The sequence below is a fragment of the Rhodothermales bacterium genome, assembly GCA_041391505.1.
Classification (GTDB): Bacteria; Bacteroidota; Rhodothermia; order Rhodothermales; family JAHQVL01; genus JAWKNW01.
In genome coordinates, this window is sequence record JAWKNW010000023.1 from 1 (window position 1) to 110976 (window position 110976).

85 protein-coding genes and 2 tRNA genes are annotated in these 110976 nt (G+C 64.7%); 41 read left to right on the top strand and 46 right to left on the bottom strand.

Annotated features, from left to right (window positions below; all coding sequences use genetic code 11):
* Window positions 1-556 (bottom strand): hypothetical protein (locus tag R2834_18455; GenBank protein ID MEZ4702322.1); only part of this gene is annotated, 556 nt, incomplete at its 3' end.
* A 301-nt stretch (window positions 557-857) separates the two neighbouring features.
* On the opposite strand from R2834_18455, the gene R2834_18460 reads away from it, so the two are divergent.
* The 5 genes from R2834_18460 to R2834_18480 all read left to right on the top strand — a co-directional run bounded on the left by R2834_18460 (window position 858) and on the right by R2834_18480 (window position 3231).
* Complete coding sequence (locus R2834_18460; protein ID MEZ4702323.1) at window positions 858-1277, top strand: hypothetical protein; 420 nt, start codon at window positions 858-860, stop codon at window positions 1275-1277.
* A gap of 153 nt (window positions 1278-1430) precedes the next feature.
* Window positions 1431-1503 (top strand) — tRNA-Lys (locus tag R2834_18465).
* Window positions 1504-1586: 83 nt separating this feature from the next.
* A tRNA-Leu gene (locus R2834_18470) sits at window positions 1587-1670 on the top strand.
* 335 nt (window positions 1671-2005) lie between these two features.
* Window positions 2006-2392, top strand: a complete 387-nt coding sequence (locus R2834_18475) for a hypothetical protein (protein MEZ4702324.1) — start codon at window positions 2006-2008, stop codon at window positions 2390-2392.
* Window positions 2389-3231 carry an OmpA family protein gene (locus R2834_18480; GenBank protein MEZ4702325.1) on the top strand — a complete coding sequence of 281 codons (843 nt, stop codon included), beginning with the start codon at window positions 2389-2391 and terminating at the stop codon, window positions 3229-3231. The genes R2834_18475 and R2834_18480 overlap by 4 nt, the downstream gene beginning before the upstream one ends.
* Window positions 3232-3236: 5 nt before the next feature.
* Here R2834_18480 and R2834_18485 read toward each other — a convergent pair whose 3' ends face one another.
* The gene (locus R2834_18485) at window positions 3237-5129 is read right to left on the bottom strand and encodes an MHYT domain-containing protein (protein MEZ4702326.1); all 1893 of its coding nucleotides are present in this window, start codon (window positions 5127-5129) and stop codon (window positions 3237-3239) included.
* Window positions 5130-5454: 325 nt separating this feature from the next.
* On the opposite strand from R2834_18485, the gene R2834_18490 reads away from it, so the two are divergent.
* The gene (locus tag R2834_18490; GenBank protein MEZ4702327.1) at window positions 5455-6594 is read left to right on the top strand and encodes a TIGR03364 family FAD-dependent oxidoreductase; all 1140 of its coding nucleotides are present in this window, start codon (window positions 5455-5457) and stop codon (window positions 6592-6594) included.
* A gap of 901 nt (window positions 6595-7495) precedes the next feature.
* Here the strand turns inward: R2834_18490 and R2834_18495 are convergent.
* The gene (locus tag R2834_18495; protein ID MEZ4702328.1) at window positions 7496-8059 is read right to left on the bottom strand and encodes a hypothetical protein; all 564 of its coding nucleotides are present in this window, start codon (window positions 8057-8059) and stop codon (window positions 7496-7498) included.
* A 669-nt stretch (window positions 8060-8728) separates the two neighbouring features.
* On the opposite strand from R2834_18495, the gene R2834_18500 reads away from it, so the two are divergent.
* Entirely contained in the window at window positions 8729-9457 is a 729-nt protein-coding gene (locus R2834_18500) for a response regulator transcription factor (protein MEZ4702329.1), read from the top strand.
* A gap of 187 nt (window positions 9458-9644) precedes the next feature.
* Window positions 9645-9830: a hypothetical protein gene (locus R2834_18505; GenBank protein ID MEZ4702330.1), complete on the top strand. Its 186-nt coding sequence runs from the start codon at window positions 9645-9647 to the stop codon at window positions 9828-9830.
* A gap of 108 nt (window positions 9831-9938) precedes the next feature.
* On the opposite strand, the gene R2834_18510 is transcribed toward R2834_18505, so the two are convergent.
* From R2834_18510 to R2834_18525, 4 genes are all read right to left on the bottom strand, one after another.
* Complete coding sequence (locus R2834_18510; protein MEZ4702331.1) at window positions 9939-10415, bottom strand: NUDIX domain-containing protein; 477 nt, start codon at window positions 10413-10415, stop codon at window positions 9939-9941.
* Window positions 10416-10532: 117 nt separating this feature from the next.
* Entirely contained in the window at window positions 10533-11441 is a 909-nt protein-coding gene (locus R2834_18515) for an NUDIX domain-containing protein (GenBank protein MEZ4702332.1), read from the bottom strand.
* Window positions 11442-11488: 47 nt separating this feature from the next.
* Window positions 11489-11752 (bottom strand): hypothetical protein, encoded by a 264-nt coding sequence (locus tag R2834_18520; protein MEZ4702333.1) that lies wholly within the window; start codon window positions 11750-11752, stop codon window positions 11489-11491.
* 45 nt (window positions 11753-11797) lie between these two features.
* Window positions 11798-13129, bottom strand: a complete 1332-nt coding sequence (locus R2834_18525; GenBank protein MEZ4702334.1) for a Gfo/Idh/MocA family oxidoreductase — start codon at window positions 13127-13129, stop codon at window positions 11798-11800.
* A 125-nt stretch (window positions 13130-13254) separates the two neighbouring features.
* On the opposite strand from R2834_18525, the gene R2834_18530 reads away from it, so the two are divergent.
* Window positions 13255-15366: a hypothetical protein gene (locus R2834_18530; protein ID MEZ4702335.1), complete on the top strand. Its 2112-nt coding sequence runs from the start codon at window positions 13255-13257 to the stop codon at window positions 15364-15366.
* On the top strand, window positions 15363-15671 hold the full coding sequence (locus R2834_18535) for a hypothetical protein (GenBank protein MEZ4702336.1): 309 nt from the start codon (window positions 15363-15365) through the stop codon (window positions 15669-15671). The genes R2834_18530 and R2834_18535 overlap by 4 nt, the downstream gene beginning before the upstream one ends.
* 10 nt (window positions 15672-15681) lie before the next feature.
* Here R2834_18535 and R2834_18540 read toward each other — a convergent pair whose 3' ends face one another.
* The 6 genes from R2834_18540 to R2834_18565 all read right to left on the bottom strand — a co-directional run bounded on the left by R2834_18540 (window position 15682) and on the right by R2834_18565 (window position 20770).
* Complete coding sequence (locus tag R2834_18540) at window positions 15682-16674, bottom strand: amidohydrolase family protein (protein ID MEZ4702337.1); 993 nt, start codon at window positions 16672-16674, stop codon at window positions 15682-15684.
* 97 nt (window positions 16675-16771) lie between these two features.
* Window positions 16772-17155 carry a hypothetical protein gene (locus R2834_18545; protein ID MEZ4702338.1) on the bottom strand — a complete coding sequence of 128 codons (384 nt, stop codon included), beginning with the start codon at window positions 17153-17155 and terminating at the stop codon, window positions 16772-16774.
* 16 nt (window positions 17156-17171) lie between these two features.
* Window positions 17172-17927 (bottom strand): alpha/beta fold hydrolase, encoded by a 756-nt coding sequence (locus tag R2834_18550; GenBank protein MEZ4702339.1) that lies wholly within the window; start codon window positions 17925-17927, stop codon window positions 17172-17174.
* Window positions 17928-17932: 5 nt separating this feature from the next.
* Window positions 17933-18421 carry a peptidylprolyl isomerase gene (locus R2834_18555; protein MEZ4702340.1) on the bottom strand — a complete coding sequence of 163 codons (489 nt, stop codon included), beginning with the start codon at window positions 18419-18421 and terminating at the stop codon, window positions 17933-17935.
* Between the two features lie 242 nt (window positions 18422-18663).
* Window positions 18664-19998 carry a cytochrome c peroxidase gene (locus tag R2834_18560; GenBank protein MEZ4702341.1) on the bottom strand — a complete coding sequence of 445 codons (1335 nt, stop codon included), beginning with the start codon at window positions 19996-19998 and terminating at the stop codon, window positions 18664-18666.
* Between the two features lie 79 nt (window positions 19999-20077).
* Window positions 20078-20770, bottom strand: coding sequence for a fibronectin type III domain-containing protein (locus R2834_18565; GenBank protein ID MEZ4702342.1), 693 nt, complete (start codon window positions 20768-20770; stop codon window positions 20078-20080).
* A gap of 404 nt (window positions 20771-21174) precedes the next feature.
* Here R2834_18565 and R2834_18570 point away from each other — a divergent pair, with 404 nt between their 5' ends.
* The 3 genes from R2834_18570 to R2834_18580 are packed head-to-tail and all read left to right on the top strand — an operon-like array spanning window position 21175 to window position 27945.
* Complete coding sequence (locus R2834_18570; protein MEZ4702343.1) at window positions 21175-24663, top strand: ThuA domain-containing protein; 3489 nt, start codon at window positions 21175-21177, stop codon at window positions 24661-24663.
* 58 nt (window positions 24664-24721) lie between these two features.
* Window positions 24722-27046, top strand: coding sequence for a TonB-dependent receptor (locus tag R2834_18575; GenBank protein ID MEZ4702344.1), 2325 nt, complete (start codon window positions 24722-24724; stop codon window positions 27044-27046).
* Window positions 27046-27945 (top strand): hypothetical protein, encoded by a 900-nt coding sequence (locus tag R2834_18580; GenBank protein MEZ4702345.1) that lies wholly within the window; start codon window positions 27046-27048, stop codon window positions 27943-27945. The genes R2834_18575 and R2834_18580 overlap by 1 nt, the downstream gene beginning before the upstream one ends.
* 44 nt (window positions 27946-27989) lie before the next feature.
* Here R2834_18580 and R2834_18585 read toward each other — a convergent pair whose 3' ends face one another.
* A complete protein-coding gene (locus R2834_18585; GenBank protein ID MEZ4702346.1) occupies window positions 27990-28796 on the bottom strand; it encodes a PAS domain-containing protein in 807 nt (268 codons plus the stop codon).
* A gap of 416 nt (window positions 28797-29212) precedes the next feature.
* On the opposite strand from R2834_18585, the gene R2834_18590 reads away from it, so the two are divergent.
* Together R2834_18590 and R2834_18595 are read left to right on the top strand one after the other, a co-directional pair.
* Window positions 29213-30481, top strand: coding sequence for a carbohydrate porin (locus R2834_18590; protein MEZ4702347.1), 1269 nt, complete (start codon window positions 29213-29215; stop codon window positions 30479-30481).
* A 185-nt stretch (window positions 30482-30666) separates the two neighbouring features.
* Complete coding sequence (locus R2834_18595; protein ID MEZ4702348.1) at window positions 30667-32574, top strand: methyl-accepting chemotaxis protein; 1908 nt, start codon at window positions 30667-30669, stop codon at window positions 32572-32574.
* Here the strand turns inward: R2834_18595 and R2834_18600 are convergent.
* The 14 genes from R2834_18600 to R2834_18665 form a co-directional block, all read right to left on the bottom strand.
* On the bottom strand, window positions 32571-32990 hold the full coding sequence (locus R2834_18600) for a VOC family protein (GenBank protein MEZ4702349.1): 420 nt from the start codon (window positions 32988-32990) through the stop codon (window positions 32571-32573). The two genes, R2834_18595 and R2834_18600, sit on opposite strands and share 4 nt — an antisense overlap.
* A gap of 347 nt (window positions 32991-33337) precedes the next feature.
* Entirely contained in the window at window positions 33338-34306 is a 969-nt protein-coding gene (locus R2834_18605; protein ID MEZ4702350.1) for a pyridoxal-phosphate dependent enzyme, read from the bottom strand.
* 2 nt (window positions 34307-34308) lie between these two features.
* Window positions 34309-35265, bottom strand: coding sequence for an aldo/keto reductase (locus R2834_18610; GenBank protein ID MEZ4702351.1), 957 nt, complete (start codon window positions 35263-35265; stop codon window positions 34309-34311).
* 277 nt (window positions 35266-35542) lie between these two features.
* Entirely contained in the window at window positions 35543-36007 is a 465-nt protein-coding gene (locus R2834_18615) for a DinB family protein (protein ID MEZ4702352.1), read from the bottom strand.
* The gene (locus R2834_18620; GenBank protein MEZ4702353.1) at window positions 36004-37587 is read right to left on the bottom strand and encodes a carboxylesterase family protein; all 1584 of its coding nucleotides are present in this window, start codon (window positions 37585-37587) and stop codon (window positions 36004-36006) included. The genes R2834_18615 and R2834_18620 overlap by 4 nt, the downstream gene beginning before the upstream one ends.
* 144 nt (window positions 37588-37731) lie before the next feature.
* On the bottom strand, window positions 37732-38499 hold the full coding sequence (locus R2834_18625) for an SDR family oxidoreductase (GenBank protein MEZ4702354.1): 768 nt from the start codon (window positions 38497-38499) through the stop codon (window positions 37732-37734).
* An 18-nt stretch (window positions 38500-38517) separates the two neighbouring features.
* A complete protein-coding gene (locus R2834_18630; GenBank protein MEZ4702355.1) occupies window positions 38518-39303 on the bottom strand; it encodes a M12 family metallo-peptidase in 786 nt (261 codons plus the stop codon).
* Window positions 39304-39349: 46 nt separating this feature from the next.
* On the bottom strand, window positions 39350-39952 hold the full coding sequence (locus R2834_18635; protein MEZ4702356.1) for a hypothetical protein: 603 nt from the start codon (window positions 39950-39952) through the stop codon (window positions 39350-39352).
* 23 nt (window positions 39953-39975) lie between these two features.
* Entirely contained in the window at window positions 39976-40827 is an 852-nt protein-coding gene (locus tag R2834_18640; GenBank protein ID MEZ4702357.1) for a hypothetical protein, read from the bottom strand.
* 88 nt (window positions 40828-40915) lie between these two features.
* Entirely contained in the window at window positions 40916-41434 is a 519-nt protein-coding gene (locus R2834_18645) for a GNAT family N-acetyltransferase (GenBank protein ID MEZ4702358.1), read from the bottom strand.
* Between the two features lie 77 nt (window positions 41435-41511).
* A complete protein-coding gene (locus tag R2834_18650; GenBank protein MEZ4702359.1) occupies window positions 41512-42036 on the bottom strand; it encodes a hypothetical protein in 525 nt (174 codons plus the stop codon).
* Between the two features lie 150 nt (window positions 42037-42186).
* A complete protein-coding gene (locus tag R2834_18655; protein MEZ4702360.1) occupies window positions 42187-42840 on the bottom strand; it encodes a hypothetical protein in 654 nt (217 codons plus the stop codon).
* 124 nt (window positions 42841-42964) lie between these two features.
* Entirely contained in the window at window positions 42965-44467 is a 1503-nt protein-coding gene (locus R2834_18660) for a hypothetical protein (protein ID MEZ4702361.1), read from the bottom strand.
* A 29-nt stretch (window positions 44468-44496) separates the two neighbouring features.
* Window positions 44497-46062, bottom strand: a complete 1566-nt coding sequence (locus R2834_18665) for a M20/M25/M40 family metallo-hydrolase (protein MEZ4702362.1) — start codon at window positions 46060-46062, stop codon at window positions 44497-44499.
* Window positions 46063-46131: 69 nt separating this feature from the next.
* On the opposite strand from R2834_18665, the gene R2834_18670 reads away from it, so the two are divergent.
* Window positions 46132-47118, top strand: a complete 987-nt coding sequence (locus tag R2834_18670) for an aldo/keto reductase (protein ID MEZ4702363.1) — start codon at window positions 46132-46134, stop codon at window positions 47116-47118.
* Between the two features lie 84 nt (window positions 47119-47202).
* Here the strand turns inward: R2834_18670 and R2834_18675 are convergent, their stop codons facing one another.
* From R2834_18675 to R2834_18695, 5 genes are all read right to left on the bottom strand, one after another.
* Window positions 47203-48012, bottom strand: coding sequence for a fumarylacetoacetate hydrolase family protein (locus tag R2834_18675; protein ID MEZ4702364.1), 810 nt, complete (start codon window positions 48010-48012; stop codon window positions 47203-47205).
* A 344-nt stretch (window positions 48013-48356) separates the two neighbouring features.
* On the bottom strand, window positions 48357-51386 hold the full coding sequence (locus R2834_18680) for an efflux RND transporter permease subunit (GenBank protein MEZ4702365.1): 3030 nt from the start codon (window positions 51384-51386) through the stop codon (window positions 48357-48359).
* 39 nt (window positions 51387-51425) lie between these two features.
* Window positions 51426-52520, bottom strand: a complete 1095-nt coding sequence (locus R2834_18685; GenBank protein MEZ4702366.1) for an efflux RND transporter periplasmic adaptor subunit — start codon at window positions 52518-52520, stop codon at window positions 51426-51428.
* A gap of 49 nt (window positions 52521-52569) precedes the next feature.
* A complete protein-coding gene (locus R2834_18690; GenBank protein MEZ4702367.1) occupies window positions 52570-54042 on the bottom strand; it encodes a TolC family protein in 1473 nt (490 codons plus the stop codon).
* Window positions 54043-54081: 39 nt separating this feature from the next.
* Window positions 54082-54738, bottom strand: a complete 657-nt coding sequence (locus R2834_18695; protein ID MEZ4702368.1) for a helix-turn-helix domain-containing protein — start codon at window positions 54736-54738, stop codon at window positions 54082-54084.
* A gap of 86 nt (window positions 54739-54824) precedes the next feature.
* Between R2834_18695 and R2834_18700 the strand changes: the two genes are divergently transcribed.
* The 4 genes from R2834_18700 (at window position 54825) to R2834_18715 (ending at window position 59302) form a co-directional block, all read left to right on the top strand.
* Complete coding sequence (locus tag R2834_18700) at window positions 54825-55370, top strand: DinB family protein (GenBank protein ID MEZ4702369.1); 546 nt, start codon at window positions 54825-54827, stop codon at window positions 55368-55370.
* 137 nt (window positions 55371-55507) lie between these two features.
* Complete coding sequence (locus R2834_18705) at window positions 55508-56641, top strand: efflux RND transporter periplasmic adaptor subunit (GenBank protein ID MEZ4702370.1); 1134 nt, start codon at window positions 55508-55510, stop codon at window positions 56639-56641.
* Window positions 56642-56720: 79 nt separating this feature from the next.
* Window positions 56721-57953, top strand: coding sequence for an ABC transporter permease (locus R2834_18710; GenBank protein ID MEZ4702371.1), 1233 nt, complete (start codon window positions 56721-56723; stop codon window positions 57951-57953).
* A gap of 104 nt (window positions 57954-58057) precedes the next feature.
* Complete coding sequence (locus R2834_18715) at window positions 58058-59302, top strand: ABC transporter permease (GenBank protein ID MEZ4702372.1); 1245 nt, start codon at window positions 58058-58060, stop codon at window positions 59300-59302.
* A gap of 91 nt (window positions 59303-59393) precedes the next feature.
* On the opposite strand, the gene R2834_18720 is transcribed toward R2834_18715, so the two are convergent.
* From R2834_18720 to R2834_18740, 5 genes are all read right to left on the bottom strand, one after another.
* The gene (locus R2834_18720) at window positions 59394-59606 is read right to left on the bottom strand and encodes a hypothetical protein (protein MEZ4702373.1); all 213 of its coding nucleotides are present in this window, start codon (window positions 59604-59606) and stop codon (window positions 59394-59396) included.
* 289 nt (window positions 59607-59895) lie between these two features.
* Window positions 59896-61044: a hypothetical protein gene (locus R2834_18725; GenBank protein ID MEZ4702374.1), complete on the bottom strand. Its 1149-nt coding sequence runs from the start codon at window positions 61042-61044 to the stop codon at window positions 59896-59898.
* Window positions 61045-61103: 59 nt separating this feature from the next.
* Complete coding sequence (locus tag R2834_18730) at window positions 61104-61568, bottom strand: RidA family protein (protein MEZ4702375.1); 465 nt, start codon at window positions 61566-61568, stop codon at window positions 61104-61106.
* A 108-nt stretch (window positions 61569-61676) separates the two neighbouring features.
* Window positions 61677-62978 carry an aminotransferase class V-fold PLP-dependent enzyme gene (locus R2834_18735; protein MEZ4702376.1) on the bottom strand — a complete coding sequence of 434 codons (1302 nt, stop codon included), beginning with the start codon at window positions 62976-62978 and terminating at the stop codon, window positions 61677-61679.
* Window positions 62979-63055: 77 nt separating this feature from the next.
* Window positions 63056-67201, bottom strand: a complete 4146-nt coding sequence (locus R2834_18740) for a choice-of-anchor D domain-containing protein (protein MEZ4702377.1) — start codon at window positions 67199-67201, stop codon at window positions 63056-63058.
* 177 nt (window positions 67202-67378) lie between these two features.
* Here R2834_18740 and R2834_18745 point away from each other — a divergent pair, with 177 nt between their 5' ends.
* The 7 genes from R2834_18745 (at window position 67379) to R2834_18775 (ending at window position 74920) form a co-directional block, all read left to right on the top strand.
* Window positions 67379-68608: a hypothetical protein gene (locus R2834_18745; protein ID MEZ4702378.1), complete on the top strand. Its 1230-nt coding sequence runs from the start codon at window positions 67379-67381 to the stop codon at window positions 68606-68608.
* 250 nt (window positions 68609-68858) lie between these two features.
* Window positions 68859-70232 (top strand): ammonium transporter, encoded by a 1374-nt coding sequence (locus R2834_18750; GenBank protein ID MEZ4702379.1) that lies wholly within the window; start codon window positions 68859-68861, stop codon window positions 70230-70232.
* Window positions 70233-70258: 26 nt separating this feature from the next.
* Entirely contained in the window at window positions 70259-70612 is a 354-nt protein-coding gene (locus R2834_18755; GenBank protein ID MEZ4702380.1) for a P-II family nitrogen regulator, read from the top strand.
* Window positions 70613-71207: 595 nt separating this feature from the next.
* Window positions 71208-72113, top strand: a complete 906-nt coding sequence (locus R2834_18760) for a fatty acid desaturase (GenBank protein MEZ4702381.1) — start codon at window positions 71208-71210, stop codon at window positions 72111-72113.
* A gap of 355 nt (window positions 72114-72468) precedes the next feature.
* Window positions 72469-73050: a hypothetical protein gene (locus tag R2834_18765; protein ID MEZ4702382.1), complete on the top strand. Its 582-nt coding sequence runs from the start codon at window positions 72469-72471 to the stop codon at window positions 73048-73050.
* Window positions 73051-73096: 46 nt separating this feature from the next.
* Window positions 73097-74323 carry an SPFH domain-containing protein gene (locus R2834_18770; GenBank protein ID MEZ4702383.1) on the top strand — a complete coding sequence of 409 codons (1227 nt, stop codon included), beginning with the start codon at window positions 73097-73099 and terminating at the stop codon, window positions 74321-74323.
* 96 nt (window positions 74324-74419) lie between these two features.
* A complete protein-coding gene (locus R2834_18775) occupies window positions 74420-74920 on the top strand; it encodes a hypothetical protein (protein MEZ4702384.1) in 501 nt (166 codons plus the stop codon).
* A 114-nt stretch (window positions 74921-75034) separates the two neighbouring features.
* Here R2834_18775 and R2834_18780 read toward each other — a convergent pair whose 3' ends face one another.
* Together R2834_18780 and R2834_18785 are read right to left on the bottom strand one after the other, a co-directional pair.
* Window positions 75035-75856 carry a hypothetical protein gene (locus R2834_18780; protein MEZ4702385.1) on the bottom strand — a complete coding sequence of 274 codons (822 nt, stop codon included), beginning with the start codon at window positions 75854-75856 and terminating at the stop codon, window positions 75035-75037.
* Window positions 75857-76260: 404 nt separating this feature from the next.
* A complete protein-coding gene (locus R2834_18785; protein ID MEZ4702386.1) occupies window positions 76261-76986 on the bottom strand; it encodes a hypothetical protein in 726 nt (241 codons plus the stop codon).
* 228 nt (window positions 76987-77214) lie between these two features.
* Here R2834_18785 and R2834_18790 point away from each other — a divergent pair, with 228 nt between their 5' ends.
* The 8 genes from R2834_18790 (at window position 77215) to R2834_18825 (ending at window position 91897) form a co-directional block, all read left to right on the top strand.
* Window positions 77215-79464, top strand: a complete 2250-nt coding sequence (locus R2834_18790) for a VIT domain-containing protein (protein MEZ4702387.1) — start codon at window positions 77215-77217, stop codon at window positions 79462-79464.
* Between the two features lie 137 nt (window positions 79465-79601).
* Window positions 79602-79991 carry a BlaI/MecI/CopY family transcriptional regulator gene (locus R2834_18795; GenBank protein MEZ4702388.1) on the top strand — a complete coding sequence of 130 codons (390 nt, stop codon included), beginning with the start codon at window positions 79602-79604 and terminating at the stop codon, window positions 79989-79991.
* Entirely contained in the window at window positions 79988-81841 is a 1854-nt protein-coding gene (locus R2834_18800) for a M23/M56 family metallopeptidase (protein ID MEZ4702389.1), read from the top strand. The genes R2834_18795 and R2834_18800 overlap by 4 nt, the downstream gene beginning before the upstream one ends.
* Window positions 81842-81864: 23 nt before the next feature.
* Window positions 81865-83796 carry a M56 family metallopeptidase gene (locus R2834_18805; protein ID MEZ4702390.1) on the top strand — a complete coding sequence of 644 codons (1932 nt, stop codon included), beginning with the start codon at window positions 81865-81867 and terminating at the stop codon, window positions 83794-83796.
* 253 nt (window positions 83797-84049) lie between these two features.
* Window positions 84050-84409: an endonuclease domain-containing protein gene (locus R2834_18810; GenBank protein ID MEZ4702391.1), complete on the top strand. Its 360-nt coding sequence runs from the start codon at window positions 84050-84052 to the stop codon at window positions 84407-84409.
* Window positions 84410-84454: 45 nt separating this feature from the next.
* Window positions 84455-87373 (top strand): hypothetical protein, encoded by a 2919-nt coding sequence (locus R2834_18815; protein ID MEZ4702392.1) that lies wholly within the window; start codon window positions 84455-84457, stop codon window positions 87371-87373.
* Between the two features lie 103 nt (window positions 87374-87476).
* On the top strand, window positions 87477-88607 hold the full coding sequence (locus R2834_18820) for a mechanosensitive ion channel (GenBank protein ID MEZ4702393.1): 1131 nt from the start codon (window positions 87477-87479) through the stop codon (window positions 88605-88607).
* Window positions 88607-91897 (top strand): hypothetical protein, encoded by a 3291-nt coding sequence (locus tag R2834_18825; GenBank protein ID MEZ4702394.1) that lies wholly within the window; start codon window positions 88607-88609, stop codon window positions 91895-91897. The genes R2834_18820 and R2834_18825 overlap by 1 nt, the downstream gene beginning before the upstream one ends.
* Window positions 91898-92026: 129 nt before the next feature.
* On the opposite strand, the gene R2834_18830 is transcribed toward R2834_18825, so the two are convergent.
* Window positions 92027-92866 carry an RNA polymerase sigma factor RpoD/SigA gene (locus R2834_18830; protein MEZ4702395.1) on the bottom strand — a complete coding sequence of 280 codons (840 nt, stop codon included), beginning with the start codon at window positions 92864-92866 and terminating at the stop codon, window positions 92027-92029.
* A gap of 576 nt (window positions 92867-93442) precedes the next feature.
* On the opposite strand from R2834_18830, the gene folP reads away from it, so the two are divergent.
* From folP to R2834_18850, 4 genes are all read left to right on the top strand, one after another.
* On the top strand, window positions 93443-94327 hold the full coding sequence (folP, locus tag R2834_18835; GenBank protein MEZ4702396.1) for a dihydropteroate synthase: 885 nt from the start codon (window positions 93443-93445) through the stop codon (window positions 94325-94327).
* 103 nt (window positions 94328-94430) lie between these two features.
* Window positions 94431-95192, top strand: a complete 762-nt coding sequence (cdaA, locus tag R2834_18840) for a diadenylate cyclase CdaA (GenBank protein ID MEZ4702397.1) — start codon at window positions 94431-94433, stop codon at window positions 95190-95192.
* A 96-nt stretch (window positions 95193-95288) separates the two neighbouring features.
* Window positions 95289-95987: a protein-L-isoaspartate(D-aspartate) O-methyltransferase gene (locus R2834_18845; protein MEZ4702398.1), complete on the top strand. Its 699-nt coding sequence runs from the start codon at window positions 95289-95291 to the stop codon at window positions 95985-95987.
* 29 nt (window positions 95988-96016) lie between these two features.
* The gene (locus R2834_18850; protein ID MEZ4702399.1) at window positions 96017-97825 is read left to right on the top strand and encodes a CRTAC1 family protein; all 1809 of its coding nucleotides are present in this window, start codon (window positions 96017-96019) and stop codon (window positions 97823-97825) included.
* Window positions 97826-97920: 95 nt separating this feature from the next.
* On the opposite strand, the gene R2834_18855 is transcribed toward R2834_18850, so the two are convergent.
* The 4 genes from R2834_18855 to R2834_18870 all read right to left on the bottom strand — a co-directional run bounded on the left by R2834_18855 (window position 97921) and on the right by R2834_18870 (window position 105895).
* Window positions 97921-99594 carry a T9SS type A sorting domain-containing protein gene (locus R2834_18855; GenBank protein ID MEZ4702400.1) on the bottom strand — a complete coding sequence of 558 codons (1674 nt, stop codon included), beginning with the start codon at window positions 99592-99594 and terminating at the stop codon, window positions 97921-97923.
* A gap of 234 nt (window positions 99595-99828) precedes the next feature.
* Window positions 99829-102717, bottom strand: coding sequence for a TonB-dependent receptor (locus tag R2834_18860; GenBank protein ID MEZ4702401.1), 2889 nt, complete (start codon window positions 102715-102717; stop codon window positions 99829-99831).
* A 626-nt stretch (window positions 102718-103343) separates the two neighbouring features.
* Entirely contained in the window at window positions 103344-104531 is a 1188-nt protein-coding gene (locus R2834_18865) for a phosphopentomutase (GenBank protein MEZ4702402.1), read from the bottom strand.
* A gap of 5 nt (window positions 104532-104536) precedes the next feature.
* Complete coding sequence (locus tag R2834_18870; protein ID MEZ4702403.1) at window positions 104537-105895, bottom strand: hypothetical protein; 1359 nt, start codon at window positions 105893-105895, stop codon at window positions 104537-104539.
* A gap of 543 nt (window positions 105896-106438) precedes the next feature.
* Here R2834_18870 and R2834_18875 point away from each other — a divergent pair.
* Entirely contained in the window at window positions 106439-109318 is a 2880-nt protein-coding gene (locus R2834_18875; protein ID MEZ4702404.1) for a T9SS type A sorting domain-containing protein, read from the top strand.
* Between the two features lie 4 nt (window positions 109319-109322).
* On the opposite strand, the gene R2834_18880 is transcribed toward R2834_18875, so the two are convergent.
* Complete coding sequence (locus R2834_18880) at window positions 109323-110489, bottom strand: KamA family radical SAM protein (GenBank protein MEZ4702405.1); 1167 nt, start codon at window positions 110487-110489, stop codon at window positions 109323-109325.
* Between the two features lie 150 nt (window positions 110490-110639).
* Here R2834_18880 and R2834_18885 point away from each other — a divergent pair.
* On the top strand, window positions 110640-110976 hold a 337-nt coding region (locus R2834_18885), incomplete at its 3' end, for a four helix bundle protein (protein MEZ4702406.1).

Genomic DNA, 110976 nt, shown 5'->3' on the forward strand with positions numbered 1-110976 from the left:
AGGTCAGCTCGACCGGCAGGATGCCGTCCGGGATGTTGGCATAGGTGATCGTCATCTGCAGCTTCGTGATGACGGGATCGCCCGAACCGTCGTCCGCGATTTCCATGCTGCCGGCGCCGGCCATCGGCACGTTCAGGAAGTTGCCGGTGATGACGTCTTTCATCACGCCCGTTGCATAGGGCGGCAGGTCCCAGGCGATGGTGAGCGGATTGTTGTCGTTGGAGCCCTTCTGGAATTCCAGGAAGTGCGTCACCGTGACATCCGAGCCATCGCCGAAGCGGTAGTCGCGCGGCGTATAGGTCGAGTTCGAGCGGACGAAGCGGGCTTCCATGTCGAACGACCAGGGCGGCATGGCCGGTTGTTCGGCGAGGCCGGCGGCATCGTCATGGCCGTCCGTGGCGCGCACATCGAGCCCGAAATGAATCGATACGCTCTTGACCGGCGTCGAGAAGGTCAGCGCCAGGTCCAGCTGGGGCGGATCGTTCGGACCCGGCTGCGCGGTCGCCGCCGCAGCAAAACCGAAAAGCATCAGGAAAAGAAAAAGGTATCTAGACATGATCAAGATCTCCTATCAGTGAGAAGTTGCGCCTCGGCGCAATGGATAGACGTTAGCGTGTGTACAGAGCACCCGTGCTATCCGCGTTGTGGGTGCGCCCGTTCGATGGACGATGAGATCCTCGGTGTGCGGTCGATGGCGAAACCGTGCGCATCGAAAGACGAGGGATCGTAGTATAAGATGTCAATCGCCGCAAGCCGTAGCGTTTTAGCGCACGCGCTATGGGGCTTTAGCTCAGTCGGCATGGGGGTTTTATGTCCGCCAGAAGCGGTCTATTGCGCAAACCGCTCCGTAACGCACCATGAGTCTGCAAACGATGTACAATTCCGAGCTATTCGCACGCGTCGGCCGAGCGATCGATTGGCCGGCGTGGGACGCCCTGATCCAGCTCCGCGGCATCACGATCGATCGACCTCGACACAGCCGTCATCCCGCGTTTCCGGACATCGTGTACCCCATCGACTACGGGTACATCAACGGCACCCTGGGTACCGATGGCGAGGAAATCGACATCTTTACAGGCTCCGCACACACACAACTCGTTGCGTTGATCCTCACTGCGGATTTCCGAAAAGGGGATCGTGAGGTGAAGCTGGTCTATAACTGCTCCCCCGAGGAAATCTACCTCGTGCACGGGTTCCTGAACTATGCGCCGGATCTGATGCAAGGAAGACTGGTGATGCGCCAACCGATGGCAGCCGTGTGGGACATGGTGCGCTGAGCGCGTCCGTTGCACGGCCAATGCGGTGAACCAAACCAGGAACGAGGCGTAGGAGACCCGCTGCTTCGGCGGCGACGCGTTCTTCAAGCGAATTTAGCCGGAAGCGCGTTGCGCCGGCCGGCGTGGGCGGTTATTTTTGGCGCCCTGTTTACCGATCCCGTAGCTCAGTTGGCAGAGCATCTGACTTTTAATCAGAGGGTCGCAGGTTCGAGCCCTGCCGGGATCACAAAAATGGGTACAAGGTTTAAGGGTCCATGTTCAAAGACAGGGGTCCTCACCCTGCGAGTTTTGAACCTTTTTACCCGATATGCCCGGGTGGCGGAATTGGTAGACGCGCCATCTTGAGGGGGTGGTGGCCGCAAGGTCGTGCTGGTTCGATTCCAGTCCCGGGCACATGCAGACCCGAGGGGTTTTAAAAACCCTTCGGGTTTTTTTGTCTAGGCATCTCCCCTACATCCCGCTCAGGCGGCGCCGCCGCATCCCATCGCACCCTGCCTACAGCCCGTCGTTCACCGATCGCTTATGTTAGAGAGGGAGCTTGCGCGGGGGATCGAAGCGATCCTAGGATGCAAGATGCAGGATTCCGTCCTGAAAACGGTGCTTCGGATCGGTCATCCTCCATCGGGCGATCGAAGCGCTCCGCACAAGGTCGGTGCCCGAACATTCCGTTCGAGGACGTACCGATCCCGGTTTGTGGACGTGACCTCTAAACGCAGCGTATACCGGCCATGGATGCAGTCACCACCTTTCTCCTACCCTCGAGCCTGGCGGACGCTTGGCGCGTCGGGTATCCGCTCCTGATCGGCGTCGGCGCGCTCGCGGCATGGACGTCGCTTCGGCTCGCCCTCACGACCGACCCGAAGCTGCGTTTCTTCTTCCCGTCGCTCTCCAACGGCATACTCCTCGGCATCGACCTGGCGCTCACGCTGGGCGTCGCACTCGTCGCCGCGCTCTACCTGTTCCACCCGACGACGCCGCTGGCGGCTTTCACCGCCGGCTTCACGTGGACGGCCGGCCTGGAGCTGGTCGCCCGGCCGAAACGCTCGCATGTCGAGTTCGTCCGCGACCGGGAACGCATCACCGTCGATGTAGCCGTCGAAGAGGTGGCATCATGAACGCATCGCTACTCACCCCGGGGCTTATTGCCGCCGTCCTTATCCTCGGTCTTTACCTGCTGGCCCGCACCCAGGCCGGCCGGAACCTCGCCATCCTCCTCATCATGGGAATCGGCATCGCCGCGGCGTTTTTTACGTTCGCGTACAGCGAACAGCAGAAGGCGATCGCCGGCATCGAGGCGCGCACCGACGCCGCCGGCTACGACATCGCCCACGTCGGCGGGCTGGAGTTGCGCGCCCTGCGCTATATCGAAGCCCTGGAAGACAGCCTCCGCGCCGGCCCGGATACGGCCGCCAGCCTGGCCGACTACGCCTCGCTCCGGTCGGCGTACGACATGCTGCGCGACAGCCTCGGGCAGGAAATCGCCCGCGAGGAGCTCCAGGTGAGCATGAACGGGCAGATCATCCAGGTAGCGCTCCAGACCGACGTGACGTTCGAGACCGGCCGCGCCATTTTGTCCCTGCGGGGTGAACAGACCCTGCGTCGCGCGAAAAGCGGGATCGCCGAGGCGTTGCAGCGGCTGCCCGGCCACATCGTGCGCGTGGAAGGCCACGCCGACAGCCGGCCGCTTTCGGTGGAGATGTATTTTGAGGACTACGACCGCTATGCGCTCGACTTCACCAACTGGGAGCTGTCGACGCTGCGCGCCGTCAGCGCGGCCCGGTTCCTGCAGGAGGAACTGCGGCTGCCGGCGGAGCGGCTCCAGGTCGTGGGCTGGTCGGAATACCACCCGCGGGCGACAAACCGCACGGCCGCCGGCCGCGCGATGAACCGCCGGATCGATCTGATCATCGCGCCCATCGAGGAGCCCTCCCTGCTGCCGAAACGCCCGGGCTGACCGGCTCAGGCTCGATGACTCAGCGCGTGGCCGGATTCCACGCCGGCGGGGAGGCCGACACGGATCGTGAAATAAAACGTCGCACCCTCCCCTTCCTTGCCGGTGCTTTCCAACCACATGGTGCCCCCCATCAGTTCACACAATTGTTTGCTGATGGCGAGTCCGAGACCCGTGCCGCCAAATTTACGTGTCGTCGACGCGTCCACCTGGCTGAAGGAGCTAAACAACACGCCCTGACTCTCGACCGGAATCCCGACCCCGGTATCGCGGACGGCGCAGCGCAATGCGAGAAAGCCGTCGTCCTCACCGGGTTCGGCCGTGAGTTCGATGGCTACGAAGCCTTTTTTCGTAAACTTGATGCCGTTGTTGACCAGATTGGTCAACACCTGCCGGCACCGATGCGAATCGCCGAGAATCAGCGCCGGCACCGTCTCGTCGATGCTGACGCGCAGGTCGAGGTCTTTCTTTCGGGCGGCGCCCGCGAGGATGTCGACGACGCCGGCAATGCAATCCCGGATGTCGAATTCCACCGATTCGATCAGGAGCCGGCCCGCTTCCAGTTTTGAGAAGTCCAGGATGTCGTTGATGATGCGAATGAGCATTTCGCCGCTCTCGCGGATCGTCTGGACATATTCACCTTGCTCCTCATCCAGTTCGGTCAGCTGCAGCAGGCTGAGCATGCCGATCACCCCGTTCATCGGCGTCCGGATCTCGTGGCTCATGTTGGCCAGGAAATACGATTTCGCTTCGATGGCCGCTTCCGCCTGCCGCAGGAGCTCCTGGGCCCGGATCGACTGGGTGATGAGCGCATCGGTCGCTCGTTGTTCTTCCGTCACGTCGCGCACGAGCCAGCTCAGCCCCACCGCATCGTGAAAGATCACGCTCGACGCCGAGATCTGTACGGGGATCGTCTCTCCGTCGGCTCGAATCCCGCGGCTGTCGATGCGCTTGAGCACGAAACCCGCGACGGGATTCGCCTCGTGAAATCCCTGCTCGGCGATCAGCCAGGTCGCCTCAGGCAGCAGCGTGTCGATGGATACCCCGATCACTTCGTCTCGTTCGTAGCCGAACATCTCCAGCAGAGCCGGATTCACGCGCTCGATCTTGCCCGTGTGGTCGGTTGCGAGGTGCCCGTCCACCATCGCGTCCAGCACCGCGCGCTCGCGCGCCTGCGTCCCCTGCACCAGCTCGGCCGTATGCTGGACCCACATATCCAACCGCGAGAGCACGATGGCGAGCGTGAGGATCACGCCCGTAGCCACCACGATCCACGTCATGAGGTTGCCCGGCGTGAACAGCAGGCCGGTTGCCGGCGGGCCGTCCGCCAGGCGATAAAATTGCGCCGCGGCCATCGCGGTGTAGTGCATGCCGGCGACGGCGCCGCCCATGGCCAGGCTGGCGAGTATACGAAACAGGCCGGCGTACCGCCGCTCGCGGTGGGCCAGGACGGTGTGGATCCAAAGCGAAACCCAGGCGAGCAAAAACGCGACGCCCAGGGAGGCCGCGAACAGCTCGGGACGATACCGGAACGTCATATCCATCCGGATCGCCTCCATCCCTACATAGTGCATGGTGCCGATGCCGAGGGCCAGATGCAACGCGGCCGTGGCGTGCCGATTCCCGGAGCCCCAGCCAGACAGGAAACGCAGGGCGCTGTAGCTTCCGAGCACGACCGGCACGATGGAGAGCAAGGTGATGGGCAGGTCGAACGCCATCTCATCACCCAGGAAATGGGCCAGCATGGCGGTGAAATGCATCGTCCACACCCCGACCCCCATCGCAAAGGCGCCCATCCACATCCAGTTTCGGCGGGCGCGGTCCGTTCGCGCCTTTTTGAGCCGATCGACCACCGAGAGCGCGGCGAAACTGGCCAGGGAAGCGATCAGGATCGACAGCACGACGAGGAAAACGTCGTGCTGTCCGTGGTCAGGAAGCCTGACGGCCGCCGGTACATCGCCAAATCGCCAGAAAGGAATCATCAGGAAGGCTTGCGTGTGAACTGGATAAGAGGCTAGGTTTGTCGCACGCAAAGGATTAAATCGGATCAAACGGGCCTTCCACGTACCCGGTCGATCCATCCTTCGTTATTGCTTTCACGCGCGCGCGTCGCACGCGCAGTGTCCTGCGTATCGGCCGGCCGGCCGGTCGCTTAAACGCCGGCCCGATCGAACCCCGCTCGTTCGATCGCCCTCGTGCGCATCGAACCCATCAAGACGCGACCCCATGCCGCACCTCGTGATCATCGGCGCCGGCATTGCCGGGTTAGCCCATGCTGTTGCCGGCCTCGCGCGCGGATGGCGCGTCAGCGTGATCGAACGCAGTCCGAAGCCGCGCGGAGCATCCACCCAGAATTTCGGGATGGTCTGGCCGATCGGGCAGGCCCTCGGGCCGCGCCGCGCCCGCGCGCTGCGGTCGCGCGCCATCTGGAAGGCGTTGAGCCGGCGGGCCGGCTTCGCGTTCGACGAGCGGGGTACGCTCTTGCTAGCCTACACGCCCGAGGCGTTGGCCGTGGCGCAGGAATTCGCGGCGCAGACCGCAGAGGAAGGCACGGTCGAGCTGCTCGATCCGGCGCGCGTGGCCCGGATGCATCCTGCCGTGCGCCTCGATGGGCTTCAGGCCGGCGTTTTCAGTAGCGTGGAGGCGAGGGTCTCGCCGACGGAGACCCTGGGGGCGCTCATCACGTGGCTGGCCGGCGAAGGGGTGCGTTTCCATTTCGGATCTGCCGCGACCGCCGTGCACCCCGGCGCCGTCGAAACGAGCGACGGCGTGCGCCATCCCTTCGATCGCTGCCTCATCTGCAGCGGCGACGACACGACCACCCTGTTCCCCCGCGCCCTCGCCGAGGCCGGCTGTTCGCGTATCCGGCTCCAGATGCTGCGCACGGCGCCGATGCCTTCGGACTGGCGCCTGGGGCCGGCGCTCGCATCCGAGCTGTCGATGGCGTTTTACGCCAGTTTTGCGGGGTGTCCCTCGATTTCCCGTCTCCAGGAGCGGCTGCATCGGCGCGAGGCCGACGCGCTGCGGTACGGCATCCACGTGCTGGCCGTTCAGGATGCCGCGGGCGCGCTCGTCATCGGCGATTCGCACACCGACGACACGGAAACGCCGGCCGCCTATTCGAGTGCCATCGAGCGGCTCATACTCGGACAGCTGGACCGGTTTCTCGACGCGCCGCTATCATCCATCGAAAGCCGGTGGCTCGGGCATTACCTGCGCGCGCCGGCGGGGCAAACGCACGTGCGCCTCGCGCCGGCAGAAGGCGTGGAGATCGTGACAGGACTTGGAGGCGGCGGGATGACGCTTTCGTTCGCGCTGGCGGAAGAGACGCTCGACAATGTCGGGCCGGCGATCGATCAATCCTGATACAGGCGTCGGGTGGAGCGGGACACCGGCAGGAAGGCCAGCAGCACCATAAAGGCGCAAAAGAAAACGAGAGCCACGGCGGCTAATTCGACAGGTCCCAACATGGCGATGATCCGGGAAGGCGCTGGAAGTTTGGACTGTTCGGACGTAAGCCACTGGCGCTTGTTTCGACGCGCCGCGCGCCAGCACGCGTTTTGACAGAATGAGTATTGATTTGCGACACTCTGGTGACATCCTGCCCTGGCCGCGGCGAAAAACGGGGCGGATCGGCGGCGCTCGACCGCATCCTTCCACTTAAGATCATTTTACAATCCGTTACCAGAGCCGGCGAATGGCGCGATGCCGGCGGCTTCATTCCCCGCCGGCCCACGCGCCGGGAATTTCCTCCGGGGATGCGCCCGGGATTCACGACGAACTTGGCACGATCCTCGTCAGGCCCCGTTCGATCATATCCAGATCGCATACGACACATACACCTCATCGTCCGCGCAGGTATCCGGCATGCGCGACGCCGGCATGGGAAGGATCACCGGAGCCCGCGCAGTCTTGCAAGACTTTTATGACACTTTGCGCACATTCTCGGAACGCATCCGATTATATTTAGGGCTCCCCTTCCCCACTGGCTACTCTTCCACTACAAATCTGTTGGGATTTTATGCGACAGAGCAGTACGAACTCATGGGGCACCGCAGTAAGTCTGGCTTTAGCTATTCTGGCATTCCTGTTTATCTTCCTGTCCGTAGCCATTCTCGGTCTCGGCGGATAATGACTCGAAGTTGACGTAAAAGCGTGTGCACGCCGTGCTCCGGAATCGACCTCGCAGGTGAACGACCCGACGTTCATGCGGCACGACAGGTCCTTCCGGAGCACGGCCGCCTTTTTTAGAGATGGGGGATTTCCCTCAGTCGACCAGGCGATCGAGGCGTTCGGCCTCTTCCCATCGTTTGGGCACTTTTCCCCCCAGGTCCCGGATCCGCGTCTTGATGTTCTCGATCCGGTTCTTCTGATCGGGGTCGTCGCCGATGTCCGTCCGCATCATATCCAGCGCCTCGATATACTGATCGAGCGCGCGTTCCCGATTGCCTTTGGACGTGTCGCGCTCGGCGCTTTCGAGCAGGAAGCCGCTCAGGTTATGCTCGACCCGTTTGCGCAGGAGCATCGCATTCGCCTCCCCGAGCTGGACGCGGTATTTCTCGATGGCCTCGATGATCCGGTTCAGCTGTTCCACCTTCGGAGGCTTGTCGCTGATGCCGTCGCCGGCGTCGGCGCCTACGGACCGCAGCAACCCCTCGATATACTCGCGCACGAACTTGCGCTCGGTGACATAGATGCGCGCCACCCATTCCTGCGGGGACGGTTTGAGCGATAGGAGGCCCTTTTCGAAATAGGGCACCAGCTCGCGGAGGTTACGGATCGCCTCCTGGCTGCGCGCGAGACGTACGTCGACATCGCGCGAGCGTCGCATCTGGGAAAGGTTCTCGTTGAGCGTTTTCATCGCTGCCACGATCCGGCCTTTCACCGACGTCTCGCACTTCTGGCAAAGCCCATCCCTGGAAAGCGAGATGAACCATCCTTTATTCCCACACCACTTGCATTGCCGCATAACCCAACAGGGTAGAATCCGAGGATGCAGAATGTCGATAGATACGTCCCTGCAGACGATGCCACATCCCCTTGACGTGCCGACGGGTCGTTGAAGGACTCCGGCGTCTCGCATCACAAAAGCCAGCGCCCATCGGGATGTCACGCTGAATCGCCGTGCGTATCGGCTGTTCTATTACTCGCGTTGCCAGACACTGTTGCATCGCGTTCTCATCTATTTCACGAAACGCTACATAGCGCCCATAGACCTCCTTTTCTGTTTTCCGAGGCCTTCGACCCGGATGAGCGCGACCGGAGCCCCCGCCGACCCCATGAATAAATGACGCATCGGCGGGCGGCGGCACTATTGTTGTGCCCGCTTTTTACGCCGTATCACTCTGAAACACGGCGCACGATCACGGCGCACACGACGCGTCCGCTGCATCTCCTGTCCGATCATACGCTGCCACCGACGACACCGAACGATCACGCGTTTCGCCGTCGAACACCACATCTACCGTCCAGTCCCCCGGATCAGCAACCTGTATCCGCCATGCTCACCCCCTTGCGTTCCCCGTCGAGGCGCGCTTCGGCCGACGTGCCCGATCCAGCCCGCGTGCTGGTCGTCGACCCGCATCCGATCATCGGCGACGCCGTCCGCTCGTTGCTGAGCGCCACCGACGACCTGGTCTTCGCCGGCTTCGCGGCGACGGCGAGCGATGCCCAGCGCGCGATACGACGCACGACGCCGCATGTCGTCCTCCTCGAACTCTCGCTCGACGACGGGTACGGGCTGGACCTCGCGGCGCAGCTGCTCATTCTGCATCCCAGGCTCCGCATCATCATCTACACGATGTACGCGGAACAGGTCTTTGCCGAACGCGCCATTGAAGTCGGCGCCGCCGGCTATCTCATGAAACGCGCCGACCCCGCGGAGCTGCTCGAAGGCATCCGGCGGGTGTTGCGGCAGGAAACCTACCTCAGCGCGTCCGCCACGACGCGCCTGCTCAACAAAATCACCCGGCGGCGCACCCGCGAGACGGCGCATACCCTGGAGCGCCTCACCCATCGGGAGCTGGCGGTGTTGCTGATGCTGGGCGAAGGCTCCACGCCCCTCGACATCGCGAGCCGGCTCAGCCTCGATCGAAAAACCGTCGAGACGCACCGCCGGCGGGTCAAGGAAAAACTCGGCTTCGAGAGCATCTCGTCCCTGCTGCACTATGCCACCAACTGGCGCCATGCGCAGGGCGCCCTGGAGCCGCCGGCGGAGAACGACGTCTGAAGACCCGGTCGCGATCTGGCGTATTTACGGGATAGTATTGATGCCATGGTCCGGTTAGACTGTTTCAAGACGGCCTTCGCGCCGGTTGTTCTAACCGCTCTGTTGCATCGCGCTGGAATCCAACCCAAATACGTCCTCCCCCGGAGACGAGCCGGCCGATCCGCCCAGGCCGGCCGAACCCGATCCCATGCGCACCTGGGCCCGGCAGGACCCCCGGTACGCACAGAGCGATCCCCGTTTCGAGCACAAGGACCCCGACTGGTCCTCCACCGACCCCCGCTTCGTCAACAAGGATCCCCGCTTCGAGAAGACCGACGAGCGGCTCACCCGCATCGACCCGAAGTGGAAGATCGAGAAAAAAGGAGACGACTAGACCGGGCAGGACGACTCCGCCGGCGCCTGGCGAGGCGGTGCGGGGCGCAAAAAAAACGGCCGGCGAAGGGTTGCTTGCCGGCCGGGTGTGGTGGTAAATCGGGAGTATCTAGCTCTGGAACACCAGATCGTCCGTCTTAACCCGGCGCTGCAACCGGGCATAGAGTTCCCAGAGCGCCGTTTTGGAGGCGTCGGACGCCAGCATGTTCGTCGCTTCCTCGTAGCCGATCCATCGGTAATCGGCCCCGGGGTCGGAGGGGTGCAGGGACTCGGAGCCGACTTCGACGCCGAAACAATACTGCGGCAGCACAAAACGGCCGCCGGTCGAGGTCATCGTGCCGGCAAATTGGGTAGCCGGCACGGCGTTTACGCAATCAAGCACCATAAATCGTTCTTCGCCCAGATCCAGCCCGGCTTCGTGACCGCTTTCGCGCTTGGCCGCTTCGATCGGGGTCTCCAGTTCCTGGCTCTTGCCAGAGATGCCATGCCAGTTCGCGTTCTCGGGGTGCTGGAACACGGCGAACTGGACGTTCTGATCCACGACACGGTACGGGAAGACGAGCACTTGAAAGGGTGTACGGGTCATAATGCGTTTCCTCTGATGATTAGCAGGACGTAGAGAAGAGGGGATGAAGATAGTGTTAAGGAATTAAGGCCCGAGCGAGATCAAGGGCAACAGCATGATGTGAAAAAGTGCAACCGTTCAATGCGCGACGACCCAGTCCAGCATCCGGTCGTCATCGAACAGAAACCGACCCTCGAACGGCCGGCCTTCCAGGAGATGCGGGATCCAGATCCGGTCGTCTTCCCACATCTCGTCATAGGGAATGGCATCGATATCCGCCCAGATGGGCGTCGCCTCATCGGTCTCCGTCGGCTCGCCGATCAATCCACCCGCCCGAAAGACGTGCACGTGGATGGCGTACCCGTCGACGAACTGAAACCGGAGTTCGCCGCCTTTTTCGAGGTCGGTGGGCGTTACGAGCAGTTCTTCCTGGACTTCCCTGACGGCGGCTTCGCGCGGCTGTTCGCCGGCTTCGAGCCGGCCGCCCGGCCCGTTGATCTTTCCGGCCCCGAGGCCTCTTTTCTTGCGAATGAGCAGGATGCGATCGTCCTGGATCACAAACAGGAGCGTGGCGGGATCGACGGGTCTCCACGTCGCCCAGTCGATGTCGGCCAGCGACGTGGCCGAGAGGGCAACTTCGGCGCGCAGGGTGTCGAGGCGATCGTGGATGTCGTGGGGAAGCGCCGCGTCGGGATGTTTGAGCGCCTCCGCATACAGGCTCTGGGCGTGCTGGAACCACCGCCGCGCCTCGGGCCGGCCGGCTTCCCCCTGCTTGAGCAGGACGATGTGGCCGCGCTCCTGAACGAGGTCGGCCAGCGCCAGGGCCTTCTCCGCGCTCCAGCGGTCCCCTTCCCGGCACAGGGCCAGCATGTGCACCCGGTCGAGCTCCCTCACAGCCGGCGCGTCCCGGTCGAACAGCCCTTTCAGCGCTTCGTCGATCACGTCGAGCGCCTCGTCGTAAGCATGGATCTGCCGGTTGAACAGCGCCTTCGCTAGGGCCTGGACGAGTTGCTGGATCTGCCGGAGTATCGTGTCGCGGGAAAACATGGATCTGGGGTGACGATGGATAAAAGGTCTCGCGCCGGGTCGGCGCGTCAGGGTTCGGCCTCGGGGCGGCGCCGGCGGAGCGCCTTGCCAATCCCGTAGAGGCTGATCAGGACCCAGAACGCCTCCACGATGAACGCCGACAGGTTAAACGCGAACCACAGCGAGACCAGGACGCAGGACGCACCCAGCGCATTGACGATCGAATACGCGAGATCGCCGCTGTGGATGCGGCCGGCCTGGAGCAACCCGTACGCTCCCAGAATGGACGCCACGCCGATCAATCCGACCACTTCATGCCATGAATCCGCCATTGCCTGCTCCGGAATGCCCCTCTCGTACCTGTCCGCCCCCAACCGCTACAGACGCGGCTCCCAGCCGGGTTCGTACGTGCGGCCCCAGAGCGCGTTGGCGGCGTCGTTGTGCAGGATGGCGCCGCTCGCCGGGTCGCACTGGAGCGCGCCCGTAGTAAACTGCGCGATGTTGCCGAGATGGCAGAGCATAGCGCTCTTGTAGCCCTCGGCGATAGGCTGGCGGAGGGCGGCGTTGCCCCGGATCGCCTCGCAGAAATTACCGACATGGAGATCCGTCATCTCGCCACCGCCGACCGGGTTGAGCCCGTCGTCGCCGCTGCCGGCGGCAAAGGTCTTCATCTCCGTGCTCTTCGCATCGAAAAACGTGTAGCCCGAGCTGTCGATGAGGAGCGAGCCCCCCGTGCCGTGGATGGTGACGCCAAAGCCCTTGCCGTTGACAGGCATGCCGTTGCAGCTGCGGCCCTCCCACGTAATCGTTTTGCCGCCGGCGAATTCGAAGGACATGATCTGGGTATCGAAAAATTCCCAGTCGTCCTGGAAGGCGAAGCGGCCGCCGGCGGACGTCACGCGCGTCGGGTAATCCACCCCGAGCGCCCACCGGCAGATGTCGATGTGATGCGTCCCGTTGTTGCAGGCCTCGCCGGTGCCCCAGTGGCGGAACCAGTGCCAGTTGTAATGGATGAGGTTGTCGCGAAACGGCCGGCGCGGGGCCGGGCCCTGCCAGAGGGCGTAGTCGAGCCCGTCGGGCACCGCGGCGGGTTGGCCGCGGCCGATGGAGCCACGGGTATTCGCGTACCAGGCCTTGCCCAGATACACCTCGCCGATCATCCCGTCGTGCACCATCGCCATCGCGTCCATAAAGACCGGACTCGACCGGCGCTGCGTGCCGAGCTGAACGAGGCGGTTGTGCCGGCGCTGCCCTTCCACCAGCCAGTGGGCTTCCTGCGGGTTGTGGCTCCCGGGCTTTTCCAGATAGACATGTTTTCCGGCCGACATCGCCATCAGCGCCGCCGTCGTGTGCCAGTGATCCGGGACCGCGATCGCCACGGCGTCGAGGTCGTTCGATTCGAGCATCTTCCGGATGTCGCCGAAACCCTTCGGGGCGCCGTCCTGCATGCCGGCGACCGTCGCCGAGCATTTCCCCAGCGCCGCGGCGTCGACGTCGCACAGAAAACCCACGTGGACATCCGGCTGCCGGGCGAAGGCCTGCGCCAGGGCATGGCCCCGGCTATTGACACCCATGACCCCTACCACGATCTTGTCCGCCGGCCTGCCGCCCGACGTCCATATCGCCGGAGCGCCGCCCAGAAACCCGAGCCCCACGCCCGTAGCGCCGGCCGTTTTCAGAAAGGTTCGTCGATTGGCTTTTCGATCCATGGCATTGCAGGGCTATCGTGGTTGTTCTCCGGCACCTGACGGCAGGAGATGACGCGTAGAATAGGGGCCGTGCGCCCACGTTTGCAAGCCGTCTCCCGCTCCCTCACCCCACCCGAATGGTTATCATGCGCGCGATCCTGACGCCCATCTGTTGTTTTCTCCTGTCGATCGCCGGCTGCGCCCAGCAGCCCTCGCGCTATGCCGGCCCGCTGGAGCCCGGGCAGGCCCTCGCCGCCTTCGAGCTGGTCGACGGCTTCGCCGCCGCCGTCTTCGCCGCCGAGCCCCAGCTCGCCGACCCCGTCGAGTTGCTCTTCGACGAGCAGGGACGCGCGGTGGTGATCGAGATGCCGGACTACCCCGACAAGCCGGCGTTCGGCCAGGGCAAGAGCCGCATCGTGCTCCTTTCGGATACCGACGGCGACGGCCGGATGGACCACCGCGCGGTTTTCGCCGACGGCCTCTCCGAAGCCACCAGCGCCCTCCCCTGGAAAGGCGGCCTCATCGTTACCGCCGCGCCGGACATCCTCTACCTGAAAGACGAGGATGGCGACGGCCGCGCCGACCGCCGCGATATCCTGTTCACCGGTTTCTTCGAGAACAACTCCGAGGCCCAGATCACCAACCTGTGGCTGAACCCGGACGGCTGGATCTATGCCTCGAATTTCGGCCAGGCCGGCATGATTTCCGCCCCCTCGGTCCCCGAGGCGCCGCCGGTCAATGTGCGCGGCGCGGATTTCCGGTTCCGGCTCGATCCCCTCCGGTTCGAGCAGGCCGCCGGGCCGACCCAGTTCGGGCAGGCCGTCGATGTGTGGGGCAACCGCTTCGGAACGCACAATACGCAGCACATCAACCAGTTCGTCATCCCGTGGCGGTACCTGCATCGGCACCCGCATCTGCCCGCCACGGGCACCATCCAGAACATCTCCGACCACGACCTGCGCATGTACCAGCGCACGCCGGCGCCTTACTGGCGGGCCGAACGCACGGCGCGCCGCCAGAAACAGTACGACGAGGCCGGCACGGGCCGCATCGAGTACGCCGCCGACCACTTCACCGGCTCGGCGGGCGGGACGGTGTATGACGGCGACCTCTTCCCGCCGCGTTTCCACGGCACCGTCTTCACCGGCGATGTCGCCGGCAACCTCGTGCACCGCGACTCCCTCGCCGCCGCGCCGGGCGATCCGGCCTTTGTCGCCATGCGGCCGGCCGGCGAACGCGACCGCGAATTTCTGGCCTCCACCGACCCCTGGTTCCGGCCCGCGAGCTTCACCGTCGGCCCCGACGGCGCGCTGTACGTGGTGGATATGTACCGGCAGCATATCGAGACGCCGGTCTCCATCCCGGAGGATCTCAAGGCCGACATGGACTTTTACGCCGGCGCCGATCGTGGGCGCATCTACCGGATTGCCCCGACCGGCGCTCCGCCCGCTGCCGACCCGGCCGCGCTGAACGACGCGTCGACGCCGGCACTCGTCGCGGCCCTGGCCGACCCGAACGGCTGGCGCCGCCGCACCGCGCAACGTCTGCTGCTCGAACGCGCCGACCCGGCCGCCGTGGAGCCGCTCCGCAAGACGCTCACGGCGTCCGAAGCGCCCGCGCGCCTCCTGGCGCTGTATCTGCTCGATGCCCAGGACGCCCTGCGCGCCTCCGACGTGACGCGTGCGCTCAAGGATCCGGAAGCCGGCATCCGGATGCACGCCCTCCGGCTCTCCGAGTCTTTCCCCGAACTCGACGCCGCCGTGGCGCCCCTGCTCGACGACGCCTCGGGCCGCGTAGCCCTCCAGGCGGCGCTGACGCTGGGCAACCGGTCGGGCCGCGCGGTAGCCGACCTGTTCGCGGCCTTCGTCGAAGCGCATGCCGGCAACCCGTGGATGCGGCTGGCCGTGCTCAGCGCCCCTTCCGGCGCGTCGCTCGCCACCCTGAACGCCCTCGAACGCCGGCGTTTCTTCCAGAACCAGGACGACGACCGCGCGGCGTTCCTCCAGGAGACGGCCGCCGTCCTGGCCGTCCGCAACGTCCCGGACGAACTCAACCGGTTTATCGATTTCCTGGTGGATCACCCCGAGCCGTTCTGGGTCGCCGCCGGCTTCACGGGGCTAAAGGAAGGTCACGACTCCAGCGTCCCCCTCATCCTGAGCGACCGGGCGATCGACAACATCAACGCGTTCATGCGCTCGTCGTCCGCCGTGGTCCAGGACCTGTCCGGCGACGTGCTGGCCCTGACCCCCGCCCGATGAATTCCATCCCTACCTCCCGACGCGGCTTTCTGCTGTCGCTGGCCGCCTGCGTCGCCCTGCCGGCCTGCGGCGACGCAGAGCCGCCCCCGTCGGATCCGTGCATGGATGTCCGGTCCCTCTCGGACCCCGACCGCGCGACGCGGACGACGACGAACTACGTGGCCGAGTCGCCTTTCAAGGACATGAAATGCGATACCTGCCAGTTCTGGCTCCGCCCCGCCGAGGGCGCGCCGTGCGGCGGCTGCGTGATCGTGAAGGGGCCGATCCATCCCGGCGGCCACTGCACGTCGTGGGCGCCGGCGTGACGCGGGCGTTTCAGGGCAGCGGCACCAGGCGCAGCGCGTTGCCGGCGAGGATCTTCGCGAGCACGTCGTCCGGAAGCGACAGGCTGGTCAGGAGGTCGTACATCCGGTTGTCGAAGGCGTCGCGCCCGAAGAAGAGGCGATCCTGGTAGTCGATCAGGAATTTCCGGGTGAAGTCGAGGTCGCGCGACAGCGCGGTATGCGCCGAGCCGGCGGAGAGGTCGCAGTTCAGATTCGGGTATTTATCCATATACCGGAGAATCAGCCCTTTGCCGACGACGGGTTTGCCGGCCGGGTACTGCTCCGTAGCCTCGTCCGCATCCTCCGAGATCTCCCGCCAGAAGCCCGGGGCGTGCCCGAGGAACTGGGTGTTGGGGCAGAGCCGGAGCGCCGGCTCCATGTTCTCCAGGCTCCCCCCGTACCACCACTGGCGGTCGGCGGGGACGCCGTGGCGGGGGAAGGTCACATCGAGGTGAAAAATGACGGGGAGGCCTAGTTCGCCGGCGTAGTGAAACAGGCGGAGGGCGTCCGGGTCGTCGTACCGCATCCGCAGCTTGAATTCGCCGAACACGCGCACGCCGTGGATCTCCACCGCCGCCTTCAGGCGGGCGTGGGCGTGGGGGTCGCGGGGATCCATCGTCGTCCCGGGGATGAACCGATCCGGGTAGCGTTCGGTCAGTTCGATGACGTCGTCGAATGTGATGCCGATGCCCGTGGGGTTGTTTGTGCCGTAGTAGTTCGGCGAGATCTCGCGCTCCGGCGCCTCCCAGCTGATGAGCCAGGCCATGTCGATGCCGGCGGCGTCCATGTTTTCGATGGTGCGGGCTCCGTTGAAGCCGAGCCAGCGCGGATGGCAGTGCACGTCGATGATGCGGGGGTTGACGCGGGGCGCACGCGGGCGGGAGGACCAGCCGAGGCCGGCGGTGGCGGCGACGGTCAGGGCCGCGGCGCCCTGACGGATAAAGGCGCGACGCGTACGGGCCGGCGCGGGGCGGGATATGGACATGGGGATCGAGGCTGGATGAAGGAAGGCTGGACGCACGTCCCTGCGTGCGCGCCCAAGTTCGGACATCCCATCGAAACCTGAAACAGGCCACGGGCCGTCAGGCGGCCTGTTCGATCCACGCCTTCAGCGCTTCCGGGTCGCGCAGCACGACAAAAGGTTGCGGGGCGCCGACCATGAGGTGGATGGTCTTGATCAGCAGGTAGTCCACATGCCGGCGCACGAAGACGGCGGTGCCGGGGCAATTTTTCATCACGGGCAACATCTCTTCCTTGATGTACGCCACGAGCTTAAGGAGATCCTTGTAATCCACATCCAGCATCCGGATCTCCAGCCCATCCCACACATGCCGATAGTCTGGATACTGGCTATCCAGCTGCACCATGACGACGACCGCTTCGAGCAGGTCTTCCCCATGCACATCGCCATTGAACGCGATGCTAAGGATGCGGTGCTCCGTATCCACAGCATACTTGTAGCTCATGGCTTCGACCCTGCCCTCACAAGCGCGCGCTTGCGAAAGAATGTACGGCCGAAACGAATTGATCCATCGCGTCCCATGGGACACGATGCGCCGCATCGGGGATACTGAGATGCGACGCCCCGGGCACCTCACCCGCAACACGTCTCGCAATCGACTCAAACGCCGCATCCTCCTCGCCGGTAATCCATAACGTCGCCGGCAGCGCCGCCGCGGCGAGATCGGGGAGCAGGTCGCGTTGAGTCCCTTTAGAATATACGTGAAACATCCTGACTAGCAACTCACGCAAATACGTCATATCCCGGACATTCTGCAGGGAAAAATCGGCCTTTCGGCCGCCAAATACGGGTTGACGGTTCCAATCCGCGAGAACCTGTTCGATCGGTTCGTCGCGAAAACGCCGGGCCCAGGCGGCGTCGGTCTCCCGGCGTCGGGCGCGCTGGGCCGCGTCGGCGATGCCTATATCGGCGCTGACCAGCAGGGCGCCGGCCCACAGATCCGGCGCGTCCAGCAGCGCGTGGAGCGCCAGCCGGCCGCCGAGCGAATACCCGAGCAGGTAGCGCCGGGGCGCGTCGTTCGTGCGCACGTCGGCACAGAACGCGCGCGCCCAATCCGCCATGGAATCCGCGAGAGTCGCCCAGAGATCGACGAGGTGTACGTTCAGGCCTGTCGCTTCCAGCCTGGGGACGATCGGAGCCCACACATCCGGCGTCTGCAGGTTGCCGTGGATCAGCCAGATATCGGCGCCGGCCAGCGTCCCTTCGTCGCGCGGCACGCGTTTCAGCCTTTGACGGCGACGGTCACCTTCGTCATCGTGTCGCCCTGGCGAATGCTGTCGACCACATCCTGCCCCTTGACCACCTTGCCGAACACAGTATGCCGGCCATTGAGATGCGGCTGCGGTCCGTGGGTGATGAAGAACTGACTGCCGTTGGTATTCGGGCCGGCGTTCGCCATGCTGATGACGCCGGTCTCGTGCTTGAGCGGGTTATCGCGGGTTTCGTCTTCGAAGGTATAGCCTGGCCCTCCGCGCCCGGTGCCGAAGGGGTCGCCGCCCTGGATCATGAAATTGGCGATGACCCGATGGAAAACGACCCCGTCGTAGTACCCTTCCCCGGCCAGAAAGGCAAAATTATTGACGGTCTTGGGGGCGTGTTCCGCGTACAGTTCGAGCTCGATCGTGCCACGGTCCGTTTCGATCGTCGCCGTGTAGGTGGCTTTGGGATCGATCTGCATCGCCGGCGGCGTTTTCCACTGTTTGGTGCTCATGAATGCCAGGGTTTTGGTGTTCGGTATGGAGGTATTGACCGCGCGAAGGTACGAAAAGGGGGCGCGCACTCCAAGCGGATACGGGCAGGACGCAGGGCAATCGCTGTCTCTTCAAACGTGCGTATCTCCTGGTATGGGAGTGTGGGGGTATGGGGGGTTGAGGTAAAAATGCACCCAAACTCCCATACGCTTCTCACGGCCACGTCGAGAATGCGATGGCCGTGGGGCGGGACGGCGCGTCTTCAACACCCCAGATCGGTGCGGGCGGCCGGGTCGTTCGCCGGCGTGCACTGGCCGGACGGCAGCGTCGCCGGGGCGTAGCGGGCGAGGGACGGGTCGTGGAGCGCATCCGTGAGGAACGCGGTGAGGTCCGCGATCTCGCGCTCCGTGAGGTCGAGCGGTTTAAAAAAGATCGGCAGCCGGTCGGCGGAGATGTCGACGGCGGGGATGGCGTCGTTGTAGTATTCGACGACTTCACGGAGCGACGTGAAGGAGCCGCCGTGCCCGTAGAAGGGCGCATCCTTGAGGTTATACAGCTGCGGCACCTTGAACTTACGGTCCAGGGCGGGGTCGTTCAGGAAGCCGCCGCGCCCCAGTGATTCAGGGGTGCCGAGTACGCCGGCGCCTTCCATGTCGGGCATCCCCAGGGCATAAAACGCCATCTGGTTGAGCGCCGGCCCCGTGTGGCACGTTTCGCATCCGGCCTTGTCGAAAAACAGGATGGCGCCGCGTTTTTCCTCGGCGGTCATCGCCTCCAGATCGCCCCGCAGCCAGCGCTGAAACGGCGCGCGGTCCGTCATCAGCGTGCGTTCGTAGGCGGCGATGGCCAGGCCGGCCTTTTCGACGGTCACGGCCTCACCCGGGAACGCCTGCTCCCACATCGCGCGGTACGTGGCGTTCGTCGCCAGCACCGACTGGCCGATGCTATCCATCCGGTGCTTCATCAGCGCCGAGATCGCCTGCGACTCGAGCCCATCGTAGCCGAGCTTGTTGACTTCGAGCAGCGGATCGCCCTCCCAGAAGGCATTTGTGCCCTGATTCGGGCCGCGGACGCCGAACGCTCCCGCCCATCCCATCACATCCTGAAAGGCGCTGTTGACGACGGACGGCGAGCGGATGCCCTGCGCATCGACGTCCGCGTCGGCATACGTCATCTGGCGGGTCCGCCCCTCGCCGTTCTGTCCCCAGCCCGAGCCGCCCTCGCCGATCGCCTGACGCCGGCCGGCGGAGAACCCCGCGCTCGCATGGTGACAGGTCGCGCAGGAGTAGGTGCCGGCGCCGGCAGGCATGCGGGGGTTGGTGGCGAGCGCCGTCTCGTGGAACAGGAGTTTCCCGAGTTCGACCTTGGCCGTCGTGATCGGGTTGGCCGGATCCTGCGGGATCGCGGCATAGTCGTCGCTCGCCGGCAGCTCGAAGTTGTCGAGGCGGCGCTGGCCGCCGATCGTGATGAGGTCGATCAACGCCGCGTCGAGATCCACATCGACGGGAGGTTCGGCGCTGGTGGCGTCACAGCCGGCCAGCCAGCCGCTCCCGCCCAGGATGAGGATGAGGCCGATGGCAGCCAGACGGTGGGACATGGTCTAAAAACAGGGGATGGAGACGCAGATGGGTACGATGACGGCGTGCTGAACCCGGCTCGCGCGGCGCAGTCACGGCCTAGACATCCTCGGCCAGATCGTGGATTTCCAGTACGCGGACTTCCGACCATTCGCTGGCCCCTACCGGATTGACGGAACGGACGCGCCACCAGTAAATGTAGGTCGGCACCAGTTCGCGGATGAGGACGCGTTCGCCGCGCACCCCTTCGAGGTCCGCCGAGCGGCGCACGAAGTTCTGCTCGAGCGAGACCTGGATGTGGTACGTGCTGGCGCCCTCCGTCGGCTCCCATTCGAAATAGATGTCGGTGGGCATGTCCTCGACGCCGGTCTGCGGCGAGACGAGGCGCGGGATGGCCGGCGTATGCGGCGTCTCGGCCGCCTTGAACTGGCGCGTCTCCGACCAATCGCTGTAGCCGGAGCCGTTGACGGCGCGGATGCGCCAGAAGTAGGTCGACCCCAGATCCAGATCGCGCACGATGTACTGGACGTTGTTCACGCCCTCGTCATCTACCACCAGCGAGCCGAACTGCGCGTCCGCTGACACCTGGAGGTGGTACAGCTCGGCGTCGGTGGAGGCATTCCACTGGAGTTCGAGCACGACGGCTTCGTTCGGCGACCCGTTCCGCGGCGCCACGAGGGACGGCGTTTCGGGCAGGTCGCCCGCGCCTACGGCGCCGCAGCCGGCGGCGAAGAACAGCGCGACAAGAGGCAAAAAGAGGCGCGAGGACATGCGCTTTATGGCAGGGTACATGGGGTATGCAATGATAATCAACTGATCTTACGCAGCCGCGTGCCTGGTTATCTGATGCAGGATGCAGGATTTTGTACCGGGCAACAGGCTTTTCAGACGAAATCCTGCATCCTGCATCTTGCATCCACAGATGGACACGATGCCTTGCGTAACATGAGTAATCAAGCTATTCGCGGCGACCCGATCCCGGGCTTGCGAGGTGGGGCCCAAGATACGGCACGCCGGCGATCTGATTCCAGGTCTTTTCGCGTTGCACTTCTTGGCGGCAACAGGTAAGATATGCCCAGCCTGCTCGCCCGTTCCCGGGCGACACCTACCGAACCTCACAGCCCGCTGCAATGACGCGTTTATTCGCTCTTTCCCTTAAATTTTCGCGGTTTTGCCGCCTCGTCCTCCCCATAGCCTTGCTGGCGGCGCTCGTCGCCACCGGCTGCCGGCCGGGCGGGCCGGCGGACACGGGCCCCCGCAAGATCGAGGTCCTGTTCCTCGGTCACGCAAGCCGGCATCACGACAGCGAGGCCTACGCGCCCATCCTCGCCTCGGCGCTCGCGCTGGACGGCATCAACGTCAGCTACACCAACGATCCGGACGACCTCAACCCCGAGAATCTGGCGCGCTACGACGCCCTCATCCTGTACGCCAACCACGATTCGATCACCGGGGGGCAGGAAAAGGCGCTGATGGACTTCGTGGCCTCGGGCAAGGGATTCATCCCCCTTCACTCCGCCTCGTACTGCTTCCGCAACTCCGACGACTTCGTTGACCTCGTAGGCGCCCAGTTCGCGTCGCACGAGACCGGCACCTTCACGACCGAGATCATCGACGCCACCCACCCGATCACCGCCGGCTTTGCGCCGTTCGAGACCTGGGACGAGACGTACGTCCACACCAGGCACAACCCGGACCGCACCGTGCTCATGGAGCGGGTGGAAGGCGACCATCGCGAACCGTGGACGTGGACGCGCACGCACGGTAAGGGCCGCGTCTTTTATACGGCCTACGGACACGACGAACGCACCTGGAATAATCCCGGGTTTCAGGACCTCGTCAAGCGCGGCATCCTGTGGGCCGTGGGCGACGACCTGCGCGCCCGCTGGGAGCAGCTCTCGTTCCAGCCCTTCCGGTACGTGCCGCACGACAGCATCCCGAATTACGAAAAACGCGACCCGCCGCTCGAGCTCCAGGAGCCGTTCGCGCCGGAGTCGTCGATGGCCTACATCCAGGTGCCCCCCGATTTCGAGCTGCAGCTCTTCGCCTCCGAGCCCGACATCGCCAAACCCATCGCGATGGCGTGGGACGAGCGCGGCCGGCTCTGGGTGATCGAAACGACGGACTATCCGAACACCGTCAATCCCGATCACATCGGCTCCGACAAGATCAAGATCGTCGAAGACACGGACGGCGACGGCAAGGCGGACCGTTTCACCGTCTTCGCCGACAGCCTCAACATCCCCACCAGCATCACCTTCGCCGACGGCGGCGTGATCATCTCGATGGCGCCGAATTTCCTCTTCCTGAAGGATACCGACGGCGACGACCGCGCGGATGTCCGCGAGGTGATCTCGTCGGGCTGGGGCACGTACGACACGCACGCCGGCCCCTCGAACCTTCGATACGGCTTCGACAACTGGTACTGGGGCACCGTCGGCTACAGCGACTTCAGCGGCGTGGTCGACGGCGACTCGGTCGAGCTCATCCAGGGGGTCTATCGCTTCCCGCGCGACGGCAGCGCCCTCGAACAGGTGGCGAAGTTCACGAACAACACCTGGGGGCTTGGCTTCTCCGAGACCTTCGACATCTTCGGCTCCACGGCCAACAACGAGCACAGCGTCTATGTCGCGATTCCGGAGCGGTATTACGCCGGCGTGAGCGGGCTGCGGGGCAACGGCCGGCAGAAAATCGACGGGCACTATGCCTTTCACCCGAACACCCCGAACTTCCGCCAGGTAGATGTCTTTGGCGGATTCACGGCGGCGGCCGGCCACAACCTCTACACCGCCCGGAGCTTCCCGCAGCGCTACTGGAACCGGATCGCCCTGGTCAACGAACCCACCGGCGGCCTGACGCACGAGGCGATCCTCGAACCCAGCGGCGCCGGCTTCAAGGAGAAGGACGGCTGGAACCTGCTCGCCAGCGTCGACGAATGGGTCTCTCCGATCCATGCCGAGGTGGGCCCCGACGGCGCCGTGTGGGTGCTCGACTGGTACAATTTCATCGTCCAGCACAACCCGACGCCCCAGGGATTCACCAACGGCCGGGGCAACGCCTACGTCAACGCGCTGCGGGACAAGGTGCACGGGCGCATCTACCGGGTGGCGTACAAGAAGGCCCCCCGCTACACGCCGCGGTCGCTCTCGAAAGACGACCCGAACGGACTGGTCGACGCCCTGGGCGACGACAACCTGTTCTGGCGCATGACCGCCCAGCGCCTCCTCGTGGAGCGCGGCGAGACGGATGTGCTGAACGGTCTGTATGCGCACGTCCGCAACCGGAAGGTCGACGCCATCGGCCTGAACGGCGCGGCCGTAAACGCCCTGTGGACGATGCACGGTCTCGGCGCGCTCGACGGTTCGAATGACGAGGCGCTGGGCGTGGCGCGCGAGGCGCTGCGGCACCCCGCCGCCGGCGTCCGCAAGGCGGCCGCGCAGGTGCTGCCCGCCACGGAGGCCACCCTGGACGGGATCCTCGAAAGCGGCCTCGTCAACGACCCGGACCCCCACACGCGTCTGGCCGTCATCCTCAAGCTCTCGGAGCTGCCGGCCTCCGACGCCGCCGGCGCCGCGCTGTATGCCGCCGGCAAAGAGCCCGGCTTCGCGGAAGACACCTGGCTCCCCGAGGCGCTCTTCATCGCCGCAGCCCGGCACACCTCCGGGTACCTCGACGCCTACTCGGCCGACATCGGGGGCGCGGCGTTCACGCGTCTGGCGGCCGGCTACGCCCGGGGCGAAGACGACCCGGCGCCCGACTGGTCGCCCGTCGGCTTCGACGACGCCGCGTGGAAAACCGTGGACCTGCCCGCGAAGTGGGACGACCTGCCCGAGTTCGCGGCGTTCGACGGCGTGATCTGGTATCGCCGGGCGATCGACGTGCCCGCCGGCCAGGCCGGCCGCGCGGCCCGCATCGACCTCGGCGCCATCTACGATACCGACGTCGTGTACGTCAACGGCCAGCGCGTGGGCGGAATGGTCGACGGGTTCGACACGGCCCGCTCCTATCCCATCCCGGCCGGCGTGCTGAAGGGCGGCTCCAACCTCATCGCCGTCCGCGTCGAGGACCCGCGCGGACGGGGTGGCTTCTGGGGCGTGGCCGACGACATGTACCTCACGGCCGGCGGACAGCGCCTGTCCCTCGCCGGCGCGTGGCGGTATGCGGTCGAGGAAGAGTACGTGGGCGGAAAGCGCCAGGATCTGAAGCGCAACATCCCGCTCGCGCAGCAATTCCTGAAGCACCACGCGGCCGACGTGGCCGGAACGCCGGCGGCATCGGCCGGGACCGCGACGACGGCGGTGGCCGGCGACGTCGCGCAGGTCGCCCTCTCGGTCGTGGTCGGCCAGTTGAAATACGATCAGACGACGTTCACGGTCAAGCCGGGGCAGCGGGTGCGCATCGTGTTCACCAACCCCGACGACATGCAGCACAACCTGCTCATCCTCGACCAGGGGGCCACCGAGGCCGTCGGCGCGCTGGCCGACGCGATGGTCACCGCCCCGGACGCGGCGAGCCGCAACTATGTACCGGACAGCCCGGCCGTCCTCGCCTCGACCCCGCTCGTGGATCCCCGGGGAAGCTTCACGCTGGAGTTCACGGCGCCGGCCGCACCGGGCAATTATCCGTACCTCTGCACCTTCCCCGGGCACTGGCGTATCATGCAAGGCGTTATGGTAGTCCGATGACCCTGCACCCGGTAGATTGAACACGGCAGATTGAACACGGCAATTTGAACACTGCAACATGAAGAGACTTCCCAAGCCGGCATCACCTGTTTCCTGTTGCCTGTTCTATTTTGCTGTTTGCGTCGTGCTGGCGGCATGGACGCCGGCCCCGGCCGCCGCGCAGCAGGCGCTCATCCGGGGGTTCGTGATCGACGCGGCGACGGAGCAGAGCCTCCAGGGCGCGACGGTCGTTCTTCGCAACACGGACGGCGCGTTTTACGGCGCGGCGACGGACGGCGACGGGTACTACATCCTCAACCGCGTTCCCGCCGGCACCTACACGTTCCAGGTGTCCTTCATCGGATACCTGATGCAGGAGGAGGCGATCACGCTCGCCGCCGGCGAGTCGGTGCAGCGCAACATCCAGCTCGTGGCGCGCGAGGAAGAGCTGAACGAAGTGGTGGTCGAGGCCGAGACCGAGGCGGGCGTGAGCGCGGTGAATGCCGGCCTCGAATCCATCGTCCCCGCGCAGATCGAGCGCGTGCCGATGCCGGGCGTCACGGGCGACCTCGCGAGTTATCTGCAGACCCTGCCGGGCGTCACGGTCCAGGGCGACCAGGGCGGGCAGTTTTTCGTCCGGGGCGGCGCGCTCGACCAGAACCTCGCGTATCTCGACGGGATGCCCGTGTATATGCCGTTCCACGTCCTGAGCTTTTATTCGGCCTTTCCGGAGGAGATCATCAACAACGCCGACGTCTACACCGGCGGCTTCGGCGCGCGGCACGGCACGCGGATCTCCTCGATCATGGATGTCCGGGCCCGCAACGGCAACAAGCAGAACCTCGCCGGCGCCGTCTCCGTCGCCCCGTTCCTGAGCACGGTCCGCGTGGAAGGCCCCCTCGTCAAGGATCGGGTGTCTTTCATCGGCTCCGTCCGGCAGTCGCTGATCGAGCAGATCATGCCCAACGTGCTCGGCACCGCCCTGCCCTATCATTTCGGCGACCAGTTTGCCAAGGTGCACGCCTTCATCAACCCGAATCATAGCTTCTCGCTGTCGGCGCTCAACACGTTCGACCGGGGCGAGCTGGGGGCCACCAAAAAAACCTCGCTGGGCGAAGCGGACAGCAACATCCCGAACGACAGTTCGGAAGTGGCCTGGCACAACACCGCATTCGGCGGCCGGTACACGTACCTGTCGGATACCCTCCCGATCCTGGCCGAGTTGTCCGGCAGCTATTCCGACATGTCCAACGAAATCGGGCCGCGGGATGAACGCGACCGGACGGCCGGCATCGAAAGCATCGAGGGCCGGCTGGATCTTACGTACTTCCTCCGCCGCGGCGAAATCCATGCAGGCGGCAACTACCGCGCCTCCACCCTTTCCTATCGCCTGGGCGGCCAGTTCCAGGACACGCCCGACATCGCCGAGAACGCGCTAAACGAACTCGTCGGATACGTCGAATACGAGATCCCGCTGGCCGGCGATCGCGTGCAGCTGACGCCCGGCGTGCAGTATTACGGGCTCCCCGACCGGTCGCAGCAGTGGATCGACCCGCGTCTCCGGATGAGCATCCAACCCGGCGACCCCGCGCACGGCCTCCAGCTCAATGCGGCGTGGGGCATCTACCATCAGGCCATCGTGGGGCTGAACGACGAGCGCGACATCGGCAACCTGTTCACGGCGTGGCTGCCGGTGCCCGAGGAGGGCAACATCCCCTCCAGCATGCACGGCATCCTGGGCGCCAAATACCGGGTACAGACCGGCTTCAGCGTGGCCGCGGAGGCCTTTTACAAGGATTTCAACCACCTGAACGTCCCCATCTTCAGCGTCCTCCCCACCTTCACCACCCGGCTCCAGGAGGCGGACGGCCAGGCCTACGGCATCGATGCCCGCGTCGATCTCAAGGACATGCCCTTCTGGGCGGGCTCGCTATTCGACGGCTACGTGAGTTATGCCTACTCCCGCGTCGAATACGAAACGCCGACCGTGACATACACGCCCGGACACGACCGCCGGCACCAGATCAACGCCCTCCTCCATGCTCAGAAGGGCGAGCTGGGCGTGACGGTGCAGATGGCCTACGGCACCGGCTTCCCCTTCACCCAGTCGAGCGGGTTCGATGTGTGGCTGATCCTGACGCCCGATGTCGACGTGACCGACGAGCCCGGGCTGGAGCGCATCGCCTACGCCGAGCCGTTCAAAGGCCGGCAGCCCGCCTATCAGCGCGTCGACGTCTGGCTGGAACGGCGGATCGAGCGGCGCCGCACGGTGGCGACGCTGCGCGCCGGCGTGGTGAACTTGCTCAACCGATCCAACCTGTTCTATTTCGACCTTTTCACGTTCAAGCGCGTCGATCAGCTGCCGCTCATCCCGTCCATCGGTTTCAAGCTGGAGCTGCGTTGATGACGGCCCCCGGACGCCTCCATGTCGCGATGTTGTTGCTGGCCGGCGTGCTGTTCGCGGCCTGCGAGGACAGTTTTATCGATCCGTACGCCAATGATGAGCGCTACTACACGCTGTACGGCTACCTCGACGAGTCGAAGAATTTCCAGCCCGGCACGCTGCATGCCATCCGGGTGATCCCCATCACGCGGTCTTCGCAGCGCATCCTCGAACCGAGCGACCCGAACGCCCAGATCGACGCCGCCGTCTACAGCATCGACCTCGAAACGGGGCAGGAAGTGCGGTGGGGGTATTCGCTGGAGCAACTGGCGGACGGCAGCTACGGGCATGTCTTCCAGACCCGATTCTTCGTCAAGGCCGCGACATCCTACCGGCTCGAAGTCCGCCGATCCGACGGGATGGTGGCCAGCGCCGAGACGCATGTGCCGGCGACGTCGGGCATCTTTCCGGTGATCGATGAGCCCGCACTCGACGCGACGGACGGGAGCCTCTATCAGGATATACGGCTTCCCGACGTGCGTTCGCTCTGGGATGTCGACATCGTCTACCAGCTGGGCGACCGCACCTGCTTCGCGGGATCGCCCAACCGCGTATCCTACGGCCGGGTCGGCGTGTCAACCGACGAGGGATGGCGGATCCGGATCAACCTCACCGACGATGTGCGCAGCCTCGAGGCGCGCCTGGGCTCCACGGACTGGCGCGTGTGCTCGATCGGCATCCGTACGCGGATCATGGATAACCAGTGGACACCGCCCGGAGATGTTTTCGACCCGGAAACGCTCGCGCTGCCGGCCTCGCTGAGCAATGTCGAGCACGGGTACGGCTACTTCGGTTCGCTCGGCCTCTTCCAGCACGACTGGCTGCTGAGCGAAGCCAACAGCAACCTGCTCGGGCATTGAGCATCCCGCAAGGTCTTTTCGCCAGCCGCGCCGGATCGGAGATCCTAGCGCCGAAAACGGGGGAAGAACTGGTTGGCGACGTGGTTGGCCAGGAGCGTGGAGGCCTGGGCCAGAAATCCCGGGATGCTTTTGCGGAAGCCGGCGCGCTCGGTTTCGTCCGCCTCGAAGCGCCGCAGATACCGATCGATCTCTCGTAGCAGGCCCCGCGCCGTGCAGCTCCGGTTGAGTTGCTCCCGCGCTTTGCCGAGCATCTCCAGAAAAACCGTCACCCACTGCTTCTCCGAGTCGTTCTTGAACGTCAGAACTACCACATGCGGGTGGGCCTCGACGTTCTGCAGGTAGGTGGCGGATACGCGCGACCAGATGGTGCAGCCGGCGCGATGCCGCAGCTTCAGCATGAAGGCCGTGTGATCCACCTGCCCATCCAGCATGGCGGCCGCGAGCGCCTCGAACGCCTGCCGGCTTTCCTCGCGATGATCGGGATGAACGATGGACCACAGATCGGCCTGGACGCCGTCGGACGCATACCCCGTCAGCGTCGTCACGCGTTCGCTGACGCGCAGCGGCAGGATGCCTTCGGCGGTCAGCCGGCAGACCATGTGCGACGCGCAGCGCGTCGGCTCCGCGCGCAGGACAGCCTGAGCATAGTAGGCTTCGTAGTCCTCGACCAGCGCCTCGAACTGCTCGCGGGCGGCGAAAAACTCCGAGGCATAGTCCCAGCTGGTCTCCCGGCGCTTGATCGACTCTTCGAGATCGATGTGCGCGCTGCGGACGAGACCTATCAATTCGCTACAGATGCGGCCGTAGTGCGCGTCAAGCGCGGCCGCATGATCCTCTGGAAATGCAAGCATGGAAACGATCAGACGTTGAAATGCGAGCGGCGCGCCTTTGCGATGCTTCGTTGCCAATGGGCCAGGAGTTCCAGGTGTCAAATTACAGGGCCGAAGGTCCTGGGATTTGAAAGCTGAGACTGCTACGAGCGCGCGATTGCAGTTATGGGTCGACTCGGTCGCAACCGCTCTGGGATGTGAATTGCGGACCGCCATAATAGGGATATCCGGGCCCCATGTCTGCCGGGGGCGAGGCGCAATCTCATGCCCTCGAATTGTCCTACACGGCACAACCCCGAGCAGCCGGCCCGGGGCGCTCCAGCCCTCCGTTTAAGATGCCCGGCACCGGGTCGATACTCTCATCCCAACCCTGCCCCAAGGGTCCCCACAATCGCGCCCCCCCACTCCCGGCGCCCATACCATCGAAACGCATGAGTATGTCGACTCGCGTTGGCCTACCCACTGGCCGCCATGCGCACCTGTATGCCCTCCTCGTCCTGGCGCTGACCTTCAGCGCGAACGCCTATGCCCAGACCTCGGAGGCTCCGCCGTCCGAGCAGTCCAACCAGGATTACCTGACCGGCAGCTGGGGAGGGCTGCGCCCCAACCTGATGAGCCAGGGCGTCGCCTTCGACGCGGCTTACACCGTAGACGCTTTCGCCAATGTGCGCGGTGGCGCCCAGAAACACGGCGCCTATCTGCATAACGTCGACATCACGCTCGGCGTCGATGCGAACGAGTTGATGGGATGGCAGGGCGCGTCGTTTTTTGGCTATATGCTCGGAAATTATGGCGATGCGCTGAGCGACTACGTCGGCGACCTGCAGGGCGTGAGCAACATCGAGGCCCCGGGCGCCTGGCAGCTTTACGAAGCCTGGTTCCAGCAGAACCTGTTCAACGACGCCGTCTCGGTTCGGATGGGTCTGTACGACCTGAACAGCGAATTTGCCAGCATCGAAACCGCCGGCCTGTATCTGGGCAGCTCGCACGGGATCGGGCCGGATTTCAGCCAGAGCGGGCTGAACGGTCCCTCCATCTTCCCGGCCACCGGGTTTGCCACCCGGCTGCTGATCCAGCCGACGGCCTCGCTCTATGCGCAGACGGTGCTCATCGAGGCTGTTCCGGGCAACGGGCTGCCGGGCACGCCGCGCGTGCAGTTCACGCCGGGTGAAGGCTGGCTGTGGGCCTCCGAGGCCGGCATCGTGCCGGCCAACGCGCCGGGCCGGAAGCTGGGCGCCGGCTACTGGCGCTACACGAAGCCGTTCGAGACGCTCGACGGCGCCGGATCGGCCGTAGGCTACGGGATCTATGCCATCGGCGAGCAGGCCCTGTACGATGCCTCGCGGGAGGGCGCGCGCGGCGCGTCGCTGTACGGACGTGTCGGCTGGGCCAGCCCGGAAGTACACCCGATTGCATTCGCCTGGGCGGCCGGCGTCGCCGTGAACGGCCCGTTCAGAAGCCGGCCCGACGACCAGTTCGGCCTGGCCGTGGCCACCGCGCACCAGGGCAGCCAGATGATGGAGGCCATGCGCCTCGCCGGCGATACGCCGGAATCGGACGAGATCACATTTGAGATCACGTACAGCACGTCGATACTCCCGTGGATTGCGATTCAACCCAATATCCAGTACGTCCACAATCCTGGCGGCGTCGCCACACTCAACGACGCATTCGTGGTCGGCACGCGGCTCGGCATCGCATTCTGACGATGCGATCCGAGGCGGCACGGCGCTCGCCAGAGAGAACGGACACCCGATTCCAGGATTCCCGTAGTCGATAGCCTGGACGTCTGACAGACGCGGCCATCGCCTGTACGCCCTTCGGCGGCAGGCGATGGCCGTTCCGGCACCGGATTGGGGATTGAATCGATCCCTAGACTCATGACCCGGCTATGTCAACCTCGTTCGCTAATCTACCCATTCGCCGCAAGCTCGTTATCGGGTTCGGCATTCTCGCTGCCGTCGCGGCGCTCAGCAACCTGCTGGCGTTTGCCGTGCTGGTGCGCGTGCAGGATGCGGCCCGCACGACGATTCGTAAAGAGGTGCCCCATCAGACGGCCCTCCTCAGCATCCAGAAGCAGGCTACGGAAGGGCACCTCTGGTTCGAGGAAATCATGTCCGGCGACGAGGGCGAGGATGTCGACAACGTCTTCGCGCTCTGGCGCGGGGCCGGCGAACTGAGCGACGCGCTCATCACGGGCGGCGAGGTGCACGGGCAGGTCTACCTGCCGGTCACCAACGACGAGGCCCTCGAATCCATCCACGAGATGCGCGCGCACATCCAGGAGTTGATCGAGGTGGGCCACCAGCGGTACGATGGCTATCAACAGGGCGCCATGGTGGCCGGCAGCGATCTCGACGAGCAGTTCGACGAGGTGTTCGAGGAAATCGTCCGTCACAGCGATGTCGCGCTGGAGGCGATTCGCGCCGACCTCGTCGTGAGCGCACAGGCGAGCGAACACAGTTATACAACCGGCTGGATGAGCATGGCGGCCTTCCTGCTCGCCGCGCTGGCGATCGCCTGGTTCTCCTCGCGCACGATCAGCCGGCTCATCGTCGATCCCCTCGCGCACCTGAACGCGGTCGTTTCCGCCATCCGCAACGGCGACCTCACCCGCAAGGCGGTCAACAGCGCCAAAGATGAGATCGGGTTCCTCGGAGAGGCGATCAACCACATGGTGGACGGCATCCGAGATTCCCGGCAGGCCATCCAGAACGAAAAGCAGGCATCGGACCGCGAACGTCAGAATAGCGAGGCCGAACGCGCCTATCTCGCCCGGCACTTCGACCTGATGCTCGCACAGATGCAGCGCTTCGCCCAGGGCGACCTGACCGTCCATCTGGAGGCCGAACGCAACGACTCGGTCGGCCAGCTGTTCGCCGGCTTCAACGACGCCGTGGCGAACATCCGCATGAAGCTCCAGAAGGTGGATCGCGGCATCGATCAGACGGTCGTCACCGTCCACCAGATCCGGCAGGCGACGAGCGAACTGGCCGCCGGCGTGCAACAGCAATCCACGCAGTCGCAGGAAGTCGCGCTGGCCGTGGAGGAGATGGTTCAAACCATCATCGACAACTCGCAGAATGCCTCGCATACGGCGGAGCTGACCGAGCGCAACGGCGAGGAAGCCCGCGAAGGCGGCGCCGTGGTTCAGGACACCGTGGAGATGATCCGTCAGCTGGCGCGCATCGTGGCCGACTCCGTCCGGACCGTCGAGCAGCTCGGGGCGTCGAGCCAGCACATCGGCGAGATCGTCCAGACGATCGACGAAATCGCGGATCAGACGAACATGCTGGCCCTGAATGCGGCCATCGAGGCCGCGCGTGCCGGCGAACAGGGTCGCGGCTTCGCCGTCGTCGCCGATGAGGTACGCAACCTGGCGGAACGCACGACGGCGGCGACCAACGAAATCGCCCGCATGATCCGAAACATCCAGGGCGAGACCACGCGCGCGGTGGACACGATGCGGACGGGCAACCAGGAGGTGGAACGGGGCCTCGTGCTGGCCGACCGGGCCGGCGCAGCGCTGGACAAGATCGTGGGCGGCACCATCCGTACGACGGAGATGGTCACGCAGATTGCCGCAGCGTCCGAGGAGCAGTCCGCCACGAGCGAACAGATCGCCTCGAACGTCGACATGATCTCACGCGCCACCAACGACGCGTCCGTCGGCCTGAACAACATCGCAAACAGCACCGACGACCTAAAACAGTTGACCGACGACCTGCGCCAGCTCATCGCGCACTTCAAGCTCGACGAAACCAGACGGGCGCTCCAGGTTGCTGCGGAGGCCGACTAAACGCCCGGCACGGCTTTGTCGCCCGACGCGCTGCGGCCTTTGGCCTGGACGAGCACCATCTCGTTGCCGTACAGGTCCAGGAAATGCGCCACGATGTGATCGCCCGATTCCGCCGGCTCGCGCTTGAAAACGACGCCGCGCTCGGAGAGCTTCTCGTAATCGGAGCGGCAGTCGTCGGTATAAAAAACGAGCAGCGGGTGCCCCAGCGCCTGCCGGCCTACGAGGTAGCGGTTTTCATCGTCTGCCATCCAAAGCCATAACCCGAGGCCGGCGTCGCGCGCGCCGACATGGAGAAACCGGAAAGGCGGCACCTCCTGGTCGGCGATGACCTCGAGCCCGAGCTTGTCGACATAAAACGCCAGCGCGTCGTTGTAATCGTGCACCAACACCGTGAGGCGGCCTACCTGGACTGGCATGATCGTATCCCTGTGCTTAAAGCGCCCACCGCCGCGTCGCGTGCGGCGCGACGTGAGGCGATACGGCGAATGAATCGGCTGACGCCGCTCCCTGGATCCTGCTACAGAGACCGGCTAGGCCAATATACAACGAATCCCGCCTCGTACACAGGCCGGGGGAAGATTCGGTAAGCGAAACGGAAAACATGCGGCCCGGGCAAGGCCCATTCGGGCCTCGCGCCCGATGTCGAGAGGATGCGGGATCCCCGATGGCGTGTTTCGGGAGGCATACGGCATCCCGCATCCATCGATCGCTTCGCTGAAGTGGGAACGTCACCCGGTAATACCGAAAACCGGGCTTCAGCGGCTCATCCCTTTCCAAGCCACTGCACCCGCTGTTCGTCGGTCATATTGCTTCCGCAGAGTACGGTGCCGACCCGCCGGCCCGCGAACGCGGCCCGGGCGGTGAGCAGAGCGGCCACGCCTGCGGCGGCCGAGGGCTCGGCCAGGATCCCGACGTGCCGGTGGATCAGCCGCATCGCATCGATGAGGGCCTCCTCAGGGACGAGTACGGCGTCGTCGATGAAGCCTCGCATATCCTCGACGGCCTCGGGCACCGGGATGCGGACGCCGATCCCGTCCGCGATCGTATGGACCCGATCGTGCGTCACGAGCCGGCCGGCGCGCCAGGACTCCACCATGGCCGGCGCCCCCGCCGCCTGAACGGCGACGATGCGCACGGCGGGACGACTGGCTTTCACCACGCGGGCGATGCCGTTGATCAGGGCACCGTTGCCCAGCGGGATCGCCAGCGTGTCAAACGCCTGATCGCCGCGCAGCCACTCCAGCGCGATGGTGCCGGCGCCGGCGAGGGTTTCGATATCCTTTCCATCCTCCACAAACCGTTCCCCGCTCGCCGTCGCCCGTTCCCGCGCGGCTTCCTTCGCGGCGTCGAAGTCGTCGCCGGCGAGGACCACGTTGGCTCCCAACGCGCGCATGCGCTGGAGTTTCAGGGGGTTGGCCGACGTGGCCGCATACACCGTAAGATCGATGTGGCGCTTGCGGCAGGCATACGCCATGGCCTGCCCGAAATTGCCGGCACTGGCCGTGACGATCGGCACGCCGGACGCATGCTCCGCAACCAGATAGTCCGCTCCCCGGCCTTTGAAGCAGCGAATCGGATTCAGCGTCTCGATTTTGAGCGCGACCTCGATGCCGAGTTCCACGCTGAGCGCTTCGCAGGCATACTGGGGCGTGCGAAGAAAGACGGGGTCGATAACCCGTTCCGCCGCGCTGACCCGGGCGTGCGTCAACCGATGTGGTGCGGGCGTCTCCATCGTCAGCCGGCCAGGATATCTTCGATTCGGTGCAGCTCTTCCTCGTCGAAGAGCACGGAGCGCAGCGCGTCGATGGCGTCTTCGAGCTGCGACACGCGGCTCGCCCCCAGGATGGCCGACGTGATCTCCGGCCGGCGCAGTATCCATGCCAGCGCCATCTGCGCAAGCGACTGCCCGCGGGCTTTGGCCAGTTCATTCAGCTGGCGGACTTGCGTCATGCGGCGTTCGTTGACTTGCTCGGGCTGCAAGAGCCCATGCGCCTTGCCGGCCCGCGAGTCGTCGGGAATGCCTTCGAGATATTTGTTGGTGAGCATCCCCTGCGCGAGCGGCGAATACACCACGCAGCCCATCTTCGCCTGACCGAGCAGGGGCAACAGGCCGGCTTCGATCGAGCGATTGAACATATTGTAGGCCGGCTGATGCACGATGCAGGGCGTTCCCAGCGACCGCATCATGGCTACCGCCTTTTTGGTGTATTCCGGTGCGTAGTTCGAGAGGCCGACATACAGGGCCTTGCCGCTTCGTACGATCTGGTCCAGCGCTCGTACCGTCTCTTCGAGGGGGGTCTCCGGATCCGGACGGTGGTGATAGAAGATATCCACATAGTCCACGCCCAACCGTCTCAGGCTCTGATCCAGGCTGGCGACGAGGTGTTTTTTGGATCCGCAACCCCCATAAGGTCCATCCCACATCGGAAAGCCGGCTTTTGTGGCGACGACGATCTCGTCCCGATGTGCCGCCAGGTCTGTCGCCAGGATATGTCCGAAGGTGGACTCCGCTGCGCCGGACGGCGGCCCGTAATTATTGGCCAGATCGAAACAGGATATCCCCAGATCGAAGGCGCGCAGCACGATGGAGCGGCTGGTATCGTAGGCGTCGTGCCACCCGAAGTTTTGCCAGAGCCCAAGCGACAGAGCCGGCAGCCTGAGGCCGCTGCGGCCGCATCGATTGTACACCATGGATTGGTAGCGTTCGGGAGAAGAGCAGTACGTTGACATCACAAAGGCAGGATAGCGATCGTTCAGGCTCATTCCGCGTACTGCACGCAGGGCCGAACGCGACGGCCTGCTACGCATGAGCTTTCGAAAACGGATTCTGGATGACGCTCCCTGCCATCCAATTGTAGTACATGGTATCGCCCGAAAGGAGTAGTCGGATAGGGCAGACCGGCAATAAAGATGAGAAAATCCTAAGGCAGATTCATTCACGCGACATCCGCCGATACTAAAAGGTTGTTCAGGCTGCGGTATGACGCTTCCGCAGCACTACGATCTGGCCGGCATGATAGGCGGCGTGCTGAGGCACGCCCATCAGCATCATCCCCAGGGCATACGGCTTTCCGGGCACCGGTTCCTCGAGCCGGGATGCCGGGAGGTGCGCGATGGCCGTTGTCAGGGCATCGGTGCCGGCGTCGAGCCCGGCCAGGGTGTCCGTCCAGCCCGGTTCGTCCAGGCGCGGAGGCATCGGCCAGTCTTCCTCGGCGGTCGGCTCGAAGGCGTCTCCGCGTAGCCGGCGCAGTGCCACCCGCTGCCAGACGTCGATGTGCAGCACGATCTCCCAGATCGTGTGCGCGCCGTCGTGCCGGCGAGCCGCCTGCGCTACGGTGATTCCCTCGAGCGCCTCGCGGACGGAAGGTCCGTGCCAGGCCGGTCCGTGGACCGCGCGCCGTATCTGGTCCGCCAGCCGTTCGGGCGCAGTCACGGGTTGTCCAGATACGACATGAAGAACGACAACCGTTCGGGCGCCGGCAGGGGCCGGGGCGCCACGGTGGCGCCGAGATTCTGGATCACGGCCTCGCCCGGCGCGAAGGCCGGCCACGCCGGCAGGCCGGCGGCGTTGGGATCTCCCGCCGCGGCGAACTGGGCCCAGTACGACGAGACCTGATCCGCAAGCCGGCGATCCACGTCTTCCCAGGGCCGGTTCAGGAGCGCGAGGTTATTGAAGACATACGGGACTTCGCCCGTGTGGAACGCGCCGAATTCGGGATGCTCGGGCCAGGGGATCGCGCGCTCGAAGTAGTAGAGATACGTCGGCGTCCGGGCTGTTTTCTGCCGCAGGGCGGACCAGTGCAACAGCGAGGCCATCCCGCCTTCCCGGGCCGATGCCTGCAGCGAGGCGGTGGCTTCTTCTTCCGTGGCGCCGGGGTACGCGGCCAGATAATCCTTCGCCATGTCGCCGTACCGGTTGATGGCCATCGTCGCGAAGGCGTCCGGGGTGATGCCATGATAGATGGCGGCCATGAAGGCGCTGCCTTCGTCGGCGTTGAACCCGGAGAGGGTCGGCACGTCGTTTTGCCGGCCGGCGGCGAACGCGTCCTCCACGTCTTCCTCCAGGAACTTGCCGTCGATGATCGGCCAGAACCGGGCGGGCGGCATGCCGGCGCGCGGCGCCGTCAGATCCTGCCAGCTCATCGCGCGCAGCGCCGCGACCGACGGAGCGCCGACGGCCTCGGCGAACGCGGCGCCCATGGCTTCCCCATCGTCCAGCATGGGGGTGCTCAGCCTACCGACGCCGGCGATGGTGCCCGGCCCGCTCTGCAGGATCGCGCGCTGAAACAGCCCCCGCGCCATGGGCGATCCCGTGAGGTAATGCACGGAAAACGCGCCGGCCGACTGGCCCGCGACCGCCACCCGCGACGGGTCGCCGCCGAAGCGGTCGATATTCCGCTGCACCCACGCGAGCGCCGCGACCTGGTCCATCAACCCGTAGTTGCCGGAGGCGCCGCCGGCCTCCGCCGAGAGTTCGGGATGCGCCATGAAGCCGAGGATGCCCATGCGGTAGTTGATCGTAACGACCACCAGCCCCTTTTTCGCGAGCGACTCGCCGTCGTAAATCAGGATATCGCCCGAACCCTCCGAAAACCCGCCGCCATGGATGTACACGAGCACCGGGCGGCGCTCTTCCGACGACGCCGCCGCGGTCCATACGTTCAGATAGAGGCAGTCCTCACTGATCTCGCCCTGAACCATAAACTCTTCCGTCCACGGCTCGCGGGATCCCTGCAGATTCTGGATGCAGCTCGCCCCGAAGGTGTCCGCGTTCCGGACGCCCTCCCAGGCGGCCGCCGGCTCCGGCGCGCGCCACCGCAACGCCCCGACAGGGGGCGCGGCGTACGGGATGCCCTTGAATACATGGACGGACGCGTCCATGCCGGCCGTGCCGCTGATCGTTCCCGTCTCGATCGCGAAGGGTTTGTCGAGGCCGGGCGTGCCGCAGCCGGCGGCCACGAGGGAGATCAACAGGGCAATCGCCAGCGGGCGCAAACGCATGGAGCAGATCATGACGGGGTGGATTGAGGTGGAGAGATCCCGCAATATACGGCTTTCCGGCCACGCGCAACGGATCGCCGCACCCGCGCCATACGGCCTCGATGCAGTGCGGCCGGCGTCGCTCGCGATCCGGCGGGGCCACACACGATCGCGGCCCTACTGGGCCGTCCAGCCGCCGTCGACCGGGAGTACCACGCCGTTGACCAGGGCCCCGGCCGGCGAGGCCAGGTAAATCACGGCGCCGGCCACATCGTCGATCGAACCGACGCGTCGGATGGGGATGCGGGCCAGGACGCCTTCGAGATAGGCCGGGTCGTCGAGCCGCTCGGCCGTGCCCGGTGTGTAGATGAACGTCGGCGCGACGGCGTTGACGGTCACGCCGCGGACACCCCATTCGAGCGCCAGCACACGCGTCAGCTGGTTGACGCCGCCCTTGCTCGCGCAATACACCGCGTGGTCGCGGATGCCCACGAGGCCGGCCTGCGAACTCAGGTTCACGATCCGCCCCGCGCCCTGCCGGAGCATCACCTTGCCGGCGGCCTGACAGCAGAAAAAGAGGCCCTTGAGATTCACGGCCATCATCTCGTCCCAATCCGCCTCGGACACCTCCTCGGCGGGATGGTTGAACCCCAGGCCGGCGTTGTTGACGAGGATGTCGAGCCGGCCGAACTCCGCCACGACGCGGTCGACGCCGGACGCGATGGCGTGCACGTCGCGCACGTCCATCGGCACGGCGAGCCCTTTTCCACCCGCCCGCTCGATCTCCTCCACCAGCCGCTCCAGCGCCGACCCGTTGCGCGCCGCGACGGCGACACGCGCGCCGGCGCCGGCCAGGGCGAGCGCAAGCCCCCATCCGATGCCTTTGCTGGCGCCGGTGACGAGCGCAACCTGGTCATCGAGGCTGAACCGGGGTGATTCAATCATGCTTAAAAATGGGGCTGCTCAGGGATTCACCACCGGCCAGGTGCCGGAAGGAACGAATGCTGTTTCGGTCTGCGGACCGCGAAAATTGGACACATACACCGCCGATTCCCGGATCGCGCGGGCGACATCGCGCTCCGTGCTGTCGCCAAGCACGACGCCCTGGTACACCTGATCCGGACCCGAAAAATGCGGCACGCGCGTCTGAGTGCCGTTCGCCATGATGGTCCGGTACGTGGCGTTCCGGAATCCGTGTCCGTACGCAAACGGCTGGTCGAGCGCGTCGCTGTCCGGCGTATGCCGCGCGCCGAAAAGGTGGCCGATTTCGTGGGCGAGACCGTATTCCGGCGCCGCGGAGTCCTGCCAGTACGCCATGACGAACGCCGTCGCCGGCGTCGCCATGATCGCCGCGTTCCGGGTCGACTGCGGGTCGTTGGTGATGAAGGCCACGATGTCGGCCTCGAACTGGTCGCGCAGCGTGTGCACCTCGTCCAGCACGCCGTCGTTCTGGCCGACGAGGTACGTCAGATCCTGCAGTGGCACGGTCGATGTGTAGTCGACCTCCTGCGCGAACACCATCGTAAGCACGACCGGAATCCGGCTGTTGCCGAACGCGATATTGGTGTGGGCGATGGCGGACTGGAGATAGGCGTTCAGATCGACGGCCGCCTCCGCCGCGTCGCGCGTGTAGACGACCAGCAAGGTCACTTCCGTCGCCAGGTTATCCGGATTGGGGGCGGTATCGCACGAGGCGATCAGCAACGCCGCCAACGTGGAGAGGACGACGCGCGACAGCAGGTGGGGCATTCGTGTAAAGGTGGGTGATGATCCGTACGAAAAAAGAACCGGGCAGCTACCGTCCGTCGCCGGCGACCGCCACGTAGGTAACATACGCCACCCAGGGGTTTTCCTGAAGCGCCTCGAGGGCCAATTCCTCTTCCCCTTCCGGGACGCGGACCTCGATATCGTTGGGGCGCTTCACGACCTCGAACGGCGTCAGGCCGATGATGTCCTCGATCAGCTTTCGCGCCTCGTCCTGCGCCGTGGGAGCGATCAGGCGGACGTTCAGCACGAACAGCGCCGGCACACCGAGTCCGTCGCTGCCGAATCGCGGCGCCGTCGTCGATTCGACGTCCACGACCGCCACATGGTCGCGCAGCCGGCGGACGCCTTCCGTGCTGAACGGCTCGCTGGACTGGACCCGGACGACGACTTCGTTGAACGAAATCTTATCGGGCTCATACCCTTCATCCCGCAGCCATCGCGCCGCGTCGGCCTCGCTCACGCCGTCGAGAAACGCGACGGACAGCTTGCCGCGCTCGATGACGATCTCGTCGGGGATGTCGAACGAGGCAACCTGCGCCATCCCCTCACCTGCTGCCACGACCGACAGCACCATAAAGGCCATCAGGCAAGATGCGATAGCGTTGCGGATCGAAAGGCCAGGTCGGTTCATAACGATGAGGTTGATGGAGGATATCAGCGTGAACGGGTGCGTCGCGCGGTCGAGCCGGCTTCCGGCTCGCGCTCCTCGGCGTCGATCGTCAGGAGGCCGGACTCGGCGACGCCGGCGCGATCGACCACCGGGGCGCCCGTTTGATTTTCGACGATCAGCTCCGCGATGCGATCCCCGAGTTCGTCCAGTTGCCGGTGCTTCTTTTTGCGCCAGTTCCGATCCATATACGTGACCAGGGGAATGGCCAGGGCCGCCACGATAAAAAACAGGAGCATGCCCCACAGGCTCGAATCGAGCGCAGCGAGGCCAACCCCGCCCGCGACTGCCGCGAGCACGCCACCGTAGAAAATGCCTTCTATTTTGTCGCCGGCCAGCCCGACGCGCTGGCTCAGCCTCACGTGGACACGCTCCCCACGCGGCCGCATCCGGATCGAGGTCTCGATGCCATACCCGCTGACGTGTTTCCATTCGAGCGAGCGGCCGACCTGTTCGACGGTGCCGGCGCCCCCCCAGGTGCCGGCGGCCATACCGGAGGCGGCCGCCATGCTCGCCGACTCGAACCGCCGGCGCAACTCGTCGACCACCTCCTCGCTGGCCTCGGGGGTCAGGTCGCCGTCGACCCATTGCTCTACATGGATATGGGTGGCGGTCGTGCTCGTGCTCTTGCCCAGCAGGGAGGGCCCGAGCCGGTCCATCTCCTCGGCGGCCTGGCGCAGCAGCGCGGGGTCGAGGCCGGCCTCCCCGGCGATGGCCTCCAGTTCGGTAAGCGTCAATCCGTTACTCCGCTCCCTGGCTCGCGCCTGCCGGGTCTGCAACTCGGCCGCGCGTTCGAGCAGGAGGGCCATCTCGTCTTCAGAGTAGGTGCGTTCGCTCATAAGCCTGGCTTTTTGGGGGACGCTACGTTATCCATCGCGCGACAGTTCCAGTGGGCGGATGAAACAGCCGCCGCGGCCGGCATCCGGCTCATAGCGTCTTCATCATCGCGATCCGCGCCCAGCCGGCGAGGACATGCCGCCGCTCGTCTTCGAGCACGGAGACCAGCTCCCCCTGTACCTGCTCCTCCGTGAGTTCGCAAAATCCGAGGCCGGCGTAATACGGTCCGTTCCAGGGGATGTCCCGAAACGTCGTCAGCGCGAGGCGCTCGTATCCGCACGCGCGGGCCCAGCGTTCGACGCGGTCGATCAGGGCCCGGCCGATACCCCGCCGCCCAAACGCCGGCAGCACATCGATCTCGTTCAGGAAAGCCGCATCGCCGACGTGGCCGGCAAACGCAAAGCCCACCACCTGGTGCCCCGGAACCACGGCGACCCAGAGCCGGCGCTGCTGGATGCCTTCCAGAAGCAAAGCATGCGGAAGGCACCGATCCACTGCGACCGGTGGATTGCGCAATGCGGCAAACCGCTCGGCAGCTTCGAGCTCCACCTCCGTAAGCCGGCGCAGATCGGCCTCCACGGCATCCCGTATGTAAAAATCGTTCGCCATCCCGCCGGCCTGTTCGCGGCTTGTGGATTCCAGAGGGGGCGATGCTGCATACAGGGGAATAAAGAGGCCTGTTCCTATCAGTCGGCCCTCTCGAACCGGAAAGAACGGTTCATCGCCTCGCCGACCGCCAGGGGAATCTCCTCCATCGACACGACGCGCAACGTCTGTTCGCCCGGCTTGAGGAACGATCGCATGAACTCCTCGCTCATGAACCGGCGCACCGCGCTGCCTTCCTCCGTCATGTCGGCGGGCTTCTCTGCGGCGAGGCTCAGGTAAAACGCATCCATCTGCACGCCCTGCGCGATGACTGCTTCCGGCAACCGGTAAAAGTACTGGATCGAAATGGCGAACCGCCCGTCGCCGGGAGCCGGCGAGAGGCCCACATGATACACCATCTCGGCCTTTTTCGTCTTCGCGCCGCCTCGCGCTTCGAGGGAATCCGAGAGCACATCCATGACGTGCTGTACGAGCGGACGATCGGTCTCGTTCACCGATACGAACGAATCGATCTCAAAGGAGAAAGATTGACCGCAGACGTGATGGAACGGAAAAAGCAGGGCGCCGGCCAGCGCCAGGGCAGACAGTCGAACCGTATACAGCATGTGGAGCTCCGTAAGTGACAGCGATCTACGCGGAGTTCGCCGTCGATCGTGAAAGGAGGTACCCGAAACAGGCTGTAGCGAGATGCAGAGGCGGTGTTGTCTGGTGATGCACTGAAACTATTGCGCGGTTAGCCCCGCTGCAAGTCCTTTTCAGCTGCCCTGCTGATCCTCGAACCGCATGCTGCGAAGGACGCGCTCGTACACCGGCCAGTTGGCTTCGTAATGCGACTTGACCCCTTCGACCATGATCTGGTAGCACCGCTCGCCCCGGATCAGGTAATAGATCTGCCCCTGGACGGCGATGTCCGCATCCATCTTCTGATACGAATAGGCCATGCCGTATCCGTCCGGAAAAAGATTGCGTGGATCGTTGTCGCTCAGCACCTCCTCCTCGGACCACAACACGCCCGGCGGGTGATGGGGAAACGACTGCATGATCGTCTTGCGGCCCAGCGACCAGAGGAAGCGGCCGTACCAGCCATGAAATCCCTCCATGCGCACCTGCACGACATGGTATTCAAAGGCGTCCGGCGCCGGCAGCCTGGTGGAGTCCACCCGCGTCGTCACCAGCAAACCCAGACCGTAGATGGCGGCGCTGCTGTCGGCGCCGGCGTACTGCTCCCCCTTCTTGCGTGCATATTCCGCCTTGGACACCAGAATCAACGGGCCGACCTCCTCCCAGTCGGCCGGCACCTGGAACGTCATCCCGATGGCCTGATAATCGATGGGCTGCATCTCGTCCGGCGACACGGTGTGCCACAGGGAGAAGAGATGCGCGAGGGCAAGCAACAGAAGCGGAACCATAAGCACGACGAAAGGAGGCGACGCGGCGTCATTGCCGCATGGGTGAGTCGTTACGCCCGCACAGCACCGCTGGCATCCAGACGGCAAAGATGCATCCAGCCCGTCGCGGCGTCGAGTGCCGGCGTCACACCCCGATGGCGATCTCTACCCAGTCCACGCGGATGGCAGCGTCCGCCTCGACCGCCACGTCGTTGTAGCCCCGTCGCAGCGCGCCGGCGGGAATCTCGAACAGGCTTCGGCCCCCCGCTTCCTGCTTCCGGATCCCCGCGTCGCGCAGATGATCGGCGGCGGCGTCGCGCAGCCACGGACAGACGACCCCGTTGACCCGAACGGTTGGCCGGGAGCCGTCGAGCTTTAGCTCGACGCGCGCCGTCTGACCGTCCGCCGGCGGGGGCCCGATGGCGAGCTGAAAAACGGCCGATGTCCCGGTGAAGGGCAGGACGCTGCGGGCTCTCGGCTCCCCCTCCGCCCAGGGCGCGACGAGGGTGACGACGTGGCGGCGTGGCGCGGCCGCCAGCGCCTCGGGGTGGCCGGCGGCTTGTACGAGCCGATCGTGCGCCTCGCGCGGCCAGTCGCGCAGCGGGTCGGTGAACAGGTTAAAAAAGTAGACGGCGTCCGCCCCGCGGTCCCACGCCGAGGCGAGGATGCCGCGCATCTCGTCGGGCGCCAGCGTCCGCCGACCCATCGAGCCGGCGTCGACGCCGTCCTCCAGGCTGACCGCCACGGGAACGTCCGTCCCCGCGAGCGCGGCCTTCCAGTCCTCCACGCGGATATCGCTGTTCGCCGAGGACCACCACGGCGCCGCGATCACCAGGTCGACCAGGCCTTCCCGGGCCCAGGCGACAACGTCATGGCCGTGAGCCAGCGAGACATGGGGTGACGTGGGCACCCGCACGGCGAGGTGGACCGGCCTGCCCAGGCGTTGGCCGGCGGCATCCGTCATGGCGCGCGCCTCCCGCACGAGCGCCGTCATCAGCGGCACGCCGGCGGCCTCCTCACCCGGCCGGAAGTACAGCGGAAACCGGAGAAAATCCAGCTCGATCCCATCCGGATCGTAGCGCTCGCTCACCTCGCGGATCAGCGCCAGGTAGTGATCCCGGACCTCCCCCTCCGCGTAGTCGAGTCCGGTATTCTCGAGGCGCCATTCCGGATGCGCCCGCCAGAACCGGCTATGGAGCGGATGGTCGGGCTGGTCCGGCAGGTGCGCGTCGTTCATGCGCACGCTGATCCAGGCCCCGATGCCCGCTTCACGCGCGCGCTGCAGCATCCGCCCGGGATAGTCGACGCCCTGCTCGTGCAGGATCCGCTCGTTCCGGATCCACTCGACCGACGTCGTATCCTCTCCCTCCCAACCGGATTCCCATGCCGCGCTCGCATAGTTGGTGCGCTGGGCGTTGACGTTCACGAACAGGTCGGTGATGCCGAGGGCGGCGTATTCATCGACGAATCGGTCGATCGTCGCCCCCTCGATGGGGCCGAAGGTGCCGATAAAGAACTGCGAGCTGTCGAGGTTGTAGAGCACGCGGCCGTGGACCGGCGCCGGCGTCTCCGCCGGCCGCGCGCAGCTCGCTACGAGCAGGAGCGTCAGTGCCAGTACGCGCCATCCGTACGTATCGGCGGCCTTCAAACGTGCCGAATGAAGGGGCCCCGCGGTCATCAGCGCGGCGCCCGGCGCGGCGCGCGGCACGTCGGCCACGGGCGCGGCTCTTTCGTACGCGGGTTGATCGGGAGCTGCGCCTGTTCGCGGCCGAATCGCACCGGATCTTCCGAGGCCATATACGCCATCATGGCCGCAAGCGTCGCGTTCTCCTTGAGATCGTCGAAGACGATCTTGTCGTACGTATCCCGGTTGGTGTGCCAGGTGTACTGGCGGTACTCGTCGTAGGGCGACTGGAGCCGGAAGCTCGGCACGCCGGCGCACACGAAAGACGAGTGGTCGCTGCCGGTGTTGTTCTGCTCGCCGGGCATTTCCAGGGCGATATGGCTCGAGATCTCGGTCGGCACCGCCGCCATCCAGCGGGGGATGTGCGCGTCGGCATCCAGATAGCCCTGCCCTTCGATTTTCTCAAACCGCCAGGTGCCGTTGTCCTGGTTAAAGGCCGCCTGCAGACCTTCCATCACTTCGGGATGATCCTCCCGGAACGACGCCGACCCGATCGTGCCCATTTCCTCAGCGCCCCAGTGCCCGACCACGATCGTGCGGCGCGGGTTCGGGTAGGTTTCCTTGAGGATGCGCATGGCTTCCAGCATCGTGATCGTCCCGGTGCCGTTGTCCGTCGCGCCGGTGCCGGCGTGCCACGAGTCGAGGTGCGCCCCGAGCAACACGTATTCGTCGGGCAGTTCGGTGCCCGTGAGCTGCCCGATCACGTTGAACTGCGGCACCTCGCCGAGCGGCTCGGCGTCGGCCTCTACGCGGAGGCGCACCGGGCGACCGCCGGCGGCGAGCCGATACAGCAGGCCGTAGTCCTCGCACCCGATATCGACCCCCACACCCTGCGACACCGAGGTGCTGAATATCTTGTTGACGCCCCATCCGCCGGACCAGCGCGAGATGAGCACGCCGGCCGCGCCGGCGCTATCCACGATCGCTTCCCGCCGGAAGGCCGGCCCGACGGCTTTCAGCCGCTCCTCCCACGCGATGCGGTCCGCCCGGCGCAGCGAATCGAGCCGCTCGATGGTTTCGGGGCGCGCGTTCGCTTCCAGCTCCTGCATCGCGCGGCACATCCGTTCGGGCGGCGACAACATGACGAATTTACCGCGGATGCTGGATAGCCACGCCGGCAATGTCTCCTTCGTCAACCCTTCCGGCGCCATGACGACGTCGCCTTCCACCGGACCGTTCGTCCCCGGGCTCCAGGCCAGCAGCTCCGCTTCCAGGGTCTGGACGCGGGGTTCGATCATGTCCACATGCAGGATGCCCTGCCGCCACGCGTTCCAGGTGCCGTATTGCTCCTTGCGGGCCGGGATGCCCCACGACGCATACAGATCGAGCAGCCACTGCTGCGCGTCAGCCAGATTCTGGGAGCCGGCGAGACGCGGGCCGTGGACGTCGATCAGTTCGTGCGCGAGCGCCTCGGTCTGCGAGCCGTCGATGCCGACTTCCCACATGTTCTTGATGACGGGATCTTCGGTGGGGAACGTCTGGCCGACGCTGCTTTGCGCGGTTCCAAGTAGACAGGCCGTCAGCAGATACAGGAAGCGACGCGGGGAAAAAGAAGACATAGCGGCATTACTATATGGGTTGCAGTAGATTACGCCCAGGCGTACGAAACCCGAATATACATAATCGACATGACCTACCGCACCCTCGGCAAAACAGGCTTCCGGATTTCAGAAATCGCCCTCGGCACCTGGCAGGTCGGCGGGCGCTGGGGCACCGGTTTCGACCATGCGCTGGCGGACCGGATCCTCGGCGAAGCGATCGACCGCGGCATCAACTTCATCGACACGGCGGATGTCTACGGCGGCGGCGAGAGCGAGAAGGCCGTCGGGCGCGCCGTCCGGGCGTCGGGCGAGCGCATCTATGTGGCCACGAAGTGCGGCCGGCAACTGAAACCCCATGTGGATGCCGGCTACACGCCGGCGGCGCTGCGCGGCTTTGTCGAGGAATCGCTGGTGCGTACGGGGCTCGACTGCCTGGACCTCATCCAGCTCCACTGCCCGCCAACGCCGGTCTACTACCGCCCCGAAATCTTCGAGACCTTCGACCGGCTCAGGGACGAAGGCAAGATCCTGCATCTGGGCGTCAGCGTCGAGAAGGTGGAGGAAGCCCTGAAGGCGATCGAATTCGACAACGTGACCAGCGTCCAGATCATCTACAACCTGTTCCGGCAGCGGCCGCACGACCTCTTCTTCGCCAGAGCGGCCGAAAAAAACGTCGGGATCATCGTCCGCGTGCCGCTCGCGAGCGGCCTCCTCACCGGGACCCTCTCGGCGTCGACGACCTTCGCCCCGGGCGATCACCGGCAGAATAACCGGCAGGGCGAACACTTCGACCGCGGCGAAACCTTCGCCGGCATCCCGTACGAAGCCGGCCTCAAGGCCGTCGAACGGCTCAAACGGCTGTTTCCCGGCACGGAGAACCTCGCGACCGTGGCGCTGCGCTGGGTCCTGATGCGCCCCGAAGTGAGCTGCGTCATCCCGGGCGCCTCCCGACCGGAGCAGGTCGTCGCCAACCTGAGCGCCTCGCAACATCCTCCCCTGAGCCCCGATGCGATGGCAAGCATCCTGCAGATCTACGAGGAAGACATCAAGTCCTGGGTGCACCCGATGTGGTGAGACGGGTTAGATGATCCGGGGTCACCGTTCGCGGGATGTCTCACCCACACCTCGAACCGTGAACCTGACACCTTGAACCCTTCATCACGGCGTCAACGAAAGCCCGATCCGGCCCAGGTGTTCGAACACGACCTCGGCGCGGTCGCCGGCGCCGACGGTCGGATTGTCGATCATGCTGCCGGTGATGACCACTTCGCCGGCACGCAGCATGTGGCCGTGTTTCGGCAGTTCGTTCGCCAGCCAGAGCAGGGCGTCCCAGGGAGTCGTGCCCATGATCTGCCGGCCGGCGCCGGAGGACATGATTTCGCCGTTCACCTCGGCGCGGGCCATCTCTTTGGCCAGATCCAGGACATCGACGGGCGCGCGCGTATCGCCGACGATCACGCCGGCGTTGGAGAGCGCGTCCGCGATCATGTGGTTCGTAGACGGCGCGGCGTCGGCCTCATTCATCGCGCGCATCCGCACCGAGATCAGTTCGATGGCGCCCGTCACTTCCTTCACCGAGGCGCGGAGGGTTTCCATCGTGACCTCCGGACCCGGGATGTCGCTCCCGATGATAAAACCGATCTCGGCTTCGACCTGCGTTTCGCCCCCGACAAACCGGGCCGGATCGATCGTCGAGCCCGGCTCGAACCGGTCGGATGCCAGCATGTAGGCGAACGAGGGATCGGGCGTGGGGTTGGCCGGGGTGACGCGCGAGCCGCCCATCTTCCAGCCGATGAGGGCATCGCCGGCGGCGAGCTGCTGGTCGAGGGCCGCGAGCTGAATGGCGTACGCCTGCGTACGGTCCAGGTCGGGCATTCCCTTGACCAGGGCATCGGTCGCCGCTGCGGCACGCTCGTTTTCCAGCAGCACGCGCGCCGCCGAAGCCGGCGGCGTATCCGGTGCCAGCATCTCAGCCGCCCCCGCATCGCGCGGAGCATTCCCACCGGGTTCGCAAGCGGCAAAAAGAAGCAAAAGGCTGCCGGCAAGCAGGCATGAGGTTCGATTGGATGGCATAGGCCGTGTCTGATGTTGAGCAAAAAATGAGCGCGACATCCTTAGAGAATACGGCGTTTCAAGAAAGCATCCAAAACAACGCACACCCCTACGGGGCCATCGCATGCTCTTCAAACGTGAGCATCTCCCGGTACGGGAGTATGGGGGTATGGGAGGTTTTGCGGTAAAAATGCCCCCATGCACCCAAACTCCCCTACGCTTCTCACGGCCACGGCGAGCATGCGATGGCCCAGACGCCCCTATCCCCGCGTCAGCAGCTTGTACAGCACCGGCACGACGACCAGCGTGAGCACCGTCGAGGCCATCAGGCCGCCGATGATGACCCAGCCCATCGGGCTCCACATCGTCGAGTTGGTCAGCGTCAGCGGCAGCAGGCCGCCGATCGTCGTCAGCGTCGTAAGCACGATCGGACTGAACCGCGTCGAGCCGGACTCACGGACAGCCTGCTCGACCGTTTTCCCCTCCCGGACCAGCTGGTTCGCAAAATCCACCAGGATGATCGAATTGTTGACGACGATGCCCACGAGGCTCGTCAACCCGATGAAGGCCGAGAAGCTGAACGTAAAGCCCGTCACGAGCAGCGCCGGCACCGACCCGATGATGGCCAGCGGGACCGCGGTGATGATGATCAGGGGCTGCCCGAACGAACGGAACTGCAGCACCAGCACACCCAGGATGCCCAGCAGCGCGATGACCAGCGCGGAGGTAAGACCCGAAAAACTCTCCTGCTGCGACTCCAGCTTGCCGGCCACGAAGTACCGGTACCCCGCCGGCCACGCGTACGCCTCCAGCCGATCGATCAGCCGATCCGTCACCTCGAACTCCGAAAAACCCTCCTGCACGAACGACGTCACCGTCACATTCCTTTCGAGGTTGTAATGGTCGATCCGCGTGGCCGCCGACTCCAGCTCGACGTCCGCCACCTGGCGAAGCGGGATGCTGGCGCCGGTGAACGAGCTGACATGGATCCGGTCGAAGTCGGCCATCGACGGCTGTCCGTCAAGCGGCAGCCGCAGGATGATGGCGTGGTCGTCGCCGCCGGCGTCGCGGAACGTGGCGACCGGCAGCCCCGCCAGGCCGGCGCGGACCGTGCGGTCGATCTCTACCAGCGGCACCCCCAGGAGCCCCGCCTTGTCGCGGTTGATGCGGACGTGCAGATCCGTTTTCGGCGCGCTCAGGGGATTTGCGATGTTATCCGTCCCGTTCGTCGCATACATCATCGCCGCGACCTCGCCGGCGAGTTCTTCCAGCCGGTCGATCTCCGGGCCGATGACCTTGATCGCGATGGGCGCCTCGACGGGCGGGCCGTTCTCCAGCTCGAGGATGTCGATGTCCGCCCCCGGGATGCCCGTGAACGCCGACTTCAGCCCGTGAATCAGCTCCGGCATCGCGTCGAGGCTGGTCGCCTCCACCATCAACTGGGCGATGTTGCTCTTCTCGCCGCGGGGGATCACGTTGTAATAAAACCGGGGGTTGTCCCGCCCGATGTTCGAGGCGTACCCCGCCACCTCGTCGCGCCCGTCGAGGATGCGTTCCACGTCGCGCGTCACCGCGTCGGTGTAATCGAGATTCGAGCCCTCGGGCGTCTCGATATTGACGATGAACTGGGGCTTTTCGGCTTTGGGGAACAGCGAGACCCCCACGAGCGGAAACAGCGCGATGCTGCCGCCGAAGGTGGCGAACGCCAGCATGAGCACCAGATAGGGCCGGCGCAGCGCGACATCCAGCACCCGTTTGTACGGGCCCTCGACCACCCGGTCGATCCAGCGCTGCAAGACGGGCGGGCGCTTGCCGGCGTCTTCCGCCCGGAGGAAACGACTCGCCAGGAACGGCGTGAGGGTCAGCGAGATGAGCAGCGAGGCCACCAGCGCATAAATCACCGTCACCGGCATGCTCCGGATGTACTGCCCGCTGTCGCTCTCCATCAGCACGATCGGCAGAAAGGACAGCACCGTCGTCACGGTCGCGGCGACAACCGGCCAGCCCACCTCCGTCGTCCCCTTGATGGCCGCGTCGATGCCGGAGAGCCCCATCTTTCTGAACCGGGTGATGTTTTCCACCACGACGATGGCGTTGTCGACCAGCAACCCGAGCGCCACGACGAGGCCGACGATGCTCATCTGCTGGATGCCGAACCCGCTCAGATCCACCCAGCCGATCGCGATCATCACGGAGACCGGGATCGCGAGCACGACGATGAGGGAAGCGCGGCCGCCCAGCGTCAGCAGGATGACGACGCCGACCAGCAGCACCCCCTGCATCAGGTTGCCGAAAAAGCTGTTCACCCGCTCGTGCACGCTGATCGACTGGTCGAACGCGGTCTCGACCCGGATGCCCTCCGGCAACGTCCGCTCAAACGCGCCGATCCGCGCCTTCAGCCCATCCATCACGTCGAAAATATTGGTGCCCTCGCGCTGGACCACCGTCACGAACACCGCGCGCTCCCCATTGTATCGGGCGCGGTAGGTGGCGTCCTCGTACCCCAGCTCGACCGACGCGATGTCCTTCAGGTACACGATCCGGTCGCCCATGCTGTGCACGATCGTGTTGCGGATATCGTCGATCGATCCATAGTCGCCGCTCGTCTGGATGTTGTACCGGCGTTGGCCCAGATCGACGCTGCCGCCCGGGATGTTCTGGGCATTCGCCTGGATCGACTGGATGACCCGGTTGAGCGGCAGCCCGATCTCGCGCATCTTGTCCAGATCCAGCCCGACCCGCACCTCGGTTTCCGGGTAGGCCCACACTTCGGCGCGCTTCACGCCGCCCACCCGCTCCAGCTCTTTTTCGAGCTTCTCGGCGTTCTCCTGCAGGATCCGATAGCTGGCAAACTCCGAGACCAGCGCCGTTTGCAGGATGAGGACATCCGCCGTCGAGAAGCGGGTCGTCTTGACGGAAAGCACGCCGGCGGGGAATTCGCCGCGGACGCCGTTAACGGCCAGCGTCACCTTGTCGTAGGCGTCGTCCGGATCGATGTTGGTGTAGAACTCGACGACAACCGTCGCGACGCCGTCTTTCGTCGTCGACGCCACGCGGCGGATGTCTTCGAGTTCATTGATCGCATCCTCGATGGGATCGACGATCAGGCTTTCGAGGTCGGCCGGACTCGCGCCCGGGAACACGACGATGACGCTGGTGCCCGGGGTCTGGATGGCCGGATCCTCGGCGCGCGGCATGGTCGCGAAGCTCACGATCCCGAGGAGCGTCAGGAGCAGCACCATGACGATCGTGAACGGGTAATTCTGTATGGCAAGCGATGGAAGTTTCATGGCGCAACAGGTGATAGGCTGGATGCGGAATGGGGTGCGTTATTCGACGATGCGGACGGCGTCACCGTCGCCGAGGAAGCCGGCTCCCTCGGTGATCACGGTCTCCACCCCCTCCAGGCCCTCCGCCACGGCGACATCCCGATCCATCATCCGCCCGATGCGGACGACCAGCTTGCGGGCCCGTTGCTCCCCGTCGATGCCGAATACGATCCCTTCGTCGCCATCGCCCTCGACCAGCGCTTCCACCGGCACAAAGTCGTAGGCCTCCGTCAGCGAGGGATACAGCGTGGCGCGCCCGATAAAGCCCGATTTCAGCTTGCGCGCGGGGTCGGCCACGGCGACTTCCACCTCGAAGGTGCCGCTCAGCGGATCGGCGGCGTCGGCGATCTCGGTGACGTACCCGGCGAAGGTGACGTCCGGATAGGCGTCAAACACCAGGTGGGCCGAATCCGCCAGGCTCAGCTTCACGATGTCCCGGTCGGCCAGCCCCATGCGGACGATCCATCCCCGCTCGTCGGCGGCGAAGAGAAACAGCGGCTGGCCGGCCTGGACGAGTTCGTTCGGCTCCCCGAGCCGGCGGAGGATCCGCCCCGTGGCCGGCGCCACGATGACGGCGTGCTGCCGGTTGAAGGCGGCGATCCGGTGGTTCGCCGCCGCGATCTCGGCGCCCGTCCGGGCATCCTGAACCTGCTCGAGCGTGGCGACGGAGTCCGCATAGAGCGCCTCTACGCGCTCCAGATCCCGCTGCGCCTTCTCCAGCCCCCGCTCGGCCTGCAAGACCTGGGCATCGATCTCGGCCATGTTCAGCCGCGCCAGCAGATCCCCTTTCCGGACGCGCGCCCCTTCGTCGACCGCGATCCCGTCGACGATGCCGCCGATCTTGAAGGACAGCTTCATCTCGCTTTTGGCCGCCAGCCGGCCGCTCGTGTAGATCGGCATGGGGCGCGTCTCGCGGACGACGGGGGCGGTCCGCACGGCCAGCGTCTCGACGCGGGCCGCCGTCTGCTCGGCGCCGGCGTCGCGGTTGCAGCCCACCAGGCTGATGGCGAGCAACACCAGGGCCGGCGTGAAGGCGAGGGCGATCAGCACGCGACGCGTCGCCGGGGTTCGAGGTACGTTGAGGTCGTTTTTCATGATGGGATCTATAGGTTTGGGCTGTCCTTTCGGGGAAATCCGGGATGGCTCATTCGCCGACGCCTGTCTCGGCAGCCGGCGCGCCGGCGGCTCCGCCGGTCGCATACTCGAGCTCGGCCAGACGGATCAGGAGATCGTAGCGGGTGATCGTGCGATTGAGCTCGGCGCGCGTCCAGACGTCGCGCGCATCCAGCATGGTCACCTGGTTCTCCATCCCCTCCTCGTACTTGCGGGATACCCGGCGATACGCCTCGCGCGACGCGCGCAGCCGCTCCTCGGCGGTGTCCACCGACCGGCGGGCGACGTCCAGGTTGTCCATCGCATCCTGCACCTGAAGCCGGATCTGGCTGTCCAGCTCCTCGCGCTGAATCCGCAACCGCTGCGTGTCGAGCTGGGCCTGCTGGATGCGGGCGCGTTCCTGGAAGCCGTCGAAGAGTTTCCACTGGAGCACGACCGACGCCATGTAGTACGACCGGTCGTTCGTGAATCCGTACTGCTCACCCTGGATGCCGAGGTCGAGCGCCAGGGCGACGCCCGGCAGGAGGTGGGTCCGCTGGATGTCCACCGACGCGCTCGAAGCGAGCACGGCCTCGTCGAGCTGCCTGATTTCATGCCGGCGGGAGAGCGCCTCGATCGCCACGGCTTCCGCCGGCCGCACGCCGGCCAGGCGATAGCCGCCGAGGGCCTCGGCCGGGAGCAGCGCCTCGTCCGCCGGCAATTCGATGGCCTCGCCCAGCGGGCGATTGATCAGAAAATTGAAATAGGAACGTGCCAGATCGCGCTGGCGCATCGCGTCGGCCAGCTGCTGCTCGACATCGTACCGCTCCACCCGGGCGCGCATCACGGCCTCTTCCGTCGCCTTCTCGTTCGCCACGAGGCGCTCGTTCACACGCACATATTCATCCACCACCTCCCCGGCCGAGGTATAAATCTCGACCGCGCGTCGCGCCTTCAGGTACTGGTAGTAGGCGACCTTGATGTCGCGCACCAGCTGCCGGCGAAACGCGTCGAGCCCCGCCTCCTGCGCATTCAGGAGATGCCCCTGAAGCCGGTAGTTGTGCCGGATCGCCGGCTGGTAGAGCGGCTGGACGACCCGGAACCGGGTGTCCTGTTCGCGTTCCCGCAAAAACGGAATCTGGATGTTCTCGAGCGTGGGGAACGTCCCGGGCTGCCCCTGGGACATGAGGATATCGTTCAGCGTCTGGTACACCGGGTTCATCAGATCCCCCACCGGAAACTCGATCTGCCGCCCGCCGCCGGCGCGCGAATACCGGGCTTCGATCCGCATCTCGGGCCAGAACATCCCCCGGGCCTCGTCCAGCGCGCGCAGGCTTTTTTCCAGATCGAGCGTCTGCTGACGCAGCGCCAGGTTACTCGACAGCCCGGCCTCGACATAGCCGTCGAGCGGCGTCGGTTGCGCCCTCGCTTCCTGGGTGCGGGTCATGTAGCCCAGAAGCAGCACAGCGATCAGCGCGACCAGCCAGAAGTGCCAGTTTCCCGCGCAAGAGCATTGACGTTTCATCAGCTTTTGACAGTTTGTCAACGGAAAGGGTAAAATTTTTTACGCCACCGGCGGCGAGGCCAGCGAACGCATCATCATGGAGAACCCCTGTTCGATCAGGGGCTCGGATTCTACGGCATGCATCTGCCGGAGCAGCTCCGCCTTCTGGGCGGCGATCTGGATCAGCCCGTGCGTAAAGCCCCAGAGGGTGATCGCGGTGAGCATCGGATCGCCGATGTCGGCCCGGATCGAGCCGTCGGCAATGCCCTCCGAGATGATCGTCGCCATGAACTGGAGGATGCACTCCCCCTCGCGCATGCAGGCCGCGGCGTTTTCGGTCTCCGCGACCTGTTCCATGTTCACCTCGCGGGATTCGATGTCGGCCATGGCCTGAAAATACTGGGGCTGCTCCCTGTGAAAGGCTACATACGCCCGTCCGATGGCGCTTATCTTGCCAAGACCATCCGATGGAGCGGCCGCGGCGACCTCGAAGGCATGCCGGAGCATTTCAAACGCCCGAACCGTCAGGGCCAGATACAGGTCGTCCTTATCTTTGAAATAAAAGTAGATCAACCCCCGGCTGAGACGCGCCTCGTCCGCGACATCGGCCATGGTGGCCTTGTCGAAGCCTTTCTGCGCGAACACGCGTTCGGCGGCGTCGATGATCTCGCTCCGCCGGCGCTCTTTTTCTTCCTGACGTCGTTCTGCCGTGGACATTGATTTCGGTGTGCCGTACACTCATTGACACTTTGTCAACGCTTGTACAGGCGTACAACGCACAGGTTGCACAGACCCGAAAAAAAATGCGAATAACCCCCCTTTCGCCCGTAGAGGCCATCGATGCCGCGCAGGAGTGGAACCGCCTGATGGCCCTGCACGATCACCTCCGCGCGCTCGCGGACGCCCCGGATGATGTGTTGTTCGCGACGGCCGAGGGCGTCTCCGCCTGGTCGAGAGCCGCGCATCTGTACCACCTGGCGACCTCCAATTTCGGGATCGCGCGGCTCATTCCGCGTCTGATCCAGGGGGCGATCGCGTCGTCCGAATCCGCCGTCAAGCCGGACGGCATCGCCATGCTGTTATCCGGCACCCTGCCCTCGGGGCTGGCCGCGCCGGCCGGCGTGGTGCCGCCGGACGCCCTCGTCCGCGAGGCCGTCATCGAGCGTCTGGAAAAAGCGCACGACCAGGTGCGGGCCGTCGAACCGGTGCTGCCGGCGGCGGCCGCTTCGCCGGCGCGCTTCGATCATCCCTACCTCGGCCCGCTGCGGCCGTCCGAATGGCCGCGTCTGATGAATGCGCACACCCTCCACCACCTCGCCATCGACGCGCGCATCCACAGTCGCACCTGAGCGCACGGCGTGCCCGCGTGAAAAAACCGCCCGTAACATCGGCGGGGGCTCGTCCGTAGAGCGAACTGTTTCCAGGGATCCGCCCGGTCAGGTCGCACAGGGAAAGCCCGCCTCACCTTCACCGTTTGCACAGCCACATGAAAGGAGCCAAGCGCCTCATTCTGCTTCTCGGCGTCGTCATCGTCATCGCCGGGGGCACGTTCGCCTTCAAGGAATACAACGAGAAGGATACCGAAGAAGTCATCCCCCATGTCGTGGTCGAGCGGGGCAACATCGTCGACAAGGCGCTGGCGGTGGGGACGATCGAGCCCCGGGTTGAGGTGAGCGTCAAATCGCAATTTTCAGGCGTCGCCCGCCGGCAGTTCGCCGACGTGGGCGACTTCGTCAAGGCCGGCGATCCGCTCCTCGAGATCAAGCCGACCCCCACGCCCCGCGAACTGGTCGATGCCGAGCGGATGATCCAGCTCCGCCAGATCGAGGTAGACAACCTCAAGGCGGAATACGAACGGCAGCAGCAGCTCCACGAAAAGCAACTCGTCGCCGACCAGGATTTCGAGCGCACCCGTCGCGGCTACGAAGAGGCCAAATTGCAGGTGCAGATGGCGAGGGAGCAGCTCGAGTTGCTGCGCGAAGGCCGCGTGGCGACCGAAAGCGGCAGCTTCGAAACGGTGGTCCGCGCCCCCGTCAGCGGCTTTATTCTGGATAAGATGGTCGAGATCGGCGACAACGTCGTGCCGCTCACCAGCTACCAGGAAGGCACGGTGCTGATGACGATGGCCGACATGAACGACCTGATCTTCCGGGGTACCGTCGACGAAATCGACGTGGGCCGGCTCAAGGAAGGCATGAACGCCCTCATCAAGGTCGGCGCCCTGCCGAATGCCGAGGTGAAGGGGCTCCTGGCCCGGATCTGGCTCAAGGCGGAGAAAGAAGACAACTCCACGGTCTTCCCCGTCGAACTCGAAATCGCCTCGGCGACCGAGCAGGCCCTCAAATCTCCCGAAGGCAACCCGGTCAACGTGGTGCTCCGCGCCGGCTATTCCGCCAACGCCGAGATCATCATCGAGCAGCGCGAGAATGTCCTGCTCATCCCCGAACGCGTCATCGAATTCAGCGGCGACACGGCCCGCGTGAACATCCTGCTGGCCGACAACTCGTTGGAGGAGCGCATCATCCAGACCGGCCTGAGCGACGCGATCCAGATCGAGGTCCTTTCCGGTGTCGAGGAAGGCCAGAAAATCCGCGAAAAACCGCCCAAGGTCATCGAGTAGGAACACGACCTATCGTGTCCCCAGCGACCCAACGTGTCCCTGCGCCTGACTGCCGATTCAACCCAGGACCGCTCCCAGCATGCGATTTATCGCCACATTATCCCAGTTTTTCCACGATCTGTGGGCCCAGCGCCTGCGGACTACCCTGACGATCCTCGGAATCACCTGGGGCACGGTGGCCGTCATCGTCCTCCTCGCGTTCGGCGTCGGGCTTGAAAAACAGACGCGGAAGAACATGCACGGGATGGGGGACGGCATCGTCGTGATGTTCGGCGGGCGGACGACCAAACCCTTCGAGGGCTTCCCCGACGGACGCTACATCCCGCTGCGCGAGGACGATACGCGGATCCTGACACGCGAGATTGCGGACATCCGCAGCATCAGCCCCGAATACATGAACCGGCGGACGCCGGTGCGCGTCGGGTTGTCCTCGACCATGCCGGCCATAACGGGCATCTACCCGGTGTACGGCGACATGCGGAACGTCATCGCCGAACCCGGAGGCCGGTTCATCAACGACCTGGACATGAAGCACCGCCGGCGCGTCGTCGTGCTCGGCAACGAGATCAAACGGCTGCTCTTCGCCGACGCCGACGCCGTGGGCCGGCAGGTGCTCGTCGGCGAAACGCCGTTTACCGTCATCGGCGTGATGGAGCCGAAAACGCAGAACTCGTCCTACAACTCGCGCGACTCGGATCGCATCTTCATCCCGGCCAGCACGCACAAGTCGCTCTTCGGCGACCGGTATGTGAACAACATCATCTACCAGCCGACGGACCCGACGCTGAGCGAGGCGGTCCAGACCCGGGTGTACGAAGTGCTCGGCCGAAAAAATCGCTTCGATCCGACCGACGAGGATGCGCTCGGCATCTGGGACACGAACGAGGCCGACAAATTTTTTAAATACTTCTTCCTGGGCTTCAACCTGTTCATGGGCGTCATCGGCAGCTTTACGCTGACGGTGGGCGGCATCGGCGTCGCGAACATCATGTACGTGGTCGTCCGCGAGCGCACCCGCGAGATCGGCGTGAAGCGCTCGGTGGGCGCCCGCCGGCGCGACATCCTGCTTCAGTTTTTCGGTGAGACCTTTCTGATCGTCGGCATCGGCGCCCTGTTCGGCTTCGGGATCGCGGTCGGCCTGGTGCAACTGCTCGGCATGCTGCCCATCCAGGACGCCGTCGGCACCCCCCAGGTGTCGCCGATGGTAGCGATCACCACAATGGGCCTGCTCGCCGTCATCGCCTTCCTCGCCGGCTTCTTCCCCGCCCGCAAAGCCTCCCGCCTCGACCCCGTCGAGTGCCTGAGGATGTGAGGGCTTGCGCCGTTCAACGTTCGAGGCCCCAGGCTCAACGTACCTTTGCTTTAACCGTCGCGGTGCCTTAAACCTTGAACCTCGAACGTTAAACCCCTATCCCCATGTGGAAAATCCTCCTTCAGGAATTCTGGAATGATCTGCGGACGCAGAAGACGCGCGCGTTCCTGACCATGTTCGCGATCACGTGGGGCACGCTGTCGGTGGTGCTGCTGCTGGCGTTCGGCGAGGGGCTGGGGAAGACTATGCAGAACGGCCTGCTCAACGCCGGCGATCGCATCTTCCAGATTTATGGCGGAGAGACGAGCAAGACGTACGAAGGACTCGACAAGGGCCGGCGCATCCGGCTCATCCGGGAGGATCTCGCGCTGCTGAGACAGACGATCCAGGATGTCGACATGGGCAGCATCTCGTACGGACGCTGGGGCGTCGCGCTGCAGGTTGGGCAGAACAAGACGACGACCTACATGGAAGGGGTGATGCCTGAGTTCGAGGACATGCGGCGGATGTATCCGGCCGAAGGCGGGCGCTTTCTCAACATCCGGGACGAGGAGCAGAAACGACGCGTCGTGTTTCTGGGCGACGAACTGGCCGGCCGGCTTTTCGGCGACACCCCGCCGATCGGCGAGTCGGTCATGATCGACGGGTTGCCCTTCACCGTGATCGGCATCATGCAGACGAAACTGCAAACGTCGATGAACAACGGTCCGGACGCGAACCGCGCCATCATCCCCTCCTCCACCTTCGAAACGATTTACGGCCACCGGTATGTGGACCACATCGTGCTGCGCCCCCGCAACGTCCTGGTGGCGCCGGCGGTGAAAGAGCAGGTCTACGCCGTCCTGGGCAGGAAATACAAATTCGACCCGTCGGATGAGCGGGCGCTGGGGGTCTGGGACTTCATCGAGAACGAAAAAGAAGGCGCGAAGGTGTTTTTCGGCATCACAGTCTTTCTCGGCCTCGTGGGCGGACTCACGCTCCTGCTGGCCGGCGTGGGCGTGGCCAACATCATGTACGTGACGGTCAAGGAGCGCACGCGCGAGTTTGGGGTCAAGCTGGCGCTCGGGGCCCGCAAATACCACATCCAGGTCCAGGTGATCTTCGAGGCGCTGCTCATCGCACTCACCGGCGGCGCGATCGGACTCCTCGTCTCGTACGGGATCGTCAAAGCGATGCAAAGCATCCCGAACAAGGAAGGCGCGATGGAATTCCTGGCCAATCCGGTCCTCTCCACCCCCGTCGCCCTGATCACCGTGGCCGTACTGACGTTTATCGGACTCCTTTCAGGGTATTTCCCCGCCCGCAAGGCCGCCAACGTCGATCCCGTGGAATCGCTGCGGTACGAATGACCGCAGTTGGGACAGGTCGCTTCCGGTAAAAATGGCGAGGCGTAGCGGCATCGAACCAAACATGTTCGATACCGCTACGCCTCTGCACCATTTATCGCAAAACAGGCTCTTCGAGCGTGCTGGCGGTCCGGTACAGTTCGAAGTACAACGCGGCCTTGCTGCGGTACTCAGCCGCCATCCGCTGGCGCTGTTGTTCCGGCATCAGAAAAAGACGACGACGCGAAGACTCCAGATAGTCCCGATCCAGACCTTCCAGGCTCGTGAGCCCGTCCTTGATCGAATCGACAAATGTATGTTGCTGCATGGAAGTGCTTGTATACGAATCAGGTACTCTAAATGAACGAGATGCTCAAGGTACGCATGCGCCCGGCCGGCGCGGTGTACGCTTTGGCCAGAAAGCCGCGGTAGGTTTGGCGATCTCCGACGAGCGCTTTGGCGCGAACGAAGCAGGGCTTTAACACCGTCACCCGCCCCGACTCACGCCGGCTCTTGCTGGAACAGTCTGCTCAACCCCTGTCCATCGCGGAGAAGCCGACAGATCTCCTCAACATCGACACACATTCGCCATCACTTTACCCCTGACGGAGAAGCGCCTACAACTCCAGGTCCAGCGACGGCGCAAGGCTGTCGACGGCCGGCGGTTCTGCCAGGTGAGGCGCGATGCGGGGCAGCCAGTCCGGATCGAGCTCCACCTCGTCGCGCCGCATGTCGAACCGCACGACGACGTCGGCCTGCGAGGCGGGGCCAGGCCGGAAACGATGTTCTTCCAGCGTCACGTACACGTCCGGACTGTACCAGATGGCGCGGCGGAAGGGCCCCTTTGGGGTATGGAGCGTGTCGGCATACGCGGCGCGGCCGAGCTTCCGTTCGAGCGTGTTGAGCATTTCGACGAAGCCGATCGTCTGGCCCTGGGTGTTGTCGAATCGCACCTCCATCGCACGCAGGCTGTCCACGCGCGGCAGAAAATGCAGGGTCACGCGGGCCATATCCAGACCGTACAGGCTCCGACCGCGTACCTCAAAAAACGGCTGCACCAGGCTGTAATCGATGCTTCCGGACACCCCGTCGCGCGCCGGCTCGGTCTCCCGGCGATACAGGTAGCGCCAGGACGCGAAGGGTTCGGTGATCTGCAACTGGACGGTCCCCACCTCCTCCAGCGCGGCGAGAGCGGCGGACATCGTTTCGTGCGCCCGGGCGATGGCGCGCTGAATCGCGAGCCGGCGGGCCCGAAGCGCCTGGTCGTACACCAGCACTTCGGCATAGCCGTCCCCCATCCCATACGCCAGCGTCACGCGTTCCCCGACCCATTCCCGAAAATCGACCTGCACGAACATGTCCTCCCCCGGGATGGTCTGCTCGTTGACATGCGTCGGCGGCCCGTACGCCGCGGTTAGCGAATCGAGCACGGCGCGCTGCCGGACGGTGCCGGCATCCAGATGCAGCAGCAGGGCATACAGCTGCCCATCGATCACGCCGGCGTCGGCACGGACCACCGGGGCCCCGAAGATCTCGCGGTCGCCGTGAAACGGCATCGACAGCTGATCGGCGAACCGGCTGCCGAAGACCTCGAATTCGAGCACATCGTATTCCATCGTCGTGCGCCGCGCCTCGCCGATCACGCTGCTGTACAGCGAGTCCCCCAGCACGTATTCCCGGAACCCCTGCGCCGCATCCAGCCGCCACACGCCCGGCGCCGGAGCCTGACACCCCGCACCGACCAGGCAAACCAATAGAAGGGACAATGCAGATCGCATGACCGTGGATCACACTCGGATAAACCGGAAGGAAGACGCGACGCGTCCTATTTCGCCGCGGTCATCATGATTTCGACGCGCGCATCCAGGGGAAGGCGGGCAACCTGGACCGTCGCTCGAGCCGGCGGGGCGCTCGGGAAATAGGAACCGTAGATCTCATTTACGGCGCCGTACTCCGCGAGATCCGCTAAAAAAATCTGGACCTGGACCACGTCGGCTAGCGAGAAGCCGGCGGCCTCGAGTACGGCGCGCTGGTTTTGCATCACGCGATGGGTCTGGGGCCCGACCCCGCCCTCCACCAGGGCGCGGGTTTGCGGGTCGAGACCGATCTGGCCCGCGAGAAACAGCTGGTTGCCGACCTGAATGGCCTGCGAATAAGGTCCTATGGCCGGCGGGGCCTGTTCGGTGGCGATGACGCGCCGGCCGGCGGTTTCGGCTGGCGGCTCGGCGGGAGGGACGCAGCCGGCGAGGGCGAATGCGGCAGCGACATACCAGGAAGTGGGGCGGGGCATGGATGAATCCTGGGGGCAAGACACAATGAATGAATCAACGGACGGCGCGCGCGGCGGTCTTCCGCGTGCGTCGAAGGGGCGTCTCAACGGGACAGGAGCAACCCGCGATCAGGCCGCAGGAAGACCGTGTTTGATCACGTGCTCCATCGCATCGACGAAGCGGTCGAGTTCCTCGAGCGTCGTGTAAACGTTGGGGGTCACGCGCAGACCTTCAAACTCGGGATGGATGATCGGCACCACGATGATGCGGTGCTCCTTCCACAGGTAGTTTTTGAGCGCCGCAGTATCGACCCCGACCACCTGGACGTTGCCGATCGCGCACGACATACCGGGGTTGAGGCTGGTGTTCAGGCGGACCCGATCGTGCTGGAGCAGGCGCTCCGCCCAGTATCGGGTCAGGTAACGCAACCGTTCCTGCTTCCGCTCCGCGCCGATGCCCTGATGGAACGTGAGCGCGTCGGCGATGGCGAGGTAGTTCGCGGCGGGGTGGGTGCCGATCTCCTCGAACTTGCGGATGTTGTCGTCCATCGATTCGGGAGAGGCCATGAGCGGCCAGAGGTCCTTGATCTTTTCCTTGCGCACATACAGCAGCCCGGTGCCATGGGGCGCCAGCAGCCATTTATGCAGGCTGGATCCGTAGTAGTCGCAATCCAGATCCTCATGCTTGAAATCGAAATGCGCGTACGCGTGGGCGCCGTCGACAATCACGGGGATGCCCCGTTCGCGGGCCATCTGGACCACCTTTTTGACCGGCAGGATCTGCCCCGTGATGTTCACGATATGGCACATCAGGATCATCCGCGTCCGCGGGGTGATGTGCGATTCGAACAGGCGCACCACCTCGTCGTCGTCCTCGGCGGGGATCGGCAGGGGGAACTGCACGAGGCGGATGCCTTCCCGCCGCTCCCGCTGCTTGAAGGTAGTGATCATCCGGCCGTAGTCGTGCGTCGTGGTGAGCACTTCATCGCCGGCCTTCAGATCCATACCCAGCTGGCAGATCTGGAGGCTTTCCGAGGCATTCCGGGTGAGCGCGATCTCTTCCGTATCGCACCCGAAATCACGGGCCACTCGCTGCCGAACGCCCTCGCGCTGCGGCTCCAGGATCTCCCACATCGTATAGACCGGGGCGATGTTCGAGTAGTCGAGGTACCGTTTCATCGCCGCCTGGACGTCGGCCGGCGCGGGGCTTACCCCGCCGTTGTTCAGGTTGATCAGGCTCCGATCCACGGTGAACGCCTGCTGCACGGTCCGCCAGAACGCCTCGTCCATCGCCACCTCTTCCGGCGTGCCCGGATACGTAGAGAGGGTATCGAAAAGGCGGGGAAGCGCCTCGGGGTTGAGTACGGCGGCGGTCAGGGCCGCCGCGGCGGGGCGGCCGATATGCCCGAAGAAGGCGCGTCGAGTCGACATAAGTGGTGCAGGCTAGGTGGTCGGGTACCGTTCGCCTACAGTATACACGCTGGATGGGGCCTGTTCAAGAATACGGCCTAGTGCACCACGATTAAACGTCGAACGGCCGTGGCGTCGCCGGCCTGCATGCGGTAGAAATACACGCCGGCGGCAAGCCGCGACGCGTCGAAAACGACCGCGTGGACACCGGCGTGCTCCACCCCGTCGAACAGGGTCTCCACCTCGCGCCCGAGGAGATCGAACACGCGCAACGAGACCGGCCCCGCCTCGGGCAGGGCAAACGGGATCGTCGTGGCTCCACGGAACGGGTTGGGATAATTCTGATCGAGCGTAAAGCGGACGGGCGCGGTTTCCGGTTCCGGCTCAACGGCCGTGATGGTCACCTGGCCGGTGAGTGCGATCAGATACGCCGAGCCGGCCGTGGCGCCGTTGCCGTTGCTGTCGTTCTTCGCGCCGATGAGGGCATCCTCCCCGCGCAACGCGACGACCCGGCCGAAGCCGTCCTCGCCCCCGTCGTCGGTCGGCGCGAGGCGCGCTTTTTCGAGCCAGCTGCTCCCGTTGCGCTGCAGCACGTACGCGGCGCCGCGGCCCTCCTCGGCGCCGTCCGCGCCGATCAGGACGTACGTTCCGCTGATGGAGACACCGCTGCCGAAGCGGTAGCCGGGCGCCCCGTCGGACGCCGTGAGCACGGCCTGCTCCTGCCCGCCCCACAGGCCGCCGCTGCGGCGGAAGACATAGGCCGCGCCGGCGTCGTCATCGCCGCCCGCGGGCGCGCCGAGGATCGCATAGTCGCCGTCCAGCGCCGCCGCGGCGCCCAACCCGTCGTCAACGGCGCCCACCGAGGCAAACAGCTTGGCTTCCGGGTTCCACTCCAGGCCATCCCATCTAAAAATGTAGCCGGCCCCCGTCGCGAACGGCCCTTCGTTGGGAGCGCCCACCAGCAGATCGACCCCGTCGATCGCGAGGCTCTCGCCGAAGCGGTCGCCTGCGCCGCCGTCGCCGGCGAGCAGCGTCTGCGTTTCGGGCCACATCGCCCCGTTGCGGCGGACGGCATACACCGCGCCGGCGTCATCGCCGTTCGCGTTGTCATCCGCCGGGGCCCCGATAAACGCCTCATCGCCCTGCATGACGAGGGCCCAGCCGAAGGCGTCGCCGGCCGCGCCGTCCGACGCGACGATCCGGGCCTGTTCGCTCCAGGAATCGCTCCCTTGCTGGAAGATGTAGACCGCGCCGGCGTCGTCGCCGTTTTCGTTGTCGTTGCCGGGCGCGCCCACGAGGATGTACGAGCCCTCAATCGCGACCGCATGGCCGAATCCGTCGCCCGCACGGCCGTCCGACGCCACCAGTTCCGCGGCCTGGCGCCAGCTGGCGCCGTCCTGCACATAAACGTAGGCGGCGCCGGGCGACTCCGCGTCGCCGCTGGCCCCGATGATCGCCACCTGATCGCCCAGCGCGACGGCGGCCCCGAAATAGGGCTGCACCACGCGGCTCGACGCGATGACGACCGCCTGCTGCCCCCACGTGAGCCCAAACCGGTTGTAGAAGTAGACCGCGCCGGCGTCGGACCCGTTGAGGTTGTCGTCGTCCGGCGCGCCGACGATCAGGTCGTTGCCGCTAAACCCGAGCGCCCGGCCGAAGCCGTCGCCATTCGCGGCGTCCAGGGCGGATATCTTGACGTCGAAGAGCCAGTCCTCGCCCACTTTGGAAAACACATAGGCAGCGCCGCGCTGGTTGTCCACGCCGGCGGCGCCCACGACGATCTCCTCCCCCTGGATGGCGACGGCCGCGCCAAACTCGGCGCCGCTCGACCCGTCCGATGCCTCGAGTTTAGCGCGCTCGACCCAGTCCGCCCCGACGCGCTCGAACACATAGGCCGAGCCTTCGTCGATCGTATTGTCGCCGTCGTGGATGGGTGCGCCGACCACCGCGAGGTCGCCCTCGATCGCCAGCGTCGTCCCGAATCCATCGCTCAGCCCGCCATCCGAAGCCGATAGCTCGCCTTCGCCATCCCAGGCGCTGCCGTCGTAACCGAAGACGTACGCCTTGCCTTCCCCAAAAAAACCGCCGTTGGCCGCGCCCACGATCAGCTTCTGCCCCCGCACCGCGACGGCGCTGCCGAAGCGGTCGCCCTGCCGGCCATCCGATCCCGAAAGTCGCGTCTGCTCGTCCCACGTGGCGCCCGACCGGGCATAAACATAGACGCTGCCGGCGCCCAGCCCGCGTTCGTTGTCGTCTTCCAGCGCGCCAATGGCCATGAAATCGCCGTCGATCGACACCGCGCGTCCAAAACGATCGCCTGGCAGTCCATCGGAAGCCTGTATACGCGCCTGTTGCACCCACACCGAGCCGCTGCGCACGAAAACGTACGCCGCACCGCGGGCATCGTCCGCATTCCACGCCCCGACGACCGCGCGGTCGCCATCGATCGCCACGGCGCTTCCGAAGCGGTCGCCGCCGGCCGCCTCATTCGCCAGAAGGCGCGTTTGCTGGACCCACGTTTCACCGGAGCGCCGGTAGATGTAGGCCGAGCCGGGATCCGTATCGCTCATCCCCTCCGCGCCGACGATCGCATAGTCTCCGCTCACGGCCACCGTGCTGCCGAACCGCGGCTCGACCTCGCCCCGCGACGCCAGCACCTTTGCCATGCCGGGTTGCAGCCCATCGCTCCCCTGCCCCGTCAACCGGACCTCATGCGGTCCATCGACCGCGTTGCTCGTCAGGACGACGCGCGCTGTTTTGGCCCCCGGGCTCAGGGGTGAAAAACGAACCGTCGCGTTGACGCTCGCGAGGGGCGCGAGCAGGGCTCCGTCGCCGCCGGAAACCAGCTGAAATGAAGAGGCATCGGCCCCTTCGATGGCGATCGAGGTGATGTTGAGGTCCGCAGTGCCGATGTTGGAGACGGTAAATCCGCCATCGACGGACTGACCCACGGCGACCGCGCCGAACGTCAGGCCGGCGGTGCTGGTGAGCAGGGCCGGCAGGCCGCTTCCGCCCACCGGAAAGATATAGGCCGAGCCGGCATCCTGGCCTCCGTCGTGGTCGTCCCAGCGCGCGCCCACGATCACCTGCTCGTTGCTGAACCCGACCGCGTTGCCAAATTGATCGCCCACGTCCCCGTCCGCCGCGATCAACTGGGTCTCGAGCGACCACGCCGAGCCAAAGCGTTCGAACAGAAAGACCGCGCCGGCCTTGTCGCCGTTGTTGTTGCGGTGCCAGCGGGAGCCGACGGCGGCGTAGCCCCCCTCCACGTGGACGGCATACCCGAACTCGTCGCCCTCCACGCTCGTGAACGGCAGCAGGCGGGATTGCAGGGACCACGCGGTGCCGGTGCGGACGAACAGGTAGGCGGCGCCGGCCTCGTCGCGCTCCTGCACCGCCTCGCGCGGGCTGCCGACGAGGGCGCTGGAGCCGCTGATGGATACCGATCCGCCAAAACCGTCGTCACTGCCGGGCGTCGTCGCCGCGAGGGTCGCCTGATACGCCCAGAGCGAACCGGTGTAGCTGAAGATGTAGGCCGCGCCGGCATCGACGAGACCGTCTGTGTCGTGCGCGTCGGCCCCGACGACCACGTAGTCGCCATCGATCGCCACGGCCTCGCCAAACGCATCCCCTTCCTGGCCGTCGACAGCCTCGAGCCGGCCCTCGAAGGCCCACCCGCCGCTGCCGCGCCGGAATACGTAGGCGGCGCCGCGCTGCTGATCGAACCCGGGCGCCCCGACCACCACGCGATCGCCGGACACGTCGACGGCCGAGCCGAACCGATCATCGAAGGCGCCCTCCGGCGCCACGAGCCGCGCTTCCTCCTCCCAGCCATTGGCTCCGCGCAGGTACACATAGGCCGCGCCGGCGAAGGGGCCGTTTTCGTTGTCGTCCCGTCGTGCGCCCACCACCGCCACATCACCGTCGATCGCGACCGACACGCCGAATTGATCTCCGGCCTCGCCGTCGCTGGCCAGCAGCTGGGCGTCGAGGTCCCAGCGGGGGCCGTTCTGGCGATAGATATAGGCCGCGCCGGCGTCTTTCCCCTGGCTGTTGTCGTCCAGCCAGCTCCCCACGATGGCGTACCCCGCATCGATCGCGACCGATTCGCCGAAATAATCAAACGGAGCCCCCTCGCTTCCCAGCGAGAGTTTGACGCTCACCTGGGCATATGCCGCGGGCGTCCCGCCTCCGAAGAGCAGAAAAAACAAGACAATACGTGCGGTGGTGCGGAGGGTATGCATACGGGGGGGAGCGATACAGATAAGCGTGCGCCGCGGGTAGGCGTTGATGTACCGAAAGCTATTGATTTCGATCCCGCTAATCCAGCACCCCGCCAGGTTAAGCAGCTTGCCGCCCGTCCGATACCTCTTGGAGCCGTTTCAGGGACCCGCCCCTTCTCCGACCAGAGAGGTAGTTGCATGCACGAGGCGCTAAGCATAGCCCTTCTTGAACAAATTACGCGTTTTTATCTGCGGGAAAATCGGTTCGAGGGCATCCCCCTGGTGTCACTCGCCGATCGCCAGCAAACAGATCTTGACGCGGTAAAACACACGCTGCGGACGCTCGTGCGGTCGCAACTGGTGCATATTGAATTTGGCGACCGCCACCCCGACCCGCACGTGCGCGCGCTCCACGACGCGCCGATCTGGCATCAACTCGACCGGCTCGAGCAGTCCGATATCGAAGCCGCCTGCGTATTCCCGGCGCAACGCCACCTCGAACGTGTCGTCAACGTCCGTTTTTTCACCGGTCAACCCTATACGCTTCGGCTGGCGCTGGGCGCGCCGCGCCTGAAAGTCGAGACGTTTCATCCGTCCGTGCTCTCGTTTTATGAAGAGTCGGCTCCGCTGGGCGAGCCGGGCATCGTGCTGCGGCCGGCGACGCCGCCGCGTCGACGCATGCCGGTGTATGGCCTGGCGTACGACGCCACCTTCCATCGCGCCGTCGCGGCGTGCGTGGGCGAACTCGCCGACCTGCCGCCGATCGAGCAGCAGCTCTGGATGGCGAAATCGATCCAGGGTTCGTTCCGGATCCATCCCGACTACGAGCGCGCGATCTACGGCCACGGCTTCAACCGCCGCCTCCCGATCTATCGCGCCCTCCAGGAAGAAATCCTGACCATCAACCGCTGCTGCGCGTACCTCCGCCGGCCCGCGCTTTTTCCGCAGACCCTGGTCGACGGGCTTTTTCTCAACGAAATCGGGATGCTCGCCCGGCCCAGCGTGGCATCCGCGAGTCGGTTTCTCTCCCGGCTGCAGATCCTGACGATCCAGAATCTCAACACCGCCTTTTTTGAAGAGGACGACGTGGAGACGCGGTCGATCGTCGGGCCGTATGAACGCGAGGTGATTCTTCCGACGACCACGCTCGAACGGTTCGACAACTGGCTGATGCGATACTGGGAAGCCGAGGAGTCGACGTTCAAGCCCTACCTGAAGGCGCTGCGAATCGCCCGCCGGCGCATCCGGCGCATCCAGCACGCCTACCTGAGCGAAGGCTGGGAAGAGACCATGGGCGAATTGCAGCGCTCCGTGATGCGAACGGCCTACACCTGCTTTCGTCAGGCCCGCAAAGTGCTCGAACGCCGCATCGGGCACGATCTGTACATGCATCCCGCCGCGCGCGCCGAGCAGATCTGGAGCCTCTAGGGTTTTGTGGGCATTCGCAGATTCCATCCCACAAATGCCTTATTTATTTACAGATCATCGCCACTTAGCGCGCATTTCACAATCTCGTAGCGCTTCCTGCCTGTTTTTTTCCGGAAGCCCATTTCTCGTATCTCCTTGTTAATGCAGGGGATAGGTTGCCAGAAGCGCTTCCATAGATATTTTGGATTTAATACAGCAGGTGTTATTAATTTTAGTGCGCACAGACCATGCACCTAAATTTTTAACAACCATGCTCCGTTACACCCTGCTCTTGTTACCGCTTCTAGCGTTGGCGCAACCCGCCTTCGCCCAGGAAGCGGCGGAAGCTTCCATCTCGGGAGCCGACACGGCCTGGATCCTGATCTCGACCGCGCTGGTGCTCCTGATGACCCCCGCCCTGGCCTTCTTCTACGGCGGACTCGTTCGCTCGAAGAACATGCTGAATACGATGATGATGAGCTTCATTTCGCTCGGCGTCGCCGGCGTGTTGTGGGCTCTTTTTGCGTATTCGCTGGCGTTCGGCACGGGGAATGCCTGGATAGGCGACCTCTCGATGGCGTTTCTGAACGGCGTCGGCCTGGAGGCCAAGGGAAGCATCCCGCACATCCTGTTCATGGCGTTTCAGGGCACGTTCGCCATCATCACGGGCGCGCTGATCTCGGGGGCCGTCATCGGCCGCATGCGGTTCAGCGCCTATGTGCTGTTCATCAGCGCCTGGTTGCTGCTGGTTTATGCCCCGGTTTGCCACTGGGTGTGGGGCGGCGGCTGGATCGGATCGATGGGCGCGCTGGACTTTGCCGGCGGAGCGGTGGTACACGTAAACGCCGGCATCGCGGCGGTGGTAGCGGCCTCGTTGCTGGGGCCCAGAAAAGATTACGGACGCCAGGCCCTCCTGCCGCACAATGTGCCTTTTGTGCTGCTCGGCACCGGCCTGCTCTGGTTCGGCTGGTTCGGCTTCAACGGCGGGAGCGCCCTGGCCTCAAATGAGATCGCCGCGCTCGCGTTCGTGAACACCATGCTCGCCCCTGCGGCCACCGCGGTCGTCTGGGCGATGCTCGACTTTGCCCGCAGCGGGAAATTCACGGCGGTAGGGCTCGCCACCGCCATCGTCGTCGGACTCGTCGCGATCACGCCGGCGGCCGGCTTCATCTCTCCGATGTTTTCGCTCCTGCTGGGCGCCATTGCGGCCCTGCCCAGCTACTACCTCATCCTGTGGCGCTCGCGGACCCGGCTCGACGACTCGCTCGACGTCTTCGCGGCGCACGGCGTGGGCGGCCTCACCGGCGCGCTCCTCACCGGCGTATTCGCCCAGGAATCCATCAACGGCGTTGCCAACGGCCTGCTGTTCGGCAACCCGACCCAGTTTATCATCCAGCTCGGTTCGATCGTGGCCGTGCTCCTCTACAGCGGCGTCCTCACCTTTGTCATTCTGAAGGTGATCGGGCTCGTGGTCCCCATTCGCGCTACGGAGAAAGAAGAAGGCATCGGTCTCGACCTCGCCTTCCACGGGGAAGAAGCCTACGCCAACGGAGAAGGCACCGTGCTGCTGCTCGACGAAGAAATGAATGGGGACGGCGCTTCCATCGGCGTCCATGTCAAGCCGGCGCACGCCGCCGGCGCCTGAACCCGCCACGCAACCGAGACACTGTCATGAAATTGATTAAAGCGATTATCCGCCCCGAAAAACTGAACGAGGTGCTTGCGGCACTGTATCGGGCAGAAATCCACGGCATCACCGTCACCCGCGTTCAGGGCCACGGCGGCGAGTCCGAAACCGTCGAAACCTATCGCGGCACCACGGTCAAGAAAGAATTGACCGAAAAAGTCGCGCTCGACATCGGCGTATCGGAGCCCTTCGTCGAAGCCACCGTCGACGCCATTCTCGGCGCCGCCCGCACGGGCGAAGTCGGCGATGGCAAAATCTTCGTCCTGCCCGTCGAAAAGATCTACCGCATCCGAACGGGCGAAGAAGACACCGCCGCCGTGACGCCGGTCACCGTCTGACCCGTTTCTCCGGTAACGACCCACAACGTCCGTCCTCACTCCGGTGGGGGCGGACGTTTTTTATGATGCGCCGGCACGCACGACAAAGAAACAGGGTCGAGATGAAGGGCAATCGCATGCTCGCCATGGCCGTGAGAAGCGTAGGGGAGTTTGGGTGCATGGGGGCATTTTTTACCGCAGAACCTCCCATACTCCCATACCGAGAGATGCTCATGTTTGAAGAGCATGCGATTGCCCTGGGTCGAGATGCAGGATTCCCCCAAATAGCCGTGTTCTAATCGACCATCCCACATCCCAGTATCCCGCATCCTGCATCCCATATCCACCTCCCCGCCCCCCAATCAGCCCCCCTCCCCTCCGCGTCACCCGGGTACCGGGTGGGGCATCTCCCCACAGCCATAACCCCGTTTCTACCGTCAGCGCGCCTAACCGGTCGATCCTATTAAACTGGTAGCGAGTGCACCGGCGGACGGATTCTTCGGGCACTCCCTGACCTCGCTGCCGGCGCCGTCGACCCACCACCTGCTTCCCGAATATAAAACAGCGCCCGCGTCCGAAGAACCGATCCGTTGTCGTAACCAAACGGGAGAGGATCATGCACCTGAAAGACTGCCTCAAGGACCCTTCAAAAAGGGAGCGAATCCGTTCGCTGCTGGACATCAACCCCTGGTGGAATCTCAAAATCCTGTTGATGTACGTGTTGTGGCTTGGCGTCGCCTACTGGACGATCAACACGCCCCAACTCGCGCTCAGGATCGTCGGATATTTCGTCATGGGGGCGTCGATACACAGTCTGGCGATTTTTGCGCATGAGGCAACGCACGGCATCCTGTTCAAAAACAGGTTTCTGAACCGGTGGGTGGGTTTTTTCGCCGGCCTGCCGGCGTTTGTGTCGGTCACCTCCTACCGCGTCGTTCACATGGAGCATCACAACCACACGGGCAAGGACCGCGACCCGGACGAGTTTACGAACGCGGTGCCCAACCCGGCCTTGCGGCGCGTCGCCTTCTTCCTGTGGCTGGTGTTCGGAGGTCCGTATTACATCTTCATCCACGTCCCGATGATGGCCTGGAAACTGGCGAAACCAACAGAGCGGCGCGACATGATCGTCGAATACGCGCTGATCACCCTCATTTTCGCCACCGTCATCACCTACCTGGCCCAGATCGGGCGGATGGATGTGTTTCTGAACGGCTGGGCCTACCCCGTGCTCGTAGCCATGATTTTCGTGAATGTACGGGGCGTGGCCGAGCATATGATGACCGAGAAAACCGACGAATTCACGGCTACACGGACGATGATATCGAACCAGATGGTCAGTTTTTTTATGAATAACCTCAACTACCATCTCGAACACCACCTGATTCCCAACGTCCCGTGGTACCGGTTGCAGGAACTGCACGACGTGCTCGAGCCCGACATGAAAAAGGCCGGCTCACCCGTCGAATCGTCCTACGCGAAGATGCTGCTGCGGGCTTTCCGATGGGGCGGAAAAGGATAATCCGCGCGCCAGGGGTTCCTGATGCCGGCGACGTTGCGTCGACGGCAATGAGATGGTGGGATGCAGGATGCAGGATTTCTGCTCATAAACCGCCCTCGCATGCATTGCGGGGGCGGTTTTGATCGTCTATGCCTGACGTAACCACCCCCGCGCTTCGAGCATCCGATGCAGGATCACCGATCAGAGGGCACCTGATTTGTTACCCATCCTGCATCTAGCATCCTGCATCCTGCATCTTGCATCCAGATGTGGCTTCGCCAACGGGCGTAACGTCATATTTCTAAATACTTGCCGGCCGGCGTAACGCGTCCTATCATACCGACGTACACGCAACGGTCATCAAACGAAAAACACCATGGACACCCTGTATCTGGTCTGCATGCTGGTCGGTGGCTTTTTCGTTCTGCTCTCCATCTTCGGCGGCGAGATGGACCATCATGCCGAGGTCGACGTGTCGGTGGATACGGATGTCGACACGGATGTCTCGATGGATGGCGACATACACGCCGACCTCGAGGCCGGCCCCGGCTTCGTCGACCTGCTCTCCCTCCGCACGCTCTTCCTCTTCCTCGCTTTTTTCGGCCTCACCGGCACCCTGCTGAACTGGACGGGCTCCGGCGGCGCGCTCACGGGCTTGACGGCCACAATCGTCGGCCTGCTCGTCGGGTTTGGCGGCAACTACGTCATCAAGCGCATCGGGTATGCGCACGTGTCGAGCGACATCACGTCGTCCGACATCAAGGGCCTGACGGGCCGGGTGCTGATCCCGTTTTCCGGGGATGAGCGGGGCAAGATCAGCGTGGTCGTGAAGGGCAGCGAGCTGCGCCTGCCGGCGCGATCGCTGGATACCGAATCCGCCGAGGCGTTCAACCCGGGCGACGAGGTCGTCGTCATCTCGCGCGACGGCCTGACGGTCGAGGTCGTAAAACCCACCTGAAAACCCGCAGCCCCTGGCTGCTCATCGATAGAACCCTGGAGGTCCCATGTTCGAACTCGTGCTCGCCGGCGTCATCATCGTCGCCATCCTTGCCGTCATCGGCGTCATCCGCGCCAACCTCAAAATCTGTCAGCCGAACGAAATCCTGATTTTCAGCGGAAAACGGCGACAGCTCCCCGATGGCTCGACGCTGGGCTACCGGCTCATCCGCGGCGGCCGCGCCTTCCGGATTCCCATCATCGAACGTGTGGATCGGCTGTTTCTCAACACGATCCCGATCGACCTCATGGTGTCGAACGCCTACTCGAAAGGCGGCATCCCGCTCACGGTGCGCGCCATCGCCAACATCAAGATTGCCTCGGCGGAGCCCGAGATCAACAACGCCGTCGAGCGCCTGCTCGGTAAACCGCTCGAGGCGGTCCAGACCATCGCCAAGGAAACCCTCGAAGGCAACCTGCGCGGCGTGCTCGCCCTGCTGACGCCGGAAGAAGTGAACGAGGATCGCCTGAAGTTCGCCAAGCAACTGGTCGAGGAGGCAGACATCGACATGAGCGCCCTGGGGCTCCAACTCGATACGCTCAAAATCCAGAGCGTGGAGGACGAACGGGGCTACCTCAACGCCATCGGGCGCCAGCGCTCCGCGCACATCATCTCCACGGCCCAGATCGCGGAAGCCCAGCAGCGTGAGCAGGCCAAGCTGGCCGAGGCCAAGGCCGACCAGTCGATCGCCGAAGCGGAAAACCAGGTTCGTATCGTGCGCGCCCAGCTGGCGGCGAATGCGGAGGCTGAAGAAGCGAAGATCAGTATCGCCGCGCAGGTCGCCCAGGCCCGCGCGGAGCAGGAGCTGGCCGAACAGGAGATCCTGCTGGCCGAAAAACGCCAGCGGTCGACCGTCGTCGTCGCCGCCGAGGCGGAGCGCCAGGCCAAGGAAGAGATCGCTAAAGGCAACGCGGCGCGCATCTTGCAAGACGGCCAGGCCGAGGTGGAGGTGCTCCGCCGCAAGCTCGAACTGTGGAACCAGGCCGGCCCCGACGCCGAGCGTCTCTTCCTTATCCAGATGCTGCCGGACATCCTGAAGCAGGTGGTGCAGACCGTCGACAACCTCAAGATCGACAAGATCACGGTGGTCGACAGCGGCGGCACCGGCGGCGGCGTACCCGCGGTGTTCAACCAGATCGCCGGCGCGACGCCCGCCCTGCTGGAAAGCATCAAAGCATCGACGGGGATCGACGTGGCCGGCATGCTGAACCGGGCGTCCGAGCGCCACGATTGAAGCCGGCTTCCCGTGACGTGGCGCAAACACGGGAATAAGAGCGACAGTCCGGCGGTCTCATGGGCATCCCCGTTCGACCTAAACCGAGTCATTCCGATGCGTCACGCCATCTTGTTGTTCGTTCCCCTCGTGCTCTCGTTCACGGGCTGCCAGATCGTCGGCGAAGAAGAGCCCGCGCCCGAGATCGCGGCGGCCGTTTACGCCCAGAGAACCTGCGGTCCGACGGACGGTCCCGCGCTGGAGCTCATCGTCCTGGACTCCGTCCTGGCCTGCGAGAACGTGAACCAGCTAGGATACGGGGATAACTCGGACCGTGCGTTCACCCGGATCTTTCTCTGGGGGCTCGGCGAGCCGGCGCCGGGCGTGTGGACGGTTGGGGGGATCGACGACGATCCGTCCTATTATTCGGGGGGATGGGGGCAATCGTGCCCCGGGTCCGGCGCCGCGTGCGTCAACACGGAACGGGCCGTCGTTTCCTTTACGGCCGCCGGCGCCGATTCGTTTGCCGTCACCGCGCAGATCACCCTGCCGGGCGGACGTCACCAGAACGTCGCGGCGGGTCTTCGGGTGTGCCCGGTTCAGATCCTCTGCGGCTGACGGGCGAGCAAGCGCTACACGAGCACACTCAGCAGGAGGCAGAAGAGCAGAAAGGCCACGTGAATCCACAGTGTGGAGAGTGGCACGCGTGCGGGAAGCTGCGTCGCCATGGCGTCACCAGGTGTTCAGATCCAACGTATACTGGGCCCCGAAAATGTTGTCGCCGCCGGCATCGACCACGATGAGGGCCTCATAGATGCCGGCGCCCAGCGTGTCGAGCGGCAGCCGATGGCGAAGCGAATCGCCCGGGTAGAGCCGGGTCGGCTCCGCCTGACGCCGCTCCACCAGGTCGCCCGAGGCGGAATACAGCTCGACCCATATCGACGGTTCGATCACCACGTCGCCGGTGTTTTCGACATCCGCCGTCATCACGTGCATGCCGTTTTCATCGCGGACGTCGACGCCGAGAAAGGTGAGATCCGTGACGCCCGTGCCGGCGATGTGGGTGGCGATCTGCACACTCTGCCGCACGTCCCGATCCGAAACAGGGACGCCCGCATCCGCAATCAGACTGTACATGCGGCGGTGCGAGGTTTCGGCGGGCAATTCGCTCACGGCGATGAGGCTGCGATACGAACCCTCCGGCGGAGCGCCCTTGATGTCCCGGGGCACCGCGATTTCATAGTCCACCCGCTGCGTTTCGCCCGGCGCCACCGTAAAGCGGGACGGCGTGACGACCACCCAGCCGGCGTTGCTGCGCCGGTGAGTCGCGGGGGGAGTTACGAGGGCGACGGTATCGCTTTCGAGTTTAAAATCGTGCTGCTGCACGAGCACGTCGCGCGGCGTGTCGGAATCGTTGCGAACCAGGAACGACCCCGCATAGCGGCCACCGGGCTGCACCGCGTTGTCGTAGACGAGCTGGCCATGAACCGAAAGCTGCGCAAAGGCGGGAAAAGCAGCAAGGCAAAGGAGAACGGCGAGGCGTGTCGCGAGCATACGCATAGTGACGGAACCCCCTGCATTGGATGGATAACGGTACGGCCGGCGCGCAAAAACGCGAGCGCATGGGTCGGCGCGGCAGGAATAGGAGAGTCCGGACTACTCGGCGGGGTGTGGGGCGATAAAAAAAGCGCCAGGCTCAGGGGGGCTTGAGCCTGGCTAAGGTGAGTATCGGCGAACGTGCGAAGCTTCTTTAATGGGGGATGGGGGGGAGATGCGGGATGGGGGGAGATGCAAGATGCAGGATGCGGGATGGGGGGAGATGCAGGATGCGGGATGAAGTTTCGGCTATCAAAGACGAGCTAATTCAAAAAATCCTGCATCCAGCATCCCGTATCCTGCATCCAGTATCCTGCATCCCGTATCCAGCATCCTGCGTCCCCCATCTCACCATCCCCCGATCACGCGCTCCGGGCCCAGTTGCCGCGGAGCTGTTCGTGGGTGATGCCGAAATGCGCGAGGGCCTCGTCCACCTCACGCATCCAGCCGGCCGGGTGGTATCGGCTCATGCGCCGGCAGGAAAACGGTACGCCGGACTCCTCGGACGGCCATACGAACGACTCGCCCTGCCACTCGTCCTCCGCCGCCGGCAGCACGAGGGCGATCGGGCTGTTCTCCTGGCCCGGCGCCGGCTGGAACGCCCGCGCCGCCGGCGAAGCCTGGGCCTCGATCCGGGCAAGTCCGCGCTCGCTGAACAGCGACGGATTCCAGCGCGCGATCACACACAGCCCGTCGTAAAGCCGCTCCTCGATGTCGGCTTCGTCAAACCGGTACAGGATGTCCACGAGGCCGGCATCGATCAGCAGCGTGTCATGGTAGGCCGTATCGACGGGCTCGCGGGGTTCCGCCTGCCGCGTAACCTGAATCCCGATCCGCTGACGCCCCTTTTCGATCACGAAGGCGACATCGAACGACGCGTACGAGGTGGCGAGGCGCGGCCGGTACAGCAGGCCGGCCGACTCGTCGAGCGTCCCTACCAGGTGATAGGCCAGCTCATCTTCCGCCTCGGTCTCATACGGCGGATGGTAGAACAACGCCGGCTCGCGAAGGGGATGCCGCAACGGCAGCACCGCGTGGAGCGGAAAAAGTCGTCCGTCAGGGGATGTCGTATTCAGGTCGTTCAGCATGAGCGTGCCCTTTTCAGTTGGATAAAACCCATTTCCGGGTCGGTTGCACGCAAGATAGAGAACCCCAGTGACAACATCATGTCACACCTGAATAGACAGAATTTGCGGTATTTCTTCCAGCCCCGATCGCTCGCCGTAGCCGCAGCCACAATAACCCGCTGACGCCGTCCGTTTACGCAGGGACCCCGCGATCCACGTCCCTGTCCGCGCATCCAACGTAGCACCACCATGTCCTTTCGCCCGATCGCACTCGCCCTGTTCACCCTCGTCTTCGTCCGCGCCGGCATGGCGCAGGGCCTGATCGTCGGTCCCGACTATCAATTCACCCCGATCTCGCTGACCGAACATACGGTGGATGCGGCCATCGACGAGCAGATCGCCGTCGTAACCGTCAGCCATACCTTCAAGAACACCTCCCGCGGCGTCATCGAGGGCACCTTCCTCTTCCCCCTGCCCAAGGATGCCCAGGTGTCGCGCTTCTCGATGGACGTGGACGGCAAGGAGCTCGCCGGCGAACTCCTCGCGGCCGACGAGGCGCGGTCTATCTACGAAGCCATCGTCCGAAAAAACATCGACCCCGCGCTCCTGGAGATGGTCGACCACCGCACGTTTCGGGCGAGCGTTTTCCCGATCCCGCCGGGGCAGCAGCGCACCATCACGCTGCGCTACGACGCCACCCTGCCGGCCGAAGGCGCTACCGTCACGTTTTCCTACCCACTCCAGGGCCAGCTCGGCGCCCGCGGTCCAGGCCGCATCCCCATGCCCCGACCGATGCCCATGCGCGAGGATCGCCCCGCGCCGCCGGAGCGGCCGGATGAGCCCGCCACCACCCACACCCTGATCACGGCGAAGATCCGGAGCGAAAAGGGAATCGGAACGGTGTATTCCCCCTCGCACGAGGTCGACATCGCGCGCCCGAACAGCCGGCGCGCCGAGGTCCGCTACGACCGGGAAGGTGAACGCGACGGCCGGGATTTTGTCCTCTACATCAGCCGCGACAACGCCGAGGTCGGCGCCACCCTGCTTGCGCACCGGCCCTACCGCGACAAGGCGGGGTATTTCATGCTCATGCTCACCCCCAGCGTCGACCTCTCGGCCGGCGCGGTGCAGCCCCGGGACATCGTCTTCGTGCTCGACACGTCGGGCAGCATGGCCGGCGACAAAATCGCGCAGGCCCGCGACGCCCTGAAATACTGCGTCCAGCGCCTCGGCGCGCAGGACCGGTTCGGCATCGTGGCGTTCAGCTCGGATGTCGACGCCTTCCGCGAAACCCTGATGCCGGCCTCATCGAAGGAAGACGCCCTGTTTTTCATCGACCAGCTTGAAGCCCGCGGCGGGACCAACATCGATGCCGCCCTGAAGACGGCGCTCGGCCAGCTGGACGACAGCCGGCGCGGCATGATCGTCTTTCTCACCGACGGCCTGCCTTCCGCCGGCGAAACGAACGAAGAGGCCATCCGAAAGAACATTCAGGGCGCCAACGGCCACGAGGTGAGCGTCTTCGCCTTCGGCGTCGGCTACGACGTCAACACCCGCCTGCTCGACGGCCTCGCGGCCGAATCGGGCGCCTTCGCGGATTACATCTCGCCCGAGGAGAACATCGAGGAACGGGTGGGCGGATTCTACGACAAAGTTCGTTTCCCCGTGATGACGGACCTGAAGCTGACGATCGACGGAGCTGACACGTATGCCGTCAGCCCGGGCCAGCTTGCGAACCTCTACAAAAACGGCCAGCTCATCGTCGCCGGCCGATACCGGAAGCCGGGGGCGGCAAAAGTCCAGCTCACCGGCATGCTGAACGGCCGGGAGCAGACGTTCCGCTACGGGTTCGACCTGCCGGCTTCGGAACGCGACCGCGATTTCGTCGCCCGCCTCTGGGCCCAGCGACGCGTCGGCATGCTGCTCGAGGAGATCCGGATGCATGGCGAAAATGCCGAACTGAAAGACGAGGTCATCGCCCTCGCGAAGGAATTCGGCATCGTCACACCCTATACCTCGTATCTGGTGACGGAGGACGAGATGATGGCCGTCGATCAGATGATGCCGCCGCCGGGCGCGCCACGGCCGGTATCCTCGAGGCAGGCCCGTCCGGGCATGCCGAGCGCGGACGCGGGCTTCAACCAGACCTCGGGCGAGGCAGCCGTGCAGATGAGCAAATCGATCCGATCGATGCAGGAGGCGGAGGTCGCCGCGCCGGCGGAAGTCGGGGCTACGCAGGCAAACATCCAGGGCCGGACGCTCGTCCTCGATGCCGACGGGGTATGGCGGGATACCGAATTCGATGCCGACACGCACAAACCCGTCGCCATTGCATTTGGCTCGGAGACGTATTTCCGCCTGCTGAAGACGTATCCGGATACCCTGCCCTTCGCACAGCTCGGCGGGAAAGTCGTTTTTAAACTTGGCGACCGCTTTGTCTCCATTGAGGAATCGGGGGAAACCCTGGACGATGCGGCCATGACGCGGCTTTTCGGCTGATTCCTGTTTTGTTCGGGATCATGACACCCCCTCGTGCGCTGCGCGAGGGGGTGTTTTTTTGGGGGGCGGGTTGACATGTACGAAAACCTTCGTATATTGACTACGAAGTCTTTCGTACATCAACCCCGACCTGCATCGTGACCACCGATTCATCCCTACCCCGCCCCACCGATGCCGAGCTGGCGATTCTCCACGTGTTGTGGGAACGCGGCGCCAGCACCGTGCGCGAGGTGCACGAGGCGCTCGAAGCCACCCAGAGCACGGGATACACCACCGTGCTCAAGCTGATGCAGATCATGCACGGCAAGGGTCTCGTCACCCGCGACGACGCGGCAAAAGCGCACGTCTACGCCGCGGCGATCCCCGAGGAAACGATCCAGCGCAACCTGCTGGAATCGCTGCTCGACCGCGCCTTCCAGGGCTCCGCGGAGAAGCTCGTGCTTCGCGCCCTATCCATCAAACCCAGCACCCCGGAGGAACTGGCGGCGATACGCGCCCTCCTCGACAAACTGGAGGACAACGTATGAATCCCACGTTCGTAACCGTCGCCGGCGAGGCGCTGCTGCACTCGCTCTGGCAGGGCGCCTTCATCGCCGGCGCGCTGGCCCTTGCGCTTCGCCTCATGCGCGGCGCCTCGCCCAACGCCCGCTACCTCGTTTCCTGGGCCGCACTGACAGCGATGGTCGCCCTGCCCGTATGGACGGCGTGGCCCTCGGGTTCTGGTGGAACGGACGGACTCGGAGGAGCAGAACTACTGACGCCGGCACGTAGCTCAGATCATATAGTGCCGCAGGTTCTCCCCGATCAGATGGCTCAGTCGGCGGCAACCGGCTTTGCGGTGTCTCCTTTGCTGGTGGCGCTCTGGTTAATAGGCGTTTTAGTAATGAGCTTCAGACTGGCGCTCGGCTGGCGAGAGGTCCATCGTATGCGCCGGCTCCCCGGTCGTCCCCTCGACGCCGGCCTGGCTGAGGCCGTCGACCGCCTGATGCGGAGCCTCGGCATCACCCATCGCGTGAGGATCCTCGCGACCGACCGCGCCGGCGAGCCGATGCTCATCGGGTGGCTCAAACCCGTCATCATGATCCCGGCCGCACTGCTCGCCGGCATGCCGCCGGCGCACGTCGAGGCCATCCTCGCGCACGAGCTGGCGCACATCCGCCGGCACGACTACCTCTTCGCCGTGCTCCAGTCCATCCTCGAAGCCGTGCTGTTTTATCATCCGGCCGCCTGGTGGATCTCGGGCCGCATCCGCGAGGAGCGCGAGCGCGCCTGCGACGACCTGGCCGTGGCGGCGATCGCCAGCCGATCGACCTATGTCCGCGCCCTGGCCGGACTGGAGGAACGCCGGGTGGCGTCGCTCCGGCTGGCCCTGCCGGCCGGCGGTGGATCGCTCGTCGGGCGTATCCAGCGGCTGGTGGAGCCGCCGGCGCCGGATCGGTTGCGCTCGGCATCGGGCATTGTGCTGGCCATTGCGATCGTGGCGGTCAGCAGTTTCATTGCGGTGGCGTGCATCGATGCGCGGGAAGCACCGGGGGTAACATCCAGCACGGTCATTCACGATGCGCTGGGTTTTCAAATCAACCTGCCGGAGAACTGGCAAGCCGGCAGCTTCAACGAAATCGACGGCGCATTCTGGTCGCAGCTTTATTGGGCTCCCGATCATCAGCAGTTCGTACAGATAGAGGAGTATTCGGACCTGCCGGATTACCAGCGCAGGGAATGGTTCACTGGGTCGGATCTGCGTCGGATCGCACGTTTTGACGCCATCCACCGCACGTCGCTGACACAGCTGGGATTGGATGCGTACGACGCAAGCGCTTTCACATTCAGGGATGACAGCACGAACGGATATGCGATCTGGATTGAGGCGATGGAGCGGTACTACCTCGTCACAGCCGGCGGCATGACATCGCATGTCGACGACCTCACACTGCGCAAAACAATCGGCTCGCTGAATTTTATCGAACGTCAACCCCTCGTCATTGACATCCCATCCCTGCACCCGCTCGGCGACACGACGCGTGTAGTATCCGGTTTCGGGATGCGCTTCCATCCCGTGCTGAAGATCGAACGGTTTCACCGGGGCGTCGACTTCGCGGCGCCGGCGGGTAAACCCGTCTACGCAACGGCTGACGGCATCGTCAAATCGGCTGAGACCGCCGAGGGGTATGGCCAGATCATCCGTATCGCGCACGAGGAAGGCTACGAAACCTGGTATGCCCAGCTTTCGCAACAGCGCGTTGCGCAAGGCGATACCGTCCGCGCCGGCCAGCAGATCGGTGCGGCGGGCAGCTCAGGCCTATCGACCGCTCCACACCTCCACTACGAAGTCCATAAAAACGGCAAACCGGTCGACCCGATCGACTATTTGCCCTGACACATCCTTGAGGGAGAATTCGCATGACGGCACTACTCCATCATCCGTTCGTCGATCTGCTCGGCGCCATCCTGGTCCACTCGCTCTGGCAGGGCGCACTCATCGCCGGCATCCTGGCCATCGCGTTGCGCCTGCTGCGACGCACTTCGCCACAGCGTAGATACCTCGTTTGCTGGGTGGCTTTTGTGGCGCTCATCGTGGTGCCGGTATTAACCAGCTTGCCACTGTCGGCGGGGCAGCCCGCGGGTGGACAAGGGGGACTCCGGCTGGTGGACACGGTAAACGGGGGTGAGGTTGGTGCTACGATGCCTGCGGTTGCGGCTGCACAGTTGGCCGATGCGGGCTTCGACGTTGCGCTGAGGCCGGTTCTTGCGGCGTTATGGCTGATCGGTGTGCTGGGCATGAGCATCCGCCTTGCGCTGGGCTGGAACGGGGTATATCGGATGCGCCGGCTGTATAGTGAGTCGCTGGATGCCGGCCTGACCGCCGCCGTCAACCGCCTGATGCGGAGCCTCGGCATCACCCGGCGCGTGCGGATCATCGCGACCGACCGCGCCGGCGAGCCGATGCTCATCGGGTGGCTGAAACCCGTCATCCTGATCCCGGCCGCACTGCTCGCCGGCATGCCGCCGGCGCACGTCGAGGCCATCCTCGCGCACGAACTGGCGCACATCCGCCGGCACGACTACCTCTTCGCCGTGCTCCAGTCCATCCTCGAAGCCGTGCTGTTTTATCATCCGGCCGCCTGGTGGATCTCGGGCCGCATCCGCGAGGAGCGCGAGCGCGCCTGCGACGACCTGGCCGTGGCGGCCATTGCGAGCCGGTCGACCTATGTCCGCGCCCTGGCCGGATTGGAGGAACGCCGGGTGGCGTCGCTCCGGCTGGCCTTGCCGGCCGGCGGGGGATCGCTCGTCGCGCGCATCCAGCGGCTGGTGGAGCCGCCGGCGCCCGACCGGCTGCGCTCGACGACCGGCCTCGCCCTGACGGCCGCCATGATGGTGCTCTGCGGTGCGCTCGTCGCGGCCTGCTCGGACAAGACCCTGCCCGGCGAGCCGCTCGTCGAGACCCTCGCCGCCCTGCCCGATGAACTGGGGACAATGGTCCGCCAGGCCGACATCGAGGGGACGATCACGTACCTGCACGACCGGCGTGAAGCCGGCGACCCGGAGGCGTATCGACTGCTGGTGGACGCGTTTGCCGCGGCGAAAGACGCCGATCTGCGCCAGAACATGGTGTTCGTCTTCGCGCACATCAACACGCCGGCAGGGGATCGTGAGCTGATCCGGATCGCGGAGACAGATTCGGATGAGCAGGTGCAGATGAACGCGATCAGGGCGATAGGAGAGCGAATCCCGCTCGACATGGAACGCGTCCAGTACCGGCGATTTTCGTATCAATACGATGCATACACCGTGACGATGGACTATCCGGAGATGCCGGTCGAACAGATCGAAGCCATCCAACTGGAGCTGCGACGGATCGCAGCGGGCCCCAATTTCAATGAGATACAACGGCAATCCGCCATCGGCGCATTGGCCTATCGCAACGATGAGGATGCACTTCTACGGACGATTTTATCGTCAAATGCTCCGGAACGTGTCAAATCCGCCGCCATTCGTGGACTGGCAAAACCCCTCGACAAGCCAGGTTTGTATGTTGACCTGATGCAGGAATTCGGCTCAGAATCGCGGCTATTGAACCGCATGGATGTTGCATCTGAGACGCCGGCGACACAGGATGGCCTGGCGACGGTCCTGGCCTATTTCTCCGACGCATCCATCCCAGGACAGGATCTGGAGGGACTATTTGGACAGTACTTCCAGTATCTTCCCCATCTTGCATCGCCATCTGACTGGCCCGCTCTGAGAAGCCGCGTCCTCCAGGAACGGCAGCAGTACGCATCTGATACGCCCCAGGCCCGCGTGCTGGATCTGGCGCTGGAGCGCCGCGATTGACCCGCCTCCACCCGCCATTCCTCACCCGGGGCACCTCCCCGCCGCCGCGAACGCGGCGGCTGCCCCTCCTCGGGGAGGAGGGGCCTGACCAGTGAGCGCCGATGACTACCGCTCATACCACAACATAGCGCCAGCCCCCTCCTCCCGAGGAGGGGGACCAAGGGGGAGGTGGGCCAGGCACAGCACAACGACCAGGACGTTACGCCGCCCCCTCGCGAGGTGTCTTGTAAGGCAGAACCCTCCCTGCCGCCTCATGTCTCCCCAGGACCTCGCCCGCATCCGTCGCCGCCGCCTCCGGAAAAACGCCACGCCGGCGGAACGCGTCCTGTGGGAAGGCCTCCGCAACTACCGCTGCGCCGGACGGAAATTCCGCCGGCAGCACTCCATCGGCCCCTTCATCGTCGACTTCTACTGCCCCTCGGCCCGCCTCGTCGTCGAGGTCGAAGGCGGCATCCACAACGACCCGTGGCGCGCGGAATACGACGCACGCCGGCATCGGTATCTCGTACAGGCCGGCTACCGGGTGATCTACTTCAGCAACCAGAAGGTCATCCACGAAACAGCGGCCGTGCTCGCCGCCATCGCGACACATCTCGCCCCGCCGGGATCATAATCCCCTTCCGCATCATTCAGACCGTGCACAACGCATCGCTGCATGATGAAATCCATTCTTTTCGCATTTCTTGGCCTCCTGTTCGCCATCCCGGTTTCGGCGCAGGGCTTTCAGGTCTTCAACGGACGCAACCACCCCGAGCTGAAGTGGCAGGTTGCCGAGACCGACCATTTCAGCATCATGTACCCCCGGCACCTCGCCGGCATCGAGCTGGAAGCCGCCCCGATCGCGGAGGCGACCTACGCCGCCCTCTCCGCCAACCTCGGCGTCACATTCGACAAAAAAATCCGCATCTACCTCTCCGACGAGGACGAAATCCTGAACGGTTTCGCCGTCCGCCTGGGCAACGGCTATACCAACATCTGGGTGCACGTCAACGACGTGGCCACCACCTGGTCGGGGCACACCAAGTGGCTCCGCACCGTGCTCTCGCACGAACTCACCCATCTCTTCCATTACCGGGCCGTCCGGGGCACACTGGGCTTCGCGGACATCTTCTTCGGCGATCCGCTGCCCAGCTTCTGGGCCGAGGGGCTCGCGCAATACCAGACCGAACGCTGGGACGCCTACCGGGGCGACCAGTGGCTCCGCACCGCCGTGCTCGACGACCGCCTCTCGTACGAGGACGGCCGCTCACTCTACAACGGCCGGCTCCTCTATGCCTCCGGCAACGCGCAGGTCCGCTTCTTCGCCCAGCAATACGGGGATTCGACCCTCAAAAACCTGCTCGCACACCGCGAGAACTACCTGTTCAACCGCGTACGCATACACGACTTCTACACGGCCTTCGAGGAGACGACCGACCAATCGTACCGCGAGTTCTTCGACGACTGGCGCCGGCACGTCAACGTCTACTACAACACCCTCGCCGGCCAGATGGAAAACCTCGACTCCCTCGGCGTCGACCCGCTCGCCCTCCCCGGCCAGTACATCTATGATGTGCGCTACAGCCCGGACACCACGAAGATCGCCGTGCTCTCCGTCACCTCGATCCGCCGGCCCGTGCGCCGGCTCTACGTGATCGACACAAAACGCAAGACCCGAACGATCGCCGCCGAAGGCAGCATCGACGGTCCGGTAACCTGGAGCCCCGACGGGCAGACGCTGGCCTTTTCGCGCCTCGTCCGCGGCCGGAAGGGCTCGATGCTCAACGACCTGTTTACCGTCCGCGCCGACGGCAAGAAGCTGCGCCGGCTCACGAACAGCCGCCGCGCCTCATCCCCGGCATTCTCCCCCGACGGGCGGCAACTCGCCTTCATCGGCTCCGACGCCGGCACCGCCAACCTGTTTTTGCTCGACCTGGCCTCCGGCCGTGAGCAGCAGCTGACCGGTTTCACGGGCGATGTCCAGATCGGCTCGCTGGCGTGGCATCCGTTCCAGCCCCGCATCGCCTTCGCGTGCTTCGACGCCGACGGCCGGCGCGACGTCGCCGTACTCGATATCGAGACCCGCGCGATCACACCGGCGACCGATGGCGACCACGAGGACCACGGCCCGGTCTGGAGCCCCGACGGCCGGCAGCTCGCGTACACCTCCCTCCGCGACCGCGTGCCCAACGTCTTTGCCGTCGACCTCGAGAGCGGCGTGCACCGCCGGGTGACGCGGCTCGTCGCCGGAGGGCGGGCACTGCAGTGGGTCCAGCCCGACTCGCTGCATCCCGCCGGCACCCTGGTCGTCTCCGCGGCGGCGTCCAAAGAACGCGACCGCGCCTTCCGCATCGATGCGGCGCGCGTGGCGGACGCGCCCGAACCCACGGTGCCGCCGGCCTACGCCGCATGGACGACGCACGAGCCGCCCCAGGTGGTGCCGGCCGTCGTGCCGCCCGACGCCGGGCCGATCACGCGCCGCGGCCGGTACCGCCCCCTCAAGAACCTCACCCATGTAGCCACCTTCGCCCTGCCCTATTACAATGCGCCGGACGACTGGGGCCTCGCCGGCATCACGTCGTGGACCGAGCCGCTGGGCAAACACCTCCTCGCACTTACGGGCAGCCTGGCCATCCCCACGCCTACGACCAACAGCTTCGTCCTCGCCACCTACATCAACAACCAGTGGGTGCCGTCGATCAACGTCAACGCTTATTCGCTGCTCCCGAGCATCCGGGCGTATGGCGACACTTACCTGGCGGACGGCATTTCGGGGGCGGACCTGGCATTCTCCTGGCCGATCGACCTCGGCATCAAACCCTACACCGCCACCCGCTTCGAGGTCCGCCTGCGGCATGCCCGGTTCGAGCCGCTCAACGCATCGGATTTCGACACCCTCGACCCGGCCATCCCCGCACCGGCCGAAGGCCGGCAGACCGACCTCCGGCTTTCGCTTTCCCGGAAGCGGCTTCGCCCCTATGCCGACAACCTCGTCCATCCGCTGGACGGCCATGGCATCCGGCTCGAAGCCACCGGCGCCGCCGGGGCACTGGGATCCGACACCGAGTTTGTCCGCGGCGACCTCTCGGCCTTTGCCGTGGCGCCAGGTGGCGGGTTGAATCGATTTTTTGTCTATGCGCATGCCCAGGCCATCGCCGGCGACGTGCTCCCGCAACACCAGGCTGGGTTCGCCCGTTTCGATGACCTCCAGATCACCGCACCCGAAGTGGGGTTGCTTTCGTTTGTGGATGCGAATCGGGTCCGCGGATACCGCGACCCCGTGGTGGGCAACCGACTCGCGTTCGGCACCCTCGAATACCGGATGCCCGTCGCCAGCAGCCTCCAGACAAACATACTGGGCTTTTTCTCGCTCGGCGCGACGACGCTGGCGCTTTTTGCGGACGGGGGCATCGTGTGGCGAGATCGCTTGCAGCTCACGCGCCGGCTCGGCGCGGGCGCCGAGTTAAAAAACGTACTCGTGCTCGGCGGCGTCATCAGCATCGCGCACGCCGTGGGCGTGGGCCAGCCGTATGACGACCTCGGGACCGATCGAAACTACGAGGTCTATTACCGCCTGCGCGCCGCATTGCCCTTCTGATGCGAGGCGGATTGACCCGGCGCATCGTGTCCCGTATTCTGTGCTACGCGATGGGCCGCCGGCGGCCGGCGTTTTTTGTGCATCTTATCCAGACCGCCTGCTCATGAAACAGGCCTTGCTCTTCTGTGCGCTGCTGATCGGAGCGACCTCGTGCGATACCGCCGTCCTACCGCTGCAGCGAGACCGGGCCGAGCCGGCGACCGACACCCTGACCGTCGACCCCGCCCGGATCGACAGCCTCTTCGCGGAACTCGCGGCGATATCCGCCGAGATCCACGCCATCCGCCCGCCGGATCGCGACGAGCAGTTTCGCCGGCACATCGACAGCCTGCTGACCGACCTGGATGCCGTCCGATCCACCTTCGAACGCGCGGTGCCCGACGCCCGGGAACAGGTCGAATTGCCGTGGCTCGACATCGGCCGCATCGTCCTTTCCTTCATCCTGCTCATCTTCGCCGCGGTGCCCATCAAGGGCCTCATCTGGATGATGGACAAGTTCGCGGACACGCGCGACGTCCAGCGCCAGCTCAGCGTCAAGAAATTTATCCCGGTCACCCGCGTCGTGCTGTGGGTGATCGTCGTCTACGCCATCCTGCACTGGGTATTGAAGATCGATAGCACCGGACTGATCAGCGCCTGGGCCGGCGTGGGCGTCGCGGTCGGCTTCGCCTCGCAGGATGTCCTCAAGAACATCATCGGCGGGTTGATTCTCATCTTCGACAAACCGTTTCAGGAAGGAGACAAGATCAGCGTGGGCGGCACCTACGGCACCGTCAAGTCCATCGGACTGCGGTCGACCCGCATCGTAACGCCCGACGACAACCTCGTCGCCGTCCCCAACGCGCAGGTCGTCGAGGACCAGGTCGCCAACGCCAACGCCGGCGAACCCCACTGCCAGGTCGTGACCGACCTGTACCTCCCGACCTGGGTGGATGTCATGGAAGCCAAGGCCATCGCCTACAGCGCGGCCGCCAACTCGCGGTACGTCTATCTCGACAAGCCCATCGTCGTGAATATCAAGGACGAATATCAGGAAGGTTTTCTGACGCACATCGTCGTCAAGGCCTATGTGATCAGGCACCAGTACGAATTCGCGCTGTCGAGCGACATCACCGAGACCGCCAAGGCCGAGTTCCAGCGCAGGGGGATGCTCCCGCGCACGCTCGACGACCAGGCGCCCCACGCGCCGGCCGCCGACCTCGCGCGGGGCCACACCCCGGAGGATGGCGTCTGATGGAAACGAACTTCCAGGAGCCGATCGCCTCTCCTTCCTATGCGGAGGCCGAGGCGGCCTACAAGGATGTGATCGACCGGATGCGCCGGCAAGCGGCCGGCGAATACGAGCGCCTGGCCCGATCGATCGATGCCGAACTGCTCGCCGGCCTGGCGTCTGTCCTCGCCGGCGCCCACGCGGCGCACGCCGCGCTGCGCGAGCCCGATCTGGAAGACACGTCGCCCCCCACCACCCAGGAAGCCTGGAAGCGACTCGTCGCCTACCGGCAGAAGACGCTGCGGGACGTGTGGCTTCCCATCCGCAAGATGCTGGGGGGCAAACCGGCGACGACAGCCTCCGCGGCGGTGCTTGCCGCCGGCCGCCGCCTCAGCGGATGGGCCGGCGGAATCCCCGTCGCCATCGTGTTGCCGGCCGGGGCGGACCTCCACGAGCCGGCCGACGGCGACTCCGCCGGCATCCGGTTCAAGAAACGATGGCTGCGTTGGCGCGACGCCGGCAGCGATGCCCTGCGACGGGGCGGCAACCTGTTCCGCAGGATCGCAGGCCGCCCCCCGCGCGAACGTGGGCGGCGCGAACGTACGATCCCCGCCCGGGCGCTTACGCACTACCACACCGACATCCGGCTCGGCGGCTTGCTGGAAACCGCGCATGCCCGCGTTCGTGAGGCGCTCTCGCGCCGCACCGCCACGCTGGAGGCTGCGTTCCATGCCTGGACCAACCGACTCTTCGAACTGGGCGACCGATGGAACGCCCCGTTCGATGCGCTCCCCGCCCTGGATGCCTGGGCATCGACGCCGGCCGCGGAGGCCGCTCCTCCCGTAGACCCGGCGCTCTGGGCCGAGTGGCTGGACATCCAGAACGACCTGGCCGCCGCGCTCGCCTCGTGCTGCGAACCGATGGAGCCTTTTTTTCAGCCCACCGACGCGGCGCTCGCCGACGCCGCCGACGCGTTTGCCCGGGATCTGGAGGCCGGAGGCACCGTGGCGCTCGACCTCAACGACCGCTTACTGCCGCCGGCGAGCCAGCTTCCACTGGCCCGCATGGAAGTCCGGAGCCTGCACGACGAAGCGTGGCACGAGCAGGCGACCAACCGGTACGACATCCTCATCCAGTTGCATCGCACCCGCGACTTTTTCCTGGAAAAGCAGCAGACCTTTCTCGACCGGATTGCCCGGTCCACGCTGCTCTCGACCCATCAGGCCTTCAAGTCGCTCTCGGAATCGATCCAGGGCCGTCGTGAACGCATCCGCGCGATCAGCGAGACCGCCCTCGATCAGATGGACCCCTCCGTCATGGGCAACGAACTCAAGCTGCTCCAGCGCCGGCTTGCCGGTGAGTTCAAGGCCTTTCTGGGCGACATGCCCGGCCTGATCCAGGCCACCCAGATGCTGACGGACCCGGGGGTGAACATGTGGGAGGATATGCTTCGGCATGGCCGCAACCTGCCGGAGGCGCTCACCATCCACGAACCCGGAATCGAGACCTCGGCCCGATCTGCCCGGACCTTTATCGTGGACCTCCGCGAAATCGCCGGCGCGATCTGGATCGATCCCCTGCCGCGCCGGCTCCGCGACAGCGCCAGACTGCTCCAGAAGGCCCTGATCAACACGTGGGAGCAGATCCAGCAGGTTCAGGGCATCGTAGATTTCAGCCTGAACGAAGCCCTCAAGGAACTCGGCGCCGAGACGCCGCCGGATGCCGGCGACGAAGACGCCCGCACCGAAGCCGACGCCATCGTCGATGCCCGGGAAATGGTGCTCACGGGACTCCAGCGGTCCGGTGAGAAGCTCTCCCAACTCATCAACGCCCTCCGGCCGCCGTGGGAGCAGCTCGTGCACGCCGCGCACCGCGCGCTCCAGCGCGACTGGCAGGATTTCCATCAGCACGTGCTCGCCGGGGACTTTGCGCACGGCCCCATCGACCGGCTGCGGATCCGTCTGAACCATCAGCGCAAGGAACTCCTCCGCCGATCCGGCCTGGGCATCGCCAAACTCGCCGACATGACGCGCGGCGTATTGCGGCTGGGGCGCCGGCAGACGCGGGAGCTGATCCGGAAAGGCCAATCGGCTGTAGGGGCGATCACCCAGACGGAGGGCCAGTGGATCAAAACGCTCGGCGAACTCGCCGACGCCGAAAGCCTGCACGACAAGCTGCCCCTGATCTACCGCAAACTCTTCGCGCTCGCACCGCTCGACGACGCCGCCCTGCTCGAAGGCCGAAAACAGGATGTTATCCGCATCCGGGCGCACGTCAGCGAATGGGCCGCCGGCCAGACGAGCCCGCTGATCCTGGCCATCCCGGACGGGAGCGGCCGAACCAGCTTCATGAACATCCTGGCAACGAGCGTTTTCACGGATGCCGACGTCCGCCGCATCACCCTGACGCACCGCGTGACCACCACGACGGCGTTTGCCCGGATGGCCGCGGAAGCGCTGGAGCAGCCGGTAACCGACGACCTCACCCTGGAGTCCCTGGAGGCTGCGCTCACCACGGGCGAAGCGCCCATCGCGTCCCGGATCGTGCTCATCGACTTCTTCGAGCACCTCTTGCTGGCCATGCCGGGGGGCACCGAGGTGCTGGAGCGCGTAATGCTCTTTATGTCCCGCACCGACCACGTGGTCTGCTGGATCGCGAGCGTCGCCGGCATCACGTGGCGCTTCATCGAAACGACGCTCCGCCCCGCGTCGGGCTTTGTCAAGGCGCACGGACTCCCGTCCCTGAACCAGACCAGCCTCGAGGCCCTGATCCTCAACCGCCACCGCCGGAGCGGGCTGCCGCTCGAATTCGTCCCCCCCGCCTCCGGCTCGCCGGTGCGGTCGTTGTGGGGGCGCAAAAGCCATGAACAGCAGCAAGAGGCGTGGCGAAAGGCGTATTTCGAACAGCTCTATCGATTCAGCGGCACCAACATCCTGCTTGCGCTCAACTACTGGCTGCGCTCCGCGGCGTACGATGCCGGGCGCGATGTGCTCTGCGTCAACCCGTTGCAGCCGATCGATTTCAGCTTTCTGAACACCCTCGATTTGCAGCGCATGTTCACCCTGCGGCTTTTCCTCCTCCACGGCACGCTGACCGTTGAGGAGCATCGCCGTATCTCCCGCACGTCGCCCTCAGAGAGCATGTTCATTCTCGAGTCGCTGCTGAACCTGGGCATCATCCAGTCGATGCGCCCGGATCTGGAAGAATTCAGCGGCAGCCATATCCGGATCATGCCGGACGAACCGTACCGCATCAATCCGGTGATCCTGCATCCCGTGACCGAGACCCTCAAACTGCAGCGCATCCTGTATTGAGGGGAGGTGAGGTTCGAGGGTTAAGGTTCAAGGGCTGAGGAAAAAGGTCCCGCAGGCTATTCCTTGAACCTTAACCCTCGAACCTTAAACCAAAAAAGGCCGGCTTTCTAAGGAAAGCCGGCCTTTTTGTTATCCAATATGCATCTGAAGCTCTTCGCGGCGATGCTTCTGCCGCAGCTTTCTGAGTGCTTTTTCCTTGATCTGGCGCACGCGTTCGCGGGTGAGCCCGAAACGCTGGCCGATTTCCTCGAGGGTGAGGGGATGTTCGCGGCCGATCCCGAAATAGAGGCGGGTAATTTCAGCCTCGCGGGGATGAAGCAGACTGAGGGCGCGCTCGATATCGATCTTGAGCGACTCGTCCATCAGGGAGTCGTCGGGCGCCGTATCCTCATCGTCCGGCAGCACGTCGAGCAGGCTGTTGTCATCCTCTTCGTTGAACGGAGCGTCCATCGAGAGATGCCGGCTGGTGTGCTGCATGGCCTCGCGCACCTTTTCGACGTCCACATCGAGTTCGCGGGCCAGTTCTTCAATATTGGGTTGACGCTCGTGCGTCTGAGCCAGGCGGGCGCTCGTCTTGCGAATCTTCGAGATGGTCCCGATGCGGTTCAGCGGAAGGCGCACGACGCGGCTTTGCTCTGCGAGGGCCTGGAGAATCGCCTGACGGATCCACCATACGGCGTACGAAATGAACTTGAACCCCCGGGTCTCGTCGAAGCGCTGCGCCGCCTTGATGAGGCCGTAGTTGCCCTCATTGATCAGGTCGGCGAGGGTGAGCCCCTGCCCCTGGTATTTTTTGGCAACCGAGACGACAAAGCGGAGATTGGCGCGCGTCAGCTTGTGAAGCGCCTCCTGGTCACCCTGCTTTATCAGACGCGCTAACCTGACTTCCTCTTCGGGAACGAGCAGAGGGATCTGCCCGATCTCCTGAAGATACTGGTCCAGCATACGTTGCTGGCGAGGAACGTACATAGGCCTTTTAGCGGTTTGGTTGTAGCGATTTTCTGGGGAAGCTTCTCAGTTCTGGATGTGTGGAAGCGCCAAAACAGAAGCGCCGGCTGGTCCTGACCGATACAGTTTTACGGACGGCGTGTTTCGGCTGTAACGCGCATTACAGCTCTATCGAAGGAATCCAGGCGATCACTGGAGGGCAAGAACGCTCGTGCCTACATACCGTTCCAGTGGGTAACCCGAAACACGGAGGCCTTCAAGCGGCGCCGCAGACGACGAAACGACTTCCACAAAAGATCGCTTCACTTCCGTCGCGCAGCCCGCTCATTTCCCGCGTCGGGGGGCGAACAGCGAGAAACCGGAAACGGGTCGGCTGGATCCACCCGCGATCGCCCGGGGGCAATCGATGGGTACACGCAGTAGGTGTTGAAGACCCGCTGAGAGTGAAGGTTCCGGGCGCAGGGTAGGCGGCACGAAGCGCACTGCAATCATCGGCGATTTACCGATGGAAGTTAAACGCGCCGGCGACCGGAACCGCCGGCCACGAGGGGGATACCCTGGATCCGGCCTGCATCGTTCCAGACGCCCTGGTGCTCTATGATTGATCCTTTCATCCTCGCCTGTTGCGGAAAGACGCTCGATTGCCGGCCGGGCCGGCCGGAGGGGCCCGTCGTGATGGGCATCCTGAACGTCACCCCCGATTCGTTTTCGGATGGAGGCCGCTACACGGAGGTCGACACGGCGCTCGCCCGAGCCGAGGCGATGCTGCGCGAGGGGGCGACCGTTATCGACGTCGGCGGCGAATCGACGCGGCCGCGCGGCAAGGCGTACGGCGCCGGCGCCGGCCCGGTCTCGGAAGCTGACGAGCGGGCCCGGATCGAACCTGTCGTCCGCGCGCTGGCCGCGCGCTTCCACGAGGCGATCATCTCGATCGATACCTACAAGCCCTCGATCGCGCGCGCCGCGCTGGATGCCGGCGCGCACCTCGTCAACGACGTCACCGGACTCAGGCTCTATCCCGAGATGGCGGATGTCGCCGCCGAGGCCGGCGCGCCGCTTATCCTGATGCATTCGCTAGGACGCCCCGGCGAAATGCCTCACGAACACCGCTATGCGGATGTGGTGGAAGAAGTTTTTGCCTCGCTCCGGGCATCCGTCGCCGTCGCCGAACGGGCCGGCGTACGGCACCTTGTCACCGACCCCGGCTTCGGATTCGGAAAAACACCCGGTGAAAACGCCGCGCTGATAAATCGGGTGGACCGATTCCTCGACCTCGGCCGGCCCGTCCTCGTGGGCATTTCCCGTAAAAGTTCGATCGCCGCCCTGCTCGATGCCCCGGAAACGCCCCCGGAAGAACGGCTATACGGCACCCTGGGCGCCACCGCCGTCGCCGTACTCCGGGGCGCCACCATCGTTCGCACCCACGACGTCCGGGCCACGGCCGAGATGCTGCGGGTGCTGACGAACGTGATGCGGGCCTGAGCGCATCGCGGTCACGCCGGCGTCATCGCATCGAACCATTTTCCGGTGCGCGATTTGAACGGATAGATACCTATCTTGGGCGATACATCCAGCCGGCCTCCGCGTGACCTTATTCGAGTGGTTCATACCCATCCGCATCGTCGATCTCATTGAGATCGGCATCGTGGCGTTCATCCTGTACAAACTGTATGTACTGATGCGCGGCACGATTGCGGTCCAGATTTTCCTCGGCATCGTCGCCCTCTCCGTCGTGCAACTCATCGTCTCCTGGGCGGACATGACGATGCTGCGCACCCTGTTCCGCTCGATCAACGAAGTGTTCGCCCTGGCCGTCATCATCCTGTTCCAGCCCGAAATCCGTCGCGTCCTGTTTCTCCTCGGCAAGAACAACCCCCTCGCGCAACGGTTCGTCGTTTCTCAAAGCCAGGAATCCGTCATATCGGACGTCATCTCGGCCATCAGCGAGATGAGCAAGCAGCGTATCGGCGCGCTGATCGTCTTTGAACGGCAGACGGGTCTGCGCAACTACATCGAGACCGGCACGCCGCTGCAGGCGACCATCAGTCGCGACCTGCTCATCGCCATCTTCTACGAAAAAAACCCGCTGCACGACGGCGCGCTGATCATCCGCAACCAGCGCATCGAAGCCGCCCGTTGCATCCTGCCCGTCTCCAACAGCAACCGGCTGAGCCCGCTCCTCGGCCTGCGGCACCGCGCCGCGGTGGGCGTCACCGAGCAGACCGACGCCTTCGTGGTGGTGGTCTCCGAAGAAACCGGCCATATCTCGATCTCGAAGAACGGCGAGTTGATCTCGCGTTTGACCGCAGAGGAGCTTCGTTCCTACCTTACCGATGCCCTGGCGTGAACAGGCCGCCTCGGCGCGGCCCGTCCGGGATGCGGGATGTCCGCTCCACCCCGATGCCGGCACCGTCGCGCATCGCCCCATGCCACCGACTGACCGATGACGTCTGAAGACCGCAAATATGACCGGATGCGCGCACGCCTCGTGGAAGAACTGCGCGCGAAAGGCATCGAGGACGAACGTGTGCTCGGTGCGATCGGTCGCGTGCCGCGCCACCGCTTCGTCGAGCCGGCCATGCGCCAGCGCGCCTACGAAGACGAGGCGCTCCCCATCGGGCTCAACCAGACGATCTCGCAGCCCTACACGGTCGCCCATCAAACGATGCTGATCGATCCCGCGCGGCGCGAACGCATCCTGGAAATCGGGACGGGCAGCGGATACCAGGCGGCGGTGCTGTGCGAGATGGGCGCCGAGGTGTACAGTATCGAACGGCACCAGGCCCTGCACGACCGAGCCAAAACGATCCTGCGCGAACTGGGATACCGCGTCATCCTGAAATGCGGCGACGGCACGCTCGGCTGGCCGGCTTTTGCCCCATACGACAAGATCGTCGTGACGGCCGGCGCCGCCGGCGTCCCGGAGGCGTTGCTCGAACAGCTCGCGCTACCCGAGGGCGACAAACCGGGTGGATGCCTCGTCATCCCCGTCGGCACCGCCGACGAGCAGGTCATGAAACGGATCTACCGCACCGGCGAGAGCACCTATCGCCATGAAGAAACCAACATTTTCCGCTTCGTCCCGCTGGTCGGGGAAGGCAAACTGATCCGCGGCAGCGAGGGATCGGGAAGGCTGTCCTGAAACGATCCGATGACGGTTACCTCCCCGCCATGCTACCGCTGTCGCTCGCTACGTCGCCCATGCTGCATCTGACACCCGCCCGGATCTGTTCCCTGTTCGTTCTGTGTTCCGGCCTGCTGGCGTGTCAGGGGCAGGAACGCCCCGCCGCGGACGCGGGGGCGAAGAACCGCGCGCCGGAACAGGTCGCTATTGCGTTTACCGACGTGACCGCCGAAATCGGCCTCGGCTCCTTTCAGCACGAGAACGGCGCGGAGGGCGGCATGTACCTGCCGGAACAGATGGGGGCCGGCGGGGGCTTTCTGGATTACGATGGGGATACGTGGCCGGACCTCCTGCTCGTCGGCGGCGGCTGGTTGGAAACGGGGCCGGATGACCGGATCGAGGCGCTCAGACTGTACCGCAACAACACCGACGGCACCTTCACCGAAGTCACCGAGGCAGCAGGGCTTTCCGGAGTCCGCGCGTATGGCCAGGGCATCGTCGCGGCGGATTATGACAACGACGGCGACGACGACTTCTACTTCACCACCCTCCGGGAAAACGACCTGTTTCGCAACGATGGCGGCCGCTTCACGCGCGTCGGCGCCGCCGCCGGCGTGGCCGGCGACCCGGTGTGGAGCAGCTCCGCCCTGTTCTTCGATGCCGACCGCGACGGCGACCTCGATCTGTACGTCGCCAACTACGTCGCCTGGGCCCGGGAAACCGATATCTTCTGCTCCATCCAGGGCGTCATCATCGTGGATACGCAGGGCGCCGGCGACCTCGCAAAAAAGTACGGCGAGAAGATATACTGCCCACCCAGCGAGTACGCGGGCATCCCGGGGCGTTTTTATCGAAACCGGGGGGATGGTACGTTCGCGGAGGCCACGGAACAGGCCGGCTTCGTCGGTTCTTCCGGCAAATCGCTCGGTGTCGCGGAGTTCGATTTTAACCGGGATGGATGGCCGGACGTGGTCGTCTCCAACGACGCCCAGCCGGATCTGCTCTACAAAAACAACGGCGACGGCACGTTCACGGAGATCGGACAACGTAGCGGCATCGCGCTGGACGACATGGGCCATGCCCGCGCCGGCATGGGGATCGACATCGGCGTCGTCGATGGCAGCGGAGCGGAGTCGATCTTTATCGGGAATTTCTCCAGCGAAACGATCGGCGTGTACGCCCATGCCGGAGACGATCTGTTCCGCGATCGGTCGGCCGACTCGCGCATCGGGCCGCCCAGCTTCCTGACACTGACGTTCGGCCTGACCCTGTTCGACGTCGAGCACGACGGCGACCTGGACCTGCTGGCCGCGAATGGCCACGTCTGGCCGGTTCGGCCTTCGCTCGACGGCTCCACGTACCGGCAGAAACCACAGCTGTTCTTGAACCGGGGTGACGGGGTGTTCGCCGAGGCGCCGGCCCGAGCCGGCGTCCTGGGCGCCGCGATGGTGGCGCGAGGGCTCAGCTATGCCGACTACGATCGCGACGGCGACCTGGATGTGCTCGTCACAGAGAACGGCGGCCCGGCCCACGTGTGGCGAAACGACCTCGCCGGGGCCCACTACGTAAACGTGCGCCTGCGGGGCACGACCTCCAACCGGGATGGGCTGGGCACGCACCTCATCGCCGTTTCCGGTGACAAACGGCTGTACCGTCGCATCCGCACCGGATCGAGCTACCTCTCGCAGTCCGACAAGATCGCCTCCTTCGGCCTCGGCGGGAATACCCGAATCGACTCCCTGCGCATCGAATGGCCGAGTGGAAAGGTGGATGTCCTGCTGAACCTGGAGAGCGGGCAGGAGATCAGGGTGATAGAAGGCAGCGGGGATTACGAAGTGATCGCAGCACCGCGCTGACGCCGGCCCGGTACGCACCGCTGACCTGCAGGTAACAAAAAAGCCCGAGCCTTCGCAGGCCCGGGCTTTTTGACACGGCGTGGAATGCCGAAGCCTTACTTCATGAAGAGCATCTTCCGCGCCTGGCTGAAGTCGCCGGCTTCGAGGCGGTAGATGTAGACGCCCGAGGAAACCAGGTTGCCCAACGCGTCGCGGCCATCCCACTGGACGCTGTGCGCGCCGGCCTCGATCGCTTCGTCGTTGAGAATCACAGCCACGCGCTGACCGAGCACGTTGTAGACGGTCAGATTCACGTTGATCGCTTTAGGCAGCGAGAAGACGATGTTGGTGGTCGGGTTGAACGGGTTCGGATAGTTCTGATCCAGGGTGAACTGGGCCGGAATTTCTCCACCGAGATCCTCGACGGCCACGCTGCTCGGCGTGATCATCGGCGTCGGCGAACCCGGCACATAGACGGCCACCGCATTCGCGATGGAGTCGCGCAGCGCGGCGATGTGCATGTCCCGGTTCGCATAGTACGAGTCCTTGGCATCCGGGAACCAGTTCAGGTCGCCCACCGGGAGTCCGTCCGTGCCGGCCGTCTGCAGGAAGGCATTCGAATAGTTCAGGTCGAAGCTCGGCGGCCAGGCCGTCAGCGAGGGAGCGCCCGTGTCCGGGTCGTAGCTGACCGGGCTGGGCAGACGCCAGTCGATCCAGTCGGCGAGGGGATCGAGCCAGAAGCCATTCGTGAAGCCAATGACCTCATCGAGGTTGTCGGGAGGTGACGCAAAGCCGGGATCGAATTCCGAGTAGTTGGTGCCGATGGTGTAGTTGTCATCGATCGTTACGATCGAGTCGACATCGGCATGCTCCCAGAGCAGGCCCGGGAAGAGCGTGTCCGAAGCCGTCTCGAACCAGTTCAGGAGCGCCGGCTCGCGGAAGAACAGGTTCTGGCCCAGATACAACGAGACCTTGTCGAGGCTGTCGGCCACGTCGGCGTAGTAGTTCCACGTCGTGAAATACGAGTCGTACGTGTTGTTGCCGATACGGCGACCGATGAAGTCGTAGTTGTAGAAGATGTTGTTGGCCTGAATCATCTCGTTCGCACGCTGTTCATGGCCGGCCTTCGTAAAGTTCAGATACGAGTTGTGCAGCTCGTGCACCGTCGCGTTGAAGAACGGACCGCTGTTCGTAAGCAAGCGGCCCGAGTTCACCACGGTGTTGTTCTCGATCGTCACATTTTCACCCGCCACGTTCATGCGGAGCGGGAAACCGCCCCAGGGCGAGTTGCTCGTGCGGACGCCGTTGATAAACACGCAGTCGGTGATCGAAATGTCGATGTTTTTCGCCTGGTTGAGCATGGCGAAATCGGTCCAGTTCGCGAACGCTACGTTGTGGGCCTTGTACAGCGAGCCCCCCGTGTTTTCGACGAAGGTACCGGAGGTTTCATTGTTGCTGTTCAGGCCGCTGATCATCAGATTCTCGAGCACGAGCGAGCCACCCTCCTGAATCTGAAAGAACTGCCGGGCTTCGCCCTGCTGACCCGGCGTGTTCAACAAGACAGGCGGCGTTTCGTCATTCCTGATCCAGCCGTTGTCCGGGCCGATGATGGTCAACGGAAAGGTCACATCCAGGCGACCGTCAAAGGCGTAAAACGTGCCGGCTTCGACCGTATACACACTATGCGCACGATCCCCGTTGGCCAGCGTGTCGCCAAGAATCTGCGTGTTTACGAACTGTTCCGGATCCAGCGCGACCGGGTCTTGCGCACTGGCAGCCGTAACCAGCATTGAGGTTAACAAGAGTAGTAGAAAGGTTCTCATAGAGATGGCCCCCTGTTTGGTGAACGAATGAACGGACAAGGTGCACCTGCATCTGGTTGCGACGCGAAGGCAGGTGCGAACATTCTGGCTCGTTGGCAACTCGCGTTGCAAAACGAGGTAAATTCAAATTTAACAATATATTAAATCAAAGACAATCAGACCGCCCGGTCCTCGTGATGAACCGGTTCGGAAGCCCCGTGATCAGAACTCATACCGGATCCCGATGTCGGCTGTCCGACCATAATAGTTCGCGGAGGACAATTTCCCGAGTACACTCACAAATTGTCGGTCCGAACTGTTGGTGATATTGTTCAGGTTGACATAGGCCTTGAAACCGCGCCAAGGGAGCCGCTGGTACAGGATCACATCCCATCGATACAGCGCATCGGTATAGGAGTCGAGTTCGGCGCGGATGCCGGGATTGCCCAGCACGTTGTCCTGATACAGGAAGGACACCCTGGCCGAGAACCCTTTGAAGTCGTAGCCCAGCGTGGCATTAAAAATATCGCTGGGCTGGTCGGGCATGCGGCCGGCGCGGGTCGTATCGACGAGTTCCGTCCGCCCGAACGGCCCGGGGCTCAGGCGCACGAGCAACTGGAAGGGGTAGTCGGTATCCGACCGGATGTGGGTGTAGTTCACATTAAAAACCAGACCGCGCAGGATCGAGGGGCCATACCAGAAATTGGTCTGCCACTCCAACTCAAACCCTTCCACGGTCGTGGGCTCGTCAAGGTTGATCCAGGTGTCGACTGTCGTCGTGACGTTGGTCGGCAGCTCGACGCGGTTGTTGATGCGTTCCGACTCTTTCGTCCGGAAGCTGAACGGGGTGATCAGGTTGTCCACCTCTTTCCGGAAGACGCCGGCGGTAAACAGCCCCACGTGATCTTCGTAGATCGACGCGTAAATGTCGTAGTTCTGCGACACGGCCGGCTTGAGCGCCGGATTGCCCAGCGACATAAACGGATTGCCGCTGAACGTATTGTAGTACACGAACGGCGAAAGCGCCCGGTAATCCGGATAGATGATGCTCTTCGTGCTGGCCAGACGCACATCCAGCCAGTTCGTGGGCTTCACCCGAACCTGCATCTGGGGAAACCAGGTTTCGCTTTGACTTTTGGAATTGAGTTCCTCGTTCCGGAAGTCCTCGAAGTTCGGTCCGTATTTCTCGGTATAGAATGCCGAATAGTCCATGCGGTACTGCTCGTACCGAATGCCGGGCAGCAGCATGATATGCTTGCCCACATTCAACTCCGTCATGGCATAAAACGCCGAGAACCCTCTGGTATAATCGTAATCCCGCTCAAAGGATTGCTGGTCCGCCAGGAAGTACGCCCCATTCTCTTTCGCGAGCCGCTCGAACTTCAGCATCTTGTCGATCGACGGCGTATAGAAAAACTTGTCGACGCCCTCCTGGCCGGTAAGGAAATTGCCGATGTCATAGTCCGGATCACGAAACAGCGACGCGCGAATCCCGAGATTTTCATCGATACGCTCCAACCCCAGGTCGACCCACAACGACTCCCTCATCGCGGCGACGAACCGTTCTCCCTGAAACGTTCGGTCAGGCTGATTGAAGAACATGGTTTCATCGTTGTCGCGGCTGTTGAAGGTGTACTTGCCGCCGACCTTCAGATTGCCGGTGATGTTGTTCGTGATGTTGTAGGGGACGGTAAAATTTAATGCCGCGTCCTGGGCGGCTTCGCGGATGTCCCGTTCGACGGTGTTGATCCTGGAGATCCGCAAGATATCGCGTACGTCCACGCTATTCAGGAATTCGCTCGGTGTCGCCGTCTCGTCGGCGGTCGTGGTGAACGCCGCCTGATTCTGCTCGGCGACGATATCCATCTGCAGATCGCCCGGCCGGCTCTGGAGCGAGATCGAATTGGAGAGAGAGAAATCGACTGTTACCCAGGAGAAGTCGTATTCACCCTGCAGCGCGTTGCTGATGACGGTATTGCTGAGAGATCTCGAAGCCGCCAGACCGTTGAACTGATTGCCGAGGAGCCCGAGGGAGTTCTGGATTTCTACCTGATCTTCTGAAAGGTTGCTGATGAAGTTATTCAGCTGCAGCGTCCCCTTTGGCAGTTCATAATCGAAGATGAGCCCGGCGCCACCCCGCTGACGATCGGTGATCCGGTCGCTGATGACGGTGCTTCGGAGATCGAGCTGCGCCAGCCCTTCCTCCAGCTGATTCTCTTCGTTTACGGCATAGCTGGCGCTCAGCACATCCGAATCCCGGTTGTAGTTGTCGAGGTACCCCGACAGCTGGACGCCCAGCTTGTTCTTCAGGAAACGGTTGCTGACGATGCCCGATCCCCTCCAGTTACCGTACGTTTCGCCGACGGAGCCGTAGCCCCCCTGCGCGGACAGCGTACTGTGAAACCCTTCACGCGCCTTGCCGATCTTCAGGTTCACGGTGCCTCCAACGGCATCGGCATCCATGTCGGCCGTCAGAGCTTTCGTGACCTCGATCCCGGACAATACGTTGGGCGCGATCATATTGAGGTCGACGCTCCGGTTGTCGCGGTCCGTGGACTGCATGCGGACGCCGTTTACCATCATCACGTTGTACTTGGGCGAGAGCCCGCGCACAGCCACCTGCTGCCCTTCTCCCCCGCTTCGCACGAGGGAAATGCCCGGCAGTCGCGCGACCGACTCGGCGGCGTTGACGTCGGGGATTTGCTGTATCCGCGCCGCAGAAACCACGTTTTTGATCGTGGTCGCCTGGATCTGCTGGTTGATGGCGGCAATCTGTCCTTCCGCCTGAGCCGTCACGATCACTTCATCGCCTTCGAACGTCGCGAATTCCATCGCGATGTTGACCACCAGGTCCGTGCCGGCCACGGTGATATCCATCTTCACCTCCTGGTACCCGATGTAGGACGCCGACAGCACATAGGACCCCGCGGATACCCGGGGAATCTGGTATTCGCCCTCTTCGTTCGTGGCGGCCCCGAGGGTCGTGCCCTCGATAAAGACACTGGCGCCAGGCAACGGTTCACCGGTTGACTTGTCCGTAACCACCCCACGGATGGCCGCATTGCCCTGCGCGAAGACGTTCGACGCACAGGACATCAACAGAATAAGCATAACCGTGAATCTGACACGATCCATACAAACGGCCTCCGTAGCAGAATGAAGGGGTGTTCCGGGAATGAACGTCGATCGACTTCAATCCCAGCGATTAAACGTACATACTGATGACCTCTAAAAGCGAGAATCGCCGGCGATCCGGCGTGGCGGGTCCGTACGATGCCGGCATCCCGGCGGCCATCGAGGCGCCTTGCTCGCACCGGCCGCCCACACCAGGAACCATCTCATGCCGCGCGCGACGCGGCGCGGCTGACCGGCAATCTTAGTGAACTATCAAGTTCCCTGTCAACCCGATCACGAAAGCTTCTCATCGACCGGGCGTGCCGGCCGCACGCCGGCGACCGCCCGAAAGCCGGCGCCACGCCGGTCAAACGCACGGCTCGATGCCGCCGGGCAACCCGGAAAATAACCGAAAAAAACCGCGATTCAATACCGCTTCGACGCCCCGGCAGGGCAATCGTATTCTCTTCCAACGTGAGCATCTCCCGGTCTGGGAGTATGGGAGGTTTTGCGCTAAAAATGCCCCCATGCACCCAAACTCCCATACGCTTCTCCTTGCCCCCACGGCAAGAATGCGATTGCTCTGGACGCCCCGGGGATCAGCACCCAGAAGTGGATCGGGGTCACCGTTCCCCGAAGGGCGTGGCCTTCACGGGGAAGTCGACACCGAAGTAGGCGGCCACTGTGGCGGCATGGTCGGCGAAGGTGGCGCGCGTGCCCAGATCGGCGCCGGGCCGGCCATCGACGTACAGGAGCGGGACATACTCGCGGCTGTGATCGGTGCCGGGCGTGGTCGGATCGTTGCCGTGATCGGCTGTGATGACCAGGCGACCGCCGGGCGGCAGGGCAGCGAGGATCTCGGGGAGCGACCGATCGAACGCTTCGAGGGCGCGCGCAAAGCCGTGGGGATCGTTGCGATGACCGTATTCCTGATCGAAATCCACCAGATTGACCCAGATAAACGCCGGCCTGGCCGACACTCCCCGGCGCCGCATCTGCCGGAGCGTCTCCGCGATCCCTTCGTCGTTCGACCGGGTCTTGTGCCCTTCCTCGAAACCGACATGGCCGAACAGATCCGCCACCTTGCCGACCGACACGGTGGCCACGCCGGCTTCCGACAGCGCCGCCTGGAGGGGCTTCGATTCCGGAAGGCGCGCATAGTCCTTGCGAGCCGCCGAGATGCGCCGCCAGTTCCCCGCCTGCCCCTCGAACGGGCGCGCGATGACGCGCCCGACGCCGTACGGTCCGACGCACAACGCATCCCGCGCGATCTGGCAGTACCGGTACAGCGTTTCCAGGGGGATGGTATCCACGTGGGCCGCCACCTGAAAGACGCTGTCCGCCGAGGTGTACACGATCGGCCAGGAGGTTTCCTGATGTTCGGCCCCGAGGGCGTCGATGATCGCCGTGCCGGAATCGGCGCGGTTGCCCAGGACGCCCGGGCACCCGGTTCGTTCGATGAACGCGTGGATCAGGGTGTCCGGAAACCCGTCGGGAAAGGTAGGGAAGGGCTTGTCGAGCCGGATGCCGGCCAGCTCCCAGTGCCCGGTGGTGCTGTCCTTTCCGGCCGAGACCTCCGTCAGCCGGCCGTACTGCGCGCCGGGCGCCGGGTGGGCGGGGACGCCGTCGAGCGGGGCGATGCAGCCCAGGCCGAGCGCGGCGAGGTGCGGCAGCTTCGGATGCGCGGTGGCACACACGTGGCCAAGCGTATGGCTCCCCACGTCGCCGTAGCGCCCGGCATCCGGCTGTTCGCCGATGCCGACGCCATCCAGTACGAGGGTCACGAACAGCCGGGGGTCGGGAGACGCCATGCCGGCTACTCGATGATCGTGCACGCCCCGGTCTCGAAGGCCTCGCGCAGCGCTTCGGTGGCGTCGGCGCGAAAATCGTCGGGCGTTGCGTGCCGGTCCTTGAGCAGCGCGATGCCGATGCTCACGCCGCCGGCCAGATGCTCGGTGTCGGCCGCCAGGTCCTCTTGGAGCCTCAGGGCCCAGGCTTCGACTTCCGTCACGTCCTCGTCGTGGAAAACGCCGTACGTGAGTTCGCCGAACCGTTCGAGCCGGCCGGTCTGGGCGGCCTGTTGGAGGTTTTTCTTCAGCGCCCGTTCCGCGGCGCCGAGCGCCTTTACGCCCTGATCGGCGATGGCCTCGGCGCGGTTCAGGTAGATGAGGGCCAGCGAGAGCGAGCGGCCGTTTTCGCGAGCGCGTTCCATTTCTTCGGCGATGATCTCGCGCCGCGGCCGGATGCGGAGTTTATCCTTCTGGGCGGCATCGCCGGGCAGCGGCGACGCCATGTACGTCCCGATCAACGTCGCGAACTGACCCAGCAGCAGGCGTTGCCACGGGTCGTCCAGGTCGCGCCAGGCGAGAGCATCGATGATGAGCAGGTAGGCATTCTCGTCATCCGGGACGCGTACGGGCACGATGGCGGCCTGCCGGACAGATACCGGCATCCGGTAATAGCCCAGTCCCTCCCAGGTCACCTCGTCGCTCCCGATGTCCTTGATGGATACGGGGGCCATCTGCAGGGCCTCGTCCAGTACACCTGGATGGATCAGGATGGAGCCGGCGGCGAGGGCCTGCGGACTCTCGCTGACGATCGCGACGAGTTCATAGCGGAAGTCCTCGTCGTGCCGCACGAGACATACGGTGTATCCGCCGGCCGACGACCGGATGGCCTGAAGCATCGGGATCAGATCGGGGCGGCCGCCGACGCGGGCTTCGGGGGAAGCTGCTGCTTTGTCGGAGCGAGGCGGCGCGGGAGCGGGGTCCTGCCGGCGGGCGCCGCGCGGCTCCGTCTCGACCACCTCGCTGGCCTCTTCGCTAGCCTCTTCTCTGGGCACTTCTATGGCCTCATCGGGCTCCGGCAAGGGATCCAGGGGTGACGTCTCCTCGAGCAGATCCGCCACGTCGAGCGTGGCGTCCTCGGACGCGGATGCAGGCGAGCCGGACGGGTCGGGCGCCGGCGAGTCGGACCCGCGGCGCGCTTTCGGACGAATTTCGATGATGCCCAGCGCGCTCAACTCCTGCTGAGGGGAAACGGAAGGCTGGACAGGCCGGGGAGCCCGGAGGGCCGCAGTGCGCTCAAAACGCTTGTATAAGACCAGAGCGCCCAGACCAACGACCAGCAAAATCCCGAGCGCGACAGTGAGCACGATAGCCAGGGTGCTGCTCATGCAGAATTCAAAAAGAAGGGAAGTAAACCTTGGTAAGTCCACCTGAACCGGCAGACTCAAAGCCGGTCCGCAATCTACTAGGGGTAGCCGCCAAAGTCAACTGGACCGGGGGCCGGCCCGCAGCGCAAAAGCGCGCCCCTCGCGGGGCCGGCGTGCAGCATGTGGGATGCGTCCGACGAAATCCGCCCGGAGAAGAACCGCGCGGGGCACGACGCCGCATGCGCCTCGCCGGCGTCTTTTTTCCGGACGGGCGAACCCGTGTCGCCGAAGCGGAGAGCCCGGCGCAGAAGCGCCCCGAATAGGTACATCCGGACACACAAAAAGCATACTTCGCGGATAACTTGCGGGTTTGGCGCAGGGTATACATCGCCGATACCTGGTAAGCAGACACCGGTCTTGCGGTACCCACGCGTACGTCGCGTACGGGTCCGACCTTCGAGATCAGCGTCCTGCGTCCCACCGATGCTCAACCGCAGCAAAAGGGGCCTGCCGGCGCATCCGCGCGGGCGAAAGGCCTGTAGTGAATATCCTTCAAGGAACACCATGCAACAGCTCTCCGACACGGACGCCCGGGCGATCGCCGGCGCCGTTTCTGTACCCATACACCTCAGCCACTCGGCTCGCCGCTTCGCCGCGGCTCTCATCCTTCTCCTCTTCACTGCGGCCACCGCGTCGGCCCAGACGCAGGTCATCGACTTCGAAAATCTGGCCGAAGGCAAGATCGTCAGCGAACTGGCGTCGGCCAACGGATATGGGGGGATCACCGTAAAAGGCACAAACCCCGGATGTCCTGCCCGCAATGCCGCCGTCATCTACGCGTCGTCGTGCCCGGGCGGCTGCACGGGCGACGACGAAGACCTCGGCACGCCGAACGCATCCTTCGGCGGGCCCGGCATCGGCGCAGGCGGACAGGCCGGCAGCCCGTTCGCCAACGATACGGCGCTGGGGAACGTGCTCATCGTGCAGCAGGGCTGCAGCACGCTCGATACCGACCCGGTCACCGAGCCCCGCGACCATGGCGGCAACACCACGCTCCTGCTGACCTTCCCGACGCCCGTCTCCATCTCCCGCTTCACGGCGCTGGATGTGGAAACCAGCGAATCGCTCGTGATCGAATTCCTGGATGAGGCCGGAACGGTGGTGTCGCGCGTCAACGCGCCGGCGACGGGCAACAACGGCGTCGCCGAAGTCCCCGTGAGCGCCGTCGATGTGCTGGGGATGCGCGTATTGCGCCAGGGATCGGGCGCGCTGGACGACATCCTGTTTACGCCGGCCGCGAGCGCCGACCTCGAACTCGCCAAATCGGTCGACAACCCCGCGCCGGATTCGGGCGCTACCGTCGTCTTCACCATCGCGCTTACCAACCAGGGTCCCGACGACGCGACCGACATCCGGATCGAAGACCGCATGCCCGCCGGGCTGACCTTTGTGGAGTATGTCGGCGCCGGCACTGTCGTTACCCGCCCCGGCTCTTTCGAGATCGCGATCGACGCGCTGGCGGTCGGCGAGACCGCCGTCGGCACCCTGACCGCCAGGGTCGAGACCGGGCAGCCGATCGAGAATATCGTCGAAGTCATGGCCGCCCAGCCCATGGATCCGGATTCGACGCCGGGCAATGGGGATACGTCGGAAGACGACTGGGCTTCCGCAGCCGTCACGCCGGGGAACACCTCCGGCGGGGGCGACGGCGGGATCGAGAGCAACGGCGACATGGCCACGCAGCTGGCGCGCCGACTCTTCAACCGCCGCCAGGACGCCCGGGCCGCCAGAGCCCTCCTCGCTGCGCCGGCCCCCGTGCCGTTTGTCCCGGCGCTCGCGAAAGGGGAACGGGTTTACGGGGTCGCCTCCGACGAGATCGCGAACATCATCCCGGTAGAGGGTCCGCAGCTCAGCCGCGCCTTCCAGGTGTCGCCGACCGACCTGCTCGATTTCACGAACGCGACCAGCGTGCTCGCGGTCGACTATGTCCGTCTCGACGGCCGGCGCATGGCGGCGATCTTCACCGCCACCTCGCCATCCGGTGAACTCTACGACCACACCAAAGTCACGTGCGACCGCCTCGGCGGCGGCATGCTGAGCGACGTGCGCATCGTGAACGTGGGCGGACACCCGTTCGTCCTCTCCAAACTGCATCAGCCGAACGGCGATATCGATTATGCGATCAGCTTCGTGGCCTACCGCCAGGGCGACCGCTACACGATCGACAGCCGGTTCGCCTCCGAAGAATACACGGTGCCGGCCGGCATCGACGACGTGATCAACATGCAGGTGTGGAGCGTCGCGCCCGACTACACCGAGGCCCTCCTGGCGGACCTCCTCGCCCGGCTCGAACAGCGGGGCACGGTGGTGTACGCCAATGGCGCGAACCAGGCGCCGCAGCTCTTCGTCATGGACGGCGTCTACCGTCAGGGCCGGCTGAGCCTGCGCCTGGCAAACCGCATCGGGCAGACGGAGGTCAAGCTACACGGCTCCTTCGCCCTGTCGGAGAGCGATGCCGACCGCCATTTCCGCACGCCGTTCGAGCGCATCGTGACGGTGCCGGCGCCGGCGCCAAACGAAGCATTCTCGACGATCGAACTCGAAGTGGGCGCCATCTACGACGCCGTGCTCTTCGTCGAACACGAAGCTTCGCGCAGTCACGACCAGATCTACCACGCCGACGGCCCCTGGAGCTTCGCCGCCGCCGGCACCTCGACGGTGGAAGACTTCGCGACGCACGGCTACGCGCAGCCATTCGACGCCGGACGCTACGTCATCGAGCGCGGGGGCACCCTCGAGGGCGACGTGACGGACTGGGCGAGCCTGTTCCGCTACCTGCGTCCGAACGGCGAGCCGGTCGACCTGTCGGCCTATCAGAACCTATCGTTCTCGGCCTATGGCGAGGGCACGGTACGCCTCGTCGTCGAGAAAGCCGGCATCGACACGTGGGACCAGTTCGGCTACACCTTCGAACTGACGCCGGATCCGAAGACCTTTGTGGTCGACTTCTCGGAGCTTCGCCGCCAACTCGTCCAGGGCGAACCGTTCGACGCCGGCGACGTCACGCTCCTCGCGTTTTACGTGCTCGGAAATGGCCAGACGAGCACGCCGTTCACCATCCACGTCGAGCACCTCAGCTTCGGCCTGGACGGGGCGGAGGGGCTCGACCGTTCCACGCCGCTTGCGTTTTCGCTGGACCAGAACTTCCCGAACCCGTTTAATCCGACCACCGAAATCGCCTTCACGCTCTCCGAAGCGAGCGAGGTGCGGCTGACGGTGTACGACATGCTGGGGCGCGAGATGGCGGTGCTGGTGGATGGCCTGCAGCCGGCGGGGCGAAATGTCGTCTCCTTCGAGGCCCGCGACCTGCCGAGCGGTCTGTACCTCTACCGGATCGAAACCCCCAAGGGCGAGACCGGGCGGCTGATGAGCCTGTTGAAATGAGCATTTAACGGATCGTCTCGGCCTCGGGCGGCATCGGGATTTCGGGGAGGCGGAGCGCTCCATCTTCTTCCGGTTCCCAGGGATTGGGTTCTGCCCAGAGCCGGCCGCTGTAGGTACGCATCACCACGTGGTCGCCGCTGCGCCCGAGCACGTAGCTCCGGTTCAGCGGCACCTTGCCGAAGGGGGTGTCCAGGATCAGTTTGGGGATGGCGAATCCCGTGATGTGGCCCTGGAGCGCCTCCATGAGCGCCATCCCGCGCTCGATGGTCGTCCTGAACGCAGCGGTTCCGCCGATGAGTTGCGCCTGATAGAGGTAGTAAGGGCGGACGCGCATGCGGACGAGCCCATCGCAGAGCGCCCGCATCGTTTCCAGATCGTCGTTGATGCCTTTCAGCAGGACGGTCTGGTTGCCGACCGGCACGCCGGCGCGCAGCAGCCGGTCGCAGGCCGCGGCCGCCTCCGGCGTCAGTTCGCGCGGATGGTTGAAATGGGTATTGAGCCAGATCGGGTGGTGCCGCTCGAGGACCTCACAGAGCTCGTCGGTGATGCGATACGGCAGCGTGACGGGCAGCCGGGAGCCGATCCGGATGACACCGACATGCGGGATGGCGCGTAACTTCGCCAGCAGCCAGTCGAGGTTCTTCTCATTGAATACCAGCGGATCGCCGCCGGTGAGCAGCACATCCCTGATTTCAGGGTGGGCGGCGATGTAGTCGATCGCCTCCTGCAGCTCCGCCCTGTTCATGAAATACTCGGCATCCCCGACCATCCGCTTCCGCAGGCAATAGCGGCAATAGATGGCGCATTCCGCCGTCACGCAGAAGGCGACCCGGTCCTCATAGTTGTGAATGAGGTTCTTGACCGGCGAGTGCCCCATCTCTTCGAGCGGATCGAGGACCCCGACGATATCGGGCGCCATCTCGCTCATCCGCGGAACCACCTGCCGGCGGATGGGGCAGTTCGGGTCGTTCGGATCGATGAGGCCGGCGTAGTACGGCGTGATATTCCACCGAAACACCCCGTCCGTCACCCGAATCGCCTCCACCTCGTCCGGCGTAGGCTCCAGATACTGCCGCAACGACGCGAGGTCGTGGACCCGGTTGCGCATCTGCCAGGTCCAGGAGGTGGGGGTGGAGGTAGGGGGGGTGGGGGGGGTCAGGTCACTGGTCACTGGTCACTGGTCACTGGTCACTGGTCACTGGTCACTGGTCGAACGCCTTCCCCGGGCAGGGTTCCCGATCAAGGAGGCCTCAGGGTATGAATACATCGTGTGGTGTGTCTAGTACATGCAGTCCCCTTTTCCACCCATACATTCCCGCACATGTCTCCGGAAGATCTCATCGTTTATCAGCGCGCCATGGAGCTCGCCGAAACGATCTGGAACCTTGTAATTTCCTGGCCTCCCTTCATGAAGGACACCATCGGTAAACAATGGATTCGCGCGGCAGATTCTATTGCGGCCAATCTGAGCGAGGGGTTTGGCCGCTATCATTTCAGGGAGAATCGCCAGTTCTGTTACTACGCGCGCGGATCCTTGCAGGAAACAGCCACCTGGCTCCAAAAAGCGATCCACCGAAAGCTCGTGGAACCCGAGCAAGGCGACGCGCTCGCTCGATGCATCACTTCGCTCGGAAAGCAACTGAATCAGTATATCAACG

Coding starts and splice junctions, on each gene's coding strand:
- R2834_18855 (MEZ4702400.1), bottom strand. CDS start 99,594: ATGCTGGTTACGGCTGCCAGTGCGCAAGACCCGGTCGCGCTGGATCCG.
- R2834_18685 (MEZ4702366.1), bottom strand. CDS start 52,520: ATGAAAAACGACCTCAACGTACCTCGAACCCCGGCGACGCGTCGCGTG.
- R2834_18780 (MEZ4702385.1), bottom strand. CDS start 75,856: ATGCTCGCGACACGCCTCGCCGTTCTCCTTTGCCTTGCTGCTTTTCCC.
- R2834_18625 (MEZ4702354.1), bottom strand. CDS start 38,499: ATGATTGAATCACCCCGGTTCAGCCTCGATGACCAGGTTGCGCTCGTC.
- R2834_18745 (MEZ4702378.1), top strand. CDS start 67,379: ATGCACGAGGCGCTAAGCATAGCCCTTCTTGAACAAATTACGCGTTTT.
- R2834_18765 (MEZ4702382.1), top strand. CDS start 72,469: ATGGACACCCTGTATCTGGTCTGCATGCTGGTCGGTGGCTTTTTCGTT.
- R2834_18650 (MEZ4702359.1), bottom strand. CDS start 42,036: ATGCTGTATACGGTTCGACTGTCTGCCCTGGCGCTGGCCGGCGCCCTG.
- R2834_18585 (MEZ4702346.1), bottom strand. CDS start 28,796: ATGCTTGCATTTCCAGAGGATCATGCGGCCGCGCTTGACGCGCACTAC.
- R2834_18620 (MEZ4702353.1), bottom strand. CDS start 37,587: ATGATCTGCTCCATGCGTTTGCGCCCGCTGGCGATTGCCCTGTTGATC.
- R2834_18640 (MEZ4702357.1), bottom strand. CDS start 40,827: ATGAGCGAACGCACCTACTCTGAAGACGAGATGGCCCTCCTGCTCGAA.
- R2834_18670 (MEZ4702363.1), top strand. CDS start 46,132: ATGACCTACCGCACCCTCGGCAAAACAGGCTTCCGGATTTCAGAAATC.
- R2834_18680 (MEZ4702365.1), bottom strand. CDS start 51,386: ATGAAACTTCCATCGCTTGCCATACAGAATTACCCGTTCACGATCGTC.
- R2834_18825 (MEZ4702394.1), top strand. CDS start 88,607: ATGGAAACGAACTTCCAGGAGCCGATCGCCTCTCCTTCCTATGCGGAG.
- R2834_18500 (MEZ4702329.1), top strand. CDS start 8,729: ATGCTCACCCCCTTGCGTTCCCCGTCGAGGCGCGCTTCGGCCGACGTG.
- R2834_18635 (MEZ4702356.1), bottom strand. CDS start 39,952: ATGAACCGACCTGGCCTTTCGATCCGCAACGCTATCGCATCTTGCCTG.
- R2834_18590 (MEZ4702347.1), top strand. CDS start 29,213: ATGTCGACTCGCGTTGGCCTACCCACTGGCCGCCATGCGCACCTGTAT.
- R2834_18850 (MEZ4702399.1), top strand. CDS start 96,017: ATGCTACCGCTGTCGCTCGCTACGTCGCCCATGCTGCATCTGACACCC.
- R2834_18535 (MEZ4702336.1), top strand. CDS start 15,363: ATGAATTCCATCCCTACCTCCCGACGCGGCTTTCTGCTGTCGCTGGCC.
- R2834_18790 (MEZ4702387.1), top strand. CDS start 77,215: ATGTCCTTTCGCCCGATCGCACTCGCCCTGTTCACCCTCGTCTTCGTC.
- R2834_18760 (MEZ4702381.1), top strand. CDS start 71,208: ATGCACCTGAAAGACTGCCTCAAGGACCCTTCAAAAAGGGAGCGAATC.
- R2834_18775 (MEZ4702384.1), top strand. CDS start 74,420: ATGCGTCACGCCATCTTGTTGTTCGTTCCCCTCGTGCTCTCGTTCACG.
- R2834_18740 (MEZ4702377.1), bottom strand. CDS start 67,201: ATGCATACCCTCCGCACCACCGCACGTATTGTCTTGTTTTTTCTGCTC.
- R2834_18630 (MEZ4702355.1), bottom strand. CDS start 39,303: ATGCCCCACCTGCTGTCGCGCGTCGTCCTCTCCACGTTGGCGGCGTTG.
- R2834_18735 (MEZ4702376.1), bottom strand. CDS start 62,978: ATGTCGACTCGACGCGCCTTCTTCGGGCATATCGGCCGCCCCGCCGCG.
- R2834_18605 (MEZ4702350.1), bottom strand. CDS start 34,306: ATGGAGACGCCCGCACCACATCGGTTGACGCACGCCCGGGTCAGCGCG.
- folP (MEZ4702396.1), top strand. CDS start 93,443: ATGATTGATCCTTTCATCCTCGCCTGTTGCGGAAAGACGCTCGATTGC.
- R2834_18580 (MEZ4702345.1), top strand. CDS start 27,046: ATGACGGCCCCCGGACGCCTCCATGTCGCGATGTTGTTGCTGGCCGGC.
- R2834_18785 (MEZ4702386.1), bottom strand. CDS start 76,986: ATGCTGAACGACCTGAATACGACATCCCCTGACGGACGACTTTTTCCG.
- R2834_18820 (MEZ4702393.1), top strand. CDS start 87,477: ATGAAACAGGCCTTGCTCTTCTGTGCGCTGCTGATCGGAGCGACCTCG.
- R2834_18460 (MEZ4702323.1), top strand. CDS start 858: ATGAGTCTGCAAACGATGTACAATTCCGAGCTATTCGCACGCGTCGGC.
- R2834_18505 (MEZ4702330.1), top strand. CDS start 9,645: ATGCGCACCTGGGCCCGGCAGGACCCCCGGTACGCACAGAGCGATCCC.
- R2834_18800 (MEZ4702389.1), top strand. CDS start 79,988: ATGAATCCCACGTTCGTAACCGTCGCCGGCGAGGCGCTGCTGCACTCG.
- R2834_18545 (MEZ4702338.1), bottom strand. CDS start 17,155: ATGAGCTACAAGTATGCTGTGGATACGGAGCACCGCATCCTTAGCATC.
- R2834_18565 (MEZ4702342.1), bottom strand. CDS start 20,770: ATGTACCCTGCCATAAAGCGCATGTCCTCGCGCCTCTTTTTGCCTCTT.
- R2834_18720 (MEZ4702373.1), bottom strand. CDS start 59,606: ATGCAGCAACATACATTTGTCGATTCGATCAAGGACGGGCTCACGAGC.
- R2834_18560 (MEZ4702341.1), bottom strand. CDS start 19,998: ATGTCCCACCGTCTGGCTGCCATCGGCCTCATCCTCATCCTGGGCGGG.
- R2834_18655 (MEZ4702360.1), bottom strand. CDS start 42,840: ATGGTTCCGCTTCTGTTGCTTGCCCTCGCGCATCTCTTCTCCCTGTGG.
- R2834_18675 (MEZ4702364.1), bottom strand. CDS start 48,012: ATGCTGGCACCGGATACGCCGCCGGCTTCGGCGGCGCGCGTGCTGCTG.
- R2834_18805 (MEZ4702390.1), top strand. CDS start 81,865: ATGACGGCACTACTCCATCATCCGTTCGTCGATCTGCTCGGCGCCATC.
- R2834_18645 (MEZ4702358.1), bottom strand. CDS start 41,434: ATGGCGAACGATTTTTACATACGGGATGCCGTGGAGGCCGATCTGCGC.
- R2834_18610 (MEZ4702351.1), bottom strand. CDS start 35,265: ATGGTGTACAATCGATGCGGCCGCAGCGGCCTCAGGCTGCCGGCTCTG.
- R2834_18600 (MEZ4702349.1), bottom strand. CDS start 32,990: ATGCCAGTCCAGGTAGGCCGCCTCACGGTGTTGGTGCACGATTACAAC.
- R2834_18770 (MEZ4702383.1), top strand. CDS start 73,097: ATGTTCGAACTCGTGCTCGCCGGCGTCATCATCGTCGCCATCCTTGCC.
- R2834_18870 (MEZ4702403.1), bottom strand. CDS start 105,895: ATGAGCAGCACCCTGGCTATCGTGCTCACTGTCGCGCTCGGGATTTTG.
- R2834_18695 (MEZ4702368.1), bottom strand. CDS start 54,738: ATGTCCACGGCAGAACGACGTCAGGAAGAAAAAGAGCGCCGGCGGAGC.
- R2834_18515 (MEZ4702332.1), bottom strand. CDS start 11,441: ATGTTTTCCCGCGACACGATACTCCGGCAGATCCAGCAACTCGTCCAG.
- R2834_18710 (MEZ4702371.1), top strand. CDS start 56,721: ATGCGATTTATCGCCACATTATCCCAGTTTTTCCACGATCTGTGGGCC.
- R2834_18830 (MEZ4702395.1), bottom strand. CDS start 92,866: ATGTACGTTCCTCGCCAGCAACGTATGCTGGACCAGTATCTTCAGGAG.
- R2834_18575 (MEZ4702344.1), top strand. CDS start 24,722: ATGAAGAGACTTCCCAAGCCGGCATCACCTGTTTCCTGTTGCCTGTTC.
- R2834_18705 (MEZ4702370.1), top strand. CDS start 55,508: ATGAAAGGAGCCAAGCGCCTCATTCTGCTTCTCGGCGTCGTCATCGTC.
- R2834_18700 (MEZ4702369.1), top strand. CDS start 54,825: ATGCGAATAACCCCCCTTTCGCCCGTAGAGGCCATCGATGCCGCGCAG.
- R2834_18510 (MEZ4702331.1), bottom strand. CDS start 10,415: ATGACCCGTACACCCTTTCAAGTGCTCGTCTTCCCGTACCGTGTCGTG.
- R2834_18715 (MEZ4702372.1), top strand. CDS start 58,058: ATGTGGAAAATCCTCCTTCAGGAATTCTGGAATGATCTGCGGACGCAG.
- R2834_18810 (MEZ4702391.1), top strand. CDS start 84,050: ATGTCTCCCCAGGACCTCGCCCGCATCCGTCGCCGCCGCCTCCGGAAA.
- R2834_18815 (MEZ4702392.1), top strand. CDS start 84,455: ATGAAATCCATTCTTTTCGCATTTCTTGGCCTCCTGTTCGCCATCCCG.
- R2834_18750 (MEZ4702379.1), top strand. CDS start 68,859: ATGCTCCGTTACACCCTGCTCTTGTTACCGCTTCTAGCGTTGGCGCAA.
- R2834_18475 (MEZ4702324.1), top strand. CDS start 2,006: ATGGATGCAGTCACCACCTTTCTCCTACCCTCGAGCCTGGCGGACGCT.
- R2834_18525 (MEZ4702334.1), bottom strand. CDS start 13,129: ATGGATCGAAAAGCCAATCGACGAACCTTTCTGAAAACGGCCGGCGCT.
- R2834_18845 (MEZ4702398.1), top strand. CDS start 95,289: ATGACGTCTGAAGACCGCAAATATGACCGGATGCGCGCACGCCTCGTG.
- R2834_18860 (MEZ4702401.1), bottom strand. CDS start 102,717: ATGCTTATTCTGTTGATGTCCTGTGCGTCGAACGTCTTCGCGCAGGGC.
- R2834_18755 (MEZ4702380.1), top strand. CDS start 70,259: ATGAAATTGATTAAAGCGATTATCCGCCCCGAAAAACTGAACGAGGTG.
- R2834_18540 (MEZ4702337.1), bottom strand. CDS start 16,674: ATGTCCATATCCCGCCCCGCGCCGGCCCGTACGCGTCGCGCCTTTATC.
- R2834_18865 (MEZ4702402.1), bottom strand. CDS start 104,531: ATGGCGTCTCCCGACCCCCGGCTGTTCGTGACCCTCGTACTGGATGGC.
- R2834_18665 (MEZ4702362.1), bottom strand. CDS start 46,062: ATGTCTTCTTTTTCCCCGCGTCGCTTCCTGTATCTGCTGACGGCCTGT.
- R2834_18730 (MEZ4702375.1), bottom strand. CDS start 61,568: ATGCCCCGCCCCACTTCCTGGTATGTCGCTGCCGCATTCGCCCTCGCC.
- R2834_18875 (MEZ4702404.1), top strand. CDS start 106,439: ATGCAACAGCTCTCCGACACGGACGCCCGGGCGATCGCCGGCGCCGTT.
- R2834_18490 (MEZ4702327.1), top strand. CDS start 5,455: ATGCCGCACCTCGTGATCATCGGCGCCGGCATTGCCGGGTTAGCCCAT.
- R2834_18480 (MEZ4702325.1), top strand. CDS start 2,389: ATGAACGCATCGCTACTCACCCCGGGGCTTATTGCCGCCGTCCTTATC.
- R2834_18595 (MEZ4702348.1), top strand. CDS start 30,667: ATGTCAACCTCGTTCGCTAATCTACCCATTCGCCGCAAGCTCGTTATC.
- R2834_18530 (MEZ4702335.1), top strand. CDS start 13,255: ATGCGCGCGATCCTGACGCCCATCTGTTGTTTTCTCCTGTCGATCGCC.
- R2834_18495 (MEZ4702328.1), bottom strand. CDS start 8,059: ATGCGACGCTCGCGCGATGTCGACGTACGTCTCGCGCGCAGCCAGGAG.
- R2834_18555 (MEZ4702340.1), bottom strand. CDS start 18,421: ATGAGCACCAAACAGTGGAAAACGCCGCCGGCGATGCAGATCGATCCC.
- R2834_18520 (MEZ4702333.1), bottom strand. CDS start 11,752: ATGGCGGATTCATGGCATGAAGTGGTCGGATTGATCGGCGTGGCGTCC.
- R2834_18690 (MEZ4702367.1), bottom strand. CDS start 54,042: ATGAAACGTCAATGCTCTTGCGCGGGAAACTGGCACTTCTGGCTGGTC.